The organism is Pseudoxanthomonas sp. LjRoot127 (genome assembly GCF_964253495.1).
In the GTDB taxonomy this organism is placed as follows: Bacteria; Pseudomonadota; Gammaproteobacteria; order Xanthomonadales; family Xanthomonadaceae; genus Pseudoxanthomonas_A.
The window spans coordinates 1-107,962 of the sequence record NZ_CAXUQR020000002.1 but is presented as its reverse complement, the minus strand read 5'-3'; the positions used below and the strand labels follow the sequence as shown (position 1 = coordinate 107,962).

132 protein-coding genes and 1 tRNA gene (1 of these 133 cut by a window edge) are annotated in these 107,962 nt (G+C 64.0%); 103 read left to right on the top strand and 30 right to left on the bottom strand.

Translation table 11 applies throughout. From position 1 onward, the window contains the following. The 6 genes from ACSQ19_RS19375 to ACSQ19_RS19350 all read left to right on the top strand — a co-directional run. A protein-coding gene (locus ACSQ19_RS19375) for a hypothetical protein (protein ID WP_436001312.1) crosses the window boundary here: on the top strand, positions 1–28 show its final stretch. The gene continues 785 nt to the left of window position 1, outside the view; only the last 28 of its 813 coding nucleotides appear in the window; its start codon lies off the left edge, out of view; its stop codon occupies positions 26–28. Positions 29–209: 181 nt separating this feature from the next. Beyond that, the gene (locus tag ACSQ19_RS19370; protein WP_436001310.1) at positions 210–1,763 is read left to right on the top strand and encodes a UvrD-helicase domain-containing protein; all 1,554 of its coding nucleotides are present in this window, start codon (positions 210–212) and stop codon (positions 1,761–1,763) included. A 52-nt stretch (positions 1,764–1,815) separates the two neighbouring features. After that, on the top strand, positions 1,816–3,114 hold the full coding sequence (locus tag ACSQ19_RS19365; protein WP_436001308.1) for a hypothetical protein: 1,299 nt from the start codon (positions 1,816–1,818) through the stop codon (positions 3,112–3,114). Positions 3,115–3,203: 89 nt separating this feature from the next. After that, the gene (locus ACSQ19_RS19360) at positions 3,204–3,524 is read left to right on the top strand and encodes a hypothetical protein (RefSeq protein ID WP_436001306.1); all 321 of its coding nucleotides are present in this window, start codon (positions 3,204–3,206) and stop codon (positions 3,522–3,524) included. 40 nt (positions 3,525–3,564) lie between these two features. After that, positions 3,565–8,694, top strand: coding sequence for a strawberry notch-like NTP hydrolase domain-containing protein (locus ACSQ19_RS19355; RefSeq protein WP_436001304.1), 5,130 nt, complete (start codon positions 3,565–3,567; stop codon positions 8,692–8,694). A gap of 8 nt (positions 8,695–8,702) precedes the next feature. Next, positions 8,703–9,056: a hypothetical protein gene (locus ACSQ19_RS19350; RefSeq protein WP_436001302.1), complete on the top strand. Its 354-nt coding sequence runs from the start codon at positions 8,703–8,705 to the stop codon at positions 9,054–9,056. 59 nt (positions 9,057–9,115) lie between these two features. Here ACSQ19_RS19350 and ACSQ19_RS19345 read toward each other — a convergent pair whose 3' ends face one another. Continuing rightward, positions 9,116–9,442 carry a hypothetical protein gene (locus ACSQ19_RS19345; RefSeq protein WP_436001300.1) on the bottom strand — a complete coding sequence of 109 codons (327 nt, stop codon included), beginning with the start codon at positions 9,440–9,442 and terminating at the stop codon, positions 9,116–9,118. A gap of 107 nt (positions 9,443–9,549) precedes the next feature. On the opposite strand from ACSQ19_RS19345, the gene ACSQ19_RS19340 reads away from it, so the two are divergent. The 8 genes from ACSQ19_RS19340 (at position 9,550) to ACSQ19_RS19305 (ending at position 17,641) form a co-directional block, all read left to right on the top strand. After that, a complete protein-coding gene (locus ACSQ19_RS19340) occupies positions 9,550–11,562 on the top strand; it encodes a DNA topoisomerase (RefSeq protein ID WP_436001298.1) in 2,013 nt (670 codons plus the stop codon). After that, positions 11,559–12,329 (top strand): EAL domain-containing protein, encoded by a 771-nt coding sequence (locus tag ACSQ19_RS19335; RefSeq protein WP_436001296.1) that lies wholly within the window; start codon positions 11,559–11,561, stop codon positions 12,327–12,329. Before ACSQ19_RS19340 ends, ACSQ19_RS19335 begins: the two co-directional genes overlap by 4 nt. Before the next feature lie 21 nt (positions 12,330–12,350). Further along, on the top strand, positions 12,351–12,980 hold the full coding sequence (locus ACSQ19_RS19330) for a hypothetical protein (protein ID WP_436001294.1): 630 nt from the start codon (positions 12,351–12,353) through the stop codon (positions 12,978–12,980). 539 nt (positions 12,981–13,519) lie between these two features. Then, positions 13,520–13,849, top strand: coding sequence for a hypothetical protein (locus tag ACSQ19_RS19325; RefSeq protein WP_436001292.1), 330 nt, complete (start codon positions 13,520–13,522; stop codon positions 13,847–13,849). Between the two features lie 71 nt (positions 13,850–13,920). Beyond that, entirely contained in the window at positions 13,921–15,222 is a 1,302-nt protein-coding gene (locus ACSQ19_RS19320; protein ID WP_436001290.1) for a hypothetical protein, read from the top strand. 1 nt (position 15,223) lies between these two features. Then, positions 15,224–15,595, top strand: a complete 372-nt coding sequence (locus ACSQ19_RS19315; RefSeq protein ID WP_436001288.1) for a hypothetical protein — start codon at positions 15,224–15,226, stop codon at positions 15,593–15,595. Between the two features lie 2 nt (positions 15,596–15,597). Beyond that, complete coding sequence (locus ACSQ19_RS19310; RefSeq protein WP_436001286.1) at positions 15,598–17,301, top strand: toprim domain-containing protein; 1,704 nt, start codon at positions 15,598–15,600, stop codon at positions 17,299–17,301. A 22-nt stretch (positions 17,302–17,323) separates the two neighbouring features. After that, entirely contained in the window at positions 17,324–17,641 is a 318-nt protein-coding gene (locus ACSQ19_RS19305; protein ID WP_436001284.1) for a hypothetical protein, read from the top strand. Between the two features lie 4 nt (positions 17,642–17,645). On the opposite strand, the gene ACSQ19_RS19300 is transcribed toward ACSQ19_RS19305, so the two are convergent. Beyond that, positions 17,646–18,392, bottom strand: a complete 747-nt coding sequence (locus ACSQ19_RS19300) for an A1S_2505 family phage non-structural protein (protein WP_436001282.1) — start codon at positions 18,390–18,392, stop codon at positions 17,646–17,648. 145 nt (positions 18,393–18,537) lie between these two features. On the opposite strand from ACSQ19_RS19300, the gene ACSQ19_RS19295 reads away from it, so the two are divergent. From ACSQ19_RS19295 to ACSQ19_RS19015, 57 genes are all read left to right on the top strand, one after another. Next, entirely contained in the window at positions 18,538–18,996 is a 459-nt protein-coding gene (locus tag ACSQ19_RS19295; protein WP_436040811.1) for a hypothetical protein, read from the top strand. Beyond that, positions 18,996–20,126 carry a hypothetical protein gene (locus ACSQ19_RS19290; protein WP_436001278.1) on the top strand — a complete coding sequence of 377 codons (1,131 nt, stop codon included), beginning with the start codon at positions 18,996–18,998 and terminating at the stop codon, positions 20,124–20,126. Before ACSQ19_RS19295 ends, ACSQ19_RS19290 begins: the two co-directional genes overlap by 1 nt. Then, positions 20,123–20,596 (top strand): hypothetical protein, encoded by a 474-nt coding sequence (locus ACSQ19_RS19285; protein WP_436001276.1) that lies wholly within the window; start codon positions 20,123–20,125, stop codon positions 20,594–20,596. The genes ACSQ19_RS19290 and ACSQ19_RS19285 overlap by 4 nt, the downstream gene beginning before the upstream one ends. An 8-nt stretch (positions 20,597–20,604) precedes the next feature. Next, complete coding sequence (locus tag ACSQ19_RS19280; protein ID WP_436040810.1) at positions 20,605–21,333, top strand: transglycosylase SLT domain-containing protein; 729 nt, start codon at positions 20,605–20,607, stop codon at positions 21,331–21,333. Then, a complete protein-coding gene (locus tag ACSQ19_RS19275; RefSeq protein WP_436001272.1) occupies positions 21,330–22,469 on the top strand; it encodes a secretion/conjugation apparatus DotM-related subunit in 1,140 nt (379 codons plus the stop codon). The genes ACSQ19_RS19280 and ACSQ19_RS19275 overlap by 4 nt, the downstream gene beginning before the upstream one ends. 166 nt (positions 22,470–22,635) lie before the next feature. After that, entirely contained in the window at positions 22,636–23,931 is a 1,296-nt protein-coding gene (locus tag ACSQ19_RS19270) for a hypothetical protein (protein ID WP_436001270.1), read from the top strand. A gap of 6 nt (positions 23,932–23,937) precedes the next feature. Further along, complete coding sequence (locus tag ACSQ19_RS19265; RefSeq protein WP_436001268.1) at positions 23,938–26,442, top strand: type IV secretory system conjugative DNA transfer family protein; 2,505 nt, start codon at positions 23,938–23,940, stop codon at positions 26,440–26,442. Further along, complete coding sequence (locus ACSQ19_RS19260; RefSeq protein WP_436001266.1) at positions 26,429–27,064, top strand: YcbK family protein; 636 nt, start codon at positions 26,429–26,431, stop codon at positions 27,062–27,064. Before ACSQ19_RS19265 ends, ACSQ19_RS19260 begins: the two co-directional genes overlap by 14 nt. Continuing rightward, complete coding sequence (dsbG, locus tag ACSQ19_RS19255; protein ID WP_436001264.1) at positions 27,064–27,906, top strand: thiol:disulfide interchange protein DsbG; 843 nt, start codon at positions 27,064–27,066, stop codon at positions 27,904–27,906. Before ACSQ19_RS19260 ends, dsbG begins: the two co-directional genes overlap by 1 nt. 65 nt (positions 27,907–27,971) lie before the next feature. Next, on the top strand, positions 27,972–28,451 hold the full coding sequence (locus ACSQ19_RS19250) for a hypothetical protein (protein ID WP_436001262.1): 480 nt from the start codon (positions 27,972–27,974) through the stop codon (positions 28,449–28,451). Between the two features lie 93 nt (positions 28,452–28,544). Further along, positions 28,545–28,667 (top strand): hypothetical protein, encoded by a 123-nt coding sequence (locus ACSQ19_RS19245; RefSeq protein ID WP_436001260.1) that lies wholly within the window; start codon positions 28,545–28,547, stop codon positions 28,665–28,667. Positions 28,668–28,676: 9 nt separating this feature from the next. After that, positions 28,677–29,831, top strand: coding sequence for an ArdC-like ssDNA-binding domain-containing protein (locus tag ACSQ19_RS19240; protein WP_436001258.1), 1,155 nt, complete (start codon positions 28,677–28,679; stop codon positions 29,829–29,831). 66 nt (positions 29,832–29,897) lie between these two features. Further along, positions 29,898–30,860 carry a hypothetical protein gene (locus ACSQ19_RS19235; protein WP_436001256.1) on the top strand — a complete coding sequence of 321 codons (963 nt, stop codon included), beginning with the start codon at positions 29,898–29,900 and terminating at the stop codon, positions 30,858–30,860. Beyond that, positions 30,857–31,321 carry a hypothetical protein gene (locus tag ACSQ19_RS19230; RefSeq protein ID WP_436001254.1) on the top strand — a complete coding sequence of 155 codons (465 nt, stop codon included), beginning with the start codon at positions 30,857–30,859 and terminating at the stop codon, positions 31,319–31,321. The genes ACSQ19_RS19235 and ACSQ19_RS19230 overlap by 4 nt, the downstream gene beginning before the upstream one ends. Before the next feature lie 98 nt (positions 31,322–31,419). Continuing rightward, positions 31,420–31,788: a hypothetical protein gene (locus tag ACSQ19_RS19225; RefSeq protein WP_436001252.1), complete on the top strand. Its 369-nt coding sequence runs from the start codon at positions 31,420–31,422 to the stop codon at positions 31,786–31,788. Then, the gene (locus ACSQ19_RS19220; RefSeq protein WP_436001250.1) at positions 31,785–32,579 is read left to right on the top strand and encodes a hypothetical protein; all 795 of its coding nucleotides are present in this window, start codon (positions 31,785–31,787) and stop codon (positions 32,577–32,579) included. The genes ACSQ19_RS19225 and ACSQ19_RS19220 overlap by 4 nt, the downstream gene beginning before the upstream one ends. Further along, entirely contained in the window at positions 32,576–33,109 is a 534-nt protein-coding gene (locus ACSQ19_RS19215; RefSeq protein WP_436001248.1) for a hypothetical protein, read from the top strand. Before ACSQ19_RS19220 ends, ACSQ19_RS19215 begins: the two co-directional genes overlap by 4 nt. After that, complete coding sequence (locus ACSQ19_RS19210) at positions 33,106–33,444, top strand: hypothetical protein (protein ID WP_436001246.1); 339 nt, start codon at positions 33,106–33,108, stop codon at positions 33,442–33,444. Before ACSQ19_RS19215 ends, ACSQ19_RS19210 begins: the two co-directional genes overlap by 4 nt. 2 nt (positions 33,445–33,446) lie before the next feature. Then, positions 33,447–33,866 (top strand): hypothetical protein, encoded by a 420-nt coding sequence (locus ACSQ19_RS19205; protein WP_436001244.1) that lies wholly within the window; start codon positions 33,447–33,449, stop codon positions 33,864–33,866. Positions 33,867–33,934: 68 nt separating this feature from the next. Further along, on the top strand, positions 33,935–34,939 hold the full coding sequence (locus ACSQ19_RS19200; RefSeq protein WP_436001242.1) for a hypothetical protein: 1,005 nt from the start codon (positions 33,935–33,937) through the stop codon (positions 34,937–34,939). A 10-nt stretch (positions 34,940–34,949) separates the two neighbouring features. Then, positions 34,950–35,948 carry a Fic family protein gene (locus ACSQ19_RS19195; protein WP_436001240.1) on the top strand — a complete coding sequence of 333 codons (999 nt, stop codon included), beginning with the start codon at positions 34,950–34,952 and terminating at the stop codon, positions 35,946–35,948. Between the two features lie 602 nt (positions 35,949–36,550). Next, a complete protein-coding gene (locus tag ACSQ19_RS19190) occupies positions 36,551–37,201 on the top strand; it encodes a hypothetical protein (protein WP_436001238.1) in 651 nt (216 codons plus the stop codon). Positions 37,202–37,218: 17 nt separating this feature from the next. Further along, positions 37,219–38,232 (top strand): hypothetical protein, encoded by a 1,014-nt coding sequence (locus ACSQ19_RS19185; protein WP_436001236.1) that lies wholly within the window; start codon positions 37,219–37,221, stop codon positions 38,230–38,232. An 8-nt stretch (positions 38,233–38,240) separates the two neighbouring features. Continuing rightward, the gene (locus ACSQ19_RS19180; protein WP_436001234.1) at positions 38,241–38,552 is read left to right on the top strand and encodes a hypothetical protein; all 312 of its coding nucleotides are present in this window, start codon (positions 38,241–38,243) and stop codon (positions 38,550–38,552) included. Then, positions 38,549–39,112, top strand: a complete 564-nt coding sequence (locus ACSQ19_RS19175) for a DUF6036 family nucleotidyltransferase (protein WP_436001232.1) — start codon at positions 38,549–38,551, stop codon at positions 39,110–39,112. Before ACSQ19_RS19180 ends, ACSQ19_RS19175 begins: the two co-directional genes overlap by 4 nt. 74 nt (positions 39,113–39,186) lie before the next feature. Further along, positions 39,187–39,486, top strand: coding sequence for a hypothetical protein (locus ACSQ19_RS19170; protein WP_436001230.1), 300 nt, complete (start codon positions 39,187–39,189; stop codon positions 39,484–39,486). After that, the gene (locus tag ACSQ19_RS19165; protein WP_436001228.1) at positions 39,483–40,004 is read left to right on the top strand and encodes a hypothetical protein; all 522 of its coding nucleotides are present in this window, start codon (positions 39,483–39,485) and stop codon (positions 40,002–40,004) included. Before ACSQ19_RS19170 ends, ACSQ19_RS19165 begins: the two co-directional genes overlap by 4 nt. Further along, positions 40,001–40,531 carry a hypothetical protein gene (locus ACSQ19_RS19160; RefSeq protein ID WP_436001226.1) on the top strand — a complete coding sequence of 177 codons (531 nt, stop codon included), beginning with the start codon at positions 40,001–40,003 and terminating at the stop codon, positions 40,529–40,531. Before ACSQ19_RS19165 ends, ACSQ19_RS19160 begins: the two co-directional genes overlap by 4 nt. Further along, positions 40,531–40,956, top strand: coding sequence for a hypothetical protein (locus ACSQ19_RS19155; RefSeq protein WP_436001224.1), 426 nt, complete (start codon positions 40,531–40,533; stop codon positions 40,954–40,956). The genes ACSQ19_RS19160 and ACSQ19_RS19155 overlap by 1 nt, the downstream gene beginning before the upstream one ends. Positions 40,957–41,073: 117 nt before the next feature. After that, a complete protein-coding gene (locus tag ACSQ19_RS19150) occupies positions 41,074–42,060 on the top strand; it encodes a hypothetical protein (RefSeq protein ID WP_436001222.1) in 987 nt (328 codons plus the stop codon). A gap of 7 nt (positions 42,061–42,067) precedes the next feature. Next, positions 42,068–42,691 carry a hypothetical protein gene (locus tag ACSQ19_RS19145; RefSeq protein ID WP_436001220.1) on the top strand — a complete coding sequence of 208 codons (624 nt, stop codon included), beginning with the start codon at positions 42,068–42,070 and terminating at the stop codon, positions 42,689–42,691. Continuing rightward, positions 42,688–43,833 (top strand): hypothetical protein, encoded by a 1,146-nt coding sequence (locus ACSQ19_RS19140; RefSeq protein ID WP_436001218.1) that lies wholly within the window; start codon positions 42,688–42,690, stop codon positions 43,831–43,833. Before ACSQ19_RS19145 ends, ACSQ19_RS19140 begins: the two co-directional genes overlap by 4 nt. Then, positions 43,833–45,623: a DNA cytosine methyltransferase gene (locus tag ACSQ19_RS19135; protein WP_436001216.1), complete on the top strand. Its 1,791-nt coding sequence runs from the start codon at positions 43,833–43,835 to the stop codon at positions 45,621–45,623. Before ACSQ19_RS19140 ends, ACSQ19_RS19135 begins: the two co-directional genes overlap by 1 nt. A gap of 29 nt (positions 45,624–45,652) precedes the next feature. Next, entirely contained in the window at positions 45,653–45,988 is a 336-nt protein-coding gene (locus ACSQ19_RS19130) for a hypothetical protein (protein ID WP_436001214.1), read from the top strand. Positions 45,989–46,077: 89 nt separating this feature from the next. Further along, positions 46,078–47,496, top strand: a complete 1,419-nt coding sequence (locus tag ACSQ19_RS19125; protein WP_436001212.1) for a hypothetical protein — start codon at positions 46,078–46,080, stop codon at positions 47,494–47,496. Between the two features lie 3 nt (positions 47,497–47,499). Then, positions 47,500–47,937, top strand: coding sequence for a hypothetical protein (locus tag ACSQ19_RS19120; RefSeq protein WP_436001210.1), 438 nt, complete (start codon positions 47,500–47,502; stop codon positions 47,935–47,937). Further along, positions 47,934–48,791, top strand: coding sequence for a hypothetical protein (locus ACSQ19_RS19115; RefSeq protein WP_436001208.1), 858 nt, complete (start codon positions 47,934–47,936; stop codon positions 48,789–48,791). The genes ACSQ19_RS19120 and ACSQ19_RS19115 overlap by 4 nt, the downstream gene beginning before the upstream one ends. Continuing rightward, complete coding sequence (locus tag ACSQ19_RS19110; protein WP_436001207.1) at positions 48,773–49,486, top strand: hypothetical protein; 714 nt, start codon at positions 48,773–48,775, stop codon at positions 49,484–49,486. The genes ACSQ19_RS19115 and ACSQ19_RS19110 overlap by 19 nt, the downstream gene beginning before the upstream one ends. After that, positions 49,468–50,241: a hypothetical protein gene (locus ACSQ19_RS19105; RefSeq protein WP_436001205.1), complete on the top strand. Its 774-nt coding sequence runs from the start codon at positions 49,468–49,470 to the stop codon at positions 50,239–50,241. The genes ACSQ19_RS19110 and ACSQ19_RS19105 overlap by 19 nt, the downstream gene beginning before the upstream one ends. Further along, entirely contained in the window at positions 50,238–51,065 is an 828-nt protein-coding gene (locus ACSQ19_RS19100) for a hypothetical protein (protein ID WP_436001203.1), read from the top strand. The genes ACSQ19_RS19105 and ACSQ19_RS19100 overlap by 4 nt, the downstream gene beginning before the upstream one ends. Positions 51,066–51,109: 44 nt before the next feature. After that, the gene (locus tag ACSQ19_RS19095) at positions 51,110–51,481 is read left to right on the top strand and encodes a hypothetical protein (protein WP_436001201.1); all 372 of its coding nucleotides are present in this window, start codon (positions 51,110–51,112) and stop codon (positions 51,479–51,481) included. Further along, complete coding sequence (locus ACSQ19_RS19090) at positions 51,462–51,926, top strand: hypothetical protein (RefSeq protein ID WP_436001199.1); 465 nt, start codon at positions 51,462–51,464, stop codon at positions 51,924–51,926. The genes ACSQ19_RS19095 and ACSQ19_RS19090 overlap by 20 nt, the downstream gene beginning before the upstream one ends. A gap of 131 nt (positions 51,927–52,057) precedes the next feature. Continuing rightward, entirely contained in the window at positions 52,058–52,717 is a 660-nt protein-coding gene (locus tag ACSQ19_RS19085; RefSeq protein ID WP_436001197.1) for a hypothetical protein, read from the top strand. Positions 52,718–52,746: 29 nt separating this feature from the next. After that, a complete protein-coding gene (locus ACSQ19_RS19080; protein WP_436001195.1) occupies positions 52,747–53,271 on the top strand; it encodes a hypothetical protein in 525 nt (174 codons plus the stop codon). A gap of 29 nt (positions 53,272–53,300) precedes the next feature. After that, the gene (locus ACSQ19_RS19075; RefSeq protein ID WP_436001193.1) at positions 53,301–54,908 is read left to right on the top strand and encodes a hypothetical protein; all 1,608 of its coding nucleotides are present in this window, start codon (positions 53,301–53,303) and stop codon (positions 54,906–54,908) included. An 18-nt stretch (positions 54,909–54,926) separates the two neighbouring features. After that, positions 54,927–59,558, top strand: a complete 4,632-nt coding sequence (locus tag ACSQ19_RS19070) for a hypothetical protein (protein ID WP_436001191.1) — start codon at positions 54,927–54,929, stop codon at positions 59,556–59,558. A 31-nt stretch (positions 59,559–59,589) separates the two neighbouring features. Further along, entirely contained in the window at positions 59,590–60,015 is a 426-nt protein-coding gene (locus ACSQ19_RS19065) for a hypothetical protein (protein WP_436001189.1), read from the top strand. A 25-nt stretch (positions 60,016–60,040) separates the two neighbouring features. Beyond that, positions 60,041–61,006 carry a DUF6685 family protein gene (locus ACSQ19_RS19060; protein WP_436001187.1) on the top strand — a complete coding sequence of 322 codons (966 nt, stop codon included), beginning with the start codon at positions 60,041–60,043 and terminating at the stop codon, positions 61,004–61,006. Positions 61,007–61,056: 50 nt separating this feature from the next. Further along, positions 61,057–61,263 carry a hypothetical protein gene (locus ACSQ19_RS19055; protein WP_436001185.1) on the top strand — a complete coding sequence of 69 codons (207 nt, stop codon included), beginning with the start codon at positions 61,057–61,059 and terminating at the stop codon, positions 61,261–61,263. A 177-nt stretch (positions 61,264–61,440) separates the two neighbouring features. Then, positions 61,441–62,604: a hypothetical protein gene (locus tag ACSQ19_RS19050; protein ID WP_436001183.1), complete on the top strand. Its 1,164-nt coding sequence runs from the start codon at positions 61,441–61,443 to the stop codon at positions 62,602–62,604. Next, positions 62,601–63,005: a hypothetical protein gene (locus tag ACSQ19_RS19045; RefSeq protein ID WP_436001181.1), complete on the top strand. Its 405-nt coding sequence runs from the start codon at positions 62,601–62,603 to the stop codon at positions 63,003–63,005. Before ACSQ19_RS19050 ends, ACSQ19_RS19045 begins: the two co-directional genes overlap by 4 nt. Then, the gene (locus tag ACSQ19_RS19040) at positions 63,002–63,193 is read left to right on the top strand and encodes a hypothetical protein (protein WP_436001179.1); all 192 of its coding nucleotides are present in this window, start codon (positions 63,002–63,004) and stop codon (positions 63,191–63,193) included. Before ACSQ19_RS19045 ends, ACSQ19_RS19040 begins: the two co-directional genes overlap by 4 nt. Positions 63,194–63,280: 87 nt before the next feature. Continuing rightward, entirely contained in the window at positions 63,281–63,955 is a 675-nt protein-coding gene (locus tag ACSQ19_RS19035; RefSeq protein WP_436001177.1) for a hypothetical protein, read from the top strand. Next, the gene (locus ACSQ19_RS19030) at positions 63,918–64,670 is read left to right on the top strand and encodes a nucleotidyl transferase AbiEii/AbiGii toxin family protein (RefSeq protein WP_436001175.1); all 753 of its coding nucleotides are present in this window, start codon (positions 63,918–63,920) and stop codon (positions 64,668–64,670) included. Before ACSQ19_RS19035 ends, ACSQ19_RS19030 begins: the two co-directional genes overlap by 38 nt. A 9-nt stretch (positions 64,671–64,679) precedes the next feature. Continuing rightward, complete coding sequence (gene csrA, locus ACSQ19_RS19025) at positions 64,680–64,871, top strand: carbon storage regulator CsrA (protein ID WP_436001173.1); 192 nt, start codon at positions 64,680–64,682, stop codon at positions 64,869–64,871. Positions 64,872–64,969: 98 nt separating this feature from the next. Beyond that, positions 64,970–65,518 carry a surface-adhesin E family protein gene (locus tag ACSQ19_RS19020; RefSeq protein WP_436001171.1) on the top strand — a complete coding sequence of 183 codons (549 nt, stop codon included), beginning with the start codon at positions 64,970–64,972 and terminating at the stop codon, positions 65,516–65,518. 251 nt (positions 65,519–65,769) lie between these two features. Further along, on the top strand, positions 65,770–66,249 hold the full coding sequence (locus tag ACSQ19_RS19015) for a hypothetical protein (RefSeq protein WP_436040809.1): 480 nt from the start codon (positions 65,770–65,772) through the stop codon (positions 66,247–66,249). A gap of 9 nt (positions 66,250–66,258) precedes the next feature. Here ACSQ19_RS19015 and ACSQ19_RS19010 read toward each other — a convergent pair whose 3' ends face one another. Further along, positions 66,259–66,789, bottom strand: coding sequence for a hypothetical protein (locus ACSQ19_RS19010; protein WP_436001167.1), 531 nt, complete (start codon positions 66,787–66,789; stop codon positions 66,259–66,261). An 89-nt stretch (positions 66,790–66,878) separates the two neighbouring features. Between ACSQ19_RS19010 and ACSQ19_RS19005 the strand changes: the two genes are divergently transcribed. Continuing rightward, positions 66,879–67,172: a hypothetical protein gene (locus ACSQ19_RS19005; RefSeq protein ID WP_436001165.1), complete on the top strand. Its 294-nt coding sequence runs from the start codon at positions 66,879–66,881 to the stop codon at positions 67,170–67,172. A gap of 245 nt (positions 67,173–67,417) precedes the next feature. After that, complete coding sequence (locus ACSQ19_RS19000; RefSeq protein ID WP_436001163.1) at positions 67,418–68,566, top strand: hypothetical protein; 1,149 nt, start codon at positions 67,418–67,420, stop codon at positions 68,564–68,566. 59 nt (positions 68,567–68,625) lie between these two features. Here the strand turns inward: ACSQ19_RS19000 and ACSQ19_RS18995 are convergent, their stop codons facing one another. Genes ACSQ19_RS18995 through ACSQ19_RS18955 form a run of 9 tightly spaced genes read right to left on the bottom strand, consistent with a single transcriptional unit; the run spans position 68,626 to position 77,421 of the window. Further along, the gene (locus tag ACSQ19_RS18995; RefSeq protein ID WP_436001161.1) at positions 68,626–69,051 is read right to left on the bottom strand and encodes a hypothetical protein; all 426 of its coding nucleotides are present in this window, start codon (positions 69,049–69,051) and stop codon (positions 68,626–68,628) included. Next, complete coding sequence (locus ACSQ19_RS18990) at positions 69,048–69,377, bottom strand: hypothetical protein (RefSeq protein WP_436001159.1); 330 nt, start codon at positions 69,375–69,377, stop codon at positions 69,048–69,050. Before ACSQ19_RS18990 ends, ACSQ19_RS18995 begins: the two co-directional genes overlap by 4 nt. Next, complete coding sequence (locus tag ACSQ19_RS18985; RefSeq protein WP_436001157.1) at positions 69,370–70,533, bottom strand: hypothetical protein; 1,164 nt, start codon at positions 70,531–70,533, stop codon at positions 69,370–69,372. The genes ACSQ19_RS18990 and ACSQ19_RS18985 overlap by 8 nt, the downstream gene beginning before the upstream one ends. Before the next feature lie 14 nt (positions 70,534–70,547). After that, positions 70,548–70,835 carry a hypothetical protein gene (locus tag ACSQ19_RS18980; RefSeq protein WP_436001155.1) on the bottom strand — a complete coding sequence of 96 codons (288 nt, stop codon included), beginning with the start codon at positions 70,833–70,835 and terminating at the stop codon, positions 70,548–70,550. Continuing rightward, complete coding sequence (locus ACSQ19_RS18975) at positions 70,832–71,173, bottom strand: DUF4031 domain-containing protein (RefSeq protein ID WP_436001153.1); 342 nt, start codon at positions 71,171–71,173, stop codon at positions 70,832–70,834. The genes ACSQ19_RS18980 and ACSQ19_RS18975 overlap by 4 nt, the downstream gene beginning before the upstream one ends. After that, positions 71,170–72,234 carry a phage Gp37/Gp68 family protein gene (locus tag ACSQ19_RS18970; protein WP_436001151.1) on the bottom strand — a complete coding sequence of 355 codons (1,065 nt, stop codon included), beginning with the start codon at positions 72,232–72,234 and terminating at the stop codon, positions 71,170–71,172. Before ACSQ19_RS18970 ends, ACSQ19_RS18975 begins: the two co-directional genes overlap by 4 nt. Before the next feature lie 2 nt (positions 72,235–72,236). Further along, positions 72,237–73,139, bottom strand: coding sequence for a hypothetical protein (locus ACSQ19_RS18965; protein WP_436001149.1), 903 nt, complete (start codon positions 73,137–73,139; stop codon positions 72,237–72,239). 35 nt (positions 73,140–73,174) lie between these two features. Further along, positions 73,175–76,147: a hypothetical protein gene (locus ACSQ19_RS18960; RefSeq protein WP_436040807.1), complete on the bottom strand. Its 2,973-nt coding sequence runs from the start codon at positions 76,145–76,147 to the stop codon at positions 73,175–73,177. Next, entirely contained in the window at positions 76,144–77,421 is a 1,278-nt protein-coding gene (locus ACSQ19_RS18955; RefSeq protein ID WP_436001528.1) for a DNA methyltransferase, read from the bottom strand. Before ACSQ19_RS18955 ends, ACSQ19_RS18960 begins: the two co-directional genes overlap by 4 nt. A 99-nt stretch (positions 77,422–77,520) precedes the next feature. On the opposite strand from ACSQ19_RS18955, the gene ACSQ19_RS18950 reads away from it, so the two are divergent. The 10 genes from ACSQ19_RS18950 (at position 77,521) to ACSQ19_RS18905 (ending at position 83,322) form a co-directional block, all read left to right on the top strand. Then, on the top strand, positions 77,521–77,865 hold the full coding sequence (locus ACSQ19_RS18950) for a DUF4031 domain-containing protein (RefSeq protein ID WP_436001526.1): 345 nt from the start codon (positions 77,521–77,523) through the stop codon (positions 77,863–77,865). Between the two features lie 45 nt (positions 77,866–77,910). Further along, the gene (locus tag ACSQ19_RS18945) at positions 77,911–78,381 is read left to right on the top strand and encodes a hypothetical protein (RefSeq protein WP_436001524.1); all 471 of its coding nucleotides are present in this window, start codon (positions 77,911–77,913) and stop codon (positions 78,379–78,381) included. A 48-nt stretch (positions 78,382–78,429) separates the two neighbouring features. Further along, positions 78,430–78,888 (top strand): hypothetical protein, encoded by a 459-nt coding sequence (locus ACSQ19_RS18940; protein ID WP_436001522.1) that lies wholly within the window; start codon positions 78,430–78,432, stop codon positions 78,886–78,888. Then, positions 78,885–80,639 (top strand): SNF2-related protein, encoded by a 1,755-nt coding sequence (locus ACSQ19_RS18935; protein WP_436001520.1) that lies wholly within the window; start codon positions 78,885–78,887, stop codon positions 80,637–80,639. The genes ACSQ19_RS18940 and ACSQ19_RS18935 overlap by 4 nt, the downstream gene beginning before the upstream one ends. After that, positions 80,636–80,887 (top strand): hypothetical protein, encoded by a 252-nt coding sequence (locus ACSQ19_RS18930; protein WP_436001518.1) that lies wholly within the window; start codon positions 80,636–80,638, stop codon positions 80,885–80,887. Before ACSQ19_RS18935 ends, ACSQ19_RS18930 begins: the two co-directional genes overlap by 4 nt. Positions 80,888–80,915: 28 nt before the next feature. Then, positions 80,916–81,644 carry a hypothetical protein gene (locus tag ACSQ19_RS18925; RefSeq protein ID WP_436001516.1) on the top strand — a complete coding sequence of 243 codons (729 nt, stop codon included), beginning with the start codon at positions 80,916–80,918 and terminating at the stop codon, positions 81,642–81,644. After that, positions 81,641–81,895 (top strand): hypothetical protein, encoded by a 255-nt coding sequence (locus ACSQ19_RS18920; RefSeq protein ID WP_436001514.1) that lies wholly within the window; start codon positions 81,641–81,643, stop codon positions 81,893–81,895. The genes ACSQ19_RS18925 and ACSQ19_RS18920 overlap by 4 nt, the downstream gene beginning before the upstream one ends. Before the next feature lie 13 nt (positions 81,896–81,908). Further along, positions 81,909–82,382 carry a hypothetical protein gene (locus tag ACSQ19_RS18915; protein WP_436001512.1) on the top strand — a complete coding sequence of 158 codons (474 nt, stop codon included), beginning with the start codon at positions 81,909–81,911 and terminating at the stop codon, positions 82,380–82,382. A 74-nt stretch (positions 82,383–82,456) separates the two neighbouring features. Next, entirely contained in the window at positions 82,457–82,972 is a 516-nt protein-coding gene (locus ACSQ19_RS18910) for a hypothetical protein (protein WP_436001510.1), read from the top strand. Further along, complete coding sequence (locus tag ACSQ19_RS18905) at positions 82,972–83,322, top strand: hypothetical protein (protein ID WP_436001508.1); 351 nt, start codon at positions 82,972–82,974, stop codon at positions 83,320–83,322. Before ACSQ19_RS18910 ends, ACSQ19_RS18905 begins: the two co-directional genes overlap by 1 nt. A 10-nt stretch (positions 83,323–83,332) precedes the next feature. Here the strand turns inward: ACSQ19_RS18905 and ACSQ19_RS18900 are convergent, their stop codons facing one another. Continuing rightward, positions 83,333–85,222, bottom strand: a complete 1,890-nt coding sequence (locus ACSQ19_RS18900; RefSeq protein ID WP_436001506.1) for an HAL/PAL/TAL family ammonia-lyase — start codon at positions 85,220–85,222, stop codon at positions 83,333–83,335. 1 nt (position 85,223) lies between these two features. Next, a complete protein-coding gene (gene hisS / locus ACSQ19_RS18895) occupies positions 85,224–86,606 on the bottom strand; it encodes a histidine--tRNA ligase (protein WP_436001504.1) in 1,383 nt (460 codons plus the stop codon). A gap of 145 nt (positions 86,607–86,751) precedes the next feature. On the opposite strand from hisS, the gene ACSQ19_RS18890 reads away from it, so the two are divergent. Further along, positions 86,752–86,828, top strand: a tRNA-Pro gene (locus ACSQ19_RS18890). Between the two features lie 104 nt (positions 86,829–86,932). On the opposite strand, the gene ACSQ19_RS18885 is transcribed toward ACSQ19_RS18890, so the two are convergent. The 6 genes from ACSQ19_RS18885 to ACSQ19_RS18860 all read right to left on the bottom strand — a co-directional run bounded on the left by ACSQ19_RS18885 (position 86,933) and on the right by ACSQ19_RS18860 (position 91,048). Continuing rightward, positions 86,933–87,520, bottom strand: a complete 588-nt coding sequence (locus tag ACSQ19_RS18885; protein ID WP_436001502.1) for a hypothetical protein — start codon at positions 87,518–87,520, stop codon at positions 86,933–86,935. Between the two features lie 12 nt (positions 87,521–87,532). Further along, positions 87,533–87,766 carry a hypothetical protein gene (locus ACSQ19_RS18880; RefSeq protein ID WP_436001500.1) on the bottom strand — a complete coding sequence of 78 codons (234 nt, stop codon included), beginning with the start codon at positions 87,764–87,766 and terminating at the stop codon, positions 87,533–87,535. 173 nt (positions 87,767–87,939) lie between these two features. Further along, positions 87,940–88,275 (bottom strand): hypothetical protein, encoded by a 336-nt coding sequence (locus tag ACSQ19_RS18875; protein WP_436001498.1) that lies wholly within the window; start codon positions 88,273–88,275, stop codon positions 87,940–87,942. Then, positions 88,272–88,625: a hypothetical protein gene (locus ACSQ19_RS18870; RefSeq protein ID WP_436001496.1), complete on the bottom strand. Its 354-nt coding sequence runs from the start codon at positions 88,623–88,625 to the stop codon at positions 88,272–88,274. The genes ACSQ19_RS18875 and ACSQ19_RS18870 overlap by 4 nt, the downstream gene beginning before the upstream one ends. Positions 88,626–88,870: 245 nt before the next feature. After that, on the bottom strand, positions 88,871–89,542 hold the full coding sequence (locus ACSQ19_RS18865; protein WP_436001494.1) for a hypothetical protein: 672 nt from the start codon (positions 89,540–89,542) through the stop codon (positions 88,871–88,873). Positions 89,543–89,632: 90 nt separating this feature from the next. Next, positions 89,633–91,048: a hypothetical protein gene (locus ACSQ19_RS18860; protein ID WP_436001492.1), complete on the bottom strand. Its 1,416-nt coding sequence runs from the start codon at positions 91,046–91,048 to the stop codon at positions 89,633–89,635. A gap of 159 nt (positions 91,049–91,207) precedes the next feature. On the opposite strand from ACSQ19_RS18860, the gene ACSQ19_RS18855 reads away from it, so the two are divergent. The 12 genes from ACSQ19_RS18855 to ACSQ19_RS18800 all read left to right on the top strand — a co-directional run bounded on the left by ACSQ19_RS18855 (position 91,208) and on the right by ACSQ19_RS18800 (position 98,857). Beyond that, entirely contained in the window at positions 91,208–92,128 is a 921-nt protein-coding gene (locus tag ACSQ19_RS18855) for a DNA-binding protein (protein WP_436001490.1), read from the top strand. Between the two features lie 94 nt (positions 92,129–92,222). Further along, positions 92,223–92,858, top strand: a complete 636-nt coding sequence (locus ACSQ19_RS18850; protein ID WP_436001488.1) for a hypothetical protein — start codon at positions 92,223–92,225, stop codon at positions 92,856–92,858. A gap of 12 nt (positions 92,859–92,870) precedes the next feature. Continuing rightward, positions 92,871–93,236 (top strand): hypothetical protein, encoded by a 366-nt coding sequence (locus tag ACSQ19_RS18845; protein WP_436001486.1) that lies wholly within the window; start codon positions 92,871–92,873, stop codon positions 93,234–93,236. A gap of 45 nt (positions 93,237–93,281) precedes the next feature. Next, positions 93,282–93,557 carry a hypothetical protein gene (locus ACSQ19_RS18840; protein WP_436001484.1) on the top strand — a complete coding sequence of 92 codons (276 nt, stop codon included), beginning with the start codon at positions 93,282–93,284 and terminating at the stop codon, positions 93,555–93,557. Then, positions 93,557–93,859 (top strand): DUF4326 domain-containing protein, encoded by a 303-nt coding sequence (locus ACSQ19_RS18835; protein ID WP_436001482.1) that lies wholly within the window; start codon positions 93,557–93,559, stop codon positions 93,857–93,859. Before ACSQ19_RS18840 ends, ACSQ19_RS18835 begins: the two co-directional genes overlap by 1 nt. Then, complete coding sequence (locus ACSQ19_RS18830; RefSeq protein ID WP_436001480.1) at positions 93,856–94,080, top strand: hypothetical protein; 225 nt, start codon at positions 93,856–93,858, stop codon at positions 94,078–94,080. Before ACSQ19_RS18835 ends, ACSQ19_RS18830 begins: the two co-directional genes overlap by 4 nt. Continuing rightward, entirely contained in the window at positions 94,002–94,553 is a 552-nt protein-coding gene (locus ACSQ19_RS18825; RefSeq protein ID WP_436001478.1) for a DUF6283 family protein, read from the top strand. Before ACSQ19_RS18830 ends, ACSQ19_RS18825 begins: the two co-directional genes overlap by 79 nt. Further along, a complete protein-coding gene (locus ACSQ19_RS18820) occupies positions 94,540–95,157 on the top strand; it encodes a YkgJ family cysteine cluster protein (protein ID WP_436001477.1) in 618 nt (205 codons plus the stop codon). The genes ACSQ19_RS18825 and ACSQ19_RS18820 overlap by 14 nt, the downstream gene beginning before the upstream one ends. Before the next feature lie 209 nt (positions 95,158–95,366). After that, positions 95,367–96,149 carry a hypothetical protein gene (locus ACSQ19_RS18815; protein WP_436001475.1) on the top strand — a complete coding sequence of 261 codons (783 nt, stop codon included), beginning with the start codon at positions 95,367–95,369 and terminating at the stop codon, positions 96,147–96,149. Further along, positions 96,146–97,783 carry a hypothetical protein gene (locus tag ACSQ19_RS18810; protein ID WP_436001473.1) on the top strand — a complete coding sequence of 546 codons (1,638 nt, stop codon included), beginning with the start codon at positions 96,146–96,148 and terminating at the stop codon, positions 97,781–97,783. Before ACSQ19_RS18815 ends, ACSQ19_RS18810 begins: the two co-directional genes overlap by 4 nt. After that, positions 97,783–98,133: a helix-turn-helix domain-containing protein gene (locus ACSQ19_RS18805; RefSeq protein WP_436001471.1), complete on the top strand. Its 351-nt coding sequence runs from the start codon at positions 97,783–97,785 to the stop codon at positions 98,131–98,133. The genes ACSQ19_RS18810 and ACSQ19_RS18805 overlap by 1 nt, the downstream gene beginning before the upstream one ends. Continuing rightward, complete coding sequence (locus ACSQ19_RS18800; RefSeq protein WP_436001469.1) at positions 98,126–98,857, top strand: competence protein CoiA family protein; 732 nt, start codon at positions 98,126–98,128, stop codon at positions 98,855–98,857. Before ACSQ19_RS18805 ends, ACSQ19_RS18800 begins: the two co-directional genes overlap by 8 nt. Before the next feature lie 69 nt (positions 98,858–98,926). Here ACSQ19_RS18800 and ACSQ19_RS18795 read toward each other — a convergent pair whose 3' ends face one another. Further along, a complete protein-coding gene (locus ACSQ19_RS18795) occupies positions 98,927–99,301 on the bottom strand; it encodes a hypothetical protein (protein ID WP_436001468.1) in 375 nt (124 codons plus the stop codon). Between ACSQ19_RS18795 and ACSQ19_RS18790 the strand changes: the two genes are divergently transcribed. The 7 genes from ACSQ19_RS18790 to ACSQ19_RS18760 all read left to right on the top strand — a co-directional run bounded on the left by ACSQ19_RS18790 (position 99,300) and on the right by ACSQ19_RS18760 (position 102,936). After that, positions 99,300–100,235 (top strand): hypothetical protein, encoded by a 936-nt coding sequence (locus ACSQ19_RS18790; RefSeq protein WP_436001466.1) that lies wholly within the window; start codon positions 99,300–99,302, stop codon positions 100,233–100,235. The genes ACSQ19_RS18795 and ACSQ19_RS18790 overlap by 2 nt on opposite strands. A gap of 46 nt (positions 100,236–100,281) precedes the next feature. Beyond that, positions 100,282–100,620: a hypothetical protein gene (locus tag ACSQ19_RS18785; protein WP_436001464.1), complete on the top strand. Its 339-nt coding sequence runs from the start codon at positions 100,282–100,284 to the stop codon at positions 100,618–100,620. Further along, positions 100,620–100,970, top strand: a complete 351-nt coding sequence (locus tag ACSQ19_RS18780; protein WP_436001462.1) for a DNA-binding protein — start codon at positions 100,620–100,622, stop codon at positions 100,968–100,970. The genes ACSQ19_RS18785 and ACSQ19_RS18780 overlap by 1 nt, the downstream gene beginning before the upstream one ends. Positions 100,971–101,008: 38 nt before the next feature. Beyond that, positions 101,009–101,227, top strand: a complete 219-nt coding sequence (locus ACSQ19_RS18775; RefSeq protein WP_436001460.1) for a hypothetical protein — start codon at positions 101,009–101,011, stop codon at positions 101,225–101,227. Positions 101,228–101,298: 71 nt separating this feature from the next. Next, complete coding sequence (locus ACSQ19_RS18770; protein WP_436001458.1) at positions 101,299–101,556, top strand: hypothetical protein; 258 nt, start codon at positions 101,299–101,301, stop codon at positions 101,554–101,556. Next, positions 101,553–101,801 (top strand): hypothetical protein, encoded by a 249-nt coding sequence (locus tag ACSQ19_RS18765; protein WP_436001456.1) that lies wholly within the window; start codon positions 101,553–101,555, stop codon positions 101,799–101,801. The genes ACSQ19_RS18770 and ACSQ19_RS18765 overlap by 4 nt, the downstream gene beginning before the upstream one ends. 10 nt (positions 101,802–101,811) lie before the next feature. Continuing rightward, positions 101,812–102,936, top strand: a complete 1,125-nt coding sequence (locus tag ACSQ19_RS18760; protein WP_436001454.1) for a S1C family serine protease — start codon at positions 101,812–101,814, stop codon at positions 102,934–102,936. A gap of 201 nt (positions 102,937–103,137) precedes the next feature. Here ACSQ19_RS18760 and ACSQ19_RS18755 read toward each other — a convergent pair whose 3' ends face one another. The 9 genes from ACSQ19_RS18755 to ACSQ19_RS18715 are packed head-to-tail and all read right to left on the bottom strand — an operon-like array spanning position 103,138 to position 107,878. Then, entirely contained in the window at positions 103,138–103,266 is a 129-nt protein-coding gene (locus tag ACSQ19_RS18755) for a hypothetical protein (protein ID WP_436001452.1), read from the bottom strand. 3 nt (positions 103,267–103,269) lie between these two features. Beyond that, the gene (locus tag ACSQ19_RS18750) at positions 103,270–103,860 is read right to left on the bottom strand and encodes a hypothetical protein (protein WP_436001450.1); all 591 of its coding nucleotides are present in this window, start codon (positions 103,858–103,860) and stop codon (positions 103,270–103,272) included. Then, a complete protein-coding gene (locus tag ACSQ19_RS18745; protein WP_436001448.1) occupies positions 103,861–104,232 on the bottom strand; it encodes a hypothetical protein in 372 nt (123 codons plus the stop codon). A 3-nt stretch (positions 104,233–104,235) separates the two neighbouring features. Next, the gene (locus tag ACSQ19_RS18740) at positions 104,236–104,574 is read right to left on the bottom strand and encodes a hypothetical protein (RefSeq protein ID WP_436001446.1); all 339 of its coding nucleotides are present in this window, start codon (positions 104,572–104,574) and stop codon (positions 104,236–104,238) included. A 20-nt stretch (positions 104,575–104,594) separates the two neighbouring features. Beyond that, a complete protein-coding gene (locus ACSQ19_RS18735) occupies positions 104,595–105,140 on the bottom strand; it encodes a dATP/dGTP pyrophosphohydrolase domain-containing protein (protein ID WP_436001444.1) in 546 nt (181 codons plus the stop codon). 5 nt (positions 105,141–105,145) lie between these two features. Continuing rightward, positions 105,146–106,048, bottom strand: a complete 903-nt coding sequence (locus ACSQ19_RS18730; protein WP_436001442.1) for a recombination-associated protein RdgC — start codon at positions 106,046–106,048, stop codon at positions 105,146–105,148. A 21-nt stretch (positions 106,049–106,069) separates the two neighbouring features. Further along, positions 106,070–106,879, bottom strand: coding sequence for a class I SAM-dependent methyltransferase (locus ACSQ19_RS18725; RefSeq protein ID WP_436001440.1), 810 nt, complete (start codon positions 106,877–106,879; stop codon positions 106,070–106,072). Between the two features lie 4 nt (positions 106,880–106,883). After that, a complete protein-coding gene (locus ACSQ19_RS18720) occupies positions 106,884–107,180 on the bottom strand; it encodes a hypothetical protein (RefSeq protein WP_436001438.1) in 297 nt (98 codons plus the stop codon). Continuing rightward, entirely contained in the window at positions 107,177–107,878 is a 702-nt protein-coding gene (locus tag ACSQ19_RS18715) for a DUF2786 domain-containing protein (protein ID WP_436001436.1), read from the bottom strand. Before ACSQ19_RS18715 ends, ACSQ19_RS18720 begins: the two co-directional genes overlap by 4 nt. Positions 107,879–107,962: the final 84 nt, after the last annotated feature.

The window sequence follows — 107,962 nt, the reverse complement described above, 5'->3', positions numbered from 1 at the left end:
TCGCCGCCGCGCGGCAGCTGGCCGCTAGTTGCGCACGAAGTTAACCATGCGTAGAGGCGCCCCGCCCGGGGCGCACCCGGCCAAGGGCCGATAGCGGGTAAAAGTGTGACGTAGTACAGGTAACAGTCAGGGCGATGCGCAATGAGGGTGCATCAACTCTCGTTGTAGTATAAAAATAGCGTCATTGATACTCTAACGAAAGTTGAGCAATGACGAGCCCGCAGACCCCCGCCCCGATGTTCCAGCCGACGCCCGAGCAGACCGCCATTTGCGGTGCCAGCGGCCGCATCGTGAAGGCCAACGCCTTCGCCGGTACCGGCAAGTCGTCCACGCTCAAGCACCTGGCCCGTACCTGGCCGCAGTCCAAGATGCTCTACATTGCCTTCAACAAGGCGATCAAGGACGAAGCTGTCAAGTCGTTCCCCGGCAACGTCAAAGCCATGACCGGCCATGGGCTGGCATACGCCTCGAAGGGTCGGCTGTACGGTGAGGCCGGCCAGAAGCTGCAGGGCGACATCAAGCCCTTCCACATCAAGGATCTGCTCGTGAAGTCGGGTTCGCTGAAGAGCGTTCCGGCGGACGCGGAGAACCTGTACGCAGGTCGAGTGATCGAGACCGTCAAAAACTTCCTGGTCTCTCGCCACGAAGAGCTGAGCTCGCGCCACGTCGTGCTGGGCGGTTCGCCCGCCGAGCGCGAGATGAGCCCGACCGCGATCCTGGAGGATGCGAAGCGGGTATGGGCCGAGATGCAGGAGATCAATAGCCCGATCCCCATGCTCCATGACGGCTACTTCAAGCTGTACCAGCTCTCGCGGCCGCGTCTTCCCTATGACTTCGTGCTGGTGGACGAAGCTCAGGACGTGAACCCGACGTTGCAGGCCATCATCGAGGCGCAGGAGCAGACGCGGATCTTCCTGATCGGCGACACGCACCAGGCGATCTACAGCTTCCGCGGTGCGAACAACGCCATGGAGCTGATGAGGGCCGACCAGGCATTCGGCTTGACCGGCAGCTTCCGTTTCGGCCCTGCGGTGGCCGAGGTTGCCAACCAGCTGCTGAGCATCAAGGGTGAGCCCCTGACCCTGCGTGGCCTGGGTGCTCCGACCGAGCTGCGCGAGATCGACACTGAGAAGGAAGGCTTCGCGCTCGTATCGCGAGGCAACGCTTCGCTGTTCCACCAGGCCGTCGAAGCCCTGGACCAGGAACGGCCGTTCGCCTTCGTCGGCCCGCTGGGCAATTACCGCCTGGATCTGTTCCTGGACACCTATCGCCTGATGAGTGGTGACAAGCGCGGCGTGCGCGATCCCTTCATCAAGTCGTTCACCCAGTTCGACGACCTTGCCAACTACGGCGAGGCCATGGATGACCGTGAGGTCAAGGGTCGCGTGAAGCTGGTCACCCAGTACAGCGGCCGGATTCCGGAGCTGGTCGACGCGATCACCGCCAAGTCGATTCCGTGGGGCGAACACGGCGCCAGCGTGCTGCCGCCGAACTGCGTGGTGCTCTCGACCGCACACAAATCCAAGGGACTTGAGTTCCCGAACGTGGTCCTGGCCGACGACTACATGTCGCTGCTGGACGACGAGGACAACGTCATCAACATCGGTGACATGTCCGAGTCGGATGTCGAAGAAGTGAACCTGCAGTACGTGGCCGCAACGCGTGCGCAGAAGGCGCTGCAGCTCAGCGAGGGCCTTGATGCCTTCCTGGAAGCGAAACGAGTCATGGACGAGACCAGCCGTCCACGGATGGCCGCCGGTTAACGGGCCGCCCCGCTTTACCCACCGATGTAACGACACAAGGAAAACAGAGCAGATGAGCTTCCTCAAATCCATCACTGCGGCGGTAACGCCCGCCAGTGGCGCGCCCCGCCAGAACAACGCCTTCGGCCTCGTGGTGCAGCTGATCAGTTCCAAGCTGGTCAAGCTGAAGCAGAAGGATACCCAGGGCAACGAGATCGAAGTCGACGGCGTGCAGCTGTTGGGCAAGGCGCTGAACGGCAACAGCCATGTCGCAGAAGGCGAAACCGTCTCCATCGGCTTCCGTGGCAAGCAGGAAACCCCGATCGCGAACCTGCGCAAGGGCCAGGGCAAGACCGTGCTCAACACCGACGAAGGCGTGGCCAACAGCACGGTGACGCTGGAGTCATGCTACGTGGCAAGCACCGGCGAAGACGGTGTCAAGGTGCTGAGCTCGCGCTGGCTGAACACCCTGACCGTGGCCGGCGATACCGACCATGCGAATCGTTCCTTCACCGACAACATCTACGCCACCGCTCCGCGTATCACCTTCAAGAACCCCGACCGCCTGCCCGACGAGCCGGCGAACATCACGCTGCCGGTCAACGCCGACACCGTGTCGCTGAAGGTCACCGATGGTGGCGCGACCGGCATGCGCGAATTCCCGCGTGAATGGGCCGTGCAGAAGCTGGCCAAGGCCGGCGACAAGGATCGCGTGACGGTCACCATCGACCAGGTCAGCCCGGCCGACGCCGTCAAGGCCGATGGCCGTGACGCGCTGGTCAAGGCCCTGTCCGCGCAGCTGGGCACCGGCTCGCGTGCGCTGGCCCTGCTGCGCATCAGCGATGGCAGCGAAGTGCGTACCCGCCTGGTGTACGTCTCGATGGACAAGGAGTTCAAGCCGGACGTCGAAGGCACGATCAAGGACCTGGAATCCAAGAACATCTTCAAGGGCGTGCCGAACGAAAAGCTGTACGAAGGCCTGGCCGCCGGTGCGCTGGTGCTGGAATCCATCCCGGGCTACCGCATGACCTACGCGGGCAACCCGTTCAAGGACGACAACGCGGCGTTCAAGCTGGTCAACGACGTCAAGAAGGGCAACGCCGGCCGTTACGAGGTGATCTTCGGCAAGGACCCCCAGTCCTTCGCCAAGGTGATCCTGCCGGGTATCGCGCGTACCGAAGAGATCTCCGGCTTCAGCCCGATCAACGTCATCACCGATGAGCCGGGCCGCTTCACCGCCGCCGACCTGCCGACCGCGCACATCGCGCCGAAGGTGGAGCTGGATGCCGAAGCGCACGACGACGTCGACGAAGACGAAGCGGTGAATGAAGAAGTGGCCGAAGCCGAAGAGTCCTCGGCGCCGCGCCCGTAACCGAACCGATCCACATCGGTCCCCTGGGATGGCGGCGGCCTGTACTGGCGCCGCCATCATTCTTGAAGCACCCCAGATAGGAAGTTGACGTGAGCGAAATGACCATTCCTTTGGCGGCGGCCTTGAAGTTGGTTTCTGTGCTGGCAGAGATCCGCAATGGGTCGGCACCGGAAGGACGCTACCTGGATGGCGCAGGCACCGAGTGTGATGCCGAAGAGCACGACGCCACGTGGCACCCGTACGAGCCGGAAGAGCAGCGCGCATGGCTGGAGAGCGTGGCGAGCATGTCGCGCGATGCGCTGAACGAATTCAAGCGCCAGGGTGAAGCCCTGGGCATAGCGATCGAAATTCCTGATGAGCCGCAGGTGGAAGCGCCTGCCGAGGCCTCTGGCCCCGGCATGAGCCGCTGAGTCTGCTGCACATCCCCGCACGCACCGAAAGAGGACACCTATGAGCAACCAGAACGCCCCCCAGACGCCCGCTCTCGTGAAGTGGGTGCAACTCAACGCACAGCACCCGTCGATCCGCCTGGTGGCCAGCAAGAAGGCCTGGGGCTCTGTTCGCCTCGAAGTTACCGGCGCGTCGCACCTGACCGATGTGCAGCGAGACGGCCTGCGGAAACTGGGATTCGGCAATCCCAAGCGCTGGGGCGGTGAGGCGTTCGTGCGCAAGGAAATCAAGATCGCGCTGGCCGAGCTTCGCCGCGTGTTCCCGGATGCGGCCGAAGTGATGATGCCGCGCGTGGACGCAACCCATGTCGCGCCCCCGCGGCCGGGCGCGCTGGCGCTCGATGACGAGATGCTGGAAGCCAAGCTCGCCGAGGTCACTGTGGTTCCGGTGGGGCACAACAGCCAGGGCGAGTCGGTGTTCGAGAGCGATGAGGGCCGCTACGTGCGTCATGCGGACGGCACCACCGAATTCGAGGGGGCCGATCCCGACGCTACGTTCCTCAGGGCGGACAGCCTGGAAGAGCTGGCGCGGTGCGCGGACGCGTTCGTGGGCGAGATGGTGCGCGGGAAGAACATGCGAGCCGATGACCTGAAGCAGTTCGCTGCGACGGTCACGGGAATCCCGGTGGGTGAGGTGGAGCAGACCACCGAGCTGCGACGCGTGCAGGAGGCCGTCGAGGCCGCGCTGGTTCGTCGTCTGCGCGAAGATGCGTTGGCGCCTGGTGCCACGGTAAAGGACGTCTACGCCCAGGCGACCAGGCTGCTGGAGCGCCAGCCCGCGATGGCAGCGCGTACCTCGTCGTCGATCATGCTGCAGCAGTATTCCAGCCCCTTGCCGATGGGCTACGCGGCTCAGCAGATCCTGGGGCGCACGGAAGGTCGCACGTTGCTTGAACCGACCATCGGCAACGGATCTCTGATCAGTGCCACCCGTGGTGCCCACGTGGTCGGTGCGGACCTGGACAAGAATCGACTGGACCAGCTGGCGCTCGGCCGGCCGGAGGCGTCGCTGCATCACGTCGATGCAACGACGGCGGACTTCATCAAGCTCAACGGCGGAAGCGCGTTCGACCTGATCTGCTGCAACCCGCCCTTCGGCAAGCTCGATTCGGCAATGAGCGTGAAGGGCCTGAAGGTCACGCGCCTGGACCAGCTCGTGCTGATGCGCGCTCTGGATGCGCGTAAGGACGACGGCTTGGGGGTGTTCATCATTGGTGGCGACAGCTATGTCGACACGAGGGCCGGCAAGGTCAGCGGCACTTCCCGCTACCTGTTCAACTGGCTGGCAGACAACTACCACGTGGACGTGGTCGAGATTCCGGGGCGCCTGTATGCGAAACAGGGTGCGACGTTCCCAGTCCGCATGGTGGTGGTGGGTCGTCGTGCGCCGGGCGGTGAGCAGGTGCCCGATACCATCCCACTCGTCGACAGCGCGGAAGAGCTGCTGGCCTGGTCGCTGCGCATGCGGGAGAAGTACGCCGCTCACGTGGAGCCGATCGATGCGGCCACGCAGGAAGCCATTGCGGTGGCAGAGGCCGTGGAAGAGGCCGAGGTAGCTCCTTCTCCCACGGCCGCGCAGGACGCGAAGGCCAACACGACCGACGCTGACGAGAACAGCTACCAGAGCCCCTATCCGGCGATGAGCCGGGTCGGCCAGGCGACGGCGATGGTTCCCCGCAACCTGCTCACCCCGACGTTGATGGCGCTGCAGAACGTGGTCGCAGTGCATGGGGATATCGACGAGTACGTTGCCTCGCAGCTCGACTGGTCCGTGGAGCAGATGGGCAACTATCTGTCACCGGAGCAGGTAGACGCACTGGCCCTGGCGATGCACGCCGAACAGCGCAGCGGGGGCAAGCAGGGCTTCCTGATGGGCGACCAGACCGGACAGGGCAAAGGCCGGTTCCTGGCCGCGATGGCGCGCTACCACAATCTGGCTGGGCGCTCGGTGGTGTTCCTGACCGAGACCCCGACCCTGTTCACCGACTTCTGGCGCGATCTGCGCGCCATCTCGTCGACGGATCTGTTCCAGCCGATGATCGTCAACGCCGGCGTCGGCGTGTACGACGACATCACTGGTGATCAGCTCATCAAGCCCACGCCGGCGGCGGTGGTGAAGCGAGCGGTTGATGAGGGCGAGGTGCCTTCCGAGTACAACCTTGTGCTCGGCACCTACAGCCAGTTCAATCGGGACCGCAATGCGAGCAGCAACAGCAAGAGCAACTGGATCACCAGGGCCACGCAAGGCGCGGCGGTGATCCTGGACGAGAGCCACAACGCTGCCGGCGAGTCGAACACCAACAACAACATCGCCTTGGCGGTGGACTCGTCCTACTCCGTCACTTACAGCTCGGCCACGTCGATCAAAGAGCCGAAGAACCTGGCGATCTACAGCCGCCTGTTCCCGGCCAGCGTCAATATCGGTGCGCTACCGGAAACGCTCGCTACTGGCGGCGAAGCACTGCAGGAAGTGCTGTCCTCCATGCTGGCCGCCGATGGCGTCTTCATCCGGCGCGAGCATGACCTGAGCGATCTGGAGTTTCGCGTCATCGCAGACACCGAGGAACGCCAGGAGCGAAACCGCGAACTGTCGGACCACTTGGCGGGCATCCTTGAGGTGATGAACTACATCGCCGGCGACATCAACGAGTTCGTCAGCGAGCGGAACAAGGAGATCCGCAAGCAACTGGAGGGTATGACGGACCAGGAGCGCAAGGGCAACCGCATGGGTGCGGTGTCGATCAACTACTTCTCCAGGCTGTTCAACATCTACAGACAGTTCCTGCTGGCCCTGCAGGTGGATCTGGCGGCCGATCGCGCCATCGAGGCGCTGAAGGCAGGACAGAAGCCGGTGTTCGTTCTGGAGAACACCATGGAATCGCTGCTGAAGGAAACCCTGCTCGGCCTTGAGGGTGATGAAGAGCTGACCGCGGAGGAACTTGCAGAGCGCATCGCGAATCCGGACATGGCTGGCACCAGCCTGGGCGAAGGCCTGACCTTCGCCGATGTCCTACACCGGGTGCTGGACAAGCTGGCGTTCTATGAGGAGTCGGACCGCTACGGCGAGCGGAGCAAGGTCGCGATCAGTTCCGAGAGCGCTATCGAGGGTGTGAAGCGCACGCGCGAGCTCATCAATGCCATGCCGATGCTGGCCGTCTCTCCGATCGACGTGATCCGCCACCGGGTCGAGCAGGCCGGCTTCAAGTGCGGCGAGCTGACCGGCCGCAAGCTGGGCCTACGCAACCAGGACGGCGAGTGGTACCCCTACCAGATCGTCCAGAAGCCCAAGGCACAGGTAGTGCAGTCCTTCATCTCGGGCGAAGACGATGCCGTCGTGCTCTCGCGCTCGGGCAGCACCGGCATCTCGCTGCACACCGATCCCAAATTCAGGGACAAGCGTCAGCGCGTTATGTTCGAGGTGCAGATGGCGCTGGATGTCAGCAAGCGCATCCAGTTCCATGGCCGCGTCAATCGCCGCGGCCAGACATCCTCGCCCATCATCGAATCGCTCAGCACCGGCCTTCCGGGCCAGGCCCGGCCGATCGCCATGGCGAACGCCAAGCTCCGAAAGCTGTCTGCCAACGTGACGTCGAACCAGGACAACGCATCGCTGGATGCGAATGTCCCCGACTTCCTCAATGCCGTGGGCGATGACGTGGCCTATCGCTACCTGGATGCCAATCCGGATATCGCCCGCCGCCTCGACATCGACATGGACCTGGAAACCGATCGCGAGCGCGAGCCGGCCTTCTTCGTGAACAAGCTGACCTCCCGCCTGGTGATGCTGCGCGTCAGCGAGCAGGAAGAGATCTACGCTGCGCTGACCACGGAATACACACGCCTGATCGCCGAAATGGATGAGAAAGGCATCAATCCCCTCAAGTCCAAGGAGGTCGACCTGCAGGCTCGCGAGTACAGCCGCGAGATCTACGAAGCGGGCGATGCTTCGTCCAACTCGGTGTTCAGCCAGCCGATCTACCTGCGCACGATCAAGTGCGATCGCATCCTCAAGCCGCTGCGGTGGTCGGATGTGCAGGCGCGGATCGATGCATGCAAGCGAGAGTACGAGCAGGCTATCCCGCATGACCCGCTCAACGCCTTCCAGCGTTACGTGCAGCATGCCCATCGTGATCTGGTGACCAGTAAGCCGGAGATCATGGAGCGAGCCCTTCCGCGCAAGTTCAAGAACGTGCAGGAAGCGTTGGATCACAAGGACAACAATGCGGTCAAGAACGCCCAGAAGCGCGTCAACTTTCTGATCACGCAGCTGGGCAATCTTGAGCTCGGCGGCCAGGTGACGATTACCGGCAATGACAATGACCCAGTGACGGGCGTGATCGTGCATCTGGCCATGCCCGTCCGCGAGCGCCAGAAGGACAGCCTCAGCGCCTACCTCATTCGCGTCGCGGTCCCCGGTTCCTCGACGCTCGTGGAGCGCTCGTTCTACTCGCTGCACGAAGATCCCATGTTCGAGCTGGTGCCCAGCTACCGGACCGACATGCGCATGGAAGAGAAGTTCGAGATGGCGCCGGAAGGCAAGGTCACGGACACGCGGTATGTGCTCGACGGCAACATGTTCAAGGCTGCCCAGCTGGCTGCGCAGCAGCGCCTGGGGTCGTCCGTGGTCTACACGGACGAGGATGGTCAGCGTCATCGTGGCGTTCTGCTCTCTCGCGGGTTCGAGCCGCGCCACCTGCAGGAGCTCCCGGTTGCGATGGAAACCCCGGACCAGCTGTTGGCGGTGATGGGGCATGACCGGACGGCCCGACTGTCGACGAGCTGTGGCATGGAGGCCTCCGCAGACGTCGACACGTTCTTGTATCAGCACAACGGGCAGTACGTGCTCCAGTGCCCTGGAACGAAGATCCGCGGCGGCCACGTGTTCGCCAACGACGACCTGGTGAAGTTGGTGGGTGAGTTCGCCGGCTCGCGCAGCACGATGTCTGCTCGCTTCGATTCGGACAAGCTGCCTCAGGTGGCAGCGATTCTGAACAAGGCGGGAATTCTGCTGTACGCGCCGGCTCGTATGCGAGCCATGCTGAACGAAAAGCGGGCCTCGCTAACCACTTACAATAACGAAAGTTATATGCAAGAATCCGACCGTGATACACGCATCAAAATGAGCGCGTGAGGCCCAACATGACCGACCTCCAGACATTGACGAAGCTGCAACCGGCGCTGGCGAGCCTGGGCCCGGAATCGCCCTACGTGCGCTTGGTGTCCCAAGATCGCCGCACGGTTGCGGATGTGGAGTACCGGGACGCCAGCGAAGCCTCCGCCGCCGAGATCCAGGTGGCGGTGGTGGAGCGGGATGCCGCTGACAATGCGGGCCCGGTGGTGGCTGCGGTTTTCGACGCGGCCACCGGCCAGATGCTGCGCTACGGCTCGACCGTCAGCTCGGCGAGCTCGGCAGCGATTGGGGCGGATTCGGTGGCGGATCTCGCCGCGGCGGTCGGGGAGCTGGTGGCATGTCCTGCCACGGCCGGCCTGTAAACGAAAAAGGGGGCGCAGCCTGCGGCGCGCCCCCTTCGCATGTCAGCTCTGCTGGGGTATCAGCGAGCTTTCTTCTTGATGGCCTTCTTCGCCACCTTCTTCGTAGCGCCCGTCTTCTTCTTGCGGGGTTCGCGCGTGGGCGGGTAGTCAAACTGCTGCTTGATGTACTCCCGCGCCTGGCTCGCCGTCACGCGCGTTTCCAGGCCGCCCTTGATGAAGCGGTTGAGGATGTCCTTCATCGGGACCTTCTCGTCGACAAGCTGCTTCAGCACCGGGCGGACGCGCTTGAGTTCCTTCAGCACGCGTTCGGGGGTGCCTCGGCGCTCCCGGATCAGGGTGTCGGCGATGGACTGCTCTTGCGGGGTGATGCCTTTGGACGTGGCCATGTTCGTGCACTCAGGTCTGAAGGAATGAGCGGGAAAAGCGACTTTCGCTGGTCGATCTGGCGGAATCATACCAAAACCAAAATCAATAACCTAAACAGGGGCATCACATGTCCGGTCTGAAGCGTGTTTTTATCGCCGAGAAACCGAAGGTCGCTCGGGCCATCGCCGGTGTCTTGGAGCGTACGTCTCCCGTCACCGAGCGAGGGGAGCTTTTCATCCGCGGCAAGGATTGGGCGGTTTCCTGGGCTCGTGGCCATATCTTTGAGCTGCAGGAGCCGGACTTCTACCTGTCCAAGAAATTCCCCGATGCCCGGAAGGTGGGGGATTCAGGACGCCTCGCGTGGGATCGTGCGCACCTGCCTCTGGTTCCGACCGAGGACGAGTTCACCCTGCGATGCACGAATCGTGAAGCGTTGAGCGCGATTCGCAAGCTCGTCTCCGAGGCGGAGATCGTCGTCCATGCGGGTGACCCCGACCGCGAGGGACAGTTGGTGGTGGATGCCATCCTTTCGGAGTTGCGTGTTCGCAAGCCGGTGAAGCGCTACATCGCCAGCGGCATGGACGACACATCTGTCGAGATTGGCCTTCGTGATCTGCGCGACAACAAGGATTTCGTGGGGATGTCGGACGCTGCCAGAGCCCGCGGCTATGCAGACTGGCTGGTGGGCATGAACATGTCGCGGGCCTTGACGCTGCGTGCGCAGCAGTGCGGCACGAAGGGCACTGTCCCGTACGGGCGAGTGCAGACGGCCGTTCTTGGTCTGATCGTGCAGCGAGAGCTGGATATCCAGAATTTCAAGCCGGTGGACTACATCCTCCCGCAAGCGACATTCCAGGTGTCAGCTGGCGAGTTCAAGGCCGAGTGGCTGCCGAAGGAAGGGGCGCCTGGCCTGAATGCGGACGGCAAGCTGGTTGATCCGGCGGAAGCGTCCAGGCTGCAGAAGTTGGTGACGGGAAAGAACGGTACGGTGGTCGACTACACCGACGCGAAGAAGACGCAGGGTGCGCCGCTGCCGTTCTCGCTGGCGCGGTTGCAGATGCTGGCTTCCAAGAAGTTCGGCTACTCGATGGAAGAGACCTTGCAGGCGGTCCAATCGCTTTACGATGCCAAGTTGGTCTCGTATCCGCGTACAGGTTCACAGCATCTGCCGTCGACGCTGCACGCGCTGGCGCCCGAAACGTTGCGTCATGTGTCCCAAACGCTGGGGCTTAGCGACAAACTCGCGGCGTCGATCGATTCGAGCAGGAAGTCGGCCGCGTGGAACGACGACAAGGCGAAGGCGCACCATGGCATCGTCCCGCTGACCTCCAAGGCGGACGTCAGCAAGCTGGGTGCTGCTGAGCGAAACATCTACCTGGAGATCTGCAAGCGATACGCCGCCCAGTTCATGCCGCCGCGCGAGTACCGCGCCGTGGTCGCAAACCTGGAAGTGGAGGGCGAGCGCTTCAAAGCGACCGGCAACACCACTCTGAAGCCGGGCTGGAAGGCTCTCTACGGCGATGAGGCGGGTGACGAAGATGCCGAAACCAGCTTGCCGCCGATGAGCAAGGGCGACAGCGCTCTGTGCAAGGGTCTGGATCTGGCAAAGAAACGCACTGAGCCGCCCAAGCGTTTCACCGACTCCAGCCTGCTGGAGGCGATGTTGAATGTGCACAAGTTCGTTTCCGACCCGAAGGTGGTGGCGGTCTTCAAGAAGATGCGGGAGAGCTCGACGAGCGATGAAGACGTCGGCGGGCTGGGGACGCCAGCAACGCGGCAGTCTTTCACGCAGAAGTTGAATGCTTCCGGCCTGATCCGTATCGAGGCCCCCAAAGGCAAGGGCAAGGAAAGTGTCTACCATCCGGAGCCGGCTTCGCTGGCCCTGATGAAGAGCCTTCCTGCTGACCTGGGCAAGCCGGATACCACGGCGGTGTGGGAGACCGTGTTCGAGAGCATCGAGGCGGGCAAGACCAAGGTGGGTCAGTTCCTTGAAGTCCAGGGCAAGTGGATCGACAAGACGATCAGCGCCGTCGATACCTGCGAGCTCTCTCTGCCTGCAATCGTGAAGCCTGCTGCCGGTGGCCGCCGTAGCTCTTCCAGTGGTGGCCGTTCGTTCGGTAAGCGGCGCGCCCACGCATGAGTCCGCACGGCGCTTCGACAGGTGAGATCGCAGTGTTCTCGCGGATCACGCCGGCCTTTCTCCCCGTGGTGGCCGTAGAGGGCCATCGCGGGATGCCGGGCTATGTCGAGGCGTTGCTGCGGACATCGCATCCAGATGGCCATGGGGCCCTGATCAGGAGGGCGGAGGAAGATCGGACGATCTGGCTGCTTGATGTGGCGATGTTGTCGAAGGTCGCGAAGTTACTTCAGCAGACGCGACGTGACCTGCGAGTTGGCTTGAATGTCAGCGCGGTGACAGTGCAGGACAAGGCATCCACCTGGCTCACGAAGTTGGCTGACGCTGGGCGTGGTGTCGCCAGCAGAGTGGTAGTGGAGCTGACGGAAACAGCGGTCCAGATCGATCCCGAGAGGACCGTCCATTTCGTTGACCAATGTCGTGCACTGGGCGCTTCGGTGGCGGTCGACGACTACGACAGCGATCGATTCGATGACGACTTGGTGTATCGGTTGAGGCCGGACTACATCAAGGTCGGTAACGGGTGGAAGCCTGGTTGTCAGCAAGATACGGGTGATCGGTTGGCGCGTTCTCTCGCCAGGATCGCAGCAATGGGTGTCAGTGAGGTCGTGGTGGAGTGGATCGATTCCGAGTGGCGCAAGTTGGTTGCCGAGTCGTTCGGGGTGAGCCATCTGCAGGGAACCTACTTTGGTGGGCACTATGACTCCACTTGGGCGCGAAAGGAGTTTGGTTTGGCGTCGTCGGGGTTTGGTGGGATGGCGCGAGCCTAATTTGGACGGGAGTAGCGGTTGATGCTGAATGTTGTGGGGATAAGCGAGGGGAGCGAGAAGCGAAGCGATCGCGAGCATGCTCGCGCCCGCTTCCTTCATGTCGTCCCGACACTGACCTTGTTCCGAAGCCCGTTGTGGCGTCCTCGTGCAATTCGGGGTAACGAGATCGGTCTCACCGTGTCGGTCCTCGGGCGGAAGTTCTCGACCACCGATGGGGGTCTTTCCGTTCGCCGCATCTACCCCAATCGCGGCTACCTGGTCGCCGGCGCTGGTGATCGGAGGCAGGGGTTTGTGGTCGACATCGCAGGTGGTGTGGATCACGTGTGTGTCGAGTATCTGTGGACGTTGCCTGGGCGTTTCGGGCTGCCTGCATTGCGACACGAGATCGACATCGCGCTACGTGGATCTGGAGCCTGGCACAGCATGTGCGCGGTCAACTGGCCCCGAGAGGCGTTCGCGCAGTACGAGGGTGATCCGGCGCCGCTGTACGTGAATCCGGTGACGCACTTGGACCATCTGCGTTCGAGCTATGGGGACTTTCGTTCGCTATCGGTGGGTATGGAGGACGGAGTCAGGGTGGTTCGTGAGCGGATGGCTCTGTATGGGGCGTCGCTGGAGAGCATGCCGATGATCGATGCCTTCGAGCGATAGAGCGGAGGGTTTGGTCGGCGGAGCAGGGTGTGTAGGCGTCAGGAGCAAGAACCTGTTGGTGTTGTGGGTTGTTCAATAGCCGAGTGGAGCAAGAGCATTCGGCCACCTGTAAGCGGGTGTTTGGTTGGCAAAGCGGGGTGTTTGGGTGGCCCAGTCTCCCTGTTTGGCGAACAGCGCTTGATCGGGCAGACAGTGTCAATTTCGGTTGGCCAATCTCCCTCTTACTGCGTGCTCGAAGTGGTGGTGGTGGGATGCCCAGCCTTTCATCCTGCGTCGCCGATCTGTGGTGATCTGGTCGCGAAGCGGGGTGGGTTGGCGGCAAGCAGAGGGTGGTGTGGTGGCGGGGTAGGGTGTGCGATATCGGGAGATCGGTGTTTGCCGCCCGACTGCGGGCCCTTGGAATGCCGGCGCTGCCGGCTCACCGCTTCGGTGGATGCGTGGGCAAGTGCAGGGTGTGTGTGGGCAAATGCCCCATCGTGTGGGAGCCAAGTAGCGCGTCTGTTGCGTGTTGTAAGGGCCAGAAGCTGGAGGGAGATTGGATGACGAAGGTGGTGGATGAGGCAGCGGTGATGGAGGCCCTGGCAGCAGGCGGAAGCCTGGTGCGCGTGACGTCATCCAAAGCGGGGGCGAGCTGGTATGTGGGCCCGGACAATGTCCAGATCGACGCCTCCGTGGCGGAGGCGGTGGCGCTGCGGCCGGATGTGAGTTGTCTGGATGGCCCGGTCGGGCGCATGGTGTGGGAGTACGTGCTCGCATCACGGCGGGATCAGGCGCTCGATGCCAGGCTGCAACAGCGCGCCGCTGCACGTGCCGACTATGATGGCGAGGCGCTACCGGCCCGGGCCAGACCCGCAGCTGAGATAGCCTGAGCTTCGATTCCGAGGATATCGGGCAGGGGAAAGCAGCCCCACGGATATTTATAGTCTAACGAAAGTTGTATATGATCGGCAGGACCCCTCTTGGCGTCCATCCGATGAGCAAAGTTACCCGCCTATTCCCCCCGACGGGCCCCGAGGCCCAGTCCGAGGCCACCGCTACCGATACGCAATCGGCGCCTGTGAGCGCCCCGGGAGCTCCCCCGCAGCCTTCGGGGCTCAGTGCGGGATGGCTGGCATCGCTGACGCCAGCGGCGTTGGAAGGCGAGGACATGGACCCGGATGTGGTGGAAGAGCCGGGCCCGCAAGAGCCAGCTGCGGCGGACGAAATGGCGCGAGGTCCTGCGGCGCCCCCCGTCACGGTGGCGGCGGTCGCCGAAGCGCCTGCCGCGCCCTCGCCGAAAGAAGATCCCGCGCCTGTGAGCGCGAGCGCCCCAGCCAGTGGGACGGTCATGGATCAGCTTGTGTCGCAGATGCGCCAGTTCGATTCGGCGGCGCTGGCCGATGAGGACGCCACTGTGCGATCGAAGGCTGAGCAGAGCTGGCAGCGGCTGTTGGATCACGCCCTGCGCGTGGATCGCGCCTATGACGGCGTGACGGAGGCGGCAAAGCAGCATCTGCCGAGCAGGCTGGCGAAGGAACTTGCCGGCGTGCTCAACGCCGCCGATGCTCACCGCACTGCGGCCGCCGAGCGGTCTGTGGGTGGTGGCGCCGGTGGTCCGCGGGGGCATGGTGGCGGCCACGATGGTGGTGGGATGTCGGCAGCGATCGATTCGCTGATTCGGTCGCCGGTGACGCTCGTGCAGGCCGGCGGCTCTGCGATGCTGGATGGTCTGCGAAAGGCCCACAGCGTGGCCAACGATGCCCTGGGGCGTCGCCGCCAGACTGCCTACGATGTGCTGGCGCGCCAGGTGAAGAGCGTGGCCTCGGATATCGAGGCCGACGCGCAGTGGCTCCGGGCGCACGGGCTGGAACAGGTCGTCGACGAGATCAAGGCCAGCGGGATGACGCCCAGCGATGCGGTGGCCGAGATGGAGCGTGGCGGCAAGCTGGAAAGGTTGGGCTTCCAGGCCAAGGGCGTGCTCGGTGAGCCGGACGTCATGGACCGCATGTCGAGCATGAACGACAAGCTCAAGACGCTGTCCGAAAAGAGTCAGCGCCTGGTGAAGGCCGGCCAGGTGGCCGACCGCGACGCCGAGCAGGTGGTGGAGCCGGCGATGAAGCAGGTGCAGGACGCGCTGGAGGGCATGCCGGAAGTCGGCAAGGACGGCAAGTTCAAGGTACTCAACGACAAGGTGCAGGAGATCGTGGACAAGCTCCGCGAGCTCATCGAGCGCGTCATGAACAAGATCGTCCCGGGGCGCTGAGATGGGCGCCCTTGACGATCTGACCGCCTACGCCGACGCACGCGGCGAGCACCTGTCGCGCGAAGAGTTCGATGCGAACGACCCGCAGCTGATGGCAATGGTGCTGGCTGCGCTCCGGGAAGAGGGCGTGGATGAGGTCGACCTGGACGAGCTGGTATACGAGGCCTGCATGGAGCTGGCCACGGTGGAGGCCAACTTCGCGGCCAATTCGACGTCGGCGGATCTCGAACTGGTAAGCGGGGAAGAGCTGGCGTCGCGAGCGAACAACGGTGGTCTGAGCTCCCAGGTCGAGATGCTGTCCCGCGTCCACGGCAACGGCGGCATGGTGCAGCGGCTCCTGGCGGTGCTTCAGCCGGCCGCGCCGCGCCCCTGAATATGGGGGACCTGTTCGTCATCGAAGCCGCCGGGAAGCTGAGGACTTTCCACACCGCGCTGCGTGCGCTGGGACGGCAAGCTGAAGTGACGGCGACCCTGGGGCATCTGCTGGACAATCCGCGCACCTTGCGTCCACTCCACGTGGAGGTGGCGGCCGATGGCCGTGTGCGCGAACCAGAGCGCAAGCCGGCACGCGTGAACGTTCTCCGGCGCCTTCAGGGCGCCGTTTCGCGTTGCACGCGCGTCCTGCTGGCCACCGACGCGGATGCTGAGGGTCACGTGATCGCGCACGACGTGGCCAGCATCGCGGATAGGGCCAAGCCCGGCGTCAAGATCGAGCGTATCCAGTTCACCGGACTGGATGCCGGCAGCATCGGCGCTGCGATCGAGAATGCCGCGCCGTTGCGCCAGCAGGACATGGTGCCGGGAACGGCACGGCGTGTGGCGGATCGACTGATCGCGCACGCGTACAGCGACTTTGCGCAAGGCATCTACGTCGGCAGAGTGCAGAGCGCGTTGCTTGGTCTGGTCGCCGCCGGCGAGGTGAGCCGGCGGGTGGCGACCGTACCGCTGTTGGCCGCCGATGGCGGCCCGGCCTTCGTCCTGCAGTGCGAGGTGCCTGCGCAGATCTCGGACGCGGAGGTGCGATCGCTGGCGGCGCAGGCGGCGCCAATCGAGGGGTGCGGCGCAACCATGGGGGCGATGTGTGCCCCCATGGATGGGATGGATGCGCTGCTGGCCCTGGAGTCCGATGCGGGCCTCAGCATCGACGCCGCCGCGGAGCTGCTTCAGCAGCTCTACGAGACGGGCCAGATCAGCTATCCGCGGACGCACGCCAAGGCGTACACCGACTACGGCCGCCAGGTGGTGGCCAACGTCGCGTCGGTCCGAGGGATTCTTGCCTTCAGGCGGGAGCACCTGCCGCTGATCGAGGGCGGGCAGGGCGCTCACGAGGCGCTGCGCCTGGTCGAGAGCTCGGTCAACCTGACGCGCCCATTGGGCCTTCGTGCGAACGCCGCAGAGGCCGCGCTTGCGCTGATTGGCCGCCGTAGCGTGGCTGCCGGCGTGTCCGTGCTCCGGGAGAGCGGCGACGTGTCGTCGCTGCCGGCGTGGGCGCAGCGCGGGACGCTGCAGCGCACGCTCTCACCGGTGGCACTGCCTTGGTCGCAGTCGCCGCGCCTGGATGGAGCGCAGATCCAGGTTCGGTCAGCGGAAGCGGGCTTGGTGGCGGCCATGGCCCGCACCGGCATTGGCCGGCCGAGCACCGTGGCCGGGCACGCCACGCGCTTGGTAAGGCGTGGGCTGGTCGATGCGGATCTGAATCTGACGGCGAAAGGGGCGTCGGCCATGGGCGCCGCGCCTGCGGCCTTGCGAGATCCCACGTCGGCCGCTGCGTTCGAGCTCGTGTTGACGCAGCACGCTGAGCTGCCAGGTGCGCTGCGTGCTGCGCTGGCCGCGGTGGGCGCTGAGGCCCTGCTCGGCGGCCAGGAAGCGGCTCCCATTGCGCGCAAGCCGAGCAGCTTGATGAAGCTGCTCGCACAACCTTCCCCTGCGGCCGCCGCGGCGCCCGCTTCACCGCCGGCGTTGGCCAGCGAACCCACCCTTACGCGAGAGCCTGATGATCAGCCTGAGCAAGAAGTCGCTGCAGACGACGATCTCCTGTTGGACGAAGAGAACACGCCAACGCTTCGATTCGGCATGTGAGGCGGCGCTCACCTGGTGGAGCGTGAGCGGGCGTGGGCATGCCGCCACCGCGCTGGCGTTCTGGCGGCGGTACACCTGGCAGCTGTGCGCCGGCCTGGCGGCTGTCGCGCTCGCCGCCGTGGTCTGGTTTTCGATGGATCACAGTCGCGAGCTGACGGCCAGGGAAGTCGCGGCACTGCGCGAGTGGGTGCAGGGGACTCAGTCCCCGGCAGTGGCCAGGCTGTTCAACGAACTGCAGGCCGATGGCACTCTGACCGTCTACGAGAGTGGCCTGCTGGCCGAAGAGGCCAAGGCGGCACCGGTACCGGCCGGGCTCTACCAGCCGGTACAGATGGATTGAGGCGTCAGGGCCGCGGGCGATCGGCGAGCACGGCGAGGAATTCCTCGGGCAACTGACAGTTGTCCGGTGCGTCGGCGAAGAACGGCGCGATCTGCTCGGGGGTGTAGCCGGCCAGGCCGCAGCCGATCGGTGTGACCTGGAAGGTGTACTCCGGGTTGGCTTCGGCGTACAGGAGGAACGTCTGAACGTGGCGCTCGATGATGGGCAGCGGCAGGGTTTCGCGCGGGGTCAACTTGGTTGGGATGGCGTAGCTGTTGCCGACGTGCCCCTCCCCGATGCCCTTTACCGCTCCGCGGTGCTGCGCAGCGAAGAGAGCGGCGCCGGCGCCGTGGATGCCCTTGAGTGAGTTGGAGCCAAAGCAGAACACCGGTGGAGCAGACGGATCGGGCGGCTCGGGCGTCGGCAGGGGCGCCCAGGTGTGCGCCCAGCGCAACACCGTCTTGCCGCTGTTGGACGTGGCCACGGGCGAGTAGCGCTTCTGGTACAGCCGCCCTTCCAGCACCGCGACCTGCTTGCTCTCGGCGTCTGGGTGCTTCTGGTCCAGCTTCCAAGAGATCTCTTCCGCTGGCGTCCGGGGCAGCAGCCCGGTGCGCTTGCGCGCCAGCGAGATGTCATAGACCTCGACCAGTGCCCGGGAGGCATCGGCCATGTGTTTGGTCGGGTTCGCCTTGCGGTGGTTGTCCATGCGTTCGTTGGCCAGCTTCAAGGCCTGCTGGGCCGCGGCGAGATCTTCGAGGGTGTACTCAGTCATCGGATTGGGATCTAAGGTGGCGGCAAAACTAAGTGATTGATTTGGCGGCGAAAACGAGGGAGTGCCGTCGTGTGTGATTGCATATTGCGGAAAAACTTTCGTTTGAGGATAATAACCGGCAAGCGATCAAGCATCCTTACACGACATGTCCATGCTCACTGGCTACGCCGACTTCGAGTCTATCCTGATCAAGACTGCTGAGCAGGAAGGTTGGGAGTTCAGGGACGGCGACGAAGCGGTCGGCGCGGACGCGGTCTTCAACTACCAGACCTACGGCCCCGCGCTCTTGCGCGTGGCAGAGCTCGAACTCGCCGACAGGGGAATCACCGTCAGTGGGTTCCCCTACCAAGACAGGGGCGATGTCACGACCGTTGAAGACCTGGGTTTGGTCTACACGTCGTGCCACGACGCCTTGATGGGCGTGGAAGTGAGTTTCATCGAAGAATCCGCCAGCGAGAAGACGCTTGCCTACAAGCGCATGATCTACCGCCTGGCGCTGTCGATTGCCGTGTTGAAGTCGCTTCCACGCATCGACGGCAGCATCGATCTCAGCCTGCTGAGCGCAATCGCGTTCGATGACGTGCCCCGACCGGAGAACGCTTGATGTCTCGCGTTCGTCGTCTCGTCAGCAAGGACGCCGAGGCTCACGCCGCTCCCGAGCAGTCTGCTGAGACTGCAAGCACTCCTGATGATGCAGATCCGTTGTCGTTGCTGGGGCTGATGGATGACAGCGAGACTGCAACGGGCGTGGCGCCGGAAAGCGCGGCCAACGATGCAGAAGAAGGCGAGGGCGAGGACGCGCGCTCGGGAGCGTCGGAAGAGGGCGCCGGGCAGCCTGGTGCTGTTGCTGCGCCGCCAGCGCCGCAGGTAGTGACGCTGCCCGCTCCCGAGCTGGTCGATGGCGAGCGTACCGAGACGATGGACGTTATCGCGAGCTTGGCACCGATCCTGCGTGCGGTTCAGGTGTTTCCGGGCCCCACGGCGTCCGGCCCTCAGCTGATCGAAAGTATCCAGATGCTGTCGCGGGACTCAGTGCGCCTGGCGGACATGCTCGCCCGCGCTACCGACGACTGTGAAATCGACGTCGCGTGGCGTCGCAGGCGTAGCGGAGTGATGGTGGCGGATCTGGTGGCCAACTTCTGGATCAGCACCGTCATCACCAACCAGGGCGTTGCGATCGCGGACATGTGGCCGACCGAAGGGTTCGCCCGTATCGCGACCGCGTTCTGCGCCGCGGCCGACATCGCGCATGAATCGGAAACGCTTCGCTCGGGCCCCGTGGATATCCACGCCATCGTGTTGGGCCTGGCGCCGGTGCATATCGATCTGCAGCGGACGGCAGAACACATGAAGCGCCTGTCCCCTGAGTCGGAGATCGACGTGGAGTCGGCCGCGCTCGCGATCGCGGTGACGGCCAGCGAAGAAGTGGCAAGCGGTGCCGGTCGCCTGCAACAGGAACTGCCGCAAGGCGCATCGTTCACGGCCTTGGCGGCCGAGCTGATGGCCGCCGTAGGCCCGATGGCGCAAGCCGCATGGGATGCGGCGCGTGGCGAGATGTACGCACGCCTGAAGGCGGCCGAGCACGATCAGGAAGCGCAGCAGCAGCTGATCGAGCACCACCTGCAGGGCGGCCTGCCGGTCAAAGACACCTGTGAGCGGCTGCGCGTGCTGGTGCGACGCCTGGTGAGCATGAGTGTTTACGCGGCAAAGGCCGTCGCGGGAGAGAACGCATGAGCGAAGCCGAGAAGTCCAACGGCGTCATTTCGCGCGTCACGAGCGGCACGGGCCGCTTCGCCAAGCGCGTTGGCAAGGCCTGGGCCTACACCATGTTCGGCGATGTGAGCGGTGAGCTCAATCGCAAGCGCGAGCTGTATGCCTGGTTCAGGAGCAAGCTGACGCTCACCCCAGGCCGCGAAGAGACCTTCGATCAGGCGCTCAAGCGCCTGAGGGTCACCGCAGAGCAGCTGGCAGAGCGCGAAGCGTCCCTGGCGAGGATGCAAGCGGTGTATGGCGGCACGGCCGCAGTGGCATTCGTCATCCTGCTGCTGTCGCCCATGGTCGAGCGCCCGCTGACGCAGTTCATCATGGCGGCCGGCGTGTTGGGCATGTGCGTGGTCAAGACCATGGTGTGCCGATTCCGCCTGTTCGAGATCCGGCAGCGTCGATTCGTGAGCTTCGTCGACTGGGTGATGGGGCGCGCCTGATGGATGCCATGGCCGTCGAAGTCGTCCAGCAGCAAGCGCAGTGCATCCGCAGTGCGGCGAGCGCCTACGGTGTAGCCGAAGACGTCGTTGTGCGCGAGGTGTCGCTTCGCGCAGGTGGCCGTGGCCGTATCGTCCAGCTGGCCGATGGCAACTTCGAGGTCGGCGTGATGCGTATTCCGGGTGCGGCGCTGCCGGCGCTGGGCCAGTACGGCATCAGCCAGCAGCAGCTGGTGGCCGACGACTGCCTCAGCATCCAGGTCGGCACCTACATGATTCGCCTGCGGGAGCTGGAGCAGGCCAAGCAGGCACTGTACGTGGCCAGCACGCAACGCGGCAGCAGCAATGTTCGGCAATGCGTGGCTGCTGCCTCGCAGCGTTACCGCGTGCCGGAAGTGATCATCATGGCGTACCTGAAGACCGAAGGCGGATCGACGGGCAAGCAGAATCGCAACACCAACGCCAGCTACGACATGGGGCTGATGCAGGTCAACGACATCCACCTGCGTGGCGCGCCGCACTACCTGGAGCGCCACGGGATCACCCGCGAGCGGCTGATGAACGATGCGTGCCTGAACATCCATGTCGGCACGTACCTGGCGGCTTATGAGATCTCCAAGGCGCCGAACTTCTGGACGGGTGTGGGCAACTACCACAGCAAGACGCCGCCCAAGCGTGAGGCTTACATGCGCAAGTTCTATCGCAATCTGGCCTCCGTCAGCGGGGGTGCGCCGCGATGAGCAAGCAGCGCCGCCAGGAGGGCTCAACGGATGACGGTCTGCCTTGGGGCTGGTTCGCCGCGATCTTCCTGACCGTGGTCATGTGGTTCATTTTCGATGACCAGATCTCGTGGGTCGTCATGTGGGTTCGCTATGCCGAAGCCCACCTGATGGTGTTCGACGGCGAAGGCCAGCAGATGATGGTCGAATTCCTCGGTCGCGTGCGACCGGAAGACGCCACATTCATGCAGCTGATCGAGTCCGGTGCCGTGGCCGGCTACTCGCTGCGCTGGTTCAGTGCAGCATTCCTGATCGGCTGGTTCATCTGGCTGTATCGGAAAGCATCGGCCCGAGCCGGGCGGATGACCAAGAAGCACAGCATGGAATCGCTCGCACAGCAGGAGGCCGAGAACTATCCGGCACTGCTGCCGGTGCTGAATGCCGATATGGCACGCATCCCGCTGGACGATCCGGTCAACGGCATGCGCCAGGATGCGAGGTTCTATTGCCGGCGCCATGGGCTGGTGCTTCCTCGCTGGACCCGCAGTGAAGACGTGCCGGCCGACGCGATGGTCCTGGCCGATGGCCGCTACCTGCTGCGCGAACGCGCTGAGCAGGTGTTCGCCAAGCAGCTCGGTCGGCGCTGGGATGGTGTGGATCGCTTGAAGGCGCATGAGCGTTCGCTCCTGGCAGCCTTCATCGCTCAGGTCAATGCAGACGCCACGACGGCGCAGGCGATCCTCAACGGGATCAACCTGGTGTGGACCAAGGCGCTGAAGGAAGGCAAGCCGGAGTTGCTGACCACGCCGCAGGTGGACGAAGCGATCAGCAAGTACATCGACTCGCCCAAGGTGGTCGCCCTGATCCGCCAGCACTACCACGTGCGTTGCGTACTGCGCCGCCTGCTGGAAGAGGCGCGCACGAACGGCAAGCTGCCAACGCCGTGGTTCCGCTGGCTGAAGATGGCCGATCGCACCACCTGGTACGTCATGAACGACCTCGGCCTGGATGTGGCGAGCGTTGAAGCCGCCGGCGTCCATTCGCACTACATGGCCGAAAAGCTGGCCGCCACTGCTATCCAAACCCCCCTTGTGGTGCCCGCGGTCGACGGCACTGCTGACGCCCTGAATTCGCTTGAGGATGACGAGAATGTCTAAGGTCCTGGTACGTCTTACCGACGCGCAAGAAGAGAAGCTGTTGGACAAGCTGCGGTGCCTGGCCGCTGGTATGCAGGTCCAGCCTGGTGTGTGGTCTCGTACGGCGAGCGCGCTCTTGGATCTTGTGCTGCAGGCGCGCAGCGAAGAGGCAGCGAAAGGCCCGAGAATGCATTTTGAACTGCAGCCGGAGATGTGGTTCACGGCTTGGGAGATCAAATCCCTTTGCAGCTCGGGCCCGTCCCCCGATGTGCAGCAACGAGCGCTGCGGTGGGTTCGGGGCTTGCCGGGCAATGCGAGCTATGACCCGGAAGCAAACCCCGCGTGGTCGAGCCAAGCGGAGGCATACTTCGAGCAGATCACCGTCATCCTGTCCCCCGCGGTAGCCGAGCTGCGCGCCCTGATGCTCAGCTTTGAAGCAAGCGAGCAGGAGCGGAGCCCGAACGTTGCCGTCGAGATCGATTCGAGCTTCATCTACATTGATGGAAAAGGCGACAGGAATTGGAGAAGCCGGACCTGGTTCGGCGGACTCACGGTAAACAGGATCAGCTGGGGTGCTGCGAAAGCATGGGCAGGCCTGCGCGGCCACACCCATCCGCGCACGTGGGTGAAGACGCTGCGCGTCACCGCCGGTGCGGTGTGGCGCCTGGCCGTGCACCAGCTGCGCGAGATCCGCGCCGAGCTCACGCGCGCGATGCGGCCGGTGGCGAAGGTCCGCGTCCTGCGCGACTACGGCGTGGCCATGACCAAGGCCGCTCGCTACGGTGGCGGTACGATCCTGGTGCCGATCCGCAACGCTTCCACGGCCGAAACGCTGGGCGTAGCGGTGGAAGAGCAGCGCGATGGCTTCGGCGTGAGCGTCTACAGCGCCGCTGCAGTCGAGGGTCGCACCAGCCTGCGCGTTGAGCGCTGGAAGATCGACGGTGTCACCGATCGCCTGGCGGCCGAGCAGCTGAAGCAGCGCATCGAGCGCGCGATGGTGCAATCAGCCGGTGGCGCGGGCGGTAGCGTCTGGCCGAAGGCGCTGGCCGCCGCCGCTGTCGTGGTCGTGGCCGTAGGCCTGCTGTCGAACCGCGCCCCGAAGCCTGAAGGCGGCGAGCAAGTGGCGTCTGCGCAAGCAGAGCAGCAGTCGATGGAAGAGGCCAATGCGGCGCTGGCCGCACTGTTCGGTGCGCCCGCCAACGCGATGCCGGTGAACGGTGAGGCGATCCCCGCCGAGATCATGGCCGAGGTGCTGGCCGGCGCCGGCCTGGACCCGGCCGCAGCCGCAGAGCTGCAGGCTGCTGGCGGCAACGATCCGTGGGTGGCTCAAGCGATGGCCAGCGCCAAGCAGGTCGCCCAGGAGACGATCTTCCAGCAGGGCGCGGTGGGTACGCCGCCGCCGGACCCGAGCCTGAAGCAGTTCGGCCTGGGCAACACCATCGCCGGCTGCGATCCGGCGCTGAGCTTCAAGGTCAGCGAGTAAGCACTGATGGCCAACGGCCCCATCCAAGGCGTACGCCGCGAGCAGGAGATCCGCCGCACGCGGCTGCTGCGCGATACCCGTACGCTGTGGGAACAAACCACGGACCTTGCCAGCACCGAGTTTGCGGTGGCGGTGCTGGGATTCCTATCCGTGGTCGGCGTGGTCGTATTCCCCTTCCTGTTCGACATCCTGCCGTTGCTGGCGCTGGCATACGCGCCGATCGTGCTCTCGCGCAAGGAAGACACGCCCTTCCGCAAGCGCAAGGGTCTGAACGAGCTGGACGAGAAGGACCTGCACCCGGGCACGGGCAAGCCGATGATGGCCCGCGGCATCGGCTACATCGGCAATCGTGAGGGTGACAACGCTGAGATCTGGGCAGCCAACGAGGATATGCGTACGCACATCTTCGTGCTGGGCTCCACCGGTGCCGGTAAGACCGAAGGCCTGACGTCGATGGCATTCAACGCGATCACCTGGTGCTCCGGTTTCGCGTACGTCGACGGCAAGGGTGACGTGTCACTGTGGGGCAAGATCTTCTCGATGGTGCGCCAGTACGGCCGCGAGGACGACTTGCTGGTCATCAACTACATGACCGGCAACGCGGACACGAAGAAGAAGCGTGTCGACAAGCCGTCCAATACGTACAACCCGTTCTCAGTCGGCAACGCCGACAGCCTGATCCAGCTGGTTGTGAGCCTGATGGACGCCTCGGACGGCAAGGGCGACATGTGGAAGGGCCGCGCAATCAGCTTCATCTCCGCGGTACTGCCCGCGCTGGTGGATCTGCGCGACCAGGGTCGCCTGATGCTCCATATCGGCGCGATCCGCGAGTTCATGCCCTATCCGAAGTACACCGAGCTGATGAACGATCCGTACATCAGCGACAAGAACCGCACGATGCTGCAGGCGTTCCTGTACGACGTGCCCGGCTACAAGAAGGATGGCGGCGAAAAGCAGTCCTCCACCTTCCTTGAGCAGTTCGGCTACCAGCAGATGCAGTTCACGCGCATTCTGTCCTCGCTGGCCGACACGTACGGCTATATCTACTTCACCCCACAGGGCGAAGTGAACTTCCAGGACGTGGTGCGCAACAACCGCATTCTTCTGGTGCTGCTGCCGGCGCTGGAAAAGTCGCGACCGGAACTGTCCAACCTGGGCAAGATCATCGTCGCGGCGATGAAGGGCATGATGGGCGCCGAGCTGGGCGGCCGGCTGGAAGGCAGCCGCGCCGAACTGCTGGACAACCGCGCCACCATGGCGCCCACGCCGTTCATCGCGATCTTCGACGAGTTCGGCTACTTCATGCCCGAGGACGCGGCCCTGATGTGGGCGCAGGCGCGATCGCTGGGTTTCTGCCTGGTGGCAGCAGGCCAGGACTTGCAGGCGTTCTATCGCACGTCCAAGGAAGAGACGCTGGCGATCTGGTCCAACTCCAACGTCAAGATCATCGGCAAGATGGAAGACTCTGCCGACTCGTATGACCTGATCGAGAAGCGTGCGGGCCAGGCCTATGTGGCCGAGATGAGCGGCTGGGAAATGGGCGATGGCCTGTTCGGCGGCTTCAAGGGCGAGGCCCAGGCCAAGCACACGCGCGTGAACCGCATCGACCTGCAGGACATGGTGAACCAGATCGAGGGTCAGGTTCACATCTTCGTCAAGTCCGATGTCATCCGCGCCCGCATGTTCTACGCGGTGCCGTCCAAGGCCAACGACTACCGGCTGAACCACTTTGTGAAGGTCATGCCGGTCTCCGAAGCGGAGATCCGCAAGCTACAGGTGGACACCAGCAAGATCACCGAGGGCCTGCTGCAGTACCCGCTGGGCGAAACGATCGTGGAGCCGGATGGCGCGTTGCACGCGCTCGATGTGGCGATCAAGGCCAAGGGCACGAAGAGCTACCAGGCCGCGCAGCAGGGTGCAGAGGTCGGCATCAGCTTGTTCGAGGCGGCTGTTGCGGGCCTGAAGCATTCGCCGCAGGCGGAAGCCGAGTCGGGCTCTGCCGGCGGATACACCCACACGCCCGCGGCGGCGCCGGAGGACGCGTCGCAGGAGCCGGCGCAAGCGACGGCGGAAGCTGCCGCGCCGGAGGGTACGGATGACGTGGTGTTCGACGGCAGCGCCCTGGACACGGTCACCGTGTTCGGCCGCGAGTCCTCGACGGCGCCGGTGGAGGCGCAGAGCGACGACATGCTGTTCGCCCAGGCCGCGCAGGCACTGGCGGCCAATGCGATGGGCGCACAGGCATCCTCGCCATCCATGCGCTTCATGGACGCCGCAGCCACTTCCACGGCGCTGGCGGATGTGGCGATGGCGCTGGGCGCCACCGATGCCGAAGCGCGCACCGTCGCACGCGAGATCGTGGGCCAGGTGGCCTCCAGCACCCGCTATCCGGCACCGCCCAAGCCCGAGCGCAACGAGGCGGCGATGGACGAGATGGCCGCCGCGCTTGCCGAGCTGACCACCCTGGTCTCCAAGCACGCGCAGGGAGGAAGCACCGATGGCCAGCACTGATGGCTTCGAGCTGCTGAACGCCCGCCGTCGCCGGCTGCTGCTGGGCATCGGCGCGGGCATGGTGGCGCTGGCCAGCGGCGGAACGCAGGCCAACCCGCTGTCCCGCAGGACGGGGATGGCGCTGCCCACGCACTACGCCGATGCCGCATCGGCCAATGCGTTCTGGGCGCAGCCACGCGTGGTCAACCTGGTTCGTCAGGGTACGGGCGAAGAGCGTCGTGTCTGCTACTGGCGCGATGGGGCCGTGGTGCCGTCCGGCTACCAGCAGGTCTGCCACGTCCTGCGCGATGTGAGGGCAGGGCAGTCCACGCAGATGGATCTGACCCTGATCAACATGATTTTCGGCATGCAGTCCTGGCTGTATGCCACCCATGGGTTCGACGAGCCGTACCTGGTCACCAGCGGCTACCGGACCCAGCACACCAACGCAACGACCGAGGGGGCGGCCAAGAACAGCCTGCATACGCAGGGCCGCGCCATGGATGGCCGCTACGCCAATCTTCCGGCGGAGTTCGTTGGCAAGTTTCTTGCAAGCTACCGCGCCGGTGGAATCGGCTTTTACGTCGACCGGCGCAACTTCATCCACACCGACACCGGCAAAGTCCGATTCTGGAGCTCATGATGTACAAGGGATTTGGTATCAAACTCACTTTCGTCCTGGCCGCTGCTGTTGCCCTGTCGGGCTGCAGCGGTGCCGAGGCCACCGACAAGGCTGCGGCGACGGGGCCGGCTGCCGCGCCGACGACGGCACAGGCCGAAGGCGCTCCGGCGCCGACCGAGGCCGAGCAGTTCCTGATCAGCCAGGGCGCCACGATCTCGGCGGCCTTCACCTCCGAGTCGGGCCTGAAGGCGGTCGTGGCCGATCGCGGCCTCGACCGGCGCCTGTTCTACATCACCCCGGACGGCAAGCACGTGATCCTGGGGACCGTGTTCGACGCCAAGGGCGGGAATGTGACCAGCAACGACATGTCGCGGGCCTCGATCCGCGGCGACGGCGCGCAGAAGGAGCTGGACGAAGCCGAGCTGGCCAAGCTCTGGGAGCAGGCCGGAGAGCTGGACTACATCACCGAGGGCCAGGGCGACAAGGTCGCCTACGTGATCTTCGACCCCCAGTGTCCGTACTGCCACAAGCTGTGGGAGAAGCTGCGTGACGTCGCGGCGACGGGCGGTACTCAAGTTCGCTGGATTCCGGTCGCTATCCTCTCGGAGGACTCCAATCAATTCGCGGCTGCCATATATCAGGCGAAGAATTCTCGCGAAGCACTCACGGAAATGAATAACCGAACCTTGACGGGCGTCAAGGTAACGGAAAAAACCGCCGAGAAACTGGAACGTAACCTGCAGTTGCTACGTACGTCCGGGTACACTGGTGTCCCCACGGTCCTCTACAAGGACCAGGGCAAGGTTCGCGCGACGATCTCCGTGCTGTCCGACGAAGAGACCTTCGCAAAAGCATTCTTGTAAATGGCGATTTGATTCCAGGGTGCCGCCCTCGGGCGGCCCCTTACTTGAGTAGAACAGGGGGCACTATGGATAACAGCTCGAAGGAAGCGGCCAAGCGTCTATACGAACGCTTGTCTGGCATCCGCGTTGACCGCGCGGTTCTCACGCATGCGATCGAAGAGGCATGCGGTTCCAATCGCCTGACGGCCGACAGCGATGACATCGCTGAGCGCCTGGACGATGAGGACTACGCAAGCGTCCTGTACAAGGACGTGACCGACGTGGTTGTGCTGGTCACCGGTGCCCTGGAAGCCCCCACCCATACCGTCTACCGCGACATGGTGATGCACGCCGAGCGGCAGGCATCGTTCGAGCCATTCGACGAAGTCAGCACGGTGTTGCGCCAGGTCGTGGCGCGCAACATGGCCGAGACCGGCCTGGAAGACATGCTGGACGGCCCGGCGCGCAAGACCGCCATCCAGAACCTGCGCTATGGCCTGCACGTGCTGGGGGACGAAGATCCTTTCCACGTGGGCGAAGAGCTGGCATCCGTGGCATCGGCCTGAAAGATACTCTAACGAAAGTTATTGACAGCCATGAATCCGGATAGTCTAATGAAAGGCAAGGCGGCACCCGTCGCCTTCCCACAGGAGACATCCATGCCCGCTGCCAACACCACGATCAACGCGACGCAGGACCCGGACCGTCTGGACTGGGCCGACGTGCGCGACGGCTACCTGCAGCCTGCCCCGGCCGACGCCGGCACCCCCGACAACCAGTAAGCAGCCACCATGACCCGGATTCGCCCGATCAGTTCGCTGGTCGGCGGCCAGGTTGCTGGGAACCCCCTGCCGGCATCCCCCTTGCCGGCAGGGGCTATTCCTTCCACTGGTGCCGCCTCGACCTCCGCCCGCACGACGCCGCAGGGCGCGACGCGGCCTTCCAATTTCGATCTCAGCCGTGACGAGCTGGCCCGCGCAGTCGAGGCCGGTGTGCTCGATCCGGTCTCCACCTTCGGCAAGGTGATGCAGTGGCCGACTTCGGCGGCCAACGGCCGGCCGTACCACGGCCTCAATGTGCTGACGCTGGCCAACGCCGCCATGGAGAAGGGCTACGAGTCCGGCCAGTGGTGCACCTTCGACGGCGCCAAATCCCGCGGCTGGAGCGTGCGCAAGGGCGAGCAGTCCACGAAGGTCTTCTTCTTCCAGACCGTCACCCGCGACACGGGCGAGGTCGATGAGGACACCCAGGAGCCGATCCTGGAAACCTACCCGCGTCTGGCGCAGTTCCGCGTGTTCAACGTGGACCAGCTGGACCGCACCGGCGGCGAGCCGATCACCGAACCCAAGGGTGTCATCACCGGGCCGGGCGCCACTTCGCGCGCCGTCGATGTGCTGGAGCGCATCGCCAACCACATGGGCTATGAGGTCCAGTGGGACGCGAAGGTGGGCAAGGCCGAGCTGATCGACGACACGATCCACGCATCCTCGGCCGACCAGCTGGGTTCGGTGCTGATGCGCGTGGCCATCACCGAGGGCGTCATCGAGCGCGGCCGCAAGGCCAAGGCCGAGCCGGCGAGCGAGGAAGCACGCCAGCAGCAGGCCGAGCAGAATGCGGCCGAGAAGCGCCTGGTGCAGAAGATGGCCGAAGCCATGCTCAGCATGCGCCTGGGCATCCCGATCAAGGGCGAGAGCTTCGATCCGGCCGACATCCACGCCGCTTTCGGTGGTGGCAAGCAGGTCGCGCTCCGCGCGGCAGGCAAGGCCGAGCAGGCCGTGGGCTACATGCTCGCCTTCGACCCCGAGCTGCAGGACACGCTGGTGGAAGAGCGTCGTGCGATGTACGACGAGATCCTGGACGCCGGCGGTGATGAGGTAGTGTTCGACGCCTCCACGCTCGGCCTGGACCAGGTCCAGCCGCGTACGCGCCAATCCCCCAAGCCCTGATGGAAGCGGCCGGCACCTGATCCTCGTCCAGGTGTCGGCCGCTGACTCTTCCCCCGAGAGCATCGAATGAAGATCGTTGGCATTGCCGCATCGCGGATCAGTACGCTCGCTATCGCGCTTCTGCGCGCAGAAGACAACGAACCGATCCCGCGAGCGGAGGTCACCTTGGGTGACGTCTGGAATGCGGACACGATCGAAGAGGGCGAAGAGATGGACGCCTGGGATGCTCACAACGATCCCAATGTCGCCTACATCACCGTCAGCATCGCCAATGGCGATGGCGAGGACCGCGACCTGGTCAACATCGACTGCCTCGATGCCTACTCGACAACGGAAGTCGTCGCGATGTACCTCGACGCCACCAGCAGCCGCGCCAACCTGGAGCGTGCGATCAGCGGCAAGGCAGCGGACGGCACGGATCTGTCGGCCGAGAGCAGGCTGATGCTCGCCGCCGAAGCGCGCCAGAAGGCGTTGCCCTGGACGCGCCTGGCCAAGCCGGGTGGGCTGGCCGCAGGCTCCGCGAATCCTTGGGAGCGTGAGCAGAACCCTGCGGTGGCCAAGCTGCATGGGACAAGCCACGTGGCACACCCGGACAGCGCCACCTGGACGCTGTTCTCGATGTACGGCAAGGGCGGCGGTGGCCGCACGCAGACGCACATCATCACCCTCAACCCGGCCAGCGCCCGCAACGTGCGCGAACTGCGCGATGAGCTGGCTGCGGTGGCCGAAGGCGCCGCACAACTGCGTCGCCATCTGACCAGCGGCATGCCCACGCCCTTCGAGCTGTCGGAGATCCATCGCGAGCGCGAGCTGACGCCGACCACCGGCGACGTGCGTGAGTTGGATGACCTGCGTGCTCACATCGAGGCCGAAGGCATCTGCATCGACGATGAGGCGGATGCCGATGAGATCTTCGCCGCAGCGACGGCGCTCGCCGGCGACGGCATGCCATTCCGCGGCCGCCGCGAGGCCCGTGCGCTGGCGGATCTGGTGTGCGAGCTGCGCAGCAGCCAGGGAGCACGCCCGTGACCGACATTTCCCCCGATCTCGATACCTACATCAAGGTGCGCCGCGACGAGCTGATCCGTCGCCTGGTGGCCCGCGACGTAGCACGTGCGTGCCAGGACAAGGCGTTCATCCCGGACCTGTTCCTGCTTGGTGCGCAGATCCCGTCCTACCACGCGATGAGCGACAACGCGCTCAAGCAGCGGTATCAGGAAGCCTACGGCGAGCCGTACGTGTTCGAGAACCCGGCGCCGTCGCCCATGGAACGACTGCTGAGCGATGAGCATCGGGTGCAGTTGATCGATGAACTGATCGAGCATGAGATCGATTCGTGCATCGCTGGCGACGGCGTCCTTTACTCACGTCTCAAGAAGGGGTGGGAAGGTTTCGAGCGCATGAGCGACGAGCTGCTGCTTGGCCAGTACCAGGAGATCTTCGGTGAACGATTCGAGGAAGATCCGCGGCCAGAAGCGCCGTCGCCGTGAGTGAGGGCGGTCCCCTCACGCTGCACCCGGAGCAGCGCGAGGCGCTGATCGCGGCGCTAAGCGTCCCGCGATTCGCCACGGCGATGAACCGGAGCCCCATGCTGAAGGCGATCGTCAAGGGCGGCTTTGCCGGCCTGCACAAGCTGGCAGATGTCGATCTGCTGGCGTGCCACATCGAAGCCTTCAAAAGAGAATTCCCGTACGAGGACATCAAAGTGAGTTCAGCCGAAGTATCTGCCGAGGCGCCGGAGCGCCTGCTGACCGACGAGCAACGCCGTGTCGTGATCGAGGCCCTGGTGGATGACACCGTCGCGTTCATTCGCAAGGACGTCGAGTACCTGCAGAACCTGCTTCGCGAAGGTCGTGGAGGCTACCAGGACATGACCGACGAAGCGCTCTTGATCGAGCACGAAGACATGATCGGCCGCTACGAACACGACCCCCGCCCGGAGACCCCCAAGCCGTGAGCATCGCGAAAACCCTTCTGACTCCACCGCAGCGCGCCGAGCTGATCGAGAAGCTGAGCAGCGACACCTTCAGCTCCGCACATGGCGATCGCGGTTTCCTGCTGGGCATGATCACCGAGGGGTTCCGCGGCTTCAGCAAGCTCGGTGATGCCGAGCTGCTGAAGTGCCACCGCGACGCGTTCGATGAGGACTTCGCGTACGAAGCCACGGCAGTGAGCCAGGCCCCGGTTCTGTTGATCGCGTGCAACCCTGCGCGAAACACCGTGAGCTTCAGCGACTGGTCGCCGGAGATCAGCGCCCACTACGAAGGCAAGCTGCAGGCAACGCTCGATGGTGGCGCCCGGGCCGCAGAGTTCTCGGTCAAGAATCGGGCCTTCATCGTGCTTGTCGATGGCGAGAACGATGCGATGTTCGAGGCGCTGCAAGCCGCCACTGGCGTGCCGGCAGGGCTGTTCGAGAAGCTGCGTGAGGACTGGTACAACCATGATCTGCAGGAGCAGGTGGTGGGCGGCATCGTCCTGGAGGGTGCTGATGTGGATGAGGTGTTTCAGGGCTTGGAGCGGCTGATCAATGTCGACAACTCGGACATCATGCCCAAGGGCAGGTTCGACGTGGAGCCGGTCAGCTACGTTCGCACGCAGCACACCGGCGACATCCTCTACGAGGTATTTGATGATGGCGACGGCATCGGCGACGGGATCTCGATCCTGACCACCAGCTTCCGGCGCACGCTCGATGACGCGCCGCGCCTGGAGGTGTCGGGGTTCGAGCTGGAGGGCTCGCGCCCGTGAGTGCTGTCCTGTTGGAAGAGAAGCTGCTGGTGGGCGTCCAAGGCAAGCAGGTCTTGGTCGCCATTGTGCGAGAGGCGGACTTCTTCAACCTCGGCACGCTGGGTCAGCGTGTGAAAGGGTTGGGCTATGGGTCCTCGTCGGCGGTGTTCAACGGACACCGCGTGGCGGAACAGGCCTATCTGATGCAGGGAGTCTCCCTGGAAGATGCCGCCGACAGCGCCGGCATCCCGGTAGCGCTGCTGGAGGAACTGCAGCACCTGTGGAAGCTCAATCGAAGCAATGAGCCCACCTTCGCTGTGGTGGAGGGCGTTGAGCTGAGCGAGTCCGCCCAGCGCCTGCACCAGGCGGGGCTGGCCGGCGATGCAGTCAAGTGCGCGGTGGCCGTGGAAGTGAGCGTGACGGGTGATGCCGCCGTGCTCGCGCGGCGCCCGAAGGGTCGCGAGGTCATCGAGCAGTCCCTGATGCTGCCGACGACGCTCGTGGCCGTGCAGCGCATGGCGATCGACGACTACGCCTCGCCTTCGCCATGAACGCAGTCGTCAAGCCCGCCGAGGACGAATTCACCGCGCAGATGCGCGAGCTGATGACGTTCTACAGCAACCCGCATGGCCCCCGAGCGGGGTTCTACACAGCCAGCAATGAGGCGTACGTCTCCGAGCAGCTGTTGAAGTCGCGGCGCTCCCACTACGTGATGCCTGCCGAGGCCGCGGCCGAGCTGGCCTATCGCGTCGGCGTGATGGAAAGCGAGTCGGATCTGCGAAATGCGGCGCAGCGCGACCTGATCGTCGAGGCGCGCATCGTCCTGCGTCGTGTCGCAGGTTCTGCGCTCAAGCAGCTGCATGCTGCTGCCAACCAGGAGAAGTGAAGATGGTACGAGCTGATACCGACACCGATCCGCGCACGTACACCGTGAGCGTGACATTCGAGGTGTGGAACAACGCGGCGTACGACGCCGGGCAGCCGCTTGAATCCGGCTTCGAGGTGGAGAGCGAGGAATTCGACTGCGAGCAGCTGGCGCGCCTGCAGCAGAAGTACGGGTTCGACAAGGTGACGGACCGTCACCTGTGGGACGGGGCAAAGCCCGTCTTCAAGACGACGATGCCTGCGGAGGATCGCGCCCACTTCGAGCGTGGTCAGGACAAGCTGTTTTCGCTGACGTTGTTGGCGGTCGACGGTCAGCCGCCGCGGCCAGCGGATCAGCAGCGCGTGGCGGACTACTTCGGGGTGTTCTTCTCCAACCGCGTGCCGGACGACGGCGACGATCTGACCGCACGCCCCCGGCCCTAACCCGGGTCCTGGAGTATCCTATCCAGGTCGCCGGGATCTCCCATCCCCTACACAATCAAGGCACGCGCATGAGCGATATTTCCTACCAGATCGGCCCCTTCCACTTCGCTCACGAGGATGATTGCAAGGCAAAGACCTTCAATAGCGAAGATGGGGGAAAGCGTTCGTTCAAGGTGGTTCTTTCGACGGCCTACAACGCAGGGATCGTGGGCTCAGAAATGAACGGCGTTGCGGTGTTGGATGACGACAATCGCCAGGTGTTGTTCGATTGCGGCCCGGTGGCGTACAACAAGACCGCGCAGAAAATGCTCTTCACGCAACTGATGGATGCAGACTGGCCCACCTTCTGTGGCCTGGTGAAGCAGCAATCGCGATATCGTCAGTGCATGCCTGACATCAATGCGGCAAAGCCTGCCTACGTCTATCCGATCCCGGATGCCGACAACTGGCAGGTGATGAGCGTGGAGCAGGAGGGTCCGGAGGATGATCCGTACACCTACCCGGCGCAGAAGCGCGTGGAGATCGTCAAGGAACTGATCAGCCACACCACGCACCGCGATGGTCCCTATGCGAACGGTCGTCTGGCCTGGAACATCAAGGTGCCGTTCGATGTCGACACCACGGGCAAGACGTCGGACTACCCGGGTGATGCGCAGTTCGACGAGCGCTGGGAGCAGTACCTGAAGGATGAGAGTAACGAGGTGTTCGGTCGCGCCTGCGAAAGCGCGCTGAGCGCTTACGTCGAGGGCGACTACACGATCTACCCGGGCGAGATGCAGGGCAAGATCCACCTGGGTGTCGAGGGTCGCATGGGCGGGTGGCTGGTGCTGGACAAGATCGACGGCGTCGGCTCGCTCCGGTGGGACGGGCAGGCAGAGATGGAGGAAGAGCTGATGGGCTTTTCCGCTGAAGATCTCGCTGTGCTCTACAAGGTCGTGCGCAATCTGGATCGCGACGTGAGCCGCCAAAAGATCCGCAGCGAGATGGCCCACCAATACGCCTTCATCCGCAGCCAGCAGGAGGAAGAGTGGACGCAGGAGTTGGAAGAAGAGCCGGCGTCGCCGCGGCCGTAACGGAGTCAGCATGCGGACACTGCTCGCGGTCGATTCGATCCTCGCCTACCTGGACAAGCCCGATACTGATCGCCCCGTGGCGCGGTATCAGGGCGAGCGGCTGGACGATCGCGAGTTCTTCAGCGAAGAGCAGCTGCAGCGGTTGGACCGGCTGGTCCAGGGTGTAGAGACGCCCAGGTCGTCAGGCCACGGGCTGTCGAAGTTCCTGATCGACTTCGCCTGGGCGTCTTCCAAGCTGGAGGGCAACACCTACACCGAGCTGGAGACCAAGTCGCTGCTTCAGTTCGGAACGGTCAGCAAGGACAAGCCTGCCGAGGACGCGGCGATGGTGATCAATCACCGCCGCGCGATCGAACTGATGCTGGCCAGGCCGGATATCGAGTTCGACCAGCTGTTGGCCATCCACAAGGCGTTGGCAGACGACACCGATGCCCCAGGGTCTCGCCACTTCCTGGAAGTCGGCAAGCGGGGCGTCATCCGCTCCTACACGCCTGATGGCCTGCACATCACGGGCACCTCGTATCTGCCGCCACAAGCCGAGGGGCGGCCGCCAGGATTCCTGGAGGACGAGGCGCGCCGCGCGATCACACATGCGCGATCGATCGATCATCCCGTGCAGCAGGCGTTCTACGTGATGACGCGCCTGCCGTACCTGCAGCCGTTCTATGACGCCAACAAGCGCACCTCGCGTGTGTTGGCCAATGCGCCGTTGATTGCCAACGACTATGCGCCGCTGTCCTTCGTGGACTTCGACAAGACGGCCTACCTGCGTGGCCTAGTGGCGTTCTATGAGCTGGGCGATGAGCAGCTGTTCGGCCAAGCCTTCGTGCGGGCCTACGTCGGATCGGCCATCCGGTACCGCTCCCTGCCCGAGTCGGTGCGCGTGCAGCTCACGCTGGATCGCGATCGCTTCCTGGATCAGGCCACGAACTTCGTGCTGACGGGGGAGGATGAGCTGGCGGTCGAGCTGGCGCTGGCGCCGGCATCGAGTACGAACCGCCCCCGCTGATGGGAGCCACCAGGCGGAAATGCAAAGCCCGGCCAAGTGCCGGGCTTTTGCTTTCTTCTGTGCTCAGGAATGTTTGTTTCTTGTGAAACGATTCCCGAAACAGAAAGGCGGCCGTAGGGCCGCCGTTCGGGTCTTGCCTGGCCGGCCCCTTATCGGGGGCGGGGGCGATCGCGCAGGCGCTCAGCCGCCTCCAGGCCCTGCATACGGTAGTCGTGCAGGGTGGGGGCATCAGCGGACACGCTGCGTCGGGCGGCCGACAGCAGCGAGCGGGCGGCGCTGGGAAGGGGGGAGGGGGTGGTCGGTGCGCTCATGGGCTGCATTCCTGACAGAGACAAAAAAGTACGTTTCATCCGAGTATATTATAGCTTGTCTGTAGGGGAAAACCCTACTTCACGGGGAAAATTTTTCGTAAGCGTAATGCTGACAGGGGGCACATTCTGTCCGTGCTCTGCTGCACCCGCATTACGGAGCCTCGTTGGCGAAAGATGTTAAACGATTGTCCTCTATTCGCCCGTTAACCCGTTGTCAATCGAAACGAATTCTTCTCTAACTATCGTTGCACTATCAGTTCAGGTGCAGGATACTACAACGAAAGTAAACGCATGAACACACCAGAAAACATCGGACGCAAGTTGAAACTGCTCGTACTCGGCGACGAAGGCCTCGACAAGACCAAGGCGCACCAGCTCAAGAAGGCGGGTGTCCTGAAGTCGGTTGGCGACGGCATCTATGTCGGTGCGCAGCACGACTTCGGCAAGGTGCTCGATGAGTACGGCATGCGCCTGACCTCGATGCTGTTCCCCAATGCGGTGCTCACGCACCGGACGGCGTATGAGCACAAGCCGATGGACGGCATGATCTTCATCGGCGGCAAGTACCACTACAAGCGACCGATCTCCGAAGGCGAGGCCTCCCTGACCATCGTGCAGGGCATCACCGAGATCCCGGACCGCCGGGACCGGCTGCAGCACGAGGTGATCACGCTGAAGGACAAGATGGGCGAGTTCGAGATGCTGAGCTCCACGCCCGAGTTGATCATGCTGCAGCACTTCGAGGCGACGAAGGTCAACAACATCAAACATCTGGGCGCGACCGACCTGCGCAAGCTGTGGCGCAAGGTCCTGCACCGTCATGACGACGATGTGAAAAAGACTTACAAGGCGATCGAGAAGGTCGCCGAACATGCGGGGCGCAACGCCGAGTACAAGCGGTTCGTGCGCGATATCGACAACATCATCAATCCGGGAATGTAATCGGGAAGGAGTGGGGCGTGCGCTGGGTGGATCTTTCGATGTATGGGCTGGCCATGCAGTTGCATGGTCAAGTCGATCGCAACCTGGTACTGCTCGCGCTGCCTGGCGCTTCTGGCCCCGACGCCGCCGATGCTGCCCGCATGGGCTTCAAGCATCGCGACGGCTTGTACACGCGTGAAGGTCAGAAAATCCACCTGAGCGAGATCCGCGCCGTGTTCCCGCAGGCCCAGGTGCGCGACATCGACGACTCGGCCATCCACTACACGCCGCCGGCGGCCGAGCCGGAGCAGGCGGGCCTGCCCATGCCGGGTCCGGAGGTCATGCTGCCCGCCCACTGGATGCCGCAGGCCGAGTTCGTGCGCCGTGCGCACGTCTACCAGGGCCACGGTGGCTGGCACGTGGATCTGCTCAACGAGCCGATGGAGGTCCCCGACGACGTGCGTGTCCTGGGTGGACGGACGTCGATGGACAAGATCGCAGCCCTCGTGCACGCGCATGCGGTGCAGAAGGCCGACAACGCCGATCCGACGCAGTCGCGCATCGAGGTGCTGGCGGACTACCCCAAGTGCCTGACGGGCACCTGGTACGCCAACCGCCAGGCAGAGACCAACGTGACCAAGCTGCTCAGCCGGTTGGCCGTCCTGCCGCGAATGATGGATTACGTGCGCCTGGGAGATGGTCGCACCGCGCACTGCCGGCTGAAGAACCCGCCGTACCAGGACCTGGCGATCGAGGTCCACCCCTCGGACGATCGCTTCGAGCAGCGCGTGTACCTGACGCACTATCGCGACGATGGCCAGGCCGATGGTGAGATGGTCTACGGCACCGCCAAGGGCCGCTTGTGGTTCATCGAAACGGCCGTCAATGGGCCGTGGGGCGAGCATCGGGCGCCGGATCGATCGTTTGCCGGCATGTTCGCTCGCAATCTGCTCGCGCAGGGCTTCGACACGGCCGCGATCGACTGGAGCGGTGAGCTGGCCGAGCGCGAGGAAGATGCCCCCGCGCCGTCCCTGAGGCCGTCTCTGGGCTGACCATGTCCATGAACCCTGCCCAGCGCCTTGCGTTCTGGTCCCTGGTGGCGGATCGGATCGAGGGTCGCGACCCGGGCGCGCTGGAGCGCGGGCGCCGGCGCCTGCAGCGCTGGCGGACCATCAACTCGCCCAGTGCCAGCGATCGCTACTGGGACGAGTGGGAGAGCCGAATCAACGAAGGGATGCAGGCGGTCGTACGACAGCTGCGTGACCCCAGCGAGCGCGGGGATGTGCTGCGCTCCACGGCCCCGTTTCTGGACGTGGTCAGCCAGGCCGAGCGCCTGCAGTTCCTGGAGTCGGCCCGGAGCGCGAAGCAATGAAGCGTGAGGCCTTGCTCCATGTCCTGCGGGCGGCCAACGAAGTGGCAGGCGGTCGCGTCGACTTCCTGCTCATCGGCAGCCAGGCCATCCTCGGCGCCGTCGAATCGGACAACTTCACCCTGATGCGCTCCATGGAGGCGGATCTGGCGGCCATGACGCCGGACCAGCGCCTGGCAGAAGAGGTGGCCGATAGGGTGTCGGGCGTGATCGGCGAAGGCTCGGACTTCAACGAGCGCTTCGGCTACTACGCTGACGGCGTGGAGATGAGTACGGCCAAGCTCGCTCCCGGATGGGAGCAGCGGCTGGGTACGATCACGTTCGATGCCTATGGCACGACGAAGACGGCGCGCTTCATCTCGCCCGAAGATCTCGCGGTATCCAAGTTGCTTGCAGGTCGCGAAAAGGATCTGGAGTTCGTGCACGCGATGCTGGAGGAAGACGTCGTCCAGCTGGATGCGGTCGCTGAGTTGCTTGCGACCGTGCCTGCGGACGCCAATCAGCAGCGTGCCGGCGCGTGGCTTGAGTCCCGGCGCAGTGACGTCCCCAGTATGAGGCCCTGAGGCTGGGACAGGCATTGCCTGGCTCAGAAGCACGGGATACTCTAACCAAAGTTCAACAACCCTCAGGAAACGCCATGGCCCTCTTCGGCTACTACATCGACCGCCAAGAGCGCGGTGGTTTTACCGCCGACGTCCGCAACGAAGCGGGCGCTACCGTGTATGAGGTCAGGGCGGGCAATGAACTGGGGCCTGATGAGACCTCCATCATCGACGACGGCTTCATGAAGCATGCTACCGATATGGACGGCCTGCAGGAATACCTGATCCAGCTGAACATCATGCAGCCCGGTGACGAGCTGATGATGTACCCGGGCTTCGAGGCGGCGCTGGAAGAGCGCGAGGCCGAAGAAGCACGCCAGGCAGCGCGTCCGTGAGCAGCCAGCCGCCGACCATTGCCGAGACTTTGGCGCGCCTGGAACAGGCGCTGCCCGTAGGCGACTTCGACTACGACGATGGCTATCGCGATGCGCTGCACAGCGTGTTGCTGGCGTTGGCGCAGGCGGGCATGTCCCGGCAGGCGCTGGATGATGCCATCACCACCGCTCTGGACGCCCACGCCAACAATGCGGCCCAGGTGGCCCGAGAGAAGCCGGGCGATCAGCAGCTCACGGCAGACGGGCATCCGCTCCCGTCCCTGCGATTCGTGCCGCCGCTGGAAGCGCTCACCGACGAACAGCGCGACATCGACACCGACAAGGCGCGCGATGCGATGACGCTCGAATACGAGGCGTGGATGAAGCTGGAAGGCCTCGACCTCACGTCGGCCGACGAGCACCTGTTCGATCCCAAGCTCACGCTGGCACAGCTGGAGTGGGTGCGCGAGTTTACTGAGCGTTGGGACCACAACGACCAGATCGAATCCCTGCAGCACGAACAGAAGCGAAGCCCATGACCGACAGTCGCCCGTGGTATCTCCGCACAGAGAGCGAGTTCTTCGATCTGTACGCCCCCTTGGAAGTCGGCGAGGAAGGCGGCGGCGACTTCATGCGCGATCACGCGCAGGTCAAAGACGAGCCCGTGAACAATGTTTGGTCCATCGTCGAGAGTGATTCGGGCGAGGGCCTGTGGGCCTCGCCGGGATTCCGCGTGGTCAACGTCATCGGCTACGTGCTGACGGAAAAGCCCTGGGTCGATGGTGCCGCGGACGAAGTGTGGCTCGACGGCGTGGAGAAGGCGCTGGACCAACTCGCCGATGGCGTTGACGACGAGGACTACGCCGAGCAGCTGGCCTACGAAGTGCGGGATCGGATGGATACCATCCGTTTTGAGATCGCCACCCGGGCGGGCGAGCCGGGCGAACGCGCGATCAACGCGTGGATGGACGCCAATCCGGAAGATCCGCACACGGTGAAGGTCCGCGACCTGACCCGGCGCCTTGAAGAGGTCCTGAGCGAGGCGCCGGCGCTTAGGGGCGCGTAGTGGCCCGCGACGTCAGAGGCCTTGGCCTTGAGTTCATCGCGCTGGTGGGCGGCATCGCCATGGTTGTGGCAATCGGTCTAGCGGGAGCATGGCTGATCAGTCCGGCACCTGAAAGTTGGCAGGACTGGGTGATGCTCGCTATCGTCGTGATGTTCAATGCGGCGATCGTTGGCGTGGTGCTGAGTGGGTTTCGCCGGCAGCGACGGGAAGACGCCGCTGCGGACGTGGTCTCGACGTGGAAGCGGCTGCCCACAGCGAAGCAGTTCAAACGAGCCCATGGCACCGCCCCACAAGACGACGGTCTCCCGGTTCGCTGTCCTACGTGCGCAAGCGATTTGGCCCGCCACTCCCTTTCCCCGGGCGATCCGAGGTGGCAGATGGGGGGCGCCCGCTGTGGCATCTACCTGTGGAGGAACAATCCCTGATCAGGGGTTGGGCTTCCCTCGACCTGTGGTGATAAGAACTGTGATCTAGTGCCATAGATCACAGTATCAGCGCTAACTTTCGTTGTAGTATCCAGATAACGAAAGCGAGGCGCGTTGATGAATCATCCTCTCGAAACACACGCCGCCCACGCGCGGCGCGACTGGACAGGCAGCGAGATCAAGCGCCTCTTGGGGCCCGAACTGGGCGCAGGGTGGGCAATTGCTCGGGGTGTCATGGCCTCCCTGGACGTCGCGGGGAGCCACGATGAAGCCCTGTACATCGACAGGGGTTCCCGTGACTTACTGGAGCTCGTGCATAGCACGCTGACCAGTCGCACTGTGCTGGCCGAAGGCGTTGAAGATGACCTCCGCGCGACGGGCATCGCTTATCTGGCCAATACTGCCAGCCTCAGCATCCCCTTTCTGCTCGACAGCGTTGGCAGTTCCAAGCAGAAGGGCGCCTTCCGCAACGGCCTGCATGCAGCCGTCGAGTTGATTCCGCACTTTGCCACTCAGCGTGGCATCAGCCCCCTGGCGGCGGAGGACATCGCGCGTGACATCTGTGAGCAGCTGGGAATGCTGCGCGGACGCGATCTGCGGCAGCAGCTGCTGGCAGGCCAGTGGGATGAGGAAGCTGCCAGTGCCGTGTCCAACATCCATCAGCAACTGACCGCCATCGGTTGCCCGGGACTGTCCCTCGACGAAGCCGAGGCGATTCTGCGGGGCGGCCCGGACGCCCGCGCAGGTCTGGATCGTTTGGAGGCCGAGCAGGGGATCGACGTCGGCCGCATGCGCAAGGCGATCGCCTACATCCCTGACACGTTCACCCGCGACGACCTGGAGTCGTTGTGCGAGGGGCACGATCTGATCGTGCGCCGTGGCCAGGGCGAGGAAGCGTCCTCCCCTGACGGCCTGCCCCAGTGGGAGTGGGTCAGCGCCGATGGCGCGCAGGTATCGAACCTCTACTTCGGCAGCGAGCGCGAGGCGCAAGTCGCAGCGCTGGAGGAAAAGCTGCTGCCGGAGTGGTTCGCCGCCGGCCAATACGAAATGGACTTTCCCGACTTCATGGAAGCCGCTCGCCCCGGCTCCAGCAACCGTCCCTGAGGTAAACATGACCGCACCGTCTCCGTCCCCGTTCCTCGATGCCGTCGACACCGTCCTGCAGCACGCAGGGCGCGTGCAGGGCATGTCGCAAATCATGCCGCCCGAATTGCTGAAAGCGCTTGAAGCACTGCGCGAGCAACGCGCCGAGCTGAAGGGGCTCACGAAGGTCCAGTTCTACACCATCGATTCCGTGCAGCGCTGGGACTGGATGTTCTGCCTTGGCAGCCTGAGGCAGGCATCGCGGGATCTGAAGCAAGCCCTGGGGACCGCTCAGGAGCCGTCGTGGATGCGCCCGGCGATCCAGCTTGCAGAGCAGCATGCGAAGGCGCCGGACCCGGTGCCGGCCGATGGCCAGCCGGTGCGTGGCAATGACCCCTACGTCGTGCTCTACAGCCCGGAGAAGATGGAGGCCGGCGACGGCGCCGGCTTCTACTCCCGCGAGCAGGGGTGGGTGCGACTGGAAGATGCCACGCGCATGCACCCACAGGTGATGGCGTTCAAGTCGCTGGACAGCGATCTGGCGAGCACGGGCGTGGACGACGCGCAGTTCCTGGCGCCGGACAAGGCGGTGGAGATCGAAGAGCAGTACCTGGAAAACACCAGCGGTCTGCTGGTGGGAGGCCCGCGATGATCAATGCAGAGCACTTCGGCGCCCCGCTGGGCCGTTCGGAGCTGGACCGGGGTCTGGGCCAGCGCTTCATGCAGGCCGTGGGCGAGCCGGGGCCCTTGGCCCTGGTGGCCATCATCGGCGAGAAGTATGGCGAGCGCTCCATCACGGCGCAGCGCGAGAACGGCGAGGTTGTGCACCTGCGTGAGGCCAACGTGCAAGCCGCATGGCACGGCGAGGCCTGGCCGCAGCCGGGTGTCAAGCGGTACTCCAACTTCCTGCTGTCGCGATTTCCGCAGGAGTTCGCCGACAAGCACCACCAGGGCTACCGCTATGTGGTCAAGTCCAACGGCATGCTGCCACATGAAGGCTTCAAGACCGCCGACGAGCTCGTGGCGTGGGCGAGCCTGTACAACTTGGACCTACCGTGCACGCCGGCCGAGTTGGAGACCGCCCAGCTGCAGTGGGCAGAGGTGGGCGGTACCTATCAGCGTGCCACCCATGCCAACACGCTGACCTTCAGCAAGCTCGATGACAGCTGGTGCATCCACACCCGCGCCTTCGATAATGGGACGGTCACGGCCGCCAAGCGCGTCGTAGATCTGGAAGCAGGCGTGGTCACGCTGCACGTAGTCGGCTCCGGATGCAGCGCCAGGCAGGTCTTCGACAGGCCGGCCGTGCCCGATCCGGACGATCACCTGTATATCTACGTACCGGGTGAGCGCAACGTGCTGGACGAAGCGATGCACGTAGATGGCCAGCTCGTGGGTCGCTTCGATCAATCGCACCGCACGCTGGCGCAGTTTCGGGAGCAGTATCCCACCGCTGGGATCTATTACTCGACCGAAGTGGCTGTGCAGATTGAGGCGCTGTGCCGTACCGAGCCGGAAGAGATCTCGCAAGAGCGCTTCATCGACGCGCTGGAGGTCATGCCGCCCAAGAGCTGGAAGCAGTTCGGGCACGAAGAGAGCTTCAAGTTCGTCGAGCACTACAGCGGCAACATCACCAGCATCTATGCGCGCGTCGGCGAGCGCTTCTTCACCTTCCTCGACAACGCGTCCATGCCCCACGAACGCGTGATGGACAAGATCCGCGGCAGCGGCCTGCTGGAACAGCCGGCGCCGGTGTTCGATGAGCCGGCCGCCGAAGCGCCGAGGATGGGCTGATGGGCATTCGCCACATCCGCACGCTGGTTGACCCCAACGAGCCGGCCCCACGCCGCTCGCTGGCCAACGCGTTCAAGCCGCACGCCCAGGTCAGCTACACCCGCCTGGGCCAGAACCGCGGCAACCCGCGCCTGTGGCTGGAAGGCCTTCGCCTGAACCGGATCGGTTTCGAGCCGGGCACGCGCTTTCGCGTGGACCTGGATCTGGACCGGCGGCAAGTGCGCCTGGTGCTGGATGCCAACGGCGATCGCGCCGTGTCCCAGCGGCAGCGCCAGGGCGAGGATGGGGAGGTCGTTCGCAAGACCCCGATCATCGACGTCACCGGTGGTGCGCTGGCCGAGATCCTGGGCGAGGGCGCCAAGATCCGCGCCACGCTCTCCGCTGGCGAGATCGTGTTTGATCTGCACCCGGTGGAACTGGCCATTGAAGAGCGCGAGAAGCGCACGCGCGAGCAGGTGGCGCAGGGCTATCTGACCGAGGCCACGCTCTGCGCGGGCGCGGGCGTGTCCACGCTGGCCTTCCACGAAGGCGTGCAGGCGCAGGGTCTGCGCTCGCGCGTGGACTGGATCGTCGATCGCGATCACCGCTACCTGGAGATGGCGTCGGTCAACAATCCGGCCATCACCGAAGACACGCGGCTGTACGAAGCCGCGCTGGAAGAGCTGGAGCCGGTTGCACTCAGCAAAGTGGCTAGTTTGGGTTTGTCGCTGCCCTGCACCGGACACAGTAAGGCAGGTCGTGCGAAGCGGAAGATCGACAAGGCGGAGGACCATCCGACTGACGCACTCGCGGTCTACGGCGCGCTGCGCATCGTCGACGCGGTGCAGCCTGCTGTGATCGTGTCGGAGAACGTCGCTGAAGCCCGCACGTCGGCGAGCTATGCGATCTTCATGGCGTACCTGCAGGAGCAGGGTTACGTCCTGCACGAAGCCCTGTTCGACTCCACCCAGAGCGGCAGCCTGGAGAACCGCACGCGGTGGTGGCTCGTCGCGATCTCGCGCGGGCTGGCCGAAGGGTTCTCGATGGACCAGGTGCCTGCGTATCCGAAGCAGTATGAGACCCTGGGCCAGGCGCTGGAGAACATCGGCGATGACGACGAGCGCTGGCGCACCTTCGACTACCTCGTGGCCAAGGCGGCACGCGATAAATCCGAAGGGAAGAACTTCAAGCCCAACGTGCAGAACGAGAGCGCTACCAGCGTGAACGGGCTTACGAGGGGTTACGCCCGCGTCAGACAAACCGATGTGAAGCTCGGGCGCGAAGACGGCATGCAGCGATTGCTGACGCCAGTGGAGCATGCCCGGGCCAAGGGCATTCCGGAATATCTCGTCAACGGATTCCCCGTCTCTGTCGCTCACGAAGCGCTGGGCCAATCGATCCTGTTCAACCATGCCAAGGGCATCGGCGAAGCCGTAGGCGCGCATCTGCGCGACCTGCAGCGTCCGGGCGAGCTGCCGCTGCGCCAGGCGATGGCACCGCGCGACTCGATCGCGCACGACGTGGCGCGCCAGATGGGCGATGCCGCCACGGTGGCCAAGATCCGCAGCCAGCTCGATGCGCCGGCGACGATGACCAAGGACACGTTCCTGGCCGTGCAGGCCGTCTGCGAAGACATGGCCATGCAAGTGGCCATGGGCACCGATGCGGCGGCCGGCTTCGATGCGCGCAACGAAGAGATCTACCGCCTGCTGGAAGCCTCCCCTTGGACGCTGCACCCGGACTACGGCTGCGTGCTGGCGTCGGACATCGATGAGCTGGACGCGGAAGCGGCCGGCGGCCTCAAACCCTGATTCCTCCCATATTCAACGGAGATCCCCCTATGCGCCTGCAACACATCAACTACCACATGCACCTTGCCGATGGCGGTGAGCAGTCGTGGCTCATCAAGCCCAACGCCAGCGGGCGCACGTTCAAGCACACTGAGGTGCACAACTCCGTGGAAGAGGAGTCCGACGCCGAAACCGAATCGGTGGTGGTGGAATTCGTCTGGCCCGGTGGCCGCCGGCATACGTGCGACCTGACCGGGGACCAGCACATGGACCTGGAGGCCCACGGCCTGCTCGACCAATGGCTTGCGCGTGTGAGCGATGGCGAAGTGCCGGAGGACGCGCTGGACGAAGTGCTGGCCGACGTCCCGCGGCTGAAGGTGGCCTGAGCATGGACGACACGATCAAGCGCGCCATCTACGAGAACGCGACCATCAAGGTGGTCATGCGCCCGGAACTGGATGCAGAGACGCGCCAGTTGGCCGGCCTGGCCATGCACAGGCTGATCGCCCAGATCCCCTCGCCGGACCATGATCCGGCGATTGAACCGATGCGGGCGGTGGCCCGTGCTGCTGATCGGCTTGCGGTGCTGATCGAGTCTGACAACGAGGATCACAAGGGTGCGGCGCCGGATGACATCGCCGCATACGATGCCCTCATGGGCGTGCTCGCCCGGTGGCAAATCACCTACGGCGACAGCAGCATGGATACGCCCAAGAAGGCGGCCGATGCGATGGCGCTGGCGATGAACCACGCGATCGCGCGTGTCGAGATCGCCCACCAGGAAGGCTCCGACATCATGAAGGCGCTGCTGCCGCAGATGAAAGATGCGGTGGCGGTGTACTACCGCACGCGCATCGACTTCGACATGGGCATGCTGCGCTCGCCGACCAAGACCGAACGGTTCGATGGTTCGTTCGTGGTGGAGATGGCGCGGGAGCTTCGCCACCTGGTGGGCGGCCTGTTCAAGCATCCCGGTCACGTCATGACCAGCGATGCCGATCGGACGTTGGCCGAGCGCATGCTCGCCAAGCTCGATCGCTTCCTGAAGGGGCCGAAGGAACCGGCGGGTGATATCGAGCCCGTGAAGGACTGTCTCAACGCGTTTGAAACGGTACTTCTGCACAACAAGCCCATGTCGGCCAACGACCTCGCTGCCCGCAAGGCGCTGCTGGCCGATGCCGACGATGCCGTGGTGCGGCTGGAGGGCGCGCTCGCGGCCGCTCAGCGCCGCGCCGCGTTCTTCGAGAACGAGCTGCGGGAGGCGAGCCACGATCTGTTTATGTGGGATGGGACGACAGAGTCGATCCAGACCATTCGCGAGAACATCACCATCTGCCTGGCTGGCGGCACCAACAAGGCGTTCGGTCAAGCCGGGGCAGTGAAAGATGGCCCGAGCAACGCCAAGGCCAGCGAAGGCCTGCAGCTGATGAAAGGGGCCATCGCGGATATGGATGGCGTCGAAATGGGTGAGCTTCGCTCTGACTTCGGTGGCGGCTGGATCGGCTCCATCCGCATGGCCGATGGAACGCAGGTCCTGGCCAACTACAGCGCTCACGGTCGCATCGACCTGGGCATCGAGCCGGCCACCGGCCCGTTCCCGGTTGAGATCGTCCGACAGGTCGATCTCGCGCAGATGCCAAGCGCGGAGGACCTGCGTTCGCACCTGCAGGCCACGGCGGACATCCTGGCCGCGGCCAGAGCCCCGCAGGCCAAGTTGCTTGCGCACGCGGCCATCACGCACGACACGCTGTCCGAGCTGGCGGAGAACGGCGACCTTCCTTCGGCAATACAGGCTCGCGTGGCCGATCACCTGGAAGAGGGCACGGCGCTGTTCCGCGCCGCCGGCATCGAGAGCGAGCCTGCCCCCATCACTGCCGATTCGCTGAGGATGTGACCGATGGTGACGAAACCTCCCACCAACGTGCACGAACTGCAGGCGTTCCTGTTCGGCGACACATCGGGCAATGAAGGCCGCAGTGCGGCCGCCGCCGGGCTGTCCACGAGGTTGATGCTGCTGCAGGCGCGCTTCAACGCCTGCGTGAAGGAAGCGGTGTCCGGCAATCCGCCGCCGGAGGCGTACCAGGACTGGCTGGTGCAGCAGGTCGAGCGACTGCGTGCCGATCGCGAAGAGCTGACCGGCCTGCGTGTCTACCTCAACAGCGACGGTGTGCCCGCGGAGATCTACATCTTGCCGGCTGGCGCCACCGACGTGCAGGCCAACCGCATCGACATTCCGCTGCACCCCTCGCTGGAGCTGGGGTTGAGCGATGACTTCTGGGAAACGGACGCGTTGTGGCCGGAAGAAGACCGCCCGCGCATGGGGATGAGCGCATGAGCAACGAGACGACGAAGCCGGCGACCACGCCGGACATGGAAGGCCAGCAGGCGTTCGAGAAGTTCGACCGCCTGCTGCGCCGCGTGCAGAAGGGCTCGCCTTCGCGTGCCACCGGGGCAGCGCTGATCGCGGCCAAGGCCGAGTACAACGCCTTCCTGCCGGTCCTGCAGCCGATCGGGCAGGGGATGCTTACCCGCGCGATCGCGACGCTCGGGGCCATCGAAGGGCGGCTGAAGCTGCCGCCCTCGCACAAGCTCTCCGGTAACGACTTCAAGAACCGGCGCTTCGGGACGTTCGAGGCCGGGCAGTTCCAACTCAACGAGGACGCCTCGCTGTACGTCAGGGCCAAGGCCCAGGCTGAAGCAACGCTCGACGTGGAGATCCGCCTGTTCACGCGGAAGGTGCGGGCCTTCGTACCCACCATCGCGGTGATCGATGGCAAGCGCCGCCAGGTGGACCTGTTCGACGGCTCCAGCTTCGTCACCGCCGACAGCTACGAGGAACTGGCGGACAAGATCGTCAGTCGGGTGCAGGCGCAGCTCGATGCGCTGCCCCCGTCGCCGTCGCGCGTTCCCACGTGCGACACCGGCAGCCGGGAGGCGATGTACGAGTGGTTCGAGAAGATGGCCGACCAGGGCCTGGACTTCCACCCCGATGACGTCGGCGAGGACATCGTCAACGCCGGAACGATGCAGAGGGTGTTCACCGACGAAGAAGCCACGCAGGTGCGCGAGATCGTACGTGGGCTGTTCGCGCAGCATGGCGGCATGGTCTACGACGCAGCGCTGGCCGCTACCGGCGTTAGCGACGACCCAGACGATGGTGAGGACGACGAATGCTCCCTGCGGCCCTAAGCGCTGCCTGGCCCGAGCACCTGGACACCGCGCAGTTTCGCGCGTGGTTCGGGCAGTCGCAGGTCGTGGACGCGCAGGGGCGCCCTCTGGTGGTCTACCACGGCACGACGCCGTGGACCAAAGCGGACGGCCGCCAGCTGGGCAACATCGAGATCTTCGATCGCTTGGCGTCGGTCAACATCGTGCGTCGGCGCCCGAGCGTTGACACGCTGGGTTCGTGGTTCTCCAGCGAACCTGGCAAGGCGGGCGCCGAGATGTACTCCGGCGACGTCGGTGCGATCTACCCGGTATACCTGTCGATCGCTCGGCCATGGCGGGTGACCTTCGCCAGCATGGTCCGCATTGGCCATCGCCTTGCCGGTACCGATCCGGAGACGGTGGTGGTGCGCCCGGGCGTGACGGAATCGGCTGCGTTCCGCTTCGGACAGGCGCAGGTCGACGAGCTGCGTACGTGGCTCAAGACGATGGGCTACGACGGCATTGCGTTGAAGGCGGACCCGGCGAAGGCGGGGAATGATGAATTCAGTGGCCAGCAGGCCTACGTCGTGCTGGAGCCCTCGCAAGTGAAGTCCGCTATCGCCAACAACGGCGACTACAACCCTGAGGACCCGCGCATCGCTTTTAAGCGGGCCGCCGAGCCGGAGCCGGCGACCGATGATGACGACGAGGAACGCGCATGCGCCCCGAGGTTCTGAGCTTCGCCGCCGCCGGCGGCATCTGGCATGCCAAGCGTGCCGAAGTCGCGGAAGCCTGGTCGGTACGCAACGACAACTTCGTCCCTGGCGATGAGGGCTTCGCCGATGCCAGCGAGCTGGACTGGTACCTGGTGGAGCAGTACCCGATCGCCCGCCTGCAGCACGTACCGGATGCGGCGTGGCTGAGCGAAGAGAACAAGCACCTGGACGGACGCTACAGCGACATGCTGAGCGGGCAGATCCAGTTGCCGCTGGTGGTGATGGACGACGGCCAGGCCGGCTTCATCTGGGACGGCTACCACCGCGCCGCCGCGGCGCTGGCCTCCGGTGTGGCCAGCGTGCCGGTGATCGTGGGCGTGAAGCGCCCTGAGCTCGCGCCAGTGCTCTTCCACGGCTCCAACGTGGTCCGCAGCGAGTTCCGCAAGGGATTCGGCGATGACCGTGGGGGGAACCTGCTACCGCAGGCCTTCTACTTCTCGCCCGATCGCACGGTCGCCACCACGTATGGGGAAGCGGTCACGGGCGCACGCCTGGTGATGGAGCGGCCCTACGTGGCGCGGACATACCATGACTTCGTGCACCTGGAGGTCGAGGACGCGGAGGCGATGCTGAAGGCCGAGGGCTACGACTCGTGCGTGCTGTACGCGACGCCGGGTGAGCCACCGGAGTATGTGGTTTTCGACCCCAGCCAGATCCACATCGTGGACCTGGGCGATTACCTTGAAGAGGAAGACGAATGCAGGATGAGGCCGTGAGCGAGCAGCAGGAGCAAAGCCCGCTGTTCAAGGCGTGGTTCGGTGGATCGGCCGTGGTCGATGAGCAGGGCCAGCCGCGCGTCGTGTTTCATGGAACCAGCCGGGCCTTCGAGGCCTTCAAGCCGGGCAGCTGGTTTGCAGAGGACGTGCGTGGTGCTGCGGTCTTCATCAACGGTGGCCGGCGTAGCAATGCGCGCATCCGTGAGGGCAGTGCGCTGGTGCCGGTCTACCTGGCCATCAACAAGCCGTTGGACCTGAGCATGCACTCGGTGCATGACTCCATGACGGTGAGGCAGCTGTTCGAGAAAGCGGGCGCGACGGACGCCGACATGCAGAGGTGCTTGGACATCATGGAGGCCTCCGCACTGGAATGGTGGAACCAGGTGCAGGCCGATCCCCAACAGGCCGCCAACTGGACATTCGGTCATCGCATGCCGGGCGCCCGCGGCGCCAGCTCGGAACCGCGCACGCTCCAGGATCGACTGAAGGACAGCTCCAGGCTCTGGAGCCACCTGGACAGCCATGAGGTCATGGCCGTGCTGAAGTCGATGGGCTATGACGGCGTCAAGACGCGCGAGTCGGTGCGCTACAACCCGAACCTCGCCGAGGGTAAGCGCCTGAATCGAAAGTTGGACGTGGAAGTGACGAACACGACCTGGTTGGCGTTTGCGCCTGAGCAGGTCAAAAGTGCCACCGGAAATGGGGGGCAATTCGATCCCGAAGATCCGCGTATCTGCTTCAAGCGTGCCAGCGAGCCGGAAGGCAAGGAAGACGCGCCAGCGGATGAGCTGGAAGAGGACGTTCCGGCTGCGCCGCGCTTCTAGCACGGCGACGGCAGTGGTAGCCTGATGTCGAATCGGAGGTCCTTGTGAACTATACGGAGTACCTGGCAACGCTGTCGCCTGAGGAACGTGAGCGCATCAAGCGGTACATCGTGCCGGCGCCAACGACTGAGCTCGTGCACCATGCGCCGGCCATGGGCCTTCGCCCACTTGGGCGTCCGGAGCTGGTCACGGCGAACCAGACGCAGCTGCTGCTCAAAGCGTGGGAACAGCCGCAGGACCTGCCCAAGGCGGGCCACGTGCAGGTGATCGTCTTCCCGCCCGGCGCAGACGTGCCGATCGTGTTGGTCAGCAAGACCGATCGCACGCCCACCGATGCCCGCAGCGGCAAGCTGTACCAGGTGGAGTTCGCCGCCCCGGCGGCGGAGGATGAGTCGCGTGCAGCTCTATCACGGTAGCGACCAGGCGCGGACAGAGTTCGTCAGCAAGCCGTCCCAGCGCTTCACCATGGGGCGCAGCTACGAGGTGACATCGCCGGCGAGTTTCTTCACGCCCGATGCGGACTACGCCCGCACGTTCGGGGCGGTGCTGACGGTCGTGGAGCTTGGCAAGGCCAAGTTGCTCGACCTGACCGAAGGCGCATGGGGGGTTGGTGATCCCGCCGCCTACGCGATCCTTGAAGCGCGCTTCGGCGAAGAGGTGGGCATGCTTGATCCCGCGGAGCTATGGGCGATTCTGGACCATCCAGAGGACGCACAGGCCATCGCAGCCCTGGGGTTCCAGGTCGTTGCGTTCCGTGAGCGCGACAGCTCTGGCGAGGCCCATGACACCTACGGTGTCATCGATCGGTCCGTCATCGAGGTTGTGGATCATGAGCTGGAGCCTGAAAGGCCCAGGCCGTAAGGCCATTGCGGCACTTACGCGGCTCACAATGAAAGCGCCGCGGCAAGCGGTGACTTTCGTCACAAGGTGGCAGATAACTTTCGTTAGAGTATGCGGTATTATCCGGACATAGCCCCTGCCCGGATGGTCCCATGCCTGAGTTCGCTTCCTTCGTTCCCACCGCCGAGCAGTACGCCCGGCTCCAGGTCGCCTTGCGACAGGTCTTGCCGTACGCGGAGTCCCGCTTTGAGGACCTGTGCATCTCGGCCGAAGAGGGTCCGGAAGATCCCGACAGCCCGGGCGTGGCGGACATCGTCCAGTACATCGAGAGCGCAAAGGAGCTGACGTCGGCCTATGCGCCGGCGGCCTGGCGTCCTGAGACTGGCGACTGGGTCTACTACGACAGCCGCGAGAACAGCAAGGACAACGGCCTGGCGCGCGTGATGTCCTACAACCCGACCACCGAGATCACCACGATCGAGTGGGAAGGCATGGGTCAGGTGCAGGCCCACATGGAAGAGATCTCCTTTCTCTCGCGCCCCGGCCCGTCCGAGCGAGGCGACGTCATCAACATCGCCCTGGGCAATCCGGGCGATAGCGCCAACGAGACCGACTACGTGCTCGAAGTGCCCGAGGGCAGCAAGCGCGGCAACGTCTGGCTGAAGGCCGGCGGCGTTGCGCTGTGCATCAGCAAGCGCGATGACGACCTGGTCGTCAAGGCGTTCCCCAACGGCGACGAGATGAGCGAGCCGTGGCAGGAGATGCATATCGACGACGCGTTCGCGCCCGACGCCCCGTCCATGAAGCCCTGACATTCGTCCCCATTCGTAGGAATCGCCCTGTGAGCAACAACCCCTATTCCTGGACCGCCGAAGACAACGCCGCTGCTGCGGCCGAAGGCTGGAACCTTTTCACCATCGATCACGCCTCCGGTGAACAGCTGGACATCCAACGCGAGGACGAGAAAGAGATCTTCGCCAGCGACGGCGAAGCCCTGATGCACATCTTCAAGCACGCGATGGACGGTAGCGTGCTGCACCAGAAGGCACTGCAGCTGAGCCTGCAGACTTCGCCGGCGTTTATCCCGCCGCGCATCGGCGTGAACATCACCGGCGGCGTCGTGCAGAACGTCTGGGCCGACACGCCAGCGCAGCTTGTGGCAGTCGACTACGACGTGGACGACGCCGATCCGGATCAGATCAGCGAGATTCCGCAAGGGGACGGGTCTGTTGAGGATGCGCTGGTGGCCATCCATGAAGCGCAGGTCCTGCCCGGGGATCTGCAGCAATATGTGGACGCCAACGCTGCGGCGCAGGCGGCCCTGGAAGAGGCGGAAGAAGACGAGCCGTCTTCGCCGCGCCCCTGATCGCACCCCACTTTCGACCGGAAACAACCATGTCCGACAAGATCAATCTCAAGCGCGACCCCGAAGTGGCCGAGCGCATGCGCAACGAGTTCAACGCGAATGAGCCGGCGCTGCTGGAGCGCCTGCGCGGGGAGATGGAAGCGAACCCGCGTCAGTTCCTGGAAGCGACTTTCGGTACCGCGTACAACTTCGTGCCGTATCCGGACTTCGACAACATCGGCCCGCCGGCGGGCATGGAGTACAAGGCCCGCACGCAGGTGGCGCTGCAAGGCCTGACCTCGCTGCTGAAGAGTCATCCGGCGCTGAACGAGGGCAAGACGGTGCTGCTGGTGTCGGACAGCGAAGCGCTGCTGCTCAGCGAAGCGCTAAGCGCCCTGCGGGCGAAGAAGGAAGAGGCGCTGGCGGTGGTCACCGCCGAGCCGAGTTACCGCAACGCTGGCCTCGATGCCAAGGCCTTCGGTATCCCGGCCATTGCCGAGCTGATTCGCAAGGTCAACGGGGATGAAGACCCGGCGCCCGCGCCGCCAGCCGCGTCGCGTCCTACGCTGCCGGCTGAAGCGTTCGCGCCCGCTACGCCGCGCGTGCCGGTGGCCGCGGTGCCTGAGCTCTCCCTGGAAGGTGATCTTGTCGAGGTTCCTGGCGGCGAGATGAAGGTCTGGCACGTCCGTCCAGGGATCTCCGATCGTTTCGGTGTGGTGGAGGCCCAGTACGGTGGCGCCACGCCGGAGGGCGCCGCGCTGCTCGCTTCGCCGCAGCTGCTGGCCCAACTGCAGCAGCAGATGTGGGATGAGCTGACGTTCATCAGCTTCAAGGACGGAAAGTACGGTGTCCTTTTCGAGACCGAAGTGCCGGTGCAGGGCGATCCCATCATGGACGACGCGCAGAATCTGCCGGCGCGCCAGGCGGTGGTCGACGCGCAGCGCGCCCATCTGGCCGTACTGGCCAAGGACTTCCCGCAGGTGGACTTCTGCCTGGTGCCGCACAAGCACGCTGTGGAAGGCCGCCCCGGCATCTGGGCATTCGTCCCCGATGGCGCCTTGGACGCGGCTCAGCGCGAGGCGCTGGGTCAGCGCCTGTTGTCCGATGACGCACTGGTCTGCGGCACCACGGTAGAAGCCAACATCGGTGGCGTGGTGATGCCCTATGGCTGGGCGATCGAGACCAACCTGTCCGATCGCTGGGGCGGCCTGAATGATGCTCCCTCCTACCGCTGGCGCAAGCCGGGCCTGGCCGTGCTGGAGCGCGACAGCGACCTGCTGACGCAGCTGCAGGGGATGATGCACGGGGAGAGCGAGTTGACGTTCATCGTCCGCAAGGAAGGCAACTTCGGCATCCTGTGCGAGGTGGAGTTCCCCACGCAGGAGTCCGAGTCCGATGGGACGCTGGACGTGCTGCCCGAAGCGGAGGTGCGCAATAGCCTGCGTGGCCACCTCGGTGCGCTCAGCGCGGAGTTCCCGCAGGTGGAGTTCTGCCTGCCCGATCCCATCAGCGGCGATATCTGTGATGGTCGCCAAGCGCTGTGGGCGTTCGTGGACGCCAAGAAGCACACGCCGGAGCTGATGGACACGCTGTGCGATCGGCTGCAGGCCATCGCCTACGGCAAGGTGGCGGAGCACACCGCTTCGGCGGCGCCCTGATCGATGGAGAACACGACGATGCGGTGGGCAGATCTTTCCGCGCACGGTGCGCGCATGGTGGTCGAGCACGCGCAGGACGCCCCTCGCCTGGTGGTGGAGAGCACCGCCGGCGGCCGCCTGTCGCCGCTGATGCACGCGCTGGGCTTCCAGGCCCAGGGCGCGGCCCGGTTCGTTCGCAACGAGCTCAGCGTCTCGCTGGGCGCTCTGCGGACGGTCTTCCCAGGCGCTGTCGAGCGCGACATGCACGAAGCGCAGGTGCTGCGTGACGCGGACCAGCTGCGTTCGCTGCGCGGCAACCTGCGACACTTCTTCGGGCCTGATGCCGACGTGGAGAACGTCCGGCTGGCCACGCCCGATCCGCGCACGGCACTGCGTGCCCGTGCCATCGCGAAGGTGCTCAACGTGGAGCCGGTGTTCATCCGCTACAGCGGGCAGGACAACCGGCTCGCTTTTGCCGGCGTGAGCGGAAAGGAACGGAGCGACAACCGCATCTACGTCAGCGTGGACAGCGAGTTCCCCACCATGGGCGTGCTGGCGCACGAGGCGGTGCACCAGATGCGCGCCCAGCAGCCGGAGCTCTATGCCGAGCTGGTGGAGCAGCTGCGTCCGGCGATCAACGCTACCGCGTGGGCGCGGTACTACCACGACCTCAAGCGCCGCAGCCTGCGTGAGGACATGCAGGTCATGGACGATGACCTGATCCGCGAAGAGGCCGTGGCAGACATCGTCGGCGACCTGCTGCTGGACCCGCATGTCTGGGAAGCGATCGACGATCGCGACCTGCTGGCTCGCTTGCTGGAGTGGTTGCAGGAGTTCATGGCCAACTTGGTGGCGATGTTCCGCCAGGCCGGCCCCGTGGTTGAAGGCAGCCTGGGCGGCCGCGAGCTGGTGCAGGACCTGCAGGCCGCGCAAGGGGCCATCGTGTGGGCGATGCAGAACTGGAAGCTGCGCACGCGCGAGTCCAACCTGGCCGAAGACCTGCAGCTGGCCTTCCGATTGGCCAGCGGGCCGGCGCCGGACCCGACCGCGGCCGAGCGCCTGCAGCAGAGCAAGGTCCGCAATGCCGATGGATCACTGCGCACGGTCTACCGCGGCCAGTACGCTGATTCGGATACGCCGGCGGCGATCGAATCCAAGCTGCCCTCCATTCCGTTCACCATCTCGCCGGACGTGGCCAGCGTCTACGCCTGCAACTCCCGCGTGTACCCGCAGGTGCCGCGCGTGAGCGCGTGCTATCTCGATATCCGCAATCCGGTGGTGCTGGGAGAGCTCGATCCCCTGGTGACGCTGCGCGAGTTCTGGGAGGCGCTGCAGCCCAGTGGAAAGGTCACGTACGAGGAAGCGGCTGACGCCTTTGGGCGCAGCGGGTTCGTGCGCCTGGTCAATGATGAGTCGGAGGACTTCGGCGGCGACTACATGCAGTATTACCCGGGCGGCGATGACGTGCTCACGGAGGATTCCTACACCGACGTATATCGCGTTGCTGATGACGCGCGTTGCGTGGAGCTGGTCAAGCGCGCCGGTTATGACGGCATCGTGTTCCATGGCCCGTTCACCTCGGTGGATCTGTTCGATCGCGATCAGGAGACCATTGCGGCTGCGGGGTATGACTTCCTGGACGATTCGGCGCTGGAGTACCGCGTGTTCGACTCCAGCCAGGTCGTGTCGATCTTCGATGCGAGCCTGGACCCGGTGCTGAGCGGCGTGCAGTTCCGCCGCGCCTACCACGGCAGCCCGGCGCGCTTCGAGCGCCCTTCGCTGGACTTCAACAAGTCTGGCGAGGGCGGCAACGCCTTCGGCTATGGGATGTACTTCGCCGAGGCCTCACAAGTGGCGTCGGTTTACCGCGAGAAGCTGGCCTACCAGGCGCAGATCGTGCGCTTCGGCGACCAGATGACCACCGGCGGTGAGCTGGCCGCCGTGGCTGAGCGCGTGCTCGGCGCCGGCGCCGGCGATGAGGCCAACTGGGTGCTGCACATGCAGGCCAGCGGCTATCGCAGCGATGACCTGCAGCGCATTGTGGACGGCATGGACGAGCCGCGCCGCGGCATGATCGGCGCCATCCTGCAGCGGCTTGAGCGGTTCCATCCGCAAGCCGCTCGCGTCAGTGGCGTTCTGCTGGCGCACAGCGCCGGTACCGCGGCGTTCGATGCGGCCGGCGGCGTTGCCGGCGGCTCGCTGGCCAGCCGTGAGCTGCGCTTCCTGCTGGACCAGGGGCAGAGCCTGGATCAGGCGCGAGAGATGGTGCTGGCCGAGCAGCGCGAGCGTGTGCGGGCGCTGGGCGAGTACCTGCAGGACGATGAAGACCGTCTGTCTCGCGCCAACGTCGCCGGCGACGTGGATGCCATCGATCGGGCGTCAGCCTCGCTGCGTGACACGCGGTGGTTCATCCGCGAGGCCGAAGCGGCATGCCGCCTGTTGTCCGATCCGGGCCTGCTGATGGCCGATACCCGACACCTGGCCAGCGAGGGGTTCATCTACGAAGCCGACATCGACGATGAGGCGCTGCTGCTGGAGTGGGAGCAGCCCGTCAGCGACGAACAGCTGCAGACCGTGCTCGCGGTGCTGGAGCCGGCGCAGGCCGCGCGTCTGGCCGATGCCTGGGCCGATCAGCCCGAGGCATACGGGCGCCGAGGGCGAGATCTCTACCACACGCTGGAGGTCGTGCTGGGCACGCCTGAGGCGGCGTCCCACGCGCTGGGGCGCGCGGGCTACTCCGGCCTGCGCTACCTGGACGGCCACAGCCGCGTGAGCGCTAGCGAGCCCACGCATAACTACGTTCTGTGGGACCTGGCCTCAGTCAAGGCCTTCGCTCCCGTCGCGTTCAAGCGCGGCGCCGCCGGCGCGAAAGATGAAGAGATCTTCCACTCCGCCCTGCTGCGCTCGCTGGAAGGCATCAACGGCGCGCCCAAGCGCGCCGGTGCCGAGCAGTGGCTGCAATGGCTGGACGGCGCGCAGCGCCGCGGCCAGATCAAGGGTACCGAACGCGCCTGGACGGGCGTGGACGCTTGGCTGAAGGGCCGTGAAGGCGACATCAGCCGTGCCGAGCTGGCCGACTTCGTGCGCCAGAGCGTGCCCAAGCTCACCACGCGGGTGTACGGGGACATGCCGACCGCACGCGCTGCGCTGGAAGATGCCGGGTATGAGTTGCGGATTCACCATGAAGACATCCAGATTCTGGATGCCGATGGCGAGGACATCCACGAATCTCGTCTGCCTGCAGAGCTGAAGGAAGCAATGGCGGCGGCACGGCGCGCCGGCGAGCGGCCGGCCTGGTACGCCGGCCATCAGCTGCCCTGGTCCAACGAAGATCCGCAGGATAGCTACCGTGAGCTGTTGATCATGATGGATGCACCCAGTGGCAGCGCTGCGCGGCAGGCGAAGGAAGAGTCCCACGCCACGCACCAGGCGCTGGAAGCTGCCGGTGAGCGGGGTGCGCCGGTGGCCGAGATCAATGCGTTGCATTCCAACTTCTCGGCGGCCGCGCACGTCTACTCTGCCTACCGGGAGACGGAGGGAGAGCAGCGCTTCCAGTCCACGCATTTCAGCAACAAGCGCGGCATCCTGGTGCATGCGCGTTTCAGCGAACGCAAGGATGAGCACGGCTTGCGCACGCTGGTGATCGAAGAGATCCAGTCGGACTGGGCGCAGGCAGGGCGTGAGCGAGGCTTTGCGCCGCCGGAGCTGGCGGCCAGGCGCCTGTCCATGCGTCTGGAGCGCGCCGCGTTGCGCACGGAGCTGGAGCGTACCTCCAGCACCGGCGGCGAAGAGCAGAAGGCGCGCCGCCTGACGGTACAGCAGCGACTCGACGAGCTGGACCGTACGCTGGAGACGCCTTTCGATGCCGTGCCTGATACGCCGCTCAAGCGCTCCGAGGATTGGGCGCTGCTGGCGTACCGCCGTCTGGTGCGCTGGGCCGCGGAAGCGGGCTATCACCAGGTGGCCTGGACCACGGGCGACACGCAGATCGACCGCTACACCACCAAGCTGCGGCAGCAGGTCAATGTGGTGGATTGGTCCAACGCCGGTCACCTGACCAACGTGGGTGCGCTGCGCGATGGAAAGCTGGTGTTCCATTGCAGGCTCGATGCCGAGGGCACGGTCGTGTATTGCGATGAACGCAAGGCCATCGGGATGAGCGCCCGCAAGTTGTTCGGCAAGGCCGTGTTCGAGCAGATCATGTCGCAGCCCAACGGTCGCGTGGAAGGTAAGGGGCTGACCGTGGGCGGGCAGGGTATGCGCGGGTTCTACGACGAGATCCTGCCGGCGGCCGTGAAGCGCTGGGCCAAGCCATTGGGCGGCGAGGTGTCCACCACGCGCATCGAGACGCCGGCGGCCGGTGGCGATGCGTACAGAATGGGTCTGCTGATGCCCGACGAACTGGAAGACCTGGCCACGTTCGACGTCTTCCGCAGCGAGAGTGGCGTTGACCTCGACTACTACCAAGCCAAGGCACTCCTGGAAGAGGGTGTGGCGGTCTTTGTAGGCCGGGATGCTCCGATGACGGAGCTGCATAGCATGCGCATCACCGATGCCATGCGCGATGTGGTCATGGACAGCATGCCCATGTTCAAGCGCGGCCGGCACGCGCCGGCGCCGTCGCTGGACGAAGAGCGCGAAGAGGCGATGAAAGTCGCAGTGGGCTTCTAACGTGGGTGAAACGAGGGAGAACGTAGTGGTCATGACGACCGAAGAGCGCCGCGATGAGTTGGGGATGGAGCTGATCGCGTGGCGGCGCTTGCGCGAGCAGTTCGACATCACCCTTCCGGGGACGGGATACCTGATCCTCGACGCCAATGAGCGCGTGATCGAGCGAATCGATCGACCGCGCGTGGCGGGCATGGCGGTCCTGCAGTATCAGCCGCCGATACCGGCGCGCCGCAACTGGACACTGTTCGATGAGGGGATCGCCAAGAGCGCTGTGCCGGAGCTGGACCGCGTCCATGCCGCGTTCTCGCCGCACCGCGTGGTGCACATCGTGCCGTTCCTGGATGGCCGTATTGCGGCGACGGAGACGGCCTTCGAGCTGGTGTCGCAGTCACTCAACTGCGATCCAGGTCCCGATCTGGAAGACGAAGAAGATCTGTCCCCGGGCCTGCGGCCATAATGGCCGCTCGCAAAAAGAAGAACGCATGAACCTCAGCAAGATCCTTTCCGGGCCCTGGTCCATTGGCCGCGCAGTCCCCTCGGTGCGGGACGTACTACGCAACCACTCCGATTGCCTGGTGCAGCCCAAGGCGCGCCAGTCGCTCTCGCGCGATGACGTTATTTGCTGGGAAATGCTCGGCGGGCGCGGGCTGGATTGGCCGCGGCTGGCCGCCGGCGAGCTGCGCGGCTGGCATCACTCGCGCATGGGCTACATCGGCGCCAAGCGCGATGTGCCGGCGCTGGCCGGCCTGCTGGTCAAGACCGAAGGCACGATCACCCTGGACGTGCGCCAGGTGACCGGCCTGTCGTGCTCCAAGTCGAACCTGCACGACTTCGATGACCTGGATCTCTGGGTGCAGGCCAATGGGCCCGACAAGATCCAGGATGTCACACCGGAGGCGATTGGGCGCTTGATGCGTCACGAAGGCCTGCGGATCTTCGCGGGGAGGCCGAGCGACCACATCTGCACCTATTCTTGGGCGCCCGGACGGCACTACTTGGCGAACTCTGACGGGTCGCATACGTTCGCCGCGATTCGATACATCGCCGGCCAGCTGGGGATCGAGCTGCCGATCACGGCTGCGCATCACCGGCAGGAGATCGACAAACGGTGTCTTCGGCAGTTGGACGCGCAGTTCGGGGTCTACGCGTTGCGCGACGATGGCGATATGCGCCGGGAGTTGCGTGAGTGTTTCGAGGCCAACCAGGTGACGCATTTCGTGCGCGAGATGCCCCGGGGATTGGGAGGGTTTGGCCCGTTCCTGAGCGTGGACAAGCCACGGGAGCACTGCATCGCGGTGTTTCTGCCCAAGGATGACCCGACGACGGCCGCCGCCATTCGCGCCTTCGACGGTGCCGGTGCTTTCGACGTCATCCGTTACCTGGATTCCAGCCTGCAGCATGTGGCCAGGCTGGAGCAGGAAGAGCCCACGCCAGGCCTACGCCCGTAGTGGCGTAGCAACTTTCGTTGTAGGATGAAGCCACTTTCGAGGATCTACCGATGACCGACGTTTCCAACATCTGGCCCACGCTCAATCGCCTGTCGCGTCAGGACAAGGTCGATATCCTGGAAGCGCATGGTTACGCATGCTCGGACTCGGAAGATGAGGCCAGCTTCGACAACACGATCCTGGAAGACGTGGAGTCGGGCGAGATCGAGATGAGCGAGCTGGAAGACAAGCTGGGCACCGGCCCGCGCATGCGCTAACACCCCGGTTGCGACCCCGCCAAGATGCACGGCCGGCCCCTCGGGCCGCCGGCGGCGAAGGGGTCCCTACATCACCCCGTAGCGCCGGGTAGCGGTGTAGCTCTGGCACCCGCCCCACGTCGTTGACATGCATGTTTATTCGGATACTCTAACCAAAGTTAGAGGACGACTACGCCCATGAATTCGACGACCGCTTTGCCTGTGCGCAAGGAATCTGCGATCCCGCAGCTCCCCGAATCGATCATGGAGGCCGGCGGTTACGCCGCTGTTCTGGCCTCCGAATCCAGCAAGCTGGCCTTGCAGGACGCGTTGGACGCGACCTTGCAGGGTCGCCTGGTGGATGTACGCAATGCGTTCAGGCGCCTTCACTGGGAAGGGCCTTTGAACCAGAAGGTGCTGCGCAAGACCGTTGACGGGCGCACTCTGATCTTCACCCATGAACACGAGCAGGTCGGCGCAGGTCGCAATGTCGTGTCGTCGACCTTCATCATCAAGGACGTGACCGATGCGGCCAACGTGCGGGTCCTGGCCACCGAGCTCGATGGCCTGATGCTGAGCGCGGAGGACTTCGCTGCCGGCGTCGATCGCCAGGCACTGACCGCACTACGCGAGCCGGCGCCGCCCAAGCCCGCGCCGTTGGGCGCCTGGGCGCCGCAGCATCGCGCGGTCCTGCAGCCGCTGGCCATCCATCCGGACGTCGTGGACGCCATGATGGGCGTCGGTGGGTACGACGCGATCATGGCCGAGCCCGCGCACGTCGAGAAGTTCGGCAAGATCCTCGACAGCCTTTGGGGTCGCCGCATCGTCGACGTACGCAACAGCGCCCGTGAACTCGGATTCGAGGGCGATCAGCACGCCGAAACCCTGTACAAGCGCGCAGAAGGCAGGCTGCTGGCCTTCTGCGTAGAGCCGCAGGCCGCTGCCCCGCACAACAACTGCGTGGGCGCGACTTTCGTGATCCGCGATGTCACCAAGCCGGTCAGTCTGGAGACGGCGCCGGTGCTGGCATCGCACTCGGACCGGCTGATGTTTGTGGCCAAGGATCTGATGATGGGGCTGAACACGTCGGCCCTGGAAGTGATCCGCGGCCATGCGCCCGCACCGGTGGAGAAGCCGGCGCCTAAGGCGCCGCCCTCCGACCTGGAGCCGAGCGAAGCGATGGAGCAGATCCGCCAGCTGCTGTCTCAGGCCAAGGGCGTGTGGGAGCGCATCCCGGAGAGCGATCGCGTGGATCTGTGCGATGTGAGCTATCCCGACGCCCATCTGGGCGACGTGCTCAACACCGCAGTGAAGACGGCCGACGAGGTCGCCGAGAGCCTGTCCAACGGGCCGCGCCCGTGAGGCCCTGGCAGGAAGAGCGCATCGCCGCCCTTGAGCGCGAGCTGCGCAACAACGGCGTCAGATCCGACGACGGCAGGCTGCCCGCCAGCCTGGCGCGACTGCAGGTCCTGGGCGCGGAGCGGGGCGACTTCCTGTCGGTACCGGAAGAGCGCCAGCGCGCCCTGCTGCACTCCTTCGTGCGCCAGCACGCGGCCCTGGCCATCGTGCTGGACTGGTTCGGTCTGGACCTGGCCCAGAACGAGCATGGCTTCTACGCAGGCGATCGCTTTGGGGTGGTTAAGGCATCGCCGGCGTTCGACTCCGTGCGCGAGCTGGAGGGCTTCTGCGGCACCAACCTGCCGCAGTACGAGGCCATCTGCCGGGAAGGCTCTACAGGGCCCTGGTTCTGGCAGGCCGCATGACCGGTTCGTCCCCGTTCCGTGCCTGGCCGGTCGATTTCGGCGGCTTCACCACCTTTGGGGCTGTCGTCGATCGCATCGATTTCCTGCGTCCCTTCGTCAATCGGGGGCATCCGGATCTCTGCTGGGCGGCCTGGGAGACCGAAAACCTGGTCCGCCTGCTGAACGGTGAGCCCCTGATCGGCGAGTGACAAACGATGTATGTTAATATACATCGTATGAGGACGACCCAGCTAAACGGTATCCTGCATCAGCTCGCCCAGAAGGGGCGCTGGCTGATGAGCGAGAGCACGCTGCGCCTGTTCGCGGGCGAGAAGGTCAATTCGTTCCGCGTGGCCATGGTGCGCCACGTGCGCGCCGGTACGATCCGGCGCTTGGCGCCGGGTCTGTACGCCAATCCCTTCGTCCAGCAGCCCCAGTGGGCGCTGGAGAAGTGCGTGAGCCACCTGCGTCCGGATGACGCCTACTACCTCACCGGCGAGAGCGCCTTGCATGCCTTGGGGCTGCAGGCCCAAGCGCCGGCGCAATTGACCGTCATGACCACCGGGCGCACGTACCGGCACGTCATCCCAGGTCTGGGTGTGATCGACTTCGTCCACACAAGCCGTCCGCCGGAGGCGTGGCGGCAGCACACCTCCTTCATGCCTGGCCGCGAAATGCATGTGGCTGACCCTGAGCTTGCGCGAGCGGATATCCGCCGCATGCGCGGACAACTGCAGGCCCCTGCTATGGGGGCGGAGGAAGAGATGGATCTGATCGCATTGGCCGACTATCCCGAACTGAAGTTGCTTGCCTGGAACCGCACGGCCACGGCCAAGATCCCCGCGGCCGAGGCGCTGTCGCTCTACGAGCGCAACTGGCGCCTGGTGGATCGTGATCGCCTGTTGCCGGCGGAGAAAACCCTGATCAATCGCCTTGCCGACACCTACGGCAGCGGAGTCCTGCATGTTTAAGCGACAGCATCACCAGCGTATTGCGCGTCTGCTGCGAAAGTTCGATGCGCAGATCCTTCGGGAGGCTGGTGCGCGATTCGGCGGCGGGACCGCCGCGGCGCTGCTGCTCGATGAGTACCGTGAATCGGTCGATGTGGACTTCATGGTCGCCGACAAGGAAGGCTATCGCTTGCTGCGTGAAGCGGTGTCCAGTCAATCGCTGGGCGAGCTCAGCAACGGCGACATCACGCTGCTGCGCGCCGTGAAATGGGACCGGGACAAGATCTCTTTCTTCGCCGTCGAGGACGGCACGCCAATCAAGGTCGAGTTCGTGCTCGAAGGCCGCCTCGATCTGCTCAAGGCCGATACCTTCCCCGACGCCGGCATTCCATTGCTGGCCAGGGAGGACATGTTCGCGGAGAAGCTGCTGGCCAACACGGACCGCGGCCTGGACGCATCCACGCTCAGCCGCGATCTGATCGACCTGGCGATGATGATCCGAGCATGGGACGGCCTGCCGCAGGGCGCCGTCGACCGCGCGGTCGAGGTCTATGGCAACTCGGTATATCGGCTGTACGAGAAGGCCCTGGCCAAGTTCGAGGACCCGGAATACCAGCGGCACTGCCTGCGTGAGCTGCAGATGGAGCCCGATCTCGGCCCCGAGCTTGCGCGGGTGCTGCGGGAGGCGCAGCCTGAGCCGGACGAGCCGGGTTCGGCGCCAGGCTACGGCCGCTAAACTACCGGCATGATCATCATCACGCGTACACCAGGCGAATCCATCTGCATCGGCGACAGCATCATCGTGCAGGTGACCAAGGCCGATGTTGGCCAGGTTCGCCTGGGCATCAAGGCGCCAAAAGACGTAGCCATTCACCGCCAAGAGATCTACGACAAAATCCAGGCCGGGGTGCCCAACCCCAAGGATCTGGTGGAGTAGTCGTCAGCCCGGTTGTGCAACGCTGATCGCCCCTGTTGTATAACGCCGGTGGACAGCGCCGGCACCCCGCCAGCGCCGAGGCCGCAGGCAGGGAAGGGATGAGCAAGGCAGGGTGGGTGATGGTGCTGGCCGCGCTGATCGCGCCGGCGGCGGCCGCGCAGAATGCGCCCGTGCGCACCGCTGAAGAGCAGCAGGAGATCTCCGAGGCCGCACGCCTGGCAGTCGAGGATGCGGTCGCAGCCATGGCCACAGAGCATCGGGCGCACAGGGATGAGGCCAGGGTCACCGTCTGGGACGCCATCTCGTACTACAAGCGCTACAAAAATGAACCCGGCACGCGATGGCTCGATCTGTTCGAGGGCCTGGATGGCCCATGGTTGGCGGATCTGCGCACAGTGCAGCCCAACGGTCCTGTCAGCAGCGTGTGGGTGCAGATCCCGGGTCGCAAGGGCGAGGCGGCGTACTATCGCCAGCACCTGTCGTTCACCTGCAAGGCACGAACCAGTGCGGTTCGCACCTGGGTTGCGTATCGCGCAGACGGCAGCGTTCTGCTCTCTGAGAATGATCCGGCCGCGCCATTCCAGCCCGTTGTGCCCGGGTCCAATGCCGAAGAGGTCATGGACTGGATGTGTGCCGGAGTGCAGTGATCGCCGGCACCAGGTGACAGGTGGGGCGGGTCCAGGCTGGCGCCTGCTTTCGCCCACAAGCGCTACACAGCGAACCGCTCACCTGGGGTTATGTAGGAACCCGCTGTTCGCGGCGGCCGCCACGGCCGGCTGTGCATCGTCGTGGACGACCCGCGGTGTCGGATCGGGGTAGAGTTCTGCCAACGGCAAACAGAGGAAGCGTTCCGATGGCAGGACGGTATCGCCGTAGGACTGATCCGCACGAGAAGAGTATGGGCTCTTACGAGCAGGCGGCGTGGTATGACGCCATCCGCATGGCTCGGCACGTGGCCGACGACTTCGCCGAGTCCAAAGGCATCTCTATCAGAGCGATCCACCGCCGATTCGAGGCTTTCTCCGTAGAGCAGATCAGAGAGTTTGATAGCAAGTATTGGCACCTGATCGGCGAGTATGTTTCCAAGACGGAAAGTCAGCGGCCGGCGTACTTCCGCAAGGTCGCTGGCAAGGTGGGTACCGATGAGCAGATCATGTTCCTGGTGTTGTGTGTGCTGGCGGCTTTGCGCGCCGGCCGACTACTGGAGCTGCGTGATCAGTACAGGCTTGTACTCGCGCCAGGTTCCGGAAACCGGGCTACGGCCGCCGGGGCCTACCGGTTTCTGATGGAGACGCAAGCTCTATTCGACTACTCGTGGCCACACGATGCATTCACGGAAGCGGGCTACTACGCGCCGGATTTCGAGGAAGACGAGTAGGTCTAGTGATTAAGGGGCTGGGGCTCTGTACAGCAGCAGCTCTGCGTCCTCGACGCGGTCCTGGGCCATCGCCAGCAGGAACGCCCCGGTTCTGCCACGCTCTTGCAGCGTCTCCAGCTCATCGAACTCAACCTCGAACTGGGCAATCTCCTGGCCATCCCGAAAAGCGGTGCAGTCAATCCGGTCCGCCATGGCGTCGAACGGACGCCGGCCGACCTCGGAGACCGGGATCGCTTCGGTGGTGGTGCCATCGACCGAGATGAACTGCAGGGCCTTCACGGAGCTGTCCGTGCGCACGTGGTCGACCACGAGCAGGATCGAGTCTTCATCGACGTTACCTGGCCAGGGCCCGATCGAGAGATCCGGCAGCACGACGTCGTTGGGGTCATAGCAGAAGTCATAGTCGCCGCCGGCGGCGATGACGCCTCGCTCGAACTGGTCCTTGTGGCCAGCGGTCTCGAACGTATGGGCCTGGGGGCGGGCGCCCAGCGGGCGCTCTTCGCCCTCATAGGCCAGTAGGAGCGTGGTGTGCTGGGTCATGGCGGCGGCGTGGTGTGGAAACTTTCGTTAGCGTATCATGCTTATTGACAGCGCCTGCAGGGCGTTTCCCGATCATCGCCGAGGGCGACATGGACAAAGACCAAGTGGTTTTAGGCGGCCTGAGCGTACTGTGCGTGGGCTTGATTACCGGCCTTTTCTTCCTTTCCGGCAAGAACCAGGATCAGTGGGAGGCTTTCGCTGCCGAGCACAACTGCAAGCTGATCGAGCACAGGAAGGGTGACGTACTGGTCACCACCGCGGTGACCGCCATTCCCCCCAGCAAGACCATTCCAAGCGGCGGGGTCGCTGCGACCCCGATCGTTGCGACAACGCCGAGCAAGCGCGCCTTCAAGTGCGATGACGGCGTGACGTACTGGCGCTAAGAACTCCCTCTGTGGGCGGCCGCGGTGCGCTCGCCTGAGCAGTAGACAACGAAGCATGCCGAGCGCATGCTATCCCCAGCGGTACGACCTGTTACCGCGCCGCCCGCAAGGGCGAAGCCGCCTCGACGGCATCGGGTGTTCACCAGATCCACGCTTTACGTACTACGCAACCCTGACCTGTGCGTCGGTGTCGTTGCGAACAGCGGGCATTCGTACCACCTTCCAACCACAATTCAGGAGTCACCATGTCGCGTGAGCGCATCAAGCGCGAGGCTAAGCGCCTCCAGAAGCTATTGCCTTCGTTCTTCAAGGACCACACCGCCCCATACCCGCTATCGGCGTGTCAGGAGCTGGCGGCACAAGCGGCCGGCTATCAGAACCTTCACTCAGTGCCAGAAGGTTCGGCTGGGGGTGAGGATGCAGCGAAAGTCCGGGAGGACAGGGAAGCACTCATGCTGCAACTCGACATTGCAGTGGCTTCGGCGGTGAGCAAGGGTGTTGTTCCCTGGGCCGACGTCGATTGGGATTCGTGGCTAACACTTGTCGACATTCATGACGACATCACCAATCGAACTGGCGACATGTTCGCTTACCCCGCGCTCGTGTCGAACATCGCAATGAGGCTCCACGTCAACCCGCTGGATCTCTATGCTCTGCAGGCGGCGGTTGATATGCATGAGTTCCCCTCGCATACCGCTGCCGAACAGTATGTGGCCAGAATGCTGGGGCACGTGATTGAGTGCGTCGCGGCGTTTGATGAAGTTGATTCTGATGACGTGGATGTCATTGAAGAGGTCACCGAGACCATCAATGCTCCGGACATCGGGTACTGGATGACTGGCTATCTCGTCATGGCAGCTCTTGAGCAGGGACAACTCGAACGCGCCGCTGATGGGTGCCGCATGGCATTAATGTGCGAAGACACTCAAGAGGACCCGGCATGCATCCTGGAGTCGGGTGTAGCCGCGGCCTTGGAGGTCGACGACCTTGAGCTGGCGGTGAAAGTGTTGGCAGCACTCACCCATCGCGATTCGCTTACTTTCAATGACCTGTCCGATGCTGCCCCAGACGCCTACAACGAGTCCATGTACGAGGGGAGGATTGAGTATGGACTGCTTGCTCTTCTCGTCGGATTGAATGAAGAGCGGTATCCCCTTACGCCCTTGCTGTGCCGGTATGCCTCCGCGATAAAAACCCAGCAGGGGGATAACGTGCTTGCAGTGCCCGTATCCGACGTCGTCGGACACGTGGTTGTGCCCGAAATGGGCGTTGGCCCTTGGAGTGTCAACACAGATGGAGACGTGCAACTCGCTGTCGCACGCTACATCGCCCGCGAACCTGATCGATTGAGAAGATTGAACAGGGCGCTGGAACTACGCCCTAAACTGCACTGAGCGGGGAATTAAGAAAGGGGCCAGTCAGGCCCCTTTGTTGTTGCATAGTTCGTTCGCGATCAGTCTTCCGCGTCAGGATCAGGGGTGAACTCGGAAGGTTCCGGCTTATGTTCTTTGGCCAGTGCTTCGGCGGCTTCGACCTCGCCCTTCGCGTGATGCAGGAGGTATCGCCCCCATTCGCCTGCATGCTGCAGTCTGTCGTAGGTCTCACCCGACAGATCGAACCCATGCTGTTCTTCGAGATTCTTCCAGACCGTTCCGGTGGCGTCCGCAAGTGGCTCGGATGATGCAGGGTCCCATTTGGTTGGAACCTGACGCACGGGATCAACTTCGTCATCCGTGTAGATGATGTAGATGTCGGACTTCCTGCCCCGCCCGAAGTCGCGAAGGTCAACGTTGATCTGCACGGTCTCGCTATCGATGGACAGGCCGGTGTTGTTCGGGCTGCCGTCCGGCAGAGTGGTCAGTGGTGTCGGATTACTCATTGCGCCTCCTGGCTGTTGGGTGGTGCGGTGGTGGATCTGAGCTTACACAAGAGCTGCTTGCCCGCCTCCGTGGCATACCAGCCATCGGAGATGCCGGAGCTGGTGTAGCGGAAATGGGCCAGGCCCAGCTTCTGCAGGCGGTTGCCCAGGCGGCCGCCGATGCGTCCTGCCGCCTGGGGCCGCCACCGGCGTCCGATCGGCTGTTTGATGGCGCCGCTGCTGGCCAGCAGATGCGCCAGGCCAGAGGACAGCGGGCCCGGGGTGCGGATCAGCTGACGCAGCGCTTCCAGGTCCAGCGCGGTGAGGTCATAGGTCGGCTCAGTCATGGGCGGTAGCATCCCCGTTCCAGAGCATCCATCCCCGAGGCGACAGCACCTCGCCGGTCTCGGCGTCGTGCCAGGTGGCGTCGGCGTGCAGGTAGTTCGCGCGACGAATCGCCGGACCTCCCTCCGGCGTGTGGTCCACCAGCACCCAGAGGCCTGTCGTGCCTCCATCAGGCTTCTTCAGCCGCCGCGACGGCGGCTGGCTGGGACTGCACCAGGCCGGCCCTGAGGGCGCCCCCGGCGCGATCAGCTCGCCACGGGCGACCAGGTACATGACGATCGCAGCCGCTTCCAGCGGATCGCCATGACGCGCGTAGCGGCGCAGCTGGTCGGACAGCATCGCGTTGATGCCGCCTTGCTGCCATCCGCTGGGGCCATGGACGCGCTTGCGCGCCACGAACGCCTTCAGGCGAGCGCAGAACAGCTCTATGGCCATGTCGTCCGGATGCTCGGCCGGCGGTGGCGGCACGGCATCGAGCAGGCCCTGGAAGCGCGCATGCACGCGCTGGAGCGCCGCGGCCGCCGCGGCTGCACCCTCGCCGTCGAGCAGGGCTGTCTCAGCCTCTACGGCTTGCGCGAGCAGCTGGGAAGACGCCGGCAGCGCGGCGGCGCGCTGCTCTGCCCGGATGGCTCTGTGCTGTGCCAGGTTCAACAGCTGGGAATACGTCGGCGGGTCTTGGGCCAGTGTGCCATCGGGGTTGGGATGCCCCTGCAGATCTCCGTTGGCGAGGATGCGGGCGACTTCAGGCCAGATGCCCTGCTCCTTGGCCAGTTCGGCCAGGCGCTCGATGCGAACGGCATACCAGGCTTCGATCTGCTGCAGTCGCGACACCGCGCGATCGCGCTGCTGTTCCAGCGACTCCAGCCTGGGGTGGAGCTGAAGGAAGTCGACACCTAGGTCAAGCACGTCGTTGGCGAGGATGGTATCCATCCCAAACACCACCCGAAAGAGACTGCCTTGCTTGGCGATCTTGCGGAGCAGATCCACGACCTGCTGCAACTGCTCCAGATCGTTGCTATCCAGCCGCGGCTGATCTTCGTCCGCGTCGAACGGCATCCTGCCTTCTCCCAGTGCGTCCAGCACGTTGGAAAGCGCCATGCCCGCATCGATGTCGGCGGGCGTTGCGCGGGCCATCTTCAGGCCGGTGGATGTGGACACGTGCATCTCCTAACTCACAAGAGGGGGCTGTAGCGGGCTGATTCGGTACGGCGCCGTCCATAGCTGTTCATCGTCCAGGCGATCTCGCCGGCATACTGATCGCCGACATAGCTCGCGCGAATGCGATACCGGGCCACACTGCCGGGCGGCAGTGCGGCACGATGACGCAACAGGTGGCAGTCCTGGGTGCGGTAAAACGTCACACGTCCCGTGGGCGAGACCTTGCGGACGATCTGGCCGGGCAGGGGTTCGCCCTGGCCATGCCAATCCACTGTCCAGCGGGTGCCGGTAATGGGCTTCATGCCGGCGCCTGAGCCTGAGCCGAGCGTTGCGCGGCGTATTCCTGGGCCCAGCGCTCCGCATCTTCAGGCGTGCCGAGCTCGCCGGTGATCCGGCGGCGCATGCACATGCAGCTGCACTGACGCCGAGTGATCTCAACGGCGCCGGCGCGGACCGCCCGCGCACGCTTGGTCAGCGCGATATCGAAGTGCTCTTTCGCACTGCCAGGATGCTGAATCCACTTGTGCTGGACACCGATCGCCGTCGCCATCGCCAGCAGCTCAGCTTTGGTGGTGGCGATCATGTGGCACATGACCATGCGGCCGAAGTCGGCCCGCATGTTGTCGACGTACACCGTCACAGCACACTCCGTGGGAACTGCAGGTGTTCACTGCCATCGAGCATGCTGCCGGCCAGGGACTTGCCGATGCGGAACACATGCGCGGCCGTGGCCAGATCCTTGGGCGCGGCAGCTTCGCCGGCGGTGAAGCTGCCGTCGCGCTCCACCCAGCCGCCGATCCGACTCTTCTCGTAGCACAGGTCCAACGCAACGCCTGCGGCGTCTTTGGAGATCCATTCGCCCCACTGCTTGAACAGGAAGGCAACGCCCGCTTCGCGGCATTGATCACGCAGTGAGCGGACCCACTGAGGATGCATCGGTCGGGCCTGGTGGCCGCTCTCGCCGCCAGCGATCACCCAGTGGATGCCGCGCAAGCTCTCCAGGTGGTTGACCCCGCCGCGGCGTTCCATGTAGGTCCGGTAGTCCTCGCCCGCCGCCTGATGGGCGTAGGGCATCCATCGGAAATTCACCGGACCCATCAGCGGTTCCATCGACAGGAACCGCACGGAAGCGGGCAATGCCAGCAGCTTCGGGATATCGCGATCGGCTTCAGTCTGGTCGACGATCGTTGCACCGAGCCAGACGTGCTTGGGGAACCCGTTCTCCATCCATGACGCGGGCACCATCTTGTGCACCAGGCCAATACGCTTAGTGAGCAGCAGCCAGTCCAGGTTGGGCGTGGACTCGATGAGCGCGAACAGATCCTCTCGCCAGCTCGGATCGACCTCGTTGTCGAACACATCGGACAGTGACGCGCAGAAGATGCGCCGTTGCGCCCGCTCAGGCTTGCCCGTCTTGCATGCGGGACACCGCCCCCCTTCGATGCAGAGCCGTCCCTCGCCGCGCCACTGGCAGCTGGGGCATGCCACGAACAGCGTGTTGTTCCACTTCACCGGCTGGGCCCAGTTGCTCGGCGCTGTACGCCGGCGAGGCTGGCCAGCGCCCCACGCAACGCCGAAGCGTCGCGAGGGCGTGGACACTTCGGCATAGCAGTTTGCACAGGCCTTCGGGCTGATCTTCGTGCAGCCCATCCACCCGTTGAAGGTGCCATCGGCCCACTGGATTTTCGTCTCGACAGCCATTTCTAGCTCTCCCTGGGCGCATTGCGCTTGGCGATCCAGTCCCGCTTGGGGTCCTGCTGGTTATCCGCCTCTATCGCCACCATCAGGGCGACCAGGGCGTTGTACGTGTTCGGCGACTTGCCGCCGCCGGTCCCGGTGGTGCAGAACTCGACGCCGCTGCCAGGCGGGGCCGTCGTAGAGAAATAGATATCGCCATCGCCATCGAAGCCCACGCGAACGGCGTGGCGCGGGTCCATGTCGCCGATGCGGGCAACCTCCTGCGCCGCGGCGCGCTCCTGCGGCTCGGCATGCCTGCCAGCACCGCCGTACGTCACGGAGGCATGCCGCGTGATGACCTTCGCGAACTGCACCACCTCGGTGACCGTGAAGGCGTAGAAGGGCGCCCCCAGCTTGCAGGACTCGCCGGACTGGTATCCGACTCCCATCTGATGGGCCAGCCTGCAGACATCGCCCGCGAATGATCCGTCGTCCAGGTTCAGAGCCGGTACCGCACCACTGCTGCGAAGATCCAGATCTGCCTGGGCGGCGCCCTGGAAAGCGTAGTAGGCCGCTTTGAACAGGCGAGGCGCATGCCACTCCGGCTTGTGGATGAGCGTGTCCGGTCCGGGATAGTTGCGGACGAAGTAGCTTGTGAACGCGTCGCACGCGGCGTCATAGCCTGCGGGTGCTTCCCGGCGCCCGAGCCAGCAGACGATTGCCTCGGCGAGCGCGCCTGCGCCACACTCGTGCTTGCCATCGATCGAGCGGATGAACTGCGCCAGCTCGTCGACGTCCGGCGCCGGCGGGGTAGGGGCGTCGAGGAACAGCTGGTGCTCGCCCAGCGGCAAGCCAAGCGCGATGCCCGTTGGCTTCAGACGCGAGCTGCGTCCTCCGTCCTTGTCTTTGACGTTGGCCAGCGTGGCCACGGGAGAAGGGGTATTCGTGTCCATACGTACCTCGTTTACGCCGCAGCGCGGGTCAGGGGGATGAGTTCCGGGAACAGCTTTGCTCCCAGCTCGGTGAGCGTGGTGACGACGACCCGGCGGTCCTCGTTCGCCTTCGCGGACAGGGACGGGTCGACGATGTTGTCGATCTCCAGCCTCAGGACCGGCATGCCATCAGCGCCCAGGTGTTCCAGCTCCCGGCATGCATGTGCGTCAGCAAGGGTCATGGTGCCCATCCGCCACTGGCTGGGCCGTCCACCGTCGACGCCCTTGATGTTCCTGATATGGCTCTCGGGCTTGGCGTAGGTCGAGAAGATCCAGGTAACGCAGTCAACCTGTTCTGCCTTCGACCCTGTGTCGTAGACGTGCTGGAGGGCATCCTTGGAGGCCACCAGCAGTTTCGGTTCACCGCGCACGAGCAGTGTGCCGATGGCCAGGCGGATACTCATCCGCTCAACGGAGCCCGTCTTCCTGACTTCGTTGTAGCGCTCGGCCAGCCTGAAGAGCCGGGCGTTGCTGACCTCCGCCAACCACGCTTCGTGCTTGTGGCGTAGCTCGAATGCACTCACGGCGTTCTCATAGCTAAGGGTAGCTAGCGCCTGCCCGCGGGCGGACCAGTCTTTTACCAGGCTTGGTGTGGTGCGCGTGACGTCGTGGCCCCACTCTTTCACGACCGACACAACATCGGTGTGGAAGTCGTGAACAACGTGTTCGTAGTTGCGTAGTCTCAGCAGCCGCATCGACACCGGGCCCAGCTCCACGCCATCGTCATTGAACGTGACGGGATACATGGCCGCATAAGCGGGATCTCCCAGCCGTGCGTCATGCTCAGCGCTGGTGGGCTCGCAATAGACGGCCCAATCACTCTTCCCGCTCAGCACAAGCCGCAGCGGAACCCGACCGTTGGCGGCAGCCCATGCGGTGATGCTCTCGATCCTGCGCTGGTTGTCGCTGACCAGCCCGTACAGGAGCGTCATAGCCGTCTTTACATAGGCCTTGTGGGCAGGCGTACCCGCCTCCGGAATGGAGCGGTCACGCCGCCCCATCCTGGCGATCGCCATTGCACTGACGACAGCACGCAGGAGGGCGGGGCGGTCCTCGGAGATTCGGCCGGCTTCCGCTGCCTTCAGGATCTCAGCACGCAACGTGGCTTCTGCTTCATCGCGCGCAGCGACCCACGTTCTGGCCATCTTGAAGAGCTCGATGTAGGCCTGATACTGGCGCCTCTGCTTCCGCGAGCTCAGATAGTAGGTGAGGTCCGATGCGATGACCCGATCAAGCACCAACGTGTGACTGAGGACGGCGTCCTCCAGATACAGCTTTCCATTGCGTGTCTTGCGACGCACTTCTTTGTTGTAACCTCCATACACCAGCGGAACCTCAACGAACAAGCCGCGCTTGTCGGCCTGGACGCGCGACACCATCCCATCCTGGACAGAGCGGTCCAGATCGAACACCCGTTCCTTCTCGTACGTCCGTCCGTTGTAGCGCTCCTGCGTAGCGAAGGCGCCGGGCAGATACTCATCATTCATGCACCGGGCAGGAACCACAGCGACCGTAGAGCCGGGCGCGAGGAATGAGTTCTGTTCGCGACGCCATTCGGCGTAGTCCGGCCTCTCTTCACCGATCAAACGATCGTGGCTGCAAAGCTCCAGGAAGGCGTCCTGGAACGCCGGATCGAGCCAGTTCGCGAATGCGGGGATGGCACTATCTGCCAGTAGTCCCTGCGTGTCCCTGAGGCCCCACAGGGCGATAAGGACCTTCGCATATACGTCCAGCATGCCCATCTGGCGCCGCTGTGCCTTGGCATAGTTGAGATCTTCGCGCTTCAGTTCTTTCGGGGCTGAACCCCACCGGTGTTCCGAGAACGTGTCGATCATCTCGCGCTGATTCGGCATCAGCTGCTGCAAGTTGTCGAACAGCTCGGACTCGATCAGGTACAACCGATCACCGTCGCGGAGCAGGAGGCGGCTGCGCTTCGAGTCCTCGCTCATCTGGGAATTGAAGCGGTGGGTCGCGGCCTCCATCTTCGGATCGGTCGTCTTGACGAACTCCTTGAACGAACGACGAAACTTGACCACTACCATGCCGAGCGCGTACGGAATCATGCGATCGACAAGTGAGTTGTCTGCCAGAGCTGCGGACAGTTCTTCCGCCATCGTGTGATCCAGGCCATCAGGGCAACTTTCGACGTGCAGCGCACATTCCTCGTCGAACGCCAAGCAATCCTGGAGCACCCTGAGTTTTTCCCCGCGCGGCGCGGGTTCGCCTTCGCGGATCTGCATCACCTCGATTCCGTTTCCGACATAGACCTGCAGGTTCGCCGCGACTCGCTGCGCCACCTGCACACCCTCGGTCTGCGCTTTGGCGACAGCGAGCGCAACGTTGGCCTTCTCGGTGTGGAAGCCGGCAAGCTGCTTGGCTTGCATGCCCAAGGCGGTCGTATGCTTCTTCGTCCAGCTCGCTAGGGCCTTTGCCCGGTCTTGGACCTGTTCGGCGTACGCTTCGATCGCCTTGATCGTGTCCACGGTGGCAAGGGCCTGGCCAGGTACGCCGACCTGCTCGACAGGGTCGTGTCCAATGAGGCCAGCGGGTGCAGCGTCAGGCGGAGGCGACATCAAAAGCCTCTGCGTTTCTCGCATGTCGTCATGCAGGTCCGCCAGCTCCTGCTCACGCACCTGGGCGCCATCGGGCGCCGGCTCCCAGTAGTCGTGGAAGATGTCGACGTGGAAGCGAAGTTCATCGTCGTCATTCCACAGCGGATGGCCCGCCATCACGTAGGTGTGTGGCTCACCATCGGCTTGAACCACCTCCGTCAGCAGAAGCACGATTCCTTTCGGCAAATCGGGGGATTCGCACTGCTCAACGTTCTTGGTCTTGAGCTTCTTCTTCGTACGCCAGTAGGTGCCCGGCGTCGGGTCATCGAAGCGGAAGCTGCGATCGCTCTGCGCGGGGCGCACGACGTCGCTGGGAACCAGATCCTGACTCATACGATGATTGCTCCTGTGGCGTCCACGCGGACGCTTCCTTGCCAGTCGCCGCCGGCGATGGCCTGTCCAAATCGAAGGCCACCGCATACCAAGTGGTCCCAGATGGCTTCTGTGCAGAGCCAGCGGCGGCCGTTGGCCTCTGCTGCCTTGCCAGTGGTAAGACGACCGGCGAACGGATCGGCAACGAGATCGTTTACGCGCGAGAGCCAGCGCACCAGGCGATCAGCGATCGCGTACGGCATCGGCGCGCCATGCGTCTGCAGGCCCGCCTTTCGTGCGAACGCATTCATGGCCACTACATCGCTGTCACGGTGGCCGATGGGCCACACGTTGCGCATGATCTTGCCCTCGGTGGCGTTGCCGAAGCTGCCGGGCTTGATGCGGTAGGCGCCATCACTGAAGACGCCAGAGCGCTGCTCGCCGCCCTTGGCGATCAGCTTGGCGTGAGCTTCCGTGTGCGGCTCCAGGCAGCGGCGGTTGTCTGCGAACCACGCGGTGGGGTCCGGAGTCAGAATGTAGATGGGCTCGAACGCCGCGTTCAGCTGCTGACGCGTTCTACTCGCCCACTGATATGGACCCGGGATTGCTGATGTCTTGCTCCAGATCAGCTCATCCGCCTTGCTGAGCGATAGCCTCTCGCAGAGCTCAATCAGAAGCCTCTCGCGGTAGAGCGAACGTGCCGGCGTGCCCGTCACGAAGATGTCGTTGCTGATGTTCAGCGCGATCGAACCGCCCGGTAACAGGTTGCGCCGGATGGGCTCCAGCGCCCGGAGGATGAAATCGATGTACTCGCGCTCGCCACGCGGGCCTTCGTAAGCGCGCTGCCGCGCCAGCGGATACGGCGGGGAGGTCAAGATCAAGGCGACGTCGAGGTCTGCCCCCAGCTTGGGGAAGACCGACTCGTGCCGGGCCCAGATGGCCAGGCCGAGCTTGGTGGAGAACGCCAACAGGGCGGCGCCATCGGGCGCCTGCTGGGGCATGTCCTGCGTGCGCTGGCGCACTCGCCAGGCGCCACGCTCACCTGCCGGCTCCACCAGACCAAGCGACTTCAAGGTCTGCTGGGCCCAGCGAATGCGGCGCTTGACCAGGTTCCGGGGCTTGGCGGCCCTGCCTACCGGCTCCCGGGCCGTCATTTCGGTGTCCGACAGGCCCAGATCTGCCTGAACCCGGGCATAGAGCTGGTCATTGCTCAGCTGCCCGTCCGGGCTGCCGGCATACGCGCGGGAAACCGCGGCGGTGAACAGGTCCAGCTGGGCTGCAGAGCTACCTTTCATGGGAGCAAAATATTATTGGCTATGGCCTAACTTTCGTTATAGTATCTTTCCATAGCGCGGCGTCAAGCACTATTTGTAATGTCACCGGAGAGTCCGTTCATGGCGATCTACGTCGATCAGGAAGTTGAGAACGCAATGCAGCTTTACGGCCGCATGGTCCCGGCTTCGCACTTGTTCACGGATGATCCCGACCTGTCAGCCCTGCACACGATGGCTGAACGCCTTGGCCTGCAACGGCAGTGGTTCCAGTCCAATCCGAGACACCCGCACTACGACCTCACGCGCGGCCGGCGAAACGCCGCTGTGCTGCTGGGCGCTATCGAAGTCGACGAAGCGAAAGCGGTGGAGCTGCTGCAGCGTCGCCGTGAACGCCTGCGAGCACCCGCCATGGAAGTGCTCTACGGCACGCCAGAACAAACGGAGGGGTTGGGCCCTCGGCCCTGACGCCCTCTGCGAATTTCACCAATCATCACCAAGGAGCTTCACCGTATGTACTCCAGCATCTTCCGCGTCGCCTGCCTCAGTCTCGGTTTGCTTGCCATCCCCGCCTCTGCGATCGCTGCCGATGCGGCGCCGGCGCCGGCGAGCTCCGAGAGCTACGCCAGCCTGTTCTCGGCGCATCGCGCCTGGGTGGAGCAGGGGATGAAGCAAGAGACGCGATGGGTGAAGGTCGGGCAGGACGACAGGGACGTGCTGTACGTCGACATGGCCCGCTACAGCGCCGACTACGTGGCCAAGCAGACGCTGATCGTGCAGAAGCTGGTGCCTACCAATCCGGCTCAGCGCACGATGGTGAACCAGAACCTGATCAGCTGCGCGGACAGGACCTTCCTGATGGGCAGGAAAGAGATCCTGGACGACAGGGAGAACGTCGTTCACGTCCAGCCCGGCGCCAAGGGCGCGCTGAAGCCGGCAGCAGACACGCTGCCCGGCACGCTGATCGCCTGGGTTTGCGGCTAACAAGCCTCGCGCCATCTAGCGCTCCTTCCGTCCAAGCAGGTTCGACGCATGCACACGCCATCCCCACACGCACAGACGCCGATTGCCGACCCGCTCAAAGGGGCTATCACGGTGCCGGGCAGGGACTGCCGCGTTGCCAGCCTCATGACGCTGCTGGAGCGCTACAACTACCGCTACGGAAGTGAGGTTCAACTGCATGAAACGCTCAGCAAGGTGCTGAGCGCCGCGCATATCGACCATGTCCGCGAATTCCGCCTGGATAGCCGTAATCGTGCGGACTTCTGGCTGCCCCAGCCCGCAAGCGAGCGGGGCATCGTGATCGAAGTGAAAGTCGACGGCACGCTCGCTGATGCGCTTCGCCAGGTCGGCCGCTACATCGCCCTGCCGCAGGTCGCCGGCGTATTGCTGGCCAGCTCCGTGCGCTGGGCGGCGTTCGCCCTGGAGGAACAGCCCCACTGGGGCGGAAAGGCCTTTGAGGTCGCTTATCTACGGAGGCAATGCCTGTGACGTTCTTCTATGGGACGGTGAAGCGCCAGGACCGCAACTGGGAGGTCTTCTGCGAGCCGCAGGTGCGCGCACGGCTCAAGCGCGTATTTCCCCGCGCTCCCCAGCACGCGGCGACCACGCTGCCGCTGCTGGCCACGCCGGAGAACAGCCGCGAGCTGCGCTGGTTCATGTCCCGCTATCCCATGGATATGAGCCCGCAGGACGCGCTGGCACTGAATGAGCTCGCGGACCGCCACGAAGACCGGGAACAATCCCTGGCTGAGCTACTGGCCGGGCGCATCGAGCTACCCGCCTTCGAGCTGGCCAAGCCGCCACGCGACTATCAGCGACTGCCGGCGGCCGCCGCGGAGATCTCTGGTGGGCTGTTGCTGGCTGACGTGCTGGGCCTGGGCAAGACGGTCTCTGCCATGTGTCCAATGACCAAGCCGGCCAACTTGCCGGCGGTCATCGTCTATCCAGCCTACCTGCCCAACCACTGGCCTGAGAAGCTGGCCGAGTTCGCACCGAATCTGCGCGTGCATCACGTTCGCACCAGCAAGCCGTACCCGCTGATCAAGCAGCCGCGGCAGCGTATCGCGGATCTGTGGGATACCTTGCCGGACGTCATCCTGGTCAGCTATCACAAGCTGCGTGGCTGGGCCGAGGTGCTGGGCGAGATCGTCCAGTACGTGGTGTTCGAGGAATGCCAGCAGCTGCGCAATGATGGCTCGGACATCTATCGCGCGTGCAAGTACATCAGCCTGGCAGCGAAGCAGCGGATGGGACTGTCCGCCACGCCGATCTATGGCTACGGGTCGGAGTTCTACCACGTCGTGGACGTCCTGGTTCCCGGTGCTCTCGGTAGCTACGATGAGTTCGTGCGGGAGTGGTGCATCTCGTCGCCAGGCGAGAAAGCCCAGTTGAAGGACCCGGATGCCTTCGGCGCTTACCTGCGCCGAGAGGGCATCATGCTCCGCCGATCCCGCCCGGAAGTGGGCAGGGAGCTCCCGCAGGTCCAGAAGGTACCGCACGAGATCGATCTGGATTTCGATGTGATGGCATCGGTGGAAAGCGACGCCATCTCGCTTGCCCGCACGATCGTGGCGCGCAACGAGAAGTTCCGCGGCGAGAAGATGCAGGCCTCCGGCGAGTTCGATCGACTCATTCGCCAGGCTACCGGCGTGGCAAAGGCGCCGCATGTGGCGCAGTTCGTCAGGATGCTGGTGGAGACGGGCGAGCAGGTGGTGCTGTTCGGCTGGCATCGCGCCGTTTATGACATCTGGATGGAGCAGTTGGCCGAATTCAACCCGGTCATGTACACCGGCTCTGAATCGCCGAAGCAAAAGGCCTACGCCAAAGAGGAATTCGTCAGCGGCCGCAGCAAGGTGATCATCCTGTCGCTGCGCTCAGGCGCGGGCCTTGACGGTCTGCAGGACGCGGCCAGCATCGCGGTTTTCGGCGAACTGGACTGGTCACCCGGCGTGCACGATCAGGGTATCGGGCGCGTTGATCGCGATCGCTCGGATGGCCTGCTCAACTACGTCGTCGCTTATTTCGTCACCTGCAGTCAGGGCGCCGACCCGGCGATGATGGAGGTGCTGGGCGTGAAGAAAGAGCAGATCGAGGGTGTGATCAATCCGGACAATCAGATGATCCAGCCTCGTGACATGGAAGGGCGCCAGCTTGCCGACGTGGCACGCAAGTTCCTGGCGTCCCGTGGCATGGTCGAGGGACATGCCCGGCAGGCCATGCCGGAGGCACAGGCAGCATGAGCACTGACCTGAAAGCACTTTCGCGGCCTGCACTGTCTGCCGCCATGCGCGGCGGTACCGAACTCTGGGGTCAATGGGGCTCCCAGGACGATCACGTCCGCTATGCCGAGGCTATCGAGCCTCGCTCACGCCGGCGCTGCAGCTGCGGCTGCAAGCGTCGAGCAACGCACAAGGGCATGGCCAATGGGGTCTGCCTGCGCTCTGGTTGCGACCTCTCTATCCGACGCTGGGTCAAAGGCAGCATCTGACCCTGCGTCTTCACCAAAGGAAACCTTCATGACAGACAAGAGTGCACTACCAGGCTATTCGGCCTTCACGAAAGCCCAGCTGGCCCTGCGGAAGGAGCTGTTGGCGCTTGCGCCCATGACGGTCGCTTGCACACCTGCAGGTGGCCACGACTACTTCCTGGTCACCTGGGACGACACCAGCGAGCTCTACTATGCCGCTGCGCAGTGCAGTTCCGCGGGTTTCGACCTGGTCTGCATGGGTCCGGCCTTCGAGCCGCCCCTGCTGGGCGACTGCGAGTACCAGGAGCTGGCGGACCAGCTCAACAGCTGGCTGGCCGCTGGAAACCTGCAGGACCCGAAGAAGACCCGACTCGCCAGTGCGGGCGAGCAGCAGGCCATTCGCGAAGAGCAGGAGCGGATGGAGAAGATGGGCTGGACGCTCCTGTCCGAGCATCACGCCAAGGTGGCCGCTCTGCTGGCCAAGGCGCCACCCAACAGCGTGGCGCGAGCCTTCGACGGCGGTTACGACGCGTTCCTGGTGGGCGAGGGCGATAGTCGCGTGCTCTGCATCGCGCCTGGCGGCGGAGGGGAGTTCGACGTGCACAACGTCATGTACGCCAGCGATGTCGAGAAGGGGGGCCTTGGCAACGAGGAATTCCTTGAGATCGCGAAGGCGGGAAGGAAATGGGATGGGACCATCACGCCGGCCACGGAGGCCGAGGCACGTTGCATCGAGCTGGAAACCGAAACGCTGACCAACCAAGGACCGCGCCCATGAGCGAGAACGACGCGGGGCCTCTCAAGCCTGTCCCCAGCTTCTACACGATCGTCGTGGAAGTCACCGACTCGGAGTTGGCGTCCTCCACGCTGAGCCCGCTGATCAAGGCCCTGGGCGATGACACGCTCATTCCGGGTCTGCGCGTCACCGGCGTCAGCAATCGCGACGAGATGACGCTGCTGGAGCGCTTCGAGAACGGCGAGCCTGACGATGACGACGAAGACGGCCATCGCGTCGTCATGGCGATGTAATCAGGAGATCACGATGCGCATCCTTACCTCCATCATCCTGAGCTTGGCGGCCAGCGCCCTGGCTCTATCTATCTTCGCCAAAGCCGAGTACGACGATCGCCTCGAAGCCGGCGCAGCAGATGGCCTGGTGCTGAAAGGCCGTGGCGAGACCGGCCCTGAGACGTGCAGTGAGCTTGCCGAGTCGGTCGACGTCATCAGGACGAAGACAACGACGGCGATTGCCGTGGCTGTCGCTGCCCTCGACATCAAGGAGGCCTACGCGAAGGACTGCATGACCTACGCGGATGCCGACCAGGCGCTCAACGATATCAGGAAGGAATTCAACACCAGATACCAGGCCGAGCAAGGGAACTTCAAGGCCGCGAACATGGTGTCGAGCATGATCCGCTTCTACAAGAATCCCTTCGCGCAGCCTGATGTGGAAATGCCCGAGCAAGCCGAAAGGACAGGGCTCTTCGACCTTTCGGTGGTCAACGAGGGCAGCTGAGGGTAATCCGAACTCGCGGCCGGCGACGACGGCCGCGCTACCATGTCCACGTGACTCACAGGGGAACGCAACACGTGATCCGCACCATCTGTATCAATGCCGCCCTGGCGGCGCTCTCGGTCATATCGGCCACGCCATACGCTGGCCAGGACCCGGCAAAGCTGACCGATCCCTCAATGGCCGCAGCGGATGCGGCTTTAGCGGCGATTCTGGCGGCCGAGGACCCCTATGGTTATGTCAGTCGCAAGGCCGATGTGGCGATCTGGGAAGAGCAAGGCAAGCGCGAGGATGAGCGTTGGCTGCATTTGGTCTTCACGCCTGAGCTTCATGTCTACGTGGATCTCCGGCGCGTCACCGCCAGCAAGGCGGGGGAGGTCGTGGAACTGTGGTCCAAGCATGTCAATGCGATCGGTGAAACCACGCTGGGCCAGGACCGCATCTACTGCAGCAGCATGACCTCGCAGGTTGGCACGCTCGCGCTTCTCGATGAGCGCGGCGACGCGACCGTCAAGAACGATAGGTTCTTACCCGCTTCTCCCATTCTTCCGGGCTCAATCATGGAAGCCAAGGCGAGCTGGGCCTGCAACTGATGAGCAAGATTGCGGCCGCGATGATACTGGTTCCCGCAGCATTTGCGCTTTGGCCCTACGCCAGATCCCTGCTCGGTACTGATCGCCAAACAGAGCGCGACGAAGCAGAGGCGATCGGGCGCGCCCTGGCGAACAGTCGCTCAGCCGCGCACTGGGATGATGACGACGATGCACCGCCGCCTGTGCAGACAGAGGATGAGATTCCTCGCCCCCTCTATGCGGACAGCGTCGTTGAGCAATGGCAAGAGCCGCACGAGTGGATTCACGACTCGCTTGACGTGAACGATGCGTCCAACCCTCTGCACTACACAGACATGAACCCTATGAACCCCATGGGCAATGACTGGTAGTCAGGGCGGCTCAGCCGCCCCTAACCACCGCCAGGAGCGCGCCTGACTCGACCAGGCGGACGGCGGTAGCCACCTCACCATCCAACGCTCGATCGCGTTCCAGGAATGGGATCTGCACTCGGATTGCCGCATGAGCGGCAGCCACAGCACGCCCCGGTTGGAACGGCTCACTGCCCGCCAGAGCGGAGCGGAGCCCGTCTACTTCCTGCAGAAACACCTCGCGGTCGGCGTCACGGAGCGAAGGACCACCGGCAACCTTCGTGGCCATGCCCTCAGCATCGGCCCGCTTGGCCAGGGCACGCGCCGCGTTGATCATGTCGCGACGCAGATCCAGCGCTTGAGCGGCGGTGTACAGCTCAAGCGCCAGCACCCGGCCCAGGTCCTGCACCATCGCCAGCACGTGGCGCGCCTCATTGGCGCCCATCGAAACATGGTCTTCGGCATTCGCGCTGGTAGGCACCGAGAACACGCTGGCCGGATGCGCACGGCTGGCCAAGTCGTTGACGATCGCCGCTGCGGTGTATTGCACGATCATGTGCCCCGACTCCGTACCGTCCTCGTTTCCGATCAGGAAAGGCGGCAAGCCGTCGTTGGTCGACGGATCGACCAGTTTGTTGAGGCGACGCTCGGAGATCGAGGCCAGGGTCGGGATGGCGGCCTTCACGTAGCTCATCGCCAGCGCCAGCGGCATGCCGTGGAAGTGACCCGCCGAGATCACCTGCTCTTCGACGTGCTCGGCCTGCTTGTCCGGGAACACGAGCGGGTTGTCGGTGACTGCATTGAGCTCGATCTCCAGCACGCGTTTGGCCTGTTCCACTGCGTCGCGCACGGCGCCATGCACCTGCGGGATGCAGCGCAGCGAGTAGCTGTCCTGCGGCTGGTGCTTCTTGCCGCCACGGAACGGCATGAAGCGCTGGTAGAACTTGGCGCGGCCGTGGCGTTGATCGGTTGGCACCCAGTCCCAGCCGATGTCAAAGCGCAGCGCCTGTGCCTCTGCCGTGTCCCAGCTGCTGGGCAGCCAGGTGCGAAAGCGCGGTACCAGGTGGTACGGGATGTCGGCCAGCGTCGAACCGGCCAACAGCTCTCGCAGGCGGCCGGCGACATGCACCTGGCCCGGATGCGGTCGCAGGGCATGCACTTCCTCGGCGAACGCGCCCAGGCGGCCGGCAAAGGCGTCGATCGTCATTGCCGCGGCCAGATCCGCGGTGTCCAGCAGCTGGTCGAGCCGGTACATCGCCAGCACGCCCATCGCCAGCATCTGCGCGGTGCCGTTGTTGAGCGCCAGGCCTTCCTTGTAGGACAGCGAGACCGGCGCCAGGCCAGCGCGCTTGAGCGCGTCGGCGCCCGGCATGCGCTCGCCCTGGTAGAACGCTTCGCCACCGCCGAGCAGCACGATGGCCAGGTGCGACAGCGGCGCCAGGTCGCCTGAGGCGCCCACCGAGCCCAGCGAGGGCACCACCGGCACGATGCCGGCGTTGAGCATCGCGGCGAGCGCCTGCAGGGTCTCCACGCGGATGCCGGAATGGCCCTTCAGTAGCGTGTTGATGCGAATGCCAAGCATGGCGCGGACGATCTCCGGCGCCATGGGCTCGCCCACGCAGACCGCATGGGTGACGATCAGGTTGTATTGCAGCTCTTCATGCAGAGAGCGGCCTGACTTCACCGCTCCGGGCAGCTCGCCGCGCAGCGGGTGCGCGCCCAGCAGCTTGTCGGCGTTGCTGCCAAAGCCCGTGGAGACGCCGTAGATCGGCTCTTGCCGGCGCACTTGTTCGGCAAGGAACTCGGCCGCTCGCGAAACCGCCTTCAATGCGTCCTTGTCCAGCTCGACGCTGGCACCGAACGCGATCTCGACCAGGCGATCGCGGGTGAGCGACTTGCCATCCAGCAGGATCGGTTTCATGTCAGCGCCCCGCCAGTGCGCGGGCCTGTTCCAGCTCCACTTTCAGGCTGGCGGCCAGCTCATCGCGCTTCACCTCGAACTGCTGTTCGCTCACCAGGTCCTTGACCGTGACGACGCCGCGGCTCAGCTCATCCTCACCGGCCAGGACCACGAAGCGGATGCCGGCACGCGAGGCGTACTGGAACTGCTTGGCCAGCTTGCGGCTTTCCATCTGCACTTCGGTGTTGATGCCGGCCGCACGCAGGCGGCGGGCAATATCAAGTGACTGCGCCATCTGTCCTTCGTCCATCAGGGCGACCATGGCCTGCACGCTGCTTTCGTCGACGCCGGCGATCAGGCCTGCCTCCTGCAGCTGCCAGAACAGGCGGGTCAGGCCGATCGAGATGCCCACGCCGGGCAGCTTGGACTTGGTGTAGTGGCTGGCCAGGTTCTCGTAGCGACCGCCCGAGCAGATCGAGCCGATCTGCGGGTAATCGTCCAGCTGCGTCTCATAGACGGTGCCGGTGTAGTAATCCAGGCCACGCGCGATCGAGAAGTTCAGGCAATAGGACTCTTCCGGTACGCCCAGTGCCTTGACCAGCTCCAGCACCTCGCGCAACTCGGCAATGCCCTGGTCGAAGATCTCGCTGCCTTGCCCGAGGGCATCGAGCTTGGCCAGCGCATCGGCGTGGCCGTTGCTGCGCATGGCGACGAAGTCCAGGATGCGATTGACGGCCTCAGCCGACATGCCAAAGCCATCGCCGGTCAGCGTTTCGCGCACGTAGTCGACGCCGCGCTTGTCCAGCTTGTCGACCTCGCGCAGGACCAGTGCCTGCTGCTCTCCGTCCGTGACGCCCTGAGCCTCGAAGAAACCACGCATCAGCTTGCGGTTGTTCAACTGGATGGTGAATGCGCCAATGCCAAGCTCGCTGAAGACGGCATGGATCACCGCCAGGATCTCCGCATCGAAGCGCACGCTCAATGCATCTTTGCCGATCACGTCGATGTCGCACTGGTAGAACTCGCGGAAGCGGCCGCGCTGGGCGCGCTCGCCGCGGTAGACGCGCTGGGTCTGGTAGCGGCGGAACGGGAAGGTCAGCTCGTGCTCGTGCTCGGCCACGTAGCGGGCCAGGGGCACGGTCAGGTCGAAGCGCAGGGCCAGCTCGGGCAGGCCGTCGCCTTCCTTGGCCAGGGCGCCGGTGGACTGGACGAAGTAGACCTGTCGCTCGGTCTCGCCGCCGGATTTGGTCAGCAGCGTCTCGGACAGCTCGAACACCGGGGTTTCCACCGGCATGAACCCGAAACGTTCGTAATTCCGGCGGATGGTGTCGAGCATGCGCTGGAAGGCGATCTGCTCGCGTGGCAGCAGCTCCATGACGCCAGGCGGGGTACGCGGCTTGATCAAACGGGCAACTCCGACATTCGTAAGGTGGGGCATTTTACGTGCCCGACAGACACTCGGCAGCCTTGCCGAATATGTGGATTCGCCGTGTTTTTGAATCAACGTATTGCCCGACTTAATACGCTTCCATACAATGCCGCCCCTCAGTCGGGGTGTAGCTCAGTCTGGTAGAGCGCTACGTTCGGGACGTAGAGGTCGCAGGTTCAAATCCTGTCTCCCCGACCATTTTTCACTGCTTTTTTGCCTGTTCAGCCATTCCGGCCAGGCACCTGATTCTGCTGACACGGTGCTGTCACAGCACACCACATGGTCATCGACCACGTGCACCGTCACTGCTTCGTCGCTGACGCACCTTCAGTCAACGCCGCCTCGTATGCGAGACGGTAGAAGTCGGACACGGCACCGCCGTCTCTCGATGAGCCACCCAGCAGGATGATCTGCGGCTCCGCGAACTGCGGCGGCCGATCCTTGAAGCGCGTGACACGCGAGTTAAGCATCGCGCCAAAGCCATCAAGCGTCTCGGCTCGCATGTCCATGAACTCGACACGCTCACCGAGGCCGCCTGCAGCATCCACCTGCCGGATGTAGACCATCGTGGCCAGCACCACGAACGAGGGCAGGGGCTGCTGTTGCGCCACCTGCTCGCGCAGCGCATGCCCCACCAGGCCGCGATCCGGGTGCGCGATGATCGGGCTGAGATCCAACGCCTGCATCGAACCATCAGGATGGGCCATGAAAAGCAGCGGCGGCGGATCTTCGTCGGGGCCTGTGAGCGAGCTCCGCAGGTCCTCAGTGATCGCCCACAAGCCCAGCAGCGCGCTCTCGATCCGCGCACGATCTTCACTTGTCGGCTCGCGGAATTCCTTCAGGCGACCGACCTGGGCAATGAGATCCAGCAGCTCTTGGGTCAGATGCACGAGGAACGTCCGTCAGAACTTCCGGTCTGCTGGCGGCTTAGCCAGCGTGCACGTTCCAGTGGCAATCGAACTTTCTTTCGTACCCGCCTTGGGACCGGAGTAGAAATGCATGGTTTGATCGCGCGTAAGTGCAAGGGTTGATCGGTTAATGGTGTAGGTAGTTACCGTATCCATGAAGTCCATCGTGAACACCCTCTTGAAGCTGACCTGCGACGCAGTGAACGCCGCATCGGTTTTGGTACTCATGCCGCCCTCAGGGTGGTACGTCGCCGAGCTCTCGCCCTCAAGCAACGTCACAGCCAGGCCCTGAGGCTTGGCATCGCCGGCACTGGAGTGCGAACACTCCAAGTACACCGGGTTAGCTGCAGCGGCGCCTGAAGCCATCAGGGCGCCAGCTACCAACGGGCAGAGTAGCGCCCTCATCGCGGCACCGCCGCGCTTGCGATCAGAGCTTCAAGTCGAGCGACCGCCTGCTCCTTCGTGACGCCACTCGGCAGCGAGGCCTTGTCCATCCGCGTTGCGCGGCGAAGGCACTGTTCAACAGCCTCTTGCCTTGGCTCGACGTGGGAGAGCCCGCAGCTGTATGCCAAGCCTTCCAGGAGGGTCCGGTCGTCGACCGAGGCCTCGGGCCACACCAGGTCCAACCTCTCGCCCCGGATCACGTCTTTCTTGCTTTCACTCCAGATGAGGAAAGGATACGTCCCAACCAAGACCGCCACTACAAGCGCGATAACGCCACCTTCGAGCTTCGTCATTTCGCCACCCCTTCGTTTGATTTGGAATCCTCGATCAGCTCTGCCAGGCGCTTGGCCGCCTGATCCATCGTCATGCCCTTCGGCAACGTTGGTTCTTCCAGCAGCGCGGACTGGAGGCACTGGATGATCATTTCGCGGTCAAGCTCGACCTCCCGCAGTGAGCACGTAAAGCCCAAGGTTGCCAGCAGCGCCCGATCGCGCTCGGGCATTGTCATCACATCTGGCCAGACGAACTGCAGGCGCTGCAGCGCGGCTTCGGCATGTGCTTTGCCCAAATCGCGCGCCAGCATCGAGCCCACAAGGATGATCACTCCAACCACGATCATCAGAACCCACTTGTTGATCTTCATCTCGCGTCCTGCAGCGTTAGGTAAGTTGGATCTCTTGTCCGTTAACGATCGCGGACAGCTTGACGTCAGAAAGCATGTACTGGCCGCCAGGGCCACCCCTGACCACATATCCAAGCGGATCGGGAAAGATGGATACCGGAAATGGAAACTCCCCGAGATCCTTTGCCACTTCGTTCTGATGGAAGTATTTGGATGACTTCTTGATTCGAGCAACCAGTTGAGTAGGGACAGTCATCGTCGTTACCTCACTCGGCCGCGGGCCCGGATTGATGGAGTTTATCTGCAAACTTTGCTGCTGCATCGGACGACGCGATCTCCGAATCGCTACGCTCATCTTTCAGCTTAGCCACCATTGCTGGCACCTCGGCGGCGGTCACGGCACGGTAGGTGATCACGTCGCTTGCCTGGTGTCTCAGCGCCATGGTCGTCTGATCCATGCTCTCGATGATGTACGGGCCATTCCAAGCAGGTGATCCGGTAGTCGCACTCAGATTCAAGACTGCGCCTTTGACCTGGTAGGTCCCCTTAGCGTCGCTCACGCGCCCTACTGCCCCGTCCTTTTCCTTATTCTTGATGGTGGTCCTGCTCAGGACAGAGAAGCGGTGATCACGGTGGAGGACCAGCAACTGCTCCACGCTGAGCTTCTTGTCATCCTGCTGGATCGTCCAAGCGCCGACAGGCGCCTGTACCGACTCGTGCGCGAGCGCAGCCTCTGCCAGGCGGTAGAAGGCCGGGTCCAGATTCTCGCTGCGATCTATGGCGGGCATCGAGAGCTGCAAGAGCAGATCCTGGGCGTCCCTGGACTTATTCGCCGAGTCCACCGCGCCCCAGATAAGCAGGAGAAGCATGATGCCGATGAACATCCATAGGAACGATTCGCCGCGCTGATAATTGGGGCCGTTAAAGTGGGTTTTCATCGGTCACTATCCTTGGTGGTTGCTCGCAACTACGCAAGCTCTTGGGTGGAATGCGTAATTTGATCGGTGAGTGTCGCAATACGTGCGTCGCTAAAGCTGGAATTGCATCAGTTCGGCAATAGCTGGATTCTTTGCGTTGCCGCTCTGGTCATAGATTCGGAAACTGCTTATCGATGTGTGCCCCGTCATCTTCATGACGTCAAAGGCGGATACGCCCGCCTTGATGGAACTGGTAGAGAATCCAGAACGCAGTGAGTGAGCGCCGATGCGCTCCATGAAGGCCTGGCGCGCGGCCGCAGCCTCCGGCTCGTCCGCCCCGAACTCCGGGTGGTCGATCAGGTATGCCTGTAGCGCCCTTTGCTTGACGATCGTGGCAACCAGCTCAGGCCTGATTGCCGCACCCAAGACCTGGGATGGAAGCGGCCGGTTGGCATGTGACTTGAGCCGGCGAGGCTTGTAGACCGTGCGCCACACTGGGCCATCTTTGTGGCCCGCCAGGCGCAATGCATCCAGCCACGCATCCATGGCTTCGGCAGCCGCACCCACCAGGGGCACACTATGTACGGGCTCGCCCAACTTCTCGGACACCTTTCCTTTCATCTCATAGAGATCCCACCAGTACCCCAGGATCACCTGGCCATCCGGGAGATCCATCTGTCCAGGCCTCAGATGCTGCAGCTGCATCCGAGCCACCTCGCTGCGCCGGCGGCCGCTACTGTACGTGGCCAGCAGCAGCGCCTGATCTCGCTTGCCCTCCAGCGTGTGCGAACCACACGTGGCCAGCATTCGCTGCAAATCCCATGCCTCAATAGCTTTTTTGCTCTGCGGAAGGGCAGCGGGGGTCGTCCGCTGTACTGCCTTACCTAGCGCGGACAGTAGTGGCCGGATACGTCCGTCCACTTCCTGCGGCGTTGGCAGGCCACGCAGGGTGTGCAGGCTCCCCAGCAGGCTGACGCGCTGCTGGATCGTTTTCAGGGCGGGGACATCCGCATCGATCGCCACAGCCTTGCCGGTCAGCTGCGCCTGACGGCCAGCTCGATGTTGCACCTGACGTCGTCCTGCCAGCACGAGCCCTTCTTTCGCCTCAATGGCTGCAAGTCGTTTGCGTACATGGACCGGCATTCCGGTCGTAATTCTTGCAGGCCTGCTGCCTACGGCTTTTGCCTTCACAGGAGCGTGGTGCGTCACGAACACCAGCACTTTGTGGCCAGGGACGGCGGCCGCCGGTGACTGCAGCAGCTCCAGCTCTGTTCCGTAAACCGCTCGATGCCACAACGCCCAGTACCGAAGCGCAGTCTTCAGCGCCCGGCGGGTTGCCGGCGCAGTTGCCTCGACCTTGAGAGCCGCAAGCACCGCCGCGGCGGCCAGCTCTGTCTGCTCGATCTCCGCCTCAGTGGGCGCTTGTAGCGCGCCAGCGTCCGGCACCTGCGCCAACGCATCCTGCGGAAGCTCCGGAAACGAAGCTGGGACAAGGATTTCAGACGATTGGGCGGGACTCTTTGCCATTTTTGGACTACTATCGGGCGCTGGCTGAGTTATAGGACGGTACTTCGTCCGGTATTTCATACTAGCACATGCACGATAACGTTTCATTATCACCATCGTCAACACGGGGGCAAAAATATGCCGCCATGTGGCGGCCTAGATGCTCAGGAGAGTTGTGACATGGCTGTTTCGATCCCGGATGCCTACGCCCAGCACGTAACAGAGGCTTGGAGCCAGCTGGCGGCTGGTCGACGTCCTTCTGCAGACTCTGTGGTGAGCGCAGTTGGCGGCAGCAAGACGACGGCCAATGCGGCGATGAACTACTTCTGGAAGTCCTACATGCCGGACATGATGTCCGGCCGTGATACGAACGACACGCCGGACCCGATCCAGAAGCTGGCCAACAACATGTGGCAAACGGCTTTGAAGCTGGCGACCAAGACGGCAGAGAACAAGCTGACGGAGCAGCGCCAGAGCCTAGCGCAGCAAGCGGAAGCCATGGATACCGAACGTCGGCAGATGGCTTCTGAGCGCCTAGAGCACCAGGTAATGATCTCCGACGTTCGCGCCGAGGCTAACCGCCGGCGTGATGCGGACCTGGCAGCACAAGCTACCGCTCACAATCGAGCGATCGACAAGCTGGAAACGCGCAATACTAGGCTTGAGCAGACCATCGCCGAGCTTCAGGATTCACTGACGAACGCCAGAAACGAAGCCGCTGATGCTAAACGAGCGTTGGCAGACAACGCTCCCGCTATTGCAGCACTGCAAGCCAAAGTCTCCGCTGCCGAGCAGCTTGCCGCGGAGCGCCAATCGGCCCTGCAGGCAGAGCGCATGAGCGCTGAGGCTGCAATGCGCGCAATAAGCGCGGAGCGTGCAGCGCAAGCAGAGCAAAACACACTCGCCATGGACACGCTCCGGGGCGAGCATCAGGCGAAGCTGGATGCGCTCAATACGCATCACAACCGCGCGATAGAGGAACTGAAGCTGCAGCACGTCGCGAGAACGGACGACCTCAAGCGACAGATCAACCAACTGCAGCAAGCAGCTACGCGTCGCAACGCAAGGCAGGATGCAAAGGGCCCGAAAGACAAAGGCTGAACGCTTGCAACGGAGCTAAAAATAGTCGTTGCACGCGCAATAACTTTCGTTATAGTATCTTTCTACCGACACCCGAAGCCACGAAGGAACTGGGATGCTCGCTGGAAAGATTCACCTGGCCAATGCGCTTGGCCTGAAACCTCTCGACCGTGTCCAGGTCGCAAGCAAGCCCGTTCTGCGCGACGCGAGACTCGGCGTTATGAAGCCGGTGCCTGCCCCATTCTGGTTTTTCCAATACGTCCGACCGCAAGACGGCATGCTGTGCGTACGCTCGCCTTCTGGCTATGCAGCCTACGTCGACCCCCTCGATATCTACGACATGCGGGAGGGCAACGCCCTGCTCGTGCAGGCGATGCCGAAGCAGGAGTTCTGCCGGTGGCTCAGCCGCCCCCTTGCTGAGCGCACCAACCGCTGTGCCGATGCTTCGTATTACCGGCCGGCGCACGTCATGTGGGCCCAACGCGACAAGTGGGGCAACGCAGAGGCTGTCGTTCGTTTCCTGGACGAAACCTTCAACGGTGGCGACGGATGGACGACCTACTTTGCTCCCTTGCAGCAGGATGATCGCGAGCGGGTGCGCAAGCTCGCCACCCGCGTAAACATGCCCGTGGTGTCACGTCAGAGTGCGGCCAGCTGGTCGGCAGATTCCGGCCTGAAAGTAGCTGAGCAACGCGCTCGCACCGCAGCGCGCCGCTTCATCCTCGAACGTACTACTCCTGCCGTTGCCTAAGAGGGCTTACAGATGATCGCTGCATCACTAGCCGTCGCCATCGCCCTCTCCCTCATCCTCACCAAAACCATCCACGAATGGTTCGGCGTCACTGGCCTGATTGTGGCCACCGGCGTCATGATGGCTATCGGCCACTACATGGCACCGGATGAAGTGCTGGCGATGGCGAACATGAAGGAATCGTGCAGCATCGGCTCAATCGGCCGCGCCGGCTTCAGCTGCGCCTTTGCCAAGCTCGAACTGCAGCTGGCCAAAGCCCCCTGGGTGCTGTTCCACTTTTTCATCTGGGGATGGCTGGCATTGTGGATCTGGTACGGCACATGGCTCCGTCGCTCGCCCCCCGAGCGCACCGAATCCAGAACCCCCACCGTTACCTGATCACGTACATCCCTTGTTCCGATGACCCACCCCTCCAGGAATCCCATGAAAGACCGCTCCTATCTCCTTTGCTACGTCGCCATCGCCACCCTCGGAATGGTTGTCGTGTGCCTTTTCTGCTTCCACACGATCTTCAGCGCTGGCCCCGTCTACGCTGAGCTCGGCCTGCAGGATCGACCCGCTCTGCGCTACGGCCTCATCCTGGTGCCCAGCCTGCTGGGCGGCATCGTCCAGTGGTTCGTCGCCAAGCACATCATGTTCTCCAAGGCTCCGCCGCGCCGCTCGCGCCGTTTGCCGTTCGGACCGAAGGACACTCCGTAGTGCCGCAGGTACTGAACAAGCGCGTTCACGGCATCCCCGCAGGGTCGGTCTACATCGGCCGCCCCTCAAAATGGGGAAACCCCTACAGCCACTTAGCCGGCCAAGTTACTCTTGCCAAGTACCAGGTAGGCAGCCGGGCGGAAGCTGTCGCAGCCTACAAGACGTGGCTGCTCTCACAGCCGGAGCTCGTGGAAGCCGCACGCCTGGAGCTCAAAGGCAAGGATCTGACATGCTGGTGCTCGCCGGCGAGCTGTCATGGTGACATCCTGCTGGCGATCGCAAACTCGGAGGACACACCATGAAGGACGACGACACCGTGATGACGGAGTGGAAGATCGAACTTCGCCGCGCCAAGTCGCAGGCCGCGATCTTCTTTGTGATCCTCTTTGCGCTGGTCGCTGCCGAGCTCTATGTTCTTGGGCAACGCCCACTGACGCCAGCATTGTGGCTGGCCGTCGTGGGAGCGAGCCTGGCGGGCTCGCTGCCGTTCTATCTCCATGCGCGCTCGCGCAAGCCCCGGTAGCACCTACCGTGAGCCGAAAGGCTGAAGTGGTACGCATTCGTCCGGTGGACGATGACCACCAGGTGGTCACAGTGACGAGCCGATCGCAGGATGGTGCGACTTACTGCCGCCGCCCGTGCGCCGACTGCCCGTGGCGGAAAGATGCCGTTGGGGCCTTTCCACCTCTGGCCTTCAAGCACTCAGCCGAGACCTCATTCGATATGGCGACGCACACGTTCGCCTGCCACACCGCCGGAACGGCGAACACGAAGATCTGCGCCGGATTCCTGATGCGCGGTGCGGACCACAACCTCACGGTCCGCCTCCAGCGCATGCGCGGTGCGATCGGCAATGACGTGACTGATGGTGGACACGAGCTCCACCCCGGGTACCGCTCGATGGCGGTGGCCAACGGCGTGCCTGCCGACGATCCCGCCCTGGCGGGCTGCCGGAGCTCCTACCTGGAAGAGCAGCAGGGCGATGGACACCGCTGAGCTGATCAGCGCCCAGCGTGCCGAAGAGCCGATCGCCGCGGCGGCGGCACACCGGAAGTTCGAGCGGGCACGGCCCAACTTCCAGGCAAGCGAGCAGCTGCTGAAGCAAGCCCAAAAGACGCCCAGGGCCGGGAAGCGTATTCGATTGATCCTGGCAGCAGCGGACGCCTGGGCGGCCCAGGTCGCGCCTCTGGCGGCCTGCAGACAGGGTTGCGATGCCTGCTGCCACCTCCCGGTGGCGATCACCTCGGCGGAAGCCCGGGTCCTGGCAGCGGCCACCGGCCGGCCGATGACCCTGCCCTCCAATGTTCGGAAGATCTCTGACGCGGTCAGCGATCCGGACGAGATCGAACGCCTGACCACCTACGGCGGCCGCGCTGCCGGCCCCTGCCCTTTCCTGGCCGATGGCCAGTGCAGCGCCTACGAGGCGCGTCCAGCCGCCTGCAGGACGCATTTCAGCCTGGCTGACAGCTCCCTGCTCTGCCAGGTGGTGGACGGGGCGCCGGCGGATGTCCCATACGCCGATTCCCGGCAAATCCATGCCTTCGCATTGATGTTGCAGCACAACGAAACAATGGCGGACGTACGCGAATTCTTCGAGTAATGCCGCCCAGGAACTTTCGTTAGCGGATCTGTTGACGACTGCTCAGTATGCGGAGTAGATTTCATGTGCGGCTACCCTCGCCGCGCCGCCCGCAAAGGCGAAACCTTATGGGTCGAGGGCAGCAGTAACATTTCACTTTCGTCCTCTGATTGCCTATCGGCCGGAGGCGAGCGGGCCGCCACCACGCCTTAGGCACCAAAGGACCTAACGTGAACATCGATCATCTTCGCAAGCAAGCAAAGAACCTTCAGAAGCTCTATCCGGAATTGGTAGCCAACAATCCGGCCAAGCTAACTCTATCCACCGCTCAGTACGTTATTGCCCGCCAGAACGGGTATCCGAACTGGGAACACATGGTGAAGAGCCACACGGAACGTCCAACGGCACCGGCCACCCGAACGGCATCGGTCGGCAGTGATGACCTGGCAGCGTATCTGCACTTCGAGCTCGGACCTGAGTCACCGGGAAAGCGGACCAAAGAAGCCGTCCTCTGTCCCGTCAACAGGGCGTACGCTGACCTGCTCTCGGATGAAGATGAGTTTGTCACCGAGCTTCTGGAACAGCATCTGGATTTCACAGGTGAATACCGAAGCATCTCGCCAGCCGTCGTGAGGGGATTGGTCGCTGGCGTTTCTGAGAGCCTGGCACGATGCCCCTACGCATTGGACTCTCATGCCGCTCGCGCTGAGCTCTACAAGCATGCCGGAGACCATAACCTCGCCCTGGCCCTGATCGAGCCGATCGCGCGACAGGCGCTAGCGCTGCTCCCGGTCGGCTCTATTCATGTTTCCTACTACGAACTCTGCAATCGGAGTTTCCACCGCGTCATGCACACCTACGTGCTTCTGCTGCATGCCTGCGACAGGCATGACGAAGCGACGGCGATGGCTAAACGGATGGTGTCCCTGTGGCCGAATGACAACATCGGGTTCCGCCACCTCACCAGCAAAGCGAAGCGCACCAACGCGATTGCTTCTGGAGCTGGTCAATGAGCCGCAACAGCAAGCAGAAGCGTGATGCCCGCAAGAAGCAGCAGCGCCCCCAGCGCAACGCTCACTCCGGCATGGGTCACGATCCGTCCACGTGCCCTGGATGCATTGCGCGTGACGCACAGATGCGCGAGCTGGCCCCACAGCTTGGTCAAGCGGTAGACGAGGCATACCTGGAGGAAGGCGTCCCCAGCCGCTATCTGCACTACCTCTCTCGCGACGTGACGGCCACAGCCTTGACCAACGAAGGCTGGGACTTTTCCAGCGATACACTCCATACCGCATTGGCGGCATTCCTGTCCCACATTGAGTTTGAGGATGAGGACTCTGAAGAGGCGGTCGGTGTCGGGAGGACGTTGGAGGTCTTGCATCCAAGCGATCCCTCCAGCATGCGCCCGGACTACATGACATGCCCCATCAAGGACGGATCGTTGACCATCACCGTCACCCGGCGGTTTATTCAGGAAACCCAGAGGTACCGTGGTGACTTCGTCACGGGCCTGAAGACGTTCGTTCGCTCGACCATATCCGTTATTACAAGCTCAGGCAGCTACGCTGCAACGCTCAACGCCAGTCGAATTGGCCCTGATAGCGTCTTTGGATTAGATCCGGGCCTGGTGAGCGCACAAGGTGGCATCTGCCTGGACGCCACGGAGATCGTGGATGCCGATTGGCTGAAGCGAAACCCAGCCATGGCCGCCGCCTTTGAGGTTTTCGGATCTCGCTTCGACGTACGCATGCCGATGCACCACATGCCGACGCTGCCGGATTCGGGCGACATCCTGCTTGATTGCTTCCACAAGCTCTATGAGGGCAGCAAGGAAGCCAGAAAGGCCGAGGCGAGCTTGGCCGCGAAGGATCGCGACACACGCGCCGTGCGCGCACAGCTGGTGCATGCACAGCGACGTTGTGAAGCACTGGAAGCGCGCGGTGTCTTGCTGGAAGCACGAGCGAAGGAAGCAAAATCCCAGAAGTCGCTAGCCAATCCCGCACAGTCGGACAGCAGTGCTACAAGCGATTCGGATGAGGCCGTTCGTGTCCTGCAATCGCAGCTGAGTCACTACCAGGCCCTTGCCAATGACCGGCAGCTTCAGAATGACGCCATGCGCAGGGAGATCTACGAGCTACAACAGCTTCTCGACGCTCGGCGGACCTCTACCCCGCTGACCGACACCGCAGTTGCCCTAGAAACCCCAAGCGATTTTGACGCGCTGCCCCAGTGGGCGGAAGCCGCCCTGGCTGGGCGCGTTTTGCTTCATCCGAAGGCGATCGCTGCCGCTCTTGAGTCGAACTACCAGAACCCGGCGAAGGTGTATGCCTGCCTCCAGGCCCTTGCCGATCTGTACTGGCCGATGCTCTACGACACGGACAACCGTGATCCCAAGGCTTGGGATGCTAGGTGTGCAGAGCTGGGTGTTGAGTGCAGTAAAGTCGGCGCCGCGGCAACGGACACAAAGACCGCGGACTACTACACCGTCACTCACGAGGGCAGACGCCTCGTTGCGGACATGCACTTGCGTGGCAATTCGTCTTTCGACCCGAGGTTTGGACTCCGCATTTATTGGGCAAGGGACGACGAACATCGCACTCTGGTTGTAACCAGCCTTCCGTCACATTTGCCCAATCGGGTCAGCTGATGCCTGCCAAGCCATTTTCCAACGATGCCTCTGTGCTGCTCGCGGCTAACCTTTCCAGGTTGCTGGAGGAACGAAGCGACGTCTCCCGGCTCACGCTAAGCCGGGAGATCGGCGTTTCTGATGGCACCTTGGGACGTATCAAATACGGGAGCGGCAACCCCACACTGGACGTACTCCAGCGCATTGCAGATGCATTCCAGGTAGAACCATGGATGCTAATTGCTCCTGCCGATGTCGGCATCAATCGCACAAGAGCCGTTGACCAGATGGCTTCGCTTTCGCATTCAGACCGCGAGCTGATCGACAGGATTGTCGAACGCTTCCGCCGTAGGCCACGCAATAGTGGTTGATACCACCTACGCCCGCGTCGTCGCCGGCGACGCTCGAATCTACGCTCACGACCTCGATGCTGTTGCCTGGCGATCGCTCCAAGTGTCCTACCAGGTAGGCCAGCTGTTGATGCCCTGCTGTGATGCGCCTGCTATTCCCAAGACCTCACCGCTTGGGCTTCAGTTCTTCGCGCACGCCTCTGGCGCGTGTGCCTCAAGCCCTGAAAGCCAGTGGCATCAGGCGGCCAAGGAAGCAGTGGCAGCCGCGGCAAAGTCGCTTGGCTACCGGGCCGTCATCGAGCACCCTGGCGCTGATGGCTGGCGGGCTGATGTCTGGATAGACGTGCCTGACCGACCAGTCGCCATCGAGGTCCAACATTCGTACCAGCACCTTAGGGACTACCGCCGACGCCAGCAGCGTTACGCTGATGCTGGCATTGCCTGCCTGTGGCTTGTCCTGGACAAGCCCTACACCACGCTGACGAACGCGTGCTTCAAGCATCGCTGGAAGGAAGAGCTCAACAAGCCCAAGAGCTGGCCGGAAGACCAGGGCGTCTTCCTGCGCGATCTGCCTGCGTTCACGCTGAGGCTGGACAATGGCGGCACGGTCCACGGACCGGATATGCACGCGGTGCTGCCCGTAGCCCTTCAGGGCTTCTGTGAAGGCCGGTACCAGTGGGTCAACGGCCGGTGGTTACTTGAGGGAATTCCCATCAAATACCCCCTAAAACCTGCCCCACTCTGAACTACCAGCGTTTTTTGTGCACTAGGTAGTTGACAATAACTTTCGTTAGAGTATCTTGCTAGCCATCGGTCAACGATAGGTGTCAAGATGCTTGCTCCATGGCAACTGACAAAGCAGCAGTGGGAAGAAGAGCTCAGCGCAGCTCATCCCGGCAATGCACCTTTCGGCCGCGCCACGCGTAGCGCTGGCAACGACCTGGCTCATCGCATGGGCGAGCGTGATCGCCTCCGTTACGGCGTCCATGACGCCATCAAGCAGCAGCTGTCGCAGGTCTCTGCAGGCACTCTCGTACTTCCCCGCTTCACCCAGCTCCGCCTCCTGGCCATCAGCCAGCGTCCCGTGACTCACGAACGCGTCATCCGGAAGGCCCTGCAAGAGGGCCAGCCGGTGCCTGCGCACGTGCTTGTCGACTACCCGAACCTCCACAGGAAGGAGATCCATCATGTTGTATGAACAGCCCTCGTTTGACCTCAACAATCCCACGCTCGTTCTCGAAACCCGCCCCGCTGATGAAGTTGCTGGCGAGGTGACCCCTGGCGGCATCAAGGCCGTCAAGACCGAGAATCGTCGCAACGACTCGGTCGTGTGGATGCACCCGGACAAGATCCAGGTGATGGAAGGTTTCAACCTCCGCTTCGTCAACACGCCCGAGCACAAGGCGACGGTCCGCATGTATGCGGATTCGATGAAGCGCGAAGGCTTCAAGTGGGACAAGCCGATCTCCTGCTTCGTGGCCGATGATGGCTCGGGCAACAACATGATCGTGGTCTTCGACGGTCACACCCGTCTTGAATCCGTTGCCCTGGCCAACAGCGAAGGCGCCGGCATCGACGCCATCCCGGTGGCGCTGGCGCCCAAGACCATGTCGATGGACGACATGCTCAATGCGCTGCACACCAACAACAACGGCAACCCGCTGCCGATGCTGGGCCTGGCCTTGCTGGTCAAGCGCAAGGTCGGCCGTGGTCACACCAATGCGCGGATCGCCAGCGATCTGCACATCACCAGCACCCATGTCGAGAATCTGATCCTGCTGTCCAGTGCTCCGATCGCGGTGCAGGACATGGTCGTGTCCAACCAGGTCGCCGCCACCACTGTGGTGGATCTGTTCCGCAAGCTCGGCGCGGAAGCGGCCACGGCGCAGCTCAAGCAGCAGCTGGCCGCGGCCCAGGCCGCCGGCAAGAACAAGATCACCAAGAAGAACCTGCCGGGCGCGAAGTTCGAGAGCGCGCTCAAGCGCTCCGCACCGCGCCTGTTCGAGCGAGTCACCTCGATCCGCCAGGACCCCGGCTATGCCGGCCTGTCGGACAGCACCCGCCAGGAGCTGGAAGCGCTGGTGGAAGAGCTGGAGGTGTTGCGTCAGGGCAATGAGGGCTGACCTCATGAACACTGTGCAGTCTCTCGGGCCTACCGGGAAGCCGCGTTTGCGCGTCGTGCTTCCCGATCAACCGGCGGTGCCGCCGGCGGCGTCCAAGGCGCCCAGCAAGCGCAAGCAGTCGCTTACCCAGTCGATGTGGCGCGTGATGGCCAACCTAAAGGCCGGCCGTCCCGCGGATGACAAGATCTACGGCAGTGCCCAGCATCGCGGCTTCTGCGCGACACTGGTCGGGCTCTATCAGCGCGGCTTCGTAAGCGGCGACGGTGAAGCCTATTCGCTCACGGAAGCCGGCCTGGCTGCCTTGGAAGGACGCATTGCGCGTCACGGTCCGGTGCCGGCGCGTGCGACATCGCCACAGGGTTCCTTCCTCACGGAGGACGTCTGATGCCGGCCGTGCATAGTCGTCAAATCGCCACCGAAGAGAACGTCGCACAGGCGTGCGATGAGCTGTTCCGCAAAGGTGAGAGCATCACCGGTAGCGCGGTACACGCCATGATCGAAGGCGGCTCGATGTCGGTCATCTACCGATTCATCGAGACATGGCAGCAGAAGCATCGTCAGAGGTTCCTGATGATGGAAGCTGCGTTGGATCTGGACAGCCCTTCCGTGCGTGCACTGGAAGCGATCTGGGAAGCGGCCGTGCGGACGCGCCCCCAGCAGCAAGCCCAAGCCAAGCGAGCGACAAAGGCAAAGCCGAAGTCCAAAGCCAAGCCTGCCAAGAAGGTGAAACCGTGAACGCGCGGCGACCCGCGCCCTTGCACCGGACGTTGCCCATGTGGGCACGTTCCGTGCATGTCGGAGGCGATCTGGAATACCGGATCTACTGGAAGGAAGCTCCCCACGTCGCCCAGGTGCACTGCCTGATGTTCGAGGCAGACACCCCACGCCCTGACATCGCACGCGCACTGCGTGCCCTGAGAGACGGCCGTCGCCTGGCGCCGCGGCCGGTGAAGCTGGACAGCCCCACCCAACCGCAATCCAGCCTGTTCTAGCCATCGGAATTCCCCTCACTATGCCCTCGATCCGAACCACCGCCTTTCTCATCTGCCTTGCCTCCACACTCATGCTCGGCGTAAGCGCGCTGAAGGCGCGCCAGCTGCAACACCAGGAGTTCCGCGTGGCCGTCGCCATGGGAGCTCCCGTTCGACTGCTCTCCCCGCACAGGTCAACCGATGCGGATCTCCAGCAATGGTTTGTCGAGAACGAAGCACTGCGCGACCAGGCGTTGGGGCTGTATCGCCTGCTGGCGGTCCTGACCTCGATCGCCGGCGCCGGCATGCTGGCCAGCCTGATGATCCCCAAGCAGGAGCGGCCGGCATGAAGGGCCGTCAGCCCCCAAGCGTGGGAACCATGCTCAATGAGACCTTCGCCACGGCAGCCGTCATCTTCGGCGCGATGACGGCCGGCAACGTCCTGGGTATCGCCCGCGGCCCGCAGCTGGCCGCAGTCATCGTCGTCTGCGTGCTGATGGGCCTCTGGGCGCACCGCACCGGGCACTGGTATCTTCTCTCCGCCGGCGGCGGGGAGGCTCAGGATGACGATAAGGACGCAAACCAGGGGCGTTAACGCCCTGCTCTTGGCCAGCACGGTGCTGGCCAGCTCCGTGACCGCCCAGGAGCGCGCCAAGACGCCTGCAGAGCTGTTCACCAGCGCCGCTCCGTCCGTCATGACGGTCCTGGCACACAACGCCGACCCCGCCCTAAGCAAGATCGGCAGCGCCGTGGCCATCGGCCAGGACCGCGCCGTGACCAACTGCCACGTCATCGCCGGCGCCAGCCGGCTCCAGGTCAAGTACCAGGATCAGTTCTACCTCGCCCAGCGCGAGTACACGGACGAGCCGCGGGACCTCTGCTCGCTCATCGTGCCGGGCCTGCCTGCAACGCCGGCGCGCATCGCCGATGCGGGCCAGTACCAGGTGGGCGATCGCGTCTACGCTATCGGGTCTCCCCAAGGGTACGAAGTAAGTCTGTCCGAAGGACTGATCTCGGGCTTTCGCAGGCAAGCCGCTGGCCAGGTCATCCAGACCACCGCAGCGATCAGCCCGGGCAGTAGTGGCGGCGGCCTGTTCGATGATGCCGGCAATCTGATCGGTATCACCACCTCGAAGGCCGCCGAGGGCGAGGCCATCGGTTTCGCCGTACCCGCTACCGCGGTCGCGGATCTACGCACGCGCCATAAGGCACCGTCGACGCCGCAGCGATCGCCAATCAGCGAAGCGCCAGCCGTCACCAATGCTGTACTGGATGTCGCCTACCGCTGGCCTTCGGCATCGTCCCCAGCTTCGCCTGCAGGCATCGTGGGCGACCAGGGGCGGATCTACGCACAGGTCACCACCCAGACCGCGGCGCCGGCGGTGCTGACGGCCACCGTCACCTATGGTGAAGAGCAGCAGCTGGTCACCACGCTCAGCGAGGTGGTGGACGCCGGCATGCAGGTCACCACCTTCGAGCTGTCCAAGCCCACGCCCTGGCCAGTGGGTGGCTACAAGCTCCAGCTCAGCATTAACAACAAGCCGGTGCAGCAAGGCCGCTTCTGCGTTCAGAACGCGCGCACGTACTGCCGCGAAGTTCAGGGAATGGTGTATTCCTACATCAAGGATGGCGTCAGGCACTACACCTCGAAGTACCCGGCCAATCCTGATGCCGTAGAGAGCATGCGTGCGATCAGGTACACGTACTACGAGACCATGACGCTTCCGTAACGCCCATAAAGAAAGCCCCAACCAAGGTCGGGGCTTCCAGACATCGTACCTTTGCTTCGCCAGCTAGGAGCTCTCCAGCCTGAGAAACGTCGAATAACTCAGGCCTTCCACAACGTCTGGGCACAGTCTACCGGAAACGTGATCCCATAACGTACGGAAAAGTGTTACCTCAATCAAAGTTCTTTGGCATGGCAGGCTGCATCAGATCCAGGTGGCGGCTTGCTCCAGAAGCCACGGCACCATGACCCCCGCACTGGCGAAGCCGAAGATCTGCAGGAGCACGCGCCGGTACGGCGCACGCTCCGCGTTGGCATCATGCACCGAGGCCATGACTTAGGCCGCCTGCAGCTCGATGCTGCCCACCGGCTGGACTGCCGGTTCACGGGCATCCTCGATATCCACCACTGCCGCCATCGCGGCGCGATGCCGATCGCTGTCGCGGGTCTCGATATAGTCGTCGACCAGGTCGACGTCCCGCTGGCGGATCAGCTGCTGGGCCCCGATCCAGCTGGCCACGATCGGCTTGAGCGCCGCATCGGCCTGCGCCAGGTGATGCAGACGCACGATGTCCTCCGGCGTAGCCGGCATCTCGCCATCCTGGTAGTAGGCGTTCTTATTGCGCGTACCCAACGCCTGGAACAGGCAGGCCATCATCAACGTCCCGCAGATCATGGCCACCAGTAGGCCTGCCACGTACACCACCGTGGTCAATGCCCCCGCTTGTGGGCTGGCCCACACCGCCAGGCCGCCGGCGATCGCTAGCACTCCCGCGAGTGCGGCGAATCCCAGGTAGCGCGTCAGCGCGCTCCTGCTGCGCTCACGGAGCAGGTGCGAGATGTGGTGGTCGGTCATCCCCGTGCGGTACTTCAGCGCCTTGTATGCGCTCGCGCTGCGCGAAGACGTGGTGTAGCTGTTGCTTTCCATCTACTTGATCTCCAGTGCAATGTTGCTAAGAAGGATGTCTTCACGGATTTGGTCAACCGCTTCGTCCGGCACGAGGTAGCCGTCATCGCGCATCGCGAGGATCTGTTCGTGCATTTCTTCCAACGTGTCGAAGTGCAGCGTCCTACCCGCTAACGGCAGGCCCAGCGGCACAACGGGATTGGCCGGATCTGCCTCGGCTTCCTTGCGCCGGCGCAGGCTCTCGAACCTGGCCGGTGTGCTGCTCAGATCCACGGCCGGAATCGGCCTGACACGGCGCTTGGAGCGCACCATGGCGGTGTAGCCACCGTTGGGGCGCTCGAAAGCGATCAGATCGCTGCGCGGGGTCGCATCGCTCCACTTGCAGTACGCCACGTGTTACCTCAAGACCTTCTGGGCCAGACGCGGCGAAAAGGCGATCGCGATGAGCGCCGCATAGAGCAGTAGGCCGGGCGGCAAGCCGACCACGCTGAAGGTCAGCACAGTAGCGAGCAGGCTACCCAGCGTGATCGACACCAGGTACTGGTGCTGTCCGCGCAACGTTGCGATGACGACAGGCAGCGCCAAGAACAGGGCGAAGACCAGCACTCCGACGAGAATCATGCCCATGCTCGGGCCGCCTCCGTCGACAACAGCGTTCAAGGTCGGCGAGTCTGCTCGCCTGAAGACTTCGCCCAGCGACTGGGTGCGGGGATGGAACAGCGAGATCAGTTGCATGATGGTGTGGCGCTCCAGGTTTATGCCGCTGCCGCGGCCGTGTCGGATTCGGTCTTGATGTGGCAGATAGCTTCACCCGGCGGCGTACTGCCTGCCGCCGGCCACTGGCGCTCTTTCACTACGGCGAACTTCGCCGCGAGGGTGGCGATCACCTCAGCCGGCGTTACGCCGCAGCGCAACGCGCCGTCGAGGGCGAGCATCGCAATGTCCACCCACTCGACGACGTCACCGGGTGCTTCGCTCACCTCGGTGATTTCCTTCCTGATGTGATCGAGCAGGCTCTCCACCATCGGGCCGGGCCCGAAGGTGTCTTGCGACCACTTGCTCTGCTCCCGCAGGTATTGCGCCAGGCTGAAGTTTTCAGCATCTGTCGGCTGCTCCAGTTCCGTGCGTGCGCGGATGGCATCGGCCACCTCGCCGCGATTGACGGGCACGTCCTTCGGACCGTCGATCTCCACGCGCACCTGCTTGTTGGTAATGTCCACTACCCTCAAGGTCGTCGGATGGCCCCAGGGCGATCCGACTTCCAGGACCTGCCCCACTTCACGCGTCAGGATCAGAGACATACTCGTTACTCCGCTTTGGAGAGCTTGAAGGCGTGTTGCAGGACGGTGAACAGGCGCTTGAGTTCACCGGACATCAGCGCGAAGCGCGCATCGAGCTCGGCACGCAGGTCGTCGTGCTCGGTGTTCTCCAGCTTGTCCACGGCGCCGTCGAGGAACTTGAGCTTGCGCACGATCAGGTCCTCGCCGATCACGAAGCTGATGTGGTCTTCCAGCACCAGGGCCAGCTGCGTCACCTGCTTGCCGCCCTCCAGGTGCTTGGCCACTTCGTCGCTCTGCATCTCGTGGTTCTTCAGCTTGACCACCGCACCGCCTTCCGTGGCATCGCGCATCTCGCATTCCTCGCCCAGCGCCAGCCCTTCGGGCAGCGGCTCACCGGCAATCCAGCCGGTCAGAATGGAACGCGGCGCGACTTCGGCATTCAGCGGCAGGGCCGGGAAGCTGCCCAGCGCACGACGGACCTCCGAGACGACGTTCTCGCCGGTCTTACGGGATGAGGCGTCCACCGCAATGAAGCCGTGCTCCAGGTCGATCAGCGCATCGGTGCGCGAAGGCTTGACGAACGCACGCGGCAGCAGTTCCTGCAGGATGTCGTCCTTGATGCGCTTTCGCGTCTTGCCACCGGGCTTTCGCCCTTCCTTCTGTTCGATTTCCTTGAGCTTCTTCTGCAGCTGGTCGTTGACCACGGCACCCGGCAGGATCTTGTCCTCACCGCCCACGCTCAGCCAGATGGCATCGCCGATGCGGTGGGACAGGCCTTCTTCACCACGGCCGAAAGGCGAGATGAAACCCCGGGAGCTCAGCTCCAGCGGGCCGACCGGTTTGAGCGCCGCTTCGGGCAGCAGCTCTTCGAGCTGCGTGAAGTCCAGCGACACGGGGTAGACCATGAAAACCAAGTTGCGAAAGAACACGGTTGAGCTCCTTTGATGTGGTTATGCCGCAAGCGAAACAGGGGATGAGGGCAGCTGCCAGGTGCCGTTGCCGGCACTGACCGCGACGCGTTGCAAGACTTGACGGACTTTCTCTTTCCAGAAGGCGTTGGGCGTATGACGCCGGCCTTCGACTTCGGCGTAGATCTGCGCCAGCGTGCCGCGACCGCCCAGCGCTTCGAGCGCGGAGAGCACGACAGTGCGCCACGTGGCTCGCACACCCTGCGACAAGAGATCGCGGTAGCGCTTCTGCAGCTGCGTAACCTGGTGCACGTCCTCGTACAGGGCGAAGCCCACCAGGCCGCGCATAGCACCCTTGCGCAGGCGCACGAAGCAAAGGGGGTACTGCAGGCGCGGGAAGAGGTTGCGCGGCAGCAGCATCTGTTCCATGTGCCAGTTCTGGCTGATGCGAGCGACGGTGCCTGCGGTCTGGACCACGAAACAGGGAAGGATGAACCCAGCAGTGCCCTCTTCCGGGAGCAACAGGTGGCATCGATCGAGGATCTGTTCGACGAGCTTGGTCTTGAACGGCGGGTTGCCGATGACGTGCGTGACCGGTGCGTTGATATCGACCATGCAGAAGTCGCCGGTGATGACCTTGCGACCGGTCTGCTCACGCGCGATGTCCGCAAGCACGGGATCGATCTCGATCCCCAGGGCTGGTACGTGGTCAGGAATGGCCTGCAGGAATGCGCCATCACCACAGGTCGGTTCGATGACGAAGTCGTGGCTGGTCAGGTTGGGGAGAAACTGCTCCACCAGGCGCTCGGCGGCATACGCCGGCGTCATGTACTGCCCCAGGGCCTTGCGCATAGGCTCATTTCGCACGACGAGCCCTCCCGGAGGGCGGCGCCACCAGCTGCAGCGGCGGCGGCTGGCGATGCGTCGCCCTTGCCTTGGCGGCGTACGTGCGGGCCCAGAGCAGGAACGCCCGGCGATGGCAGTACCGCGGCAGCGGGCCGCCGACCGTGTAGGAGATCTTGTCCTCGATCACCGCCAGTACCGTGCGGGTGACCGTGCGCGGGCGCTTGGGCGCGGCGCGGGTGCTCCCACGAGCGGTGGCACGTGAGGCCACCCAGATCTGGCCTGCGGCGATCTTCTTGCGCCGGCTCATGCCTGGTGCTCCAGCTGGAGCTGATCACTCGCACGGCTGCTCGTACCGAGGCCGGGGGCCACGTGTGCCTGACGGCCCTTCAGCACGCCGTTGACGACGTCCCGGATAGCGGCATCGCTGCGCGAAGGCTTGCCGATGACCTTCCCGGTGGTGGATTCCATCTCGCCGAACTTGGCGCGGAAGCCGCGCTCCAGAGACTGGGTCTGCTCGTCCGTCAGACCCATGGGCGGCAGGCGGTCGCGAACGGCGCGCACCCAGCCGGAGGCGAACAGCTCACCGCGCTCTCGGCGGCTCTTGGCCTTGCGAACACGCGCCAGGTACTGGGTCCGGTCGCGCTCCAGCATGCGGCGCAATACGGTGAAGGCGTAGGAGGCCACTTCCGCCGCGGCCGGCGGCCCTCCGAAAGTCACTTCCGTCGCGCCATGGCGCATCCGCACGATCGACATGCAGCCGTACATGCGGTCAACGACGCATGCAAGCGCGATCAATGAGGTGGGCAGCTCGCCACCCCGATAGCGGGTCTTGGCGCTGAAGAAGCCCATGACGTCTTCGTTCAGATCGATCTCGGTGAGGCCGTACTGGTCCATCAGGACCCGGGCGTGCCGCAGCGCGGTGGCCGCCTCCTGGCTGTTCGCGGAGCCCGACTGGGCCATCCGCAGGCATGCCATCACCTTCCTGAGTGCTTGTTCCCGTGTCATCTCGAAAGCTCCGTGCATTTCGACTGTGCGAGGGGTCTCAAAACCGAGCTAGTACGGCCCTGAGCGTGTTCTTGACCCGGTTAG

What these genes read in the sequence shown, in the direction of transcription:
- ACSQ19_RS19320 (WP_436001290.1), top strand. Translation starts at nt 13,921, where the DNA reads ATGATCGGCAGGACCCCTCTTGGCGTCCATCCGATGAGCAAAGTTACC.
- ACSQ19_RS19350 (WP_436001302.1), top strand. Translation starts at nt 8,703, where the DNA reads ATGACCGACCTCCAGACATTGACGAAGCTGCAACCGGCGCTGGCGAGC.
- ACSQ19_RS19245 (WP_436001260.1), top strand. Translation starts at nt 28,545, where the DNA reads ATGCCCGCTGCCAACACCACGATCAACGCGACGCAGGACCCGGACCGT.
- ACSQ19_RS19260 (WP_436001266.1), top strand. Translation starts at nt 26,429, where the DNA reads ATGGCCAGCACTGATGGCTTCGAGCTGCTGAACGCCCGCCGTCGCCGG.
- ACSQ19_RS18810 (WP_436001473.1), top strand. Translation starts at nt 96,146, where the DNA reads ATGAGCCGCAACAGCAAGCAGAAGCGTGATGCCCGCAAGAAGCAGCAG.
- ACSQ19_RS19145 (WP_436001220.1), top strand. Translation starts at nt 42,068, where the DNA reads ATGACCGCACCGTCTCCGTCCCCGTTCCTCGATGCCGTCGACACCGTC.
- ACSQ19_RS19240 (WP_436001258.1), top strand. Translation starts at nt 28,677, where the DNA reads ATGACCCGGATTCGCCCGATCAGTTCGCTGGTCGGCGGCCAGGTTGCT.
- ACSQ19_RS19020 (WP_436001171.1), top strand. Translation starts at nt 64,970, where the DNA reads ATGAGCAAGGCAGGGTGGGTGATGGTGCTGGCCGCGCTGATCGCGCCG.
- ACSQ19_RS19315 (WP_436001288.1), top strand. Translation starts at nt 15,224, where the DNA reads ATGGGCGCCCTTGACGATCTGACCGCCTACGCCGACGCACGCGGCGAG.
- ACSQ19_RS19300 (WP_436001282.1), bottom strand. Translation starts at nt 18,392, where the DNA reads ATGACTGAGTACACCCTCGAAGATCTCGCCGCGGCCCAGCAGGCCTTG.
- ACSQ19_RS19075 (WP_436001193.1), top strand. Translation starts at nt 53,301, where the DNA reads ATGTCCGACAAGATCAATCTCAAGCGCGACCCCGAAGTGGCCGAGCGC.
- ACSQ19_RS19365 (WP_436001308.1), top strand. Translation starts at nt 1,816, where the DNA reads ATGAGCTTCCTCAAATCCATCACTGCGGCGGTAACGCCCGCCAGTGGC.
- ACSQ19_RS19150 (WP_436001222.1), top strand. Translation starts at nt 41,074, where the DNA reads ATGAATCATCCTCTCGAAACACACGCCGCCCACGCGCGGCGCGACTGG.
- ACSQ19_RS18925 (WP_436001516.1), top strand. Translation starts at nt 80,916, where the DNA reads ATGACAGACAAGAGTGCACTACCAGGCTATTCGGCCTTCACGAAAGCC.
- ACSQ19_RS18775 (WP_436001460.1), top strand. Translation starts at nt 101,009, where the DNA reads ATGTGGGCACGTTCCGTGCATGTCGGAGGCGATCTGGAATACCGGATC.
- ACSQ19_RS19180 (WP_436001234.1), top strand. Translation starts at nt 38,241, where the DNA reads ATGAACCCTGCCCAGCGCCTTGCGTTCTGGTCCCTGGTGGCGGATCGG.
- ACSQ19_RS19370 (WP_436001310.1), top strand. Translation starts at nt 210, where the DNA reads ATGACGAGCCCGCAGACCCCCGCCCCGATGTTCCAGCCGACGCCCGAG.
- csrA (WP_436001173.1), top strand. Translation starts at nt 64,680, where the DNA reads ATGATCATCATCACGCGTACACCAGGCGAATCCATCTGCATCGGCGAC.
- ACSQ19_RS19000 (WP_436001163.1), top strand. Translation starts at nt 67,418, where the DNA reads ATGTCGCGTGAGCGCATCAAGCGCGAGGCTAAGCGCCTCCAGAAGCTA.
- ACSQ19_RS19270 (WP_436001270.1), top strand. Translation starts at nt 22,636, where the DNA reads ATGCATTTTGAACTGCAGCCGGAGATGTGGTTCACGGCTTGGGAGATC.
- ACSQ19_RS18905 (WP_436001508.1), top strand. Translation starts at nt 82,972, where the DNA reads ATGAGCAAGATTGCGGCCGCGATGATACTGGTTCCCGCAGCATTTGCG.
- ACSQ19_RS18790 (WP_436001466.1), top strand. Translation starts at nt 99,300, where the DNA reads ATGTTGTATGAACAGCCCTCGTTTGACCTCAACAATCCCACGCTCGTT.
- ACSQ19_RS19060 (WP_436001187.1), top strand. Translation starts at nt 60,041, where the DNA reads ATGAACCTCAGCAAGATCCTTTCCGGGCCCTGGTCCATTGGCCGCGCA.
- ACSQ19_RS18855 (WP_436001490.1), top strand. Translation starts at nt 91,208, where the DNA reads ATGGCTGTTTCGATCCCGGATGCCTACGCCCAGCACGTAACAGAGGCT.
- ACSQ19_RS18970 (WP_436001151.1), bottom strand. Translation starts at nt 72,234, where the DNA reads ATGGCTGTCGAGACGAAAATCCAGTGGGCCGATGGCACCTTCAACGGG.
- ACSQ19_RS19120 (WP_436001210.1), top strand. Translation starts at nt 47,500, where the DNA reads ATGGTGACGAAACCTCCCACCAACGTGCACGAACTGCAGGCGTTCCTG.
- ACSQ19_RS18780 (WP_436001462.1), top strand. Translation starts at nt 100,620, where the DNA reads ATGCCGGCCGTGCATAGTCGTCAAATCGCCACCGAAGAGAACGTCGCA.
- ACSQ19_RS18920 (WP_436001514.1), top strand. Translation starts at nt 81,641, where the DNA reads ATGAGCGAGAACGACGCGGGGCCTCTCAAGCCTGTCCCCAGCTTCTAC.
- ACSQ19_RS19140 (WP_436001218.1), top strand. Translation starts at nt 42,688, where the DNA reads ATGATCAATGCAGAGCACTTCGGCGCCCCGCTGGGCCGTTCGGAGCTG.
- ACSQ19_RS19190 (WP_436001238.1), top strand. Translation starts at nt 36,551, where the DNA reads ATGAACACACCAGAAAACATCGGACGCAAGTTGAAACTGCTCGTACTC.
- ACSQ19_RS18770 (WP_436001458.1), top strand. Translation starts at nt 101,299, where the DNA reads ATGCTCGGCGTAAGCGCGCTGAAGGCGCGCCAGCTGCAACACCAGGAG.
- ACSQ19_RS19235 (WP_436001256.1), top strand. Translation starts at nt 29,898, where the DNA reads ATGAAGATCGTTGGCATTGCCGCATCGCGGATCAGTACGCTCGCTATC.
- ACSQ19_RS18930 (WP_436001518.1), top strand. Translation starts at nt 80,636, where the DNA reads ATGAGCACTGACCTGAAAGCACTTTCGCGGCCTGCACTGTCTGCCGCC.
- ACSQ19_RS19290 (WP_436001278.1), top strand. Translation starts at nt 18,996, where the DNA reads ATGTCTCGCGTTCGTCGTCTCGTCAGCAAGGACGCCGAGGCTCACGCC.
- ACSQ19_RS18955 (WP_436001528.1), bottom strand. Translation starts at nt 77,421, where the DNA reads ATGAAAGGTAGCTCTGCAGCCCAGCTGGACCTGTTCACCGCCGCGGTT.
- ACSQ19_RS18830 (WP_436001480.1), top strand. Translation starts at nt 93,856, where the DNA reads ATGAAGGACGACGACACCGTGATGACGGAGTGGAAGATCGAACTTCGC.
- ACSQ19_RS19170 (WP_436001230.1), top strand. Translation starts at nt 39,187, where the DNA reads ATGGCCCTCTTCGGCTACTACATCGACCGCCAAGAGCGCGGTGGTTTT.
- ACSQ19_RS19205 (WP_436001244.1), top strand. Translation starts at nt 33,447, where the DNA reads ATGGTACGAGCTGATACCGACACCGATCCGCGCACGTACACCGTGAGC.
- ACSQ19_RS18795 (WP_436001468.1), bottom strand. Translation starts at nt 99,301, where the DNA reads ATGATGGATCTCCTTCCTGTGGAGGTTCGGGTAGTCGACAAGCACGTG.
- ACSQ19_RS19250 (WP_436001262.1), top strand. Translation starts at nt 27,972, where the DNA reads ATGGATAACAGCTCGAAGGAAGCGGCCAAGCGTCTATACGAACGCTTG.
- ACSQ19_RS19085 (WP_436001197.1), top strand. Translation starts at nt 52,058, where the DNA reads ATGCCTGAGTTCGCTTCCTTCGTTCCCACCGCCGAGCAGTACGCCCGG.
- ACSQ19_RS19160 (WP_436001226.1), top strand. Translation starts at nt 40,001, where the DNA reads ATGACCGACAGTCGCCCGTGGTATCTCCGCACAGAGAGCGAGTTCTTC.
- ACSQ19_RS18940 (WP_436001522.1), top strand. Translation starts at nt 78,430, where the DNA reads ATGCACACGCCATCCCCACACGCACAGACGCCGATTGCCGACCCGCTC.
- ACSQ19_RS18735 (WP_436001444.1), bottom strand. Translation starts at nt 105,140, where the DNA reads ATGTCTCTGATCCTGACGCGTGAAGTGGGGCAGGTCCTGGAAGTCGGA.
- ACSQ19_RS19195 (WP_436001240.1), top strand. Translation starts at nt 34,950, where the DNA reads ATGCGGACACTGCTCGCGGTCGATTCGATCCTCGCCTACCTGGACAAG.
- ACSQ19_RS18860 (WP_436001492.1), bottom strand. Translation starts at nt 91,048, where the DNA reads ATGGCAAAGAGTCCCGCCCAATCGTCTGAAATCCTTGTCCCAGCTTCG.
- ACSQ19_RS19310 (WP_436001286.1), top strand. Translation starts at nt 15,598, where the DNA reads ATGGGGGACCTGTTCGTCATCGAAGCCGCCGGGAAGCTGAGGACTTTC.
- ACSQ19_RS19345 (WP_436001300.1), bottom strand. Translation starts at nt 9,442, where the DNA reads ATGGCCACGTCCAAAGGCATCACCCCGCAAGAGCAGTCCATCGCCGAC.
- ACSQ19_RS18805 (WP_436001471.1), top strand. Translation starts at nt 97,783, where the DNA reads ATGCCTGCCAAGCCATTTTCCAACGATGCCTCTGTGCTGCTCGCGGCT.
- ACSQ19_RS19175 (WP_436001232.1), top strand. Translation starts at nt 38,549, where the DNA reads ATGAAGCGTGAGGCCTTGCTCCATGTCCTGCGGGCGGCCAACGAAGTG.
- ACSQ19_RS18990 (WP_436001159.1), bottom strand. Translation starts at nt 69,377, where the DNA reads ATGACTGAGCCGACCTATGACCTCACCGCGCTGGACCTGGAAGCGCTG.
- ACSQ19_RS18725 (WP_436001440.1), bottom strand. Translation starts at nt 106,879, where the DNA reads ATGCGCAAGGCCCTGGGGCAGTACATGACGCCGGCGTATGCCGCCGAG.
- ACSQ19_RS19005 (WP_436001165.1), top strand. Translation starts at nt 66,879, where the DNA reads ATGGACAAAGACCAAGTGGTTTTAGGCGGCCTGAGCGTACTGTGCGTG.
- ACSQ19_RS19130 (WP_436001214.1), top strand. Translation starts at nt 45,653, where the DNA reads ATGCGCCTGCAACACATCAACTACCACATGCACCTTGCCGATGGCGGT.
- ACSQ19_RS19010 (WP_436001167.1), bottom strand. Translation starts at nt 66,789, where the DNA reads ATGACCCAGCACACCACGCTCCTACTGGCCTATGAGGGCGAAGAGCGC.
- ACSQ19_RS19065 (WP_436001189.1), top strand. Translation starts at nt 59,590, where the DNA reads ATGACGACCGAAGAGCGCCGCGATGAGTTGGGGATGGAGCTGATCGCG.
- ACSQ19_RS18980 (WP_436001155.1), bottom strand. Translation starts at nt 70,835, where the DNA reads ATGAAGCCCATTACCGGCACCCGCTGGACAGTGGATTGGCATGGCCAG.
- ACSQ19_RS18945 (WP_436001524.1), top strand. Translation starts at nt 77,911, where the DNA reads ATGTACTCCAGCATCTTCCGCGTCGCCTGCCTCAGTCTCGGTTTGCTT.
- ACSQ19_RS19325 (WP_436001292.1), top strand. Translation starts at nt 13,520, where the DNA reads ATGACGAAGGTGGTGGATGAGGCAGCGGTGATGGAGGCCCTGGCAGCA.
- ACSQ19_RS19015 (WP_436040809.1), top strand. Translation starts at nt 65,770, where the DNA reads ATGGGCTCTTACGAGCAGGCGGCGTGGTATGACGCCATCCGCATGGCT.
- ACSQ19_RS18875 (WP_436001498.1), bottom strand. Translation starts at nt 88,275, where the DNA reads ATGACGAAGCTCGAAGGTGGCGTTATCGCGCTTGTAGTGGCGGTCTTG.
- ACSQ19_RS18880 (WP_436001500.1), bottom strand. Translation starts at nt 87,766, where the DNA reads ATGAGTACCAAAACCGATGCGGCGTTCACTGCGTCGCAGGTCAGCTTC.
- ACSQ19_RS19285 (WP_436001276.1), top strand. Translation starts at nt 20,123, where the DNA reads ATGAGCGAAGCCGAGAAGTCCAACGGCGTCATTTCGCGCGTCACGAGC.
- ACSQ19_RS19055 (WP_436001185.1), top strand. Translation starts at nt 61,057, where the DNA reads ATGACCGACGTTTCCAACATCTGGCCCACGCTCAATCGCCTGTCGCGT.
- ACSQ19_RS19225 (WP_436001252.1), top strand. Translation starts at nt 31,420, where the DNA reads ATGCTGAAGGCGATCGTCAAGGGCGGCTTTGCCGGCCTGCACAAGCTG.
- ACSQ19_RS19355 (WP_436001304.1), top strand. Translation starts at nt 3,565, where the DNA reads ATGAGCAACCAGAACGCCCCCCAGACGCCCGCTCTCGTGAAGTGGGTG.
- ACSQ19_RS19110 (WP_436001207.1), top strand. Translation starts at nt 48,773, where the DNA reads ATGCTCCCTGCGGCCCTAAGCGCTGCCTGGCCCGAGCACCTGGACACC.
- ACSQ19_RS19105 (WP_436001205.1), top strand. Translation starts at nt 49,468, where the DNA reads ATGCGCCCCGAGGTTCTGAGCTTCGCCGCCGCCGGCGGCATCTGGCAT.
- ACSQ19_RS19210 (WP_436001246.1), top strand. Translation starts at nt 33,106, where the DNA reads ATGAACGCAGTCGTCAAGCCCGCCGAGGACGAATTCACCGCGCAGATG.
- ACSQ19_RS19200 (WP_436001242.1), top strand. Translation starts at nt 33,935, where the DNA reads ATGAGCGATATTTCCTACCAGATCGGCCCCTTCCACTTCGCTCACGAG.
- ACSQ19_RS19115 (WP_436001208.1), top strand. Translation starts at nt 47,934, where the DNA reads ATGAGCAACGAGACGACGAAGCCGGCGACCACGCCGGACATGGAAGGC.
- ACSQ19_RS19265 (WP_436001268.1), top strand. Translation starts at nt 23,938, where the DNA reads ATGGCCAACGGCCCCATCCAAGGCGTACGCCGCGAGCAGGAGATCCGC.
- ACSQ19_RS18900 (WP_436001506.1), bottom strand. Translation starts at nt 85,222, where the DNA reads ATGAAACCGATCCTGCTGGATGGCAAGTCGCTCACCCGCGATCGCCTG.
- ACSQ19_RS18765 (WP_436001456.1), top strand. Translation starts at nt 101,553, where the DNA reads ATGAAGGGCCGTCAGCCCCCAAGCGTGGGAACCATGCTCAATGAGACC.
- ACSQ19_RS19035 (WP_436001177.1), top strand. Translation starts at nt 63,281, where the DNA reads ATGAGCGAGAGCACGCTGCGCCTGTTCGCGGGCGAGAAGGTCAATTCG.
- ACSQ19_RS18845 (WP_436001486.1), top strand. Translation starts at nt 92,871, where the DNA reads ATGATCGCTGCATCACTAGCCGTCGCCATCGCCCTCTCCCTCATCCTC.
- ACSQ19_RS18715 (WP_436001436.1), bottom strand. Translation starts at nt 107,878, where the DNA reads ATGACACGGGAACAAGCACTCAGGAAGGTGATGGCATGCCTGCGGATG.
- ACSQ19_RS18840 (WP_436001484.1), top strand. Translation starts at nt 93,282, where the DNA reads ATGAAAGACCGCTCCTATCTCCTTTGCTACGTCGCCATCGCCACCCTC.
- ACSQ19_RS18850 (WP_436001488.1), top strand. Translation starts at nt 92,223, where the DNA reads ATGCTCGCTGGAAAGATTCACCTGGCCAATGCGCTTGGCCTGAAACCT.
- ACSQ19_RS19280 (WP_436040810.1), top strand. Translation starts at nt 20,605, where the DNA reads ATGGCCGTCGAAGTCGTCCAGCAGCAAGCGCAGTGCATCCGCAGTGCG.
- ACSQ19_RS19335 (WP_436001296.1), top strand. Translation starts at nt 11,559, where the DNA reads ATGAGTCCGCACGGCGCTTCGACAGGTGAGATCGCAGTGTTCTCGCGG.
- ACSQ19_RS18915 (WP_436001512.1), top strand. Translation starts at nt 81,909, where the DNA reads ATGCGCATCCTTACCTCCATCATCCTGAGCTTGGCGGCCAGCGCCCTG.
- ACSQ19_RS19275 (WP_436001272.1), top strand. Translation starts at nt 21,330, where the DNA reads ATGAGCAAGCAGCGCCGCCAGGAGGGCTCAACGGATGACGGTCTGCCT.
- ACSQ19_RS19040 (WP_436001179.1), top strand. Translation starts at nt 63,002, where the DNA reads ATGACCGGTTCGTCCCCGTTCCGTGCCTGGCCGGTCGATTTCGGCGGC.
- ACSQ19_RS18870 (WP_436001496.1), bottom strand. Translation starts at nt 88,625, where the DNA reads ATGAAGATCAACAAGTGGGTTCTGATGATCGTGGTTGGAGTGATCATC.
- ACSQ19_RS19135 (WP_436001216.1), top strand. Translation starts at nt 43,833, where the DNA reads ATGGGCATTCGCCACATCCGCACGCTGGTTGACCCCAACGAGCCGGCC.
- ACSQ19_RS18865 (WP_436001494.1), bottom strand. Translation starts at nt 89,542, where the DNA reads ATGAAAACCCACTTTAACGGCCCCAATTATCAGCGCGGCGAATCGTTC.
- ACSQ19_RS19295 (WP_436040811.1), top strand. Translation starts at nt 18,538, where the DNA reads ATGTCCATGCTCACTGGCTACGCCGACTTCGAGTCTATCCTGATCAAG.
- ACSQ19_RS18750 (WP_436001450.1), bottom strand. Translation starts at nt 103,860, where the DNA reads ATGGAAAGCAACAGCTACACCACGTCTTCGCGCAGCGCGAGCGCATAC.
- ACSQ19_RS19070 (WP_436001191.1), top strand. Translation starts at nt 54,927, where the DNA reads ATGCGGTGGGCAGATCTTTCCGCGCACGGTGCGCGCATGGTGGTCGAG.
- dsbG (WP_436001264.1), top strand. Translation starts at nt 27,064, where the DNA reads ATGTACAAGGGATTTGGTATCAAACTCACTTTCGTCCTGGCCGCTGCT.
- ACSQ19_RS18720 (WP_436001438.1), bottom strand. Translation starts at nt 107,180, where the DNA reads ATGAGCCGGCGCAAGAAGATCGCCGCAGGCCAGATCTGGGTGGCCTCA.
- ACSQ19_RS18820 (WP_436001477.1), top strand. Translation starts at nt 94,540, where the DNA reads ATGGACACCGCTGAGCTGATCAGCGCCCAGCGTGCCGAAGAGCCGATC.
- ACSQ19_RS18950 (WP_436001526.1), top strand. Translation starts at nt 77,521, where the DNA reads ATGGCGATCTACGTCGATCAGGAAGTTGAGAACGCAATGCAGCTTTAC.
- ACSQ19_RS18995 (WP_436001161.1), bottom strand. Translation starts at nt 69,051, where the DNA reads ATGAGTAATCCGACACCACTGACCACTCTGCCGGACGGCAGCCCGAAC.
- ACSQ19_RS19050 (WP_436001183.1), top strand. Translation starts at nt 61,441, where the DNA reads ATGAATTCGACGACCGCTTTGCCTGTGCGCAAGGAATCTGCGATCCCG.
- ACSQ19_RS18740 (WP_436001446.1), bottom strand. Translation starts at nt 104,574, where the DNA reads ATGCAACTGATCTCGCTGTTCCATCCCCGCACCCAGTCGCTGGGCGAA.
- ACSQ19_RS19330 (WP_436001294.1), top strand. Translation starts at nt 12,351, where the DNA reads ATGCTGAATGTTGTGGGGATAAGCGAGGGGAGCGAGAAGCGAAGCGAT.
- ACSQ19_RS18960 (WP_436040807.1), bottom strand. Translation starts at nt 76,147, where the DNA reads ATGAGTCAGGATCTGGTTCCCAGCGACGTCGTGCGCCCCGCGCAGAGC.
- ACSQ19_RS19340 (WP_436001298.1), top strand. Translation starts at nt 9,550, where the DNA reads ATGTCCGGTCTGAAGCGTGTTTTTATCGCCGAGAAACCGAAGGTCGCT.
- ACSQ19_RS18755 (WP_436001452.1), bottom strand. Translation starts at nt 103,266, where the DNA reads ATGGCCTCGGTGCATGATGCCAACGCGGAGCGTGCGCCGTACCGGCGC.